General features: G+C 65.0%; 113 protein-coding genes, 2 tRNA genes and 1 riboswitch (2 of these 116 only partly in view). Of the genes, 56 read left to right on the plus strand and 59 right to left on the minus strand.

Annotated features, from left to right (window positions below; all coding sequences use genetic code 11):
• From CLM60_RS16830 to pyk, 5 genes are all read right to left on the minus strand, one after another.
• A protein-coding gene (locus CLM60_RS16830) for a TrkH family potassium uptake protein (RefSeq protein WP_095590258.1) crosses the window boundary here: on the minus strand, nt 1-357 show its 5' portion. It extends 1,059 nt beyond the left edge of the window; only the first 357 of its 1,416 coding nucleotides appear in the window; it begins with the start codon at nt 355-357; its stop codon lies beyond the left edge, outside the window.
• Between the two features lie 140 nt (nt 358-497).
• Nucleotides 498-860, minus strand: a complete 363-nt coding sequence (gene rplT, locus CLM60_RS16835) for a 50S ribosomal protein L20 (RefSeq protein WP_095590259.1) — start codon at nt 858-860, stop codon at nt 498-500.
• A 12-nt stretch (nt 861-872) separates the two neighbouring features.
• Nucleotides 873-1,073, minus strand: coding sequence for a 50S ribosomal protein L35 (rpmI, locus tag CLM60_RS16840; RefSeq protein WP_095590260.1), 201 nt, complete (start codon nt 1,071-1,073; stop codon nt 873-875).
• A 112-nt stretch (nt 1,074-1,185) separates the two neighbouring features.
• Nucleotides 1,186-1,410: a hypothetical protein gene (locus CLM60_RS16845; RefSeq protein WP_095590261.1), complete on the minus strand. Its 225-nt coding sequence runs from the start codon at nt 1,408-1,410 to the stop codon at nt 1,186-1,188.
• Nucleotides 1,411-1,440: 30 nt separating this feature from the next.
• Nucleotides 1,441-2,886 (minus strand): pyruvate kinase, encoded by a 1,446-nt coding sequence (gene pyk, locus CLM60_RS16850; protein WP_095590262.1) that lies wholly within the window; start codon nt 2,884-2,886, stop codon nt 1,441-1,443.
• Nucleotides 2,887-3,023: 137 nt separating this feature from the next.
• Between pyk and CLM60_RS16855 the strand changes: the two genes are divergently transcribed.
• Both CLM60_RS16855 and CLM60_RS16860 read left to right on the plus strand, forming a co-directional pair.
• Nucleotides 3,024-3,764 carry an N-formylglutamate amidohydrolase gene (locus CLM60_RS16855; protein ID WP_095590263.1) on the plus strand — a complete coding sequence of 247 codons (741 nt, stop codon included), beginning with the start codon at nt 3,024-3,026 and terminating at the stop codon, nt 3,762-3,764.
• A 17-nt stretch (nt 3,765-3,781) separates the two neighbouring features.
• A complete protein-coding gene (locus tag CLM60_RS16860) occupies nt 3,782-4,096 on the plus strand; it encodes a DUF1244 domain-containing protein (RefSeq protein ID WP_095590264.1) in 315 nt (104 codons plus the stop codon).
• A gap of 3 nt (nt 4,097-4,099) precedes the next feature.
• Here the strand turns inward: CLM60_RS16860 and CLM60_RS16865 are convergent, their stop codons facing one another.
• Nucleotides 4,100-4,882, minus strand: coding sequence for a transglutaminase-like domain-containing protein (locus CLM60_RS16865; RefSeq protein WP_095590265.1), 783 nt, complete (start codon nt 4,880-4,882; stop codon nt 4,100-4,102).
• Between the two features lie 186 nt (nt 4,883-5,068).
• On the opposite strand from CLM60_RS16865, the gene CLM60_RS16870 reads away from it, so the two are divergent.
• On the plus strand, nt 5,069-6,094 hold the full coding sequence (locus CLM60_RS16870) for an endonuclease/exonuclease/phosphatase family protein (RefSeq protein WP_095590266.1): 1,026 nt from the start codon (nt 5,069-5,071) through the stop codon (nt 6,092-6,094).
• A 6-nt stretch (nt 6,095-6,100) separates the two neighbouring features.
• Here the strand turns inward: CLM60_RS16870 and CLM60_RS16875 are convergent, their stop codons facing one another.
• The 3 genes from CLM60_RS16875 to dgcN form a co-directional block, all read right to left on the minus strand.
• Nucleotides 6,101-6,964: a D-amino-acid transaminase gene (locus CLM60_RS16875; RefSeq protein WP_095590754.1), complete on the minus strand. Its 864-nt coding sequence runs from the start codon at nt 6,962-6,964 to the stop codon at nt 6,101-6,103.
• A gap of 10 nt (nt 6,965-6,974) precedes the next feature.
• Complete coding sequence (gene dgcA / locus CLM60_RS16880; RefSeq protein WP_095590267.1) at nt 6,975-7,940, minus strand: N-acetyl-D-Glu racemase DgcA; 966 nt, start codon at nt 7,938-7,940, stop codon at nt 6,975-6,977.
• 83 nt (nt 7,941-8,023) lie between these two features.
• Nucleotides 8,024-9,025, minus strand: coding sequence for an N-acetyltransferase DgcN (dgcN, locus tag CLM60_RS16885; RefSeq protein ID WP_095590268.1), 1,002 nt, complete (start codon nt 9,023-9,025; stop codon nt 8,024-8,026).
• A gap of 300 nt (nt 9,026-9,325) precedes the next feature.
• On the opposite strand from dgcN, the gene CLM60_RS16890 reads away from it, so the two are divergent.
• Both CLM60_RS16890 and CLM60_RS16895 read left to right on the plus strand, forming a co-directional pair.
• A complete protein-coding gene (locus CLM60_RS16890; protein WP_095590269.1) occupies nt 9,326-10,285 on the plus strand; it encodes an L-malyl-CoA/beta-methylmalyl-CoA lyase in 960 nt (319 codons plus the stop codon).
• Nucleotides 10,286-10,450: 165 nt separating this feature from the next.
• A complete protein-coding gene (locus CLM60_RS16895; RefSeq protein ID WP_095590270.1) occupies nt 10,451-10,870 on the plus strand; it encodes a Spy/CpxP family protein refolding chaperone in 420 nt (139 codons plus the stop codon).
• 62 nt (nt 10,871-10,932) lie between these two features.
• Here the strand turns inward: CLM60_RS16895 and CLM60_RS16900 are convergent, their stop codons facing one another.
• Nucleotides 10,933-11,766: an AraC family transcriptional regulator gene (locus CLM60_RS16900; protein ID WP_095590271.1), complete on the minus strand. Its 834-nt coding sequence runs from the start codon at nt 11,764-11,766 to the stop codon at nt 10,933-10,935.
• 134 nt (nt 11,767-11,900) lie between these two features.
• On the opposite strand from CLM60_RS16900, the gene CLM60_RS16905 reads away from it, so the two are divergent.
• Both CLM60_RS16905 and CLM60_RS16910 read left to right on the plus strand, forming a co-directional pair.
• A complete protein-coding gene (locus CLM60_RS16905) occupies nt 11,901-12,860 on the plus strand; it encodes an acetyl-CoA carboxylase carboxyltransferase subunit alpha (RefSeq protein WP_095590272.1) in 960 nt (319 codons plus the stop codon).
• A 264-nt stretch (nt 12,861-13,124) separates the two neighbouring features.
• Entirely contained in the window at nt 13,125-13,817 is a 693-nt protein-coding gene (locus CLM60_RS16910) for a competence protein CoiA (protein WP_095590273.1), read from the plus strand.
• A gap of 104 nt (nt 13,818-13,921) precedes the next feature.
• Here CLM60_RS16910 and CLM60_RS16915 read toward each other — a convergent pair whose 3' ends face one another.
• Entirely contained in the window at nt 13,922-15,580 is a 1,659-nt protein-coding gene (locus tag CLM60_RS16915; RefSeq protein WP_095590274.1) for an NAD+ synthase, read from the minus strand.
• A 253-nt stretch (nt 15,581-15,833) separates the two neighbouring features.
• Between CLM60_RS16915 and CLM60_RS16920 the strand changes: the two genes are divergently transcribed.
• Nucleotides 15,834-17,093 carry a 2-isopropylmalate synthase gene (locus tag CLM60_RS16920; RefSeq protein ID WP_342745133.1) on the plus strand — a complete coding sequence of 420 codons (1,260 nt, stop codon included), beginning with the start codon at nt 15,834-15,836 and terminating at the stop codon, nt 17,091-17,093.
• A 64-nt stretch (nt 17,094-17,157) separates the two neighbouring features.
• Here CLM60_RS16920 and CLM60_RS16925 read toward each other — a convergent pair whose 3' ends face one another.
• Both CLM60_RS16925 and CLM60_RS16930 read right to left on the minus strand, forming a co-directional pair.
• Complete coding sequence (locus tag CLM60_RS16925) at nt 17,158-18,687, minus strand: cryptochrome/photolyase family protein (RefSeq protein ID WP_095590276.1); 1,530 nt, start codon at nt 18,685-18,687, stop codon at nt 17,158-17,160.
• Nucleotides 18,681-19,346 carry an SDR family NAD(P)-dependent oxidoreductase gene (locus tag CLM60_RS16930; protein WP_095590277.1) on the minus strand — a complete coding sequence of 222 codons (666 nt, stop codon included), beginning with the start codon at nt 19,344-19,346 and terminating at the stop codon, nt 18,681-18,683. The genes CLM60_RS16925 and CLM60_RS16930 overlap by 7 nt, the downstream gene beginning before the upstream one ends.
• 272 nt (nt 19,347-19,618) lie before the next feature.
• Between CLM60_RS16930 and CLM60_RS16935 the strand changes: the two genes are divergently transcribed.
• The 7 genes from CLM60_RS16935 (at nt 19,619) to CLM60_RS16965 (ending at nt 28,143) form a co-directional block, all read left to right on the plus strand.
• Entirely contained in the window at nt 19,619-21,196 is a 1,578-nt protein-coding gene (locus CLM60_RS16935; protein WP_095590278.1) for a 2-isopropylmalate synthase, read from the plus strand.
• Nucleotides 21,197-21,624: 428 nt separating this feature from the next.
• A complete protein-coding gene (locus CLM60_RS16940) occupies nt 21,625-22,659 on the plus strand; it encodes a rod shape-determining protein (protein WP_095590279.1) in 1,035 nt (344 codons plus the stop codon).
• 35 nt (nt 22,660-22,694) lie between these two features.
• Nucleotides 22,695-23,609, plus strand: coding sequence for a rod shape-determining protein MreC (mreC, locus tag CLM60_RS16945; RefSeq protein ID WP_095590280.1), 915 nt, complete (start codon nt 22,695-22,697; stop codon nt 23,607-23,609).
• Nucleotides 23,602-24,126, plus strand: coding sequence for a rod shape-determining protein MreD (locus CLM60_RS16950; RefSeq protein ID WP_095590281.1), 525 nt, complete (start codon nt 23,602-23,604; stop codon nt 24,124-24,126). Before mreC ends, CLM60_RS16950 begins: the two co-directional genes overlap by 8 nt.
• A complete protein-coding gene (gene mrdA, locus CLM60_RS16955) occupies nt 24,126-26,069 on the plus strand; it encodes a penicillin-binding protein 2 (RefSeq protein ID WP_095590282.1) in 1,944 nt (647 codons plus the stop codon). Before CLM60_RS16950 ends, mrdA begins: the two co-directional genes overlap by 1 nt.
• Complete coding sequence (gene rodA, locus CLM60_RS16960; protein WP_095590283.1) at nt 26,066-27,211, plus strand: rod shape-determining protein RodA; 1,146 nt, start codon at nt 26,066-26,068, stop codon at nt 27,209-27,211. The genes mrdA and rodA overlap by 4 nt, the downstream gene beginning before the upstream one ends.
• Nucleotides 27,208-28,143 carry a 2-hydroxyacid dehydrogenase gene (locus CLM60_RS16965; RefSeq protein ID WP_095590284.1) on the plus strand — a complete coding sequence of 312 codons (936 nt, stop codon included), beginning with the start codon at nt 27,208-27,210 and terminating at the stop codon, nt 28,141-28,143. The genes rodA and CLM60_RS16965 overlap by 4 nt, the downstream gene beginning before the upstream one ends.
• Before the next feature lie 52 nt (nt 28,144-28,195).
• Here the strand turns inward: CLM60_RS16965 and CLM60_RS16970 are convergent, their stop codons facing one another.
• Together CLM60_RS16970 and CLM60_RS16975 are read right to left on the minus strand one after the other, a co-directional pair.
• Nucleotides 28,196-28,984, minus strand: coding sequence for an SseB family protein (locus CLM60_RS16970; RefSeq protein ID WP_095590285.1), 789 nt, complete (start codon nt 28,982-28,984; stop codon nt 28,196-28,198).
• A complete protein-coding gene (locus CLM60_RS16975) occupies nt 28,974-29,573 on the minus strand; it encodes a uracil-DNA glycosylase family protein (protein ID WP_095590286.1) in 600 nt (199 codons plus the stop codon). Before CLM60_RS16975 ends, CLM60_RS16970 begins: the two co-directional genes overlap by 11 nt.
• 79 nt (nt 29,574-29,652) lie before the next feature.
• On the opposite strand from CLM60_RS16975, the gene CLM60_RS16980 reads away from it, so the two are divergent.
• From CLM60_RS16980 to pqqE, 20 genes are all read left to right on the plus strand, one after another.
• Nucleotides 29,653-30,000 carry an ArsR/SmtB family transcription factor gene (locus CLM60_RS16980; RefSeq protein ID WP_095590287.1) on the plus strand — a complete coding sequence of 116 codons (348 nt, stop codon included), beginning with the start codon at nt 29,653-29,655 and terminating at the stop codon, nt 29,998-30,000.
• Nucleotides 29,990-31,036, plus strand: a complete 1,047-nt coding sequence (locus tag CLM60_RS16985) for a permease (RefSeq protein WP_095590288.1) — start codon at nt 29,990-29,992, stop codon at nt 31,034-31,036. The genes CLM60_RS16980 and CLM60_RS16985 overlap by 11 nt, the downstream gene beginning before the upstream one ends.
• A gap of 68 nt (nt 31,037-31,104) precedes the next feature.
• Nucleotides 31,105-32,421, plus strand: coding sequence for a Na+/H+ antiporter NhaA (locus CLM60_RS16990; RefSeq protein WP_095590289.1), 1,317 nt, complete (start codon nt 31,105-31,107; stop codon nt 32,419-32,421).
• Between the two features lie 157 nt (nt 32,422-32,578).
• The gene (locus CLM60_RS16995; protein WP_095590290.1) at nt 32,579-33,238 is read left to right on the plus strand and encodes an ABC transporter ATP-binding protein; all 660 of its coding nucleotides are present in this window, start codon (nt 32,579-32,581) and stop codon (nt 33,236-33,238) included.
• Complete coding sequence (locus CLM60_RS17000) at nt 33,216-34,766, plus strand: KpsE/RkpR family capsule polysaccharide export protein (RefSeq protein ID WP_095590291.1); 1,551 nt, start codon at nt 33,216-33,218, stop codon at nt 34,764-34,766. Before CLM60_RS16995 ends, CLM60_RS17000 begins: the two co-directional genes overlap by 23 nt.
• A gap of 5 nt (nt 34,767-34,771) precedes the next feature.
• Nucleotides 34,772-35,605, plus strand: coding sequence for a 3-deoxy-8-phosphooctulonate synthase (gene kdsA, locus CLM60_RS17005; protein WP_095590292.1), 834 nt, complete (start codon nt 34,772-34,774; stop codon nt 35,603-35,605).
• A gap of 25 nt (nt 35,606-35,630) precedes the next feature.
• Nucleotides 35,631-37,127, plus strand: a complete 1,497-nt coding sequence (locus CLM60_RS17010; protein ID WP_095590293.1) for a phosphomannomutase/phosphoglucomutase — start codon at nt 35,631-35,633, stop codon at nt 37,125-37,127.
• A 67-nt stretch (nt 37,128-37,194) separates the two neighbouring features.
• A tRNA-Gln gene (locus tag CLM60_RS17015) sits at nt 37,195-37,270 on the plus strand.
• A 157-nt stretch (nt 37,271-37,427) separates the two neighbouring features.
• Entirely contained in the window at nt 37,428-38,459 is a 1,032-nt protein-coding gene (locus CLM60_RS17020; protein ID WP_095590294.1) for a LacI family DNA-binding transcriptional regulator, read from the plus strand.
• Nucleotides 38,460-38,575: 116 nt separating this feature from the next.
• Nucleotides 38,576-39,880, plus strand: a complete 1,305-nt coding sequence (locus CLM60_RS17025; protein WP_095590295.1) for an ABC transporter substrate-binding protein — start codon at nt 38,576-38,578, stop codon at nt 39,878-39,880.
• Nucleotides 39,881-39,994: 114 nt separating this feature from the next.
• Entirely contained in the window at nt 39,995-40,861 is an 867-nt protein-coding gene (locus tag CLM60_RS17030) for a carbohydrate ABC transporter permease (protein ID WP_095590296.1), read from the plus strand.
• Nucleotides 40,862-40,871: 10 nt separating this feature from the next.
• A complete protein-coding gene (locus CLM60_RS17035; protein ID WP_095590297.1) occupies nt 40,872-41,702 on the plus strand; it encodes a carbohydrate ABC transporter permease in 831 nt (276 codons plus the stop codon).
• Nucleotides 41,703-41,714: 12 nt separating this feature from the next.
• Nucleotides 41,715-42,719 (plus strand): ABC transporter ATP-binding protein, encoded by a 1,005-nt coding sequence (locus CLM60_RS17040; protein WP_095590298.1) that lies wholly within the window; start codon nt 41,715-41,717, stop codon nt 42,717-42,719.
• Nucleotides 42,716-43,489, plus strand: a complete 774-nt coding sequence (locus CLM60_RS17045) for an L-iditol 2-dehydrogenase (protein WP_095590299.1) — start codon at nt 42,716-42,718, stop codon at nt 43,487-43,489. The genes CLM60_RS17040 and CLM60_RS17045 overlap by 4 nt, the downstream gene beginning before the upstream one ends.
• Before the next feature lie 23 nt (nt 43,490-43,512).
• The gene (locus CLM60_RS17050; RefSeq protein WP_245848457.1) at nt 43,513-44,994 is read left to right on the plus strand and encodes a mannitol dehydrogenase family protein; all 1,482 of its coding nucleotides are present in this window, start codon (nt 43,513-43,515) and stop codon (nt 44,992-44,994) included.
• Nucleotides 44,995-45,167: 173 nt separating this feature from the next.
• Nucleotides 45,168-45,263: a pyrroloquinoline quinone precursor peptide PqqA gene (gene pqqA, locus CLM60_RS17055; RefSeq protein WP_081893879.1), complete on the plus strand. Its 96-nt coding sequence runs from the start codon at nt 45,168-45,170 to the stop codon at nt 45,261-45,263.
• A gap of 21 nt (nt 45,264-45,284) precedes the next feature.
• Nucleotides 45,285-46,181 (plus strand): pyrroloquinoline quinone biosynthesis protein PqqB, encoded by an 897-nt coding sequence (gene pqqB / locus CLM60_RS17060; RefSeq protein ID WP_095590301.1) that lies wholly within the window; start codon nt 45,285-45,287, stop codon nt 46,179-46,181.
• Entirely contained in the window at nt 46,178-46,927 is a 750-nt protein-coding gene (gene pqqC / locus CLM60_RS17065) for a pyrroloquinoline-quinone synthase PqqC (protein WP_095590302.1), read from the plus strand. Before pqqB ends, pqqC begins: the two co-directional genes overlap by 4 nt.
• Nucleotides 46,924-47,202, plus strand: coding sequence for a pyrroloquinoline quinone biosynthesis peptide chaperone PqqD (pqqD, locus tag CLM60_RS17070; RefSeq protein ID WP_095590303.1), 279 nt, complete (start codon nt 46,924-46,926; stop codon nt 47,200-47,202). The genes pqqC and pqqD overlap by 4 nt, the downstream gene beginning before the upstream one ends.
• On the plus strand, nt 47,199-48,320 hold the full coding sequence (gene pqqE / locus CLM60_RS17075) for a pyrroloquinoline quinone biosynthesis protein PqqE (RefSeq protein ID WP_095590304.1): 1,122 nt from the start codon (nt 47,199-47,201) through the stop codon (nt 48,318-48,320). The genes pqqD and pqqE overlap by 4 nt, the downstream gene beginning before the upstream one ends.
• A gap of 30 nt (nt 48,321-48,350) precedes the next feature.
• Here the strand turns inward: pqqE and CLM60_RS17080 are convergent.
• The 7 genes from CLM60_RS17080 to CLM60_RS17110 all read right to left on the minus strand — a co-directional run bounded on the left by CLM60_RS17080 (nt 48,351) and on the right by CLM60_RS17110 (nt 53,369).
• Nucleotides 48,351-48,426 (minus strand) — tRNA-Val (locus CLM60_RS17080).
• A 71-nt stretch (nt 48,427-48,497) separates the two neighbouring features.
• Nucleotides 48,498-48,947, minus strand: coding sequence for a redox-sensitive transcriptional activator SoxR (soxR, locus tag CLM60_RS17085; protein WP_245848459.1), 450 nt, complete (start codon nt 48,945-48,947; stop codon nt 48,498-48,500).
• Nucleotides 48,948-49,016: 69 nt separating this feature from the next.
• Complete coding sequence (locus CLM60_RS17090) at nt 49,017-50,015, minus strand: diguanylate cyclase domain-containing protein (RefSeq protein ID WP_095590305.1); 999 nt, start codon at nt 50,013-50,015, stop codon at nt 49,017-49,019.
• A 4-nt stretch (nt 50,016-50,019) separates the two neighbouring features.
• A complete protein-coding gene (locus CLM60_RS17095; protein ID WP_095590306.1) occupies nt 50,020-50,610 on the minus strand; it encodes a heme NO-binding domain-containing protein in 591 nt (196 codons plus the stop codon).
• 70 nt (nt 50,611-50,680) lie between these two features.
• Nucleotides 50,681-52,237: a trimethylamine methyltransferase family protein gene (locus tag CLM60_RS17100; RefSeq protein WP_095590307.1), complete on the minus strand. Its 1,557-nt coding sequence runs from the start codon at nt 52,235-52,237 to the stop codon at nt 50,681-50,683.
• Between the two features lie 91 nt (nt 52,238-52,328).
• Nucleotides 52,329-53,021, minus strand: a complete 693-nt coding sequence (locus CLM60_RS17105) for an HAD family hydrolase (RefSeq protein WP_176473933.1) — start codon at nt 53,019-53,021, stop codon at nt 52,329-52,331.
• A gap of 69 nt (nt 53,022-53,090) precedes the next feature.
• A complete protein-coding gene (locus CLM60_RS17110) occupies nt 53,091-53,369 on the minus strand; it encodes a DUF3572 domain-containing protein (RefSeq protein WP_095590309.1) in 279 nt (92 codons plus the stop codon).
• 101 nt (nt 53,370-53,470) lie between these two features.
• Here CLM60_RS17110 and CLM60_RS17115 point away from each other — a divergent pair, with 101 nt between their 5' ends.
• Nucleotides 53,471-54,844 carry a diguanylate cyclase gene (locus CLM60_RS17115; RefSeq protein ID WP_095590310.1) on the plus strand — a complete coding sequence of 458 codons (1,374 nt, stop codon included), beginning with the start codon at nt 53,471-53,473 and terminating at the stop codon, nt 54,842-54,844.
• Between the two features lie 116 nt (nt 54,845-54,960).
• Here CLM60_RS17115 and CLM60_RS17120 read toward each other — a convergent pair whose 3' ends face one another.
• From CLM60_RS17120 to CLM60_RS17135, 4 genes are all read right to left on the minus strand, one after another.
• Complete coding sequence (locus tag CLM60_RS17120; protein ID WP_095590311.1) at nt 54,961-55,449, minus strand: periplasmic heavy metal sensor; 489 nt, start codon at nt 55,447-55,449, stop codon at nt 54,961-54,963.
• A gap of 2 nt (nt 55,450-55,451) precedes the next feature.
• Nucleotides 55,452-55,814, minus strand: a complete 363-nt coding sequence (locus CLM60_RS17125; RefSeq protein WP_095590312.1) for a hypothetical protein — start codon at nt 55,812-55,814, stop codon at nt 55,452-55,454.
• The gene (locus CLM60_RS17130; protein WP_095590313.1) at nt 55,807-56,385 is read right to left on the minus strand and encodes an RNA polymerase sigma factor; all 579 of its coding nucleotides are present in this window, start codon (nt 56,383-56,385) and stop codon (nt 55,807-55,809) included. Before CLM60_RS17130 ends, CLM60_RS17125 begins: the two co-directional genes overlap by 8 nt.
• Before the next feature lie 76 nt (nt 56,386-56,461).
• Nucleotides 56,462-57,007, minus strand: coding sequence for an EF-hand domain-containing protein (locus CLM60_RS17135; protein ID WP_176473915.1), 546 nt, complete (start codon nt 57,005-57,007; stop codon nt 56,462-56,464).
• Between the two features lie 200 nt (nt 57,008-57,207).
• Between CLM60_RS17135 and CLM60_RS17140 the strand changes: the two genes are divergently transcribed.
• Both CLM60_RS17140 and CLM60_RS17145 read left to right on the plus strand, forming a co-directional pair.
• The gene (locus CLM60_RS17140) at nt 57,208-57,582 is read left to right on the plus strand and encodes a DUF983 domain-containing protein (protein WP_095590315.1); all 375 of its coding nucleotides are present in this window, start codon (nt 57,208-57,210) and stop codon (nt 57,580-57,582) included.
• Entirely contained in the window at nt 57,543-58,253 is a 711-nt protein-coding gene (locus CLM60_RS17145; RefSeq protein ID WP_095590316.1) for an NUDIX hydrolase, read from the plus strand. Before CLM60_RS17140 ends, CLM60_RS17145 begins: the two co-directional genes overlap by 40 nt.
• On the opposite strand, the gene CLM60_RS17150 is transcribed toward CLM60_RS17145, so the two are convergent.
• The 3 genes from CLM60_RS17150 to CLM60_RS17160 are packed head-to-tail and all read right to left on the minus strand — an operon-like array spanning nt 58,250 to nt 60,272.
• Nucleotides 58,250-59,152 (minus strand): DMT family transporter, encoded by a 903-nt coding sequence (locus tag CLM60_RS17150; RefSeq protein WP_095590317.1) that lies wholly within the window; start codon nt 59,150-59,152, stop codon nt 58,250-58,252. The genes CLM60_RS17145 and CLM60_RS17150 overlap by 4 nt on opposite strands.
• Before the next feature lie 21 nt (nt 59,153-59,173).
• On the minus strand, nt 59,174-60,076 hold the full coding sequence (locus tag CLM60_RS17155; protein ID WP_095590318.1) for a fatty acid desaturase: 903 nt from the start codon (nt 60,074-60,076) through the stop codon (nt 59,174-59,176).
• A complete protein-coding gene (locus CLM60_RS17160; RefSeq protein ID WP_095590319.1) occupies nt 60,069-60,272 on the minus strand; it encodes a DUF2061 domain-containing protein in 204 nt (67 codons plus the stop codon). The genes CLM60_RS17155 and CLM60_RS17160 overlap by 8 nt, the downstream gene beginning before the upstream one ends.
• Before the next feature lie 104 nt (nt 60,273-60,376).
• Here CLM60_RS17160 and CLM60_RS17165 point away from each other — a divergent pair, with 104 nt between their 5' ends.
• Nucleotides 60,377-61,240, plus strand: coding sequence for a helix-turn-helix domain-containing protein (locus tag CLM60_RS17165; protein WP_095590320.1), 864 nt, complete (start codon nt 60,377-60,379; stop codon nt 61,238-61,240).
• Here the strand turns inward: CLM60_RS17165 and CLM60_RS17170 are convergent.
• The 3 genes from CLM60_RS17170 to CLM60_RS17180 form a co-directional block, all read right to left on the minus strand.
• On the minus strand, nt 61,230-61,721 hold the full coding sequence (locus CLM60_RS17170) for a lipocalin family protein (protein ID WP_095590321.1): 492 nt from the start codon (nt 61,719-61,721) through the stop codon (nt 61,230-61,232). The genes CLM60_RS17165 and CLM60_RS17170 overlap by 11 nt on opposite strands.
• Nucleotides 61,721-62,764 (minus strand): aldo/keto reductase, encoded by a 1,044-nt coding sequence (locus tag CLM60_RS17175; protein WP_095590322.1) that lies wholly within the window; start codon nt 62,762-62,764, stop codon nt 61,721-61,723. The genes CLM60_RS17170 and CLM60_RS17175 overlap by 1 nt, the downstream gene beginning before the upstream one ends.
• Nucleotides 62,765-62,826: 62 nt before the next feature.
• Complete coding sequence (locus tag CLM60_RS17180; protein WP_095590323.1) at nt 62,827-63,261, minus strand: DsrE family protein; 435 nt, start codon at nt 63,259-63,261, stop codon at nt 62,827-62,829.
• 154 nt (nt 63,262-63,415) lie between these two features.
• On the opposite strand from CLM60_RS17180, the gene CLM60_RS17185 reads away from it, so the two are divergent.
• Both CLM60_RS17185 and metG read left to right on the plus strand, forming a co-directional pair.
• Nucleotides 63,416-64,639, plus strand: a complete 1,224-nt coding sequence (locus CLM60_RS17185) for an MFS transporter (protein ID WP_095590324.1) — start codon at nt 63,416-63,418, stop codon at nt 64,637-64,639.
• A 69-nt stretch (nt 64,640-64,708) separates the two neighbouring features.
• The gene (metG, locus tag CLM60_RS17190; protein WP_095590325.1) at nt 64,709-66,427 is read left to right on the plus strand and encodes a methionine--tRNA ligase; all 1,719 of its coding nucleotides are present in this window, start codon (nt 64,709-64,711) and stop codon (nt 66,425-66,427) included.
• A gap of 31 nt (nt 66,428-66,458) precedes the next feature.
• On the opposite strand, the gene CLM60_RS17195 is transcribed toward metG, so the two are convergent.
• Nucleotides 66,459-67,382, minus strand: a complete 924-nt coding sequence (locus CLM60_RS17195) for an HNH endonuclease (protein WP_095590756.1) — start codon at nt 67,380-67,382, stop codon at nt 66,459-66,461.
• 155 nt (nt 67,383-67,537) lie between these two features.
• On the opposite strand from CLM60_RS17195, the gene CLM60_RS17200 reads away from it, so the two are divergent.
• A complete protein-coding gene (locus tag CLM60_RS17200) occupies nt 67,538-68,332 on the plus strand; it encodes a crotonase/enoyl-CoA hydratase family protein (RefSeq protein ID WP_095590326.1) in 795 nt (264 codons plus the stop codon).
• Nucleotides 68,333-68,363: 31 nt separating this feature from the next.
• Here CLM60_RS17200 and CLM60_RS17205 read toward each other — a convergent pair whose 3' ends face one another.
• From CLM60_RS17205 to CLM60_RS17220, 4 genes are all read right to left on the minus strand, one after another.
• Nucleotides 68,364-68,795, minus strand: coding sequence for a universal stress protein (locus CLM60_RS17205; RefSeq protein WP_095590327.1), 432 nt, complete (start codon nt 68,793-68,795; stop codon nt 68,364-68,366).
• Nucleotides 68,792-71,404 carry a TRAP transporter permease gene (locus CLM60_RS17210; RefSeq protein WP_095590328.1) on the minus strand — a complete coding sequence of 871 codons (2,613 nt, stop codon included), beginning with the start codon at nt 71,402-71,404 and terminating at the stop codon, nt 68,792-68,794. The genes CLM60_RS17205 and CLM60_RS17210 overlap by 4 nt, the downstream gene beginning before the upstream one ends.
• Before the next feature lie 145 nt (nt 71,405-71,549).
• Entirely contained in the window at nt 71,550-72,515 is a 966-nt protein-coding gene (locus CLM60_RS17215; protein WP_095590329.1) for a TAXI family TRAP transporter solute-binding subunit, read from the minus strand.
• 42 nt (nt 72,516-72,557) lie between these two features.
• Entirely contained in the window at nt 72,558-73,430 is an 873-nt protein-coding gene (locus tag CLM60_RS17220; RefSeq protein ID WP_245848461.1) for a MurR/RpiR family transcriptional regulator, read from the minus strand.
• A 126-nt stretch (nt 73,431-73,556) separates the two neighbouring features.
• Here CLM60_RS17220 and CLM60_RS17225 point away from each other — a divergent pair, with 126 nt between their 5' ends.
• Nucleotides 73,557-74,882, plus strand: a complete 1,326-nt coding sequence (locus CLM60_RS17225; protein ID WP_095590330.1) for an aspartate aminotransferase family protein — start codon at nt 73,557-73,559, stop codon at nt 74,880-74,882.
• A gap of 13 nt (nt 74,883-74,895) precedes the next feature.
• Here CLM60_RS17225 and CLM60_RS17230 read toward each other — a convergent pair whose 3' ends face one another.
• From CLM60_RS17230 to trxC, 3 genes are all read right to left on the minus strand, one after another.
• Nucleotides 74,896-75,570 carry an FkbM family methyltransferase gene (locus CLM60_RS17230; protein WP_095590331.1) on the minus strand — a complete coding sequence of 225 codons (675 nt, stop codon included), beginning with the start codon at nt 75,568-75,570 and terminating at the stop codon, nt 74,896-74,898.
• A gap of 90 nt (nt 75,571-75,660) precedes the next feature.
• The gene (gene yciA / locus CLM60_RS17235; RefSeq protein WP_095590332.1) at nt 75,661-76,047 is read right to left on the minus strand and encodes an acyl-CoA thioester hydrolase YciA; all 387 of its coding nucleotides are present in this window, start codon (nt 76,045-76,047) and stop codon (nt 75,661-75,663) included.
• A gap of 65 nt (nt 76,048-76,112) precedes the next feature.
• Nucleotides 76,113-76,553: a thioredoxin TrxC gene (trxC, locus tag CLM60_RS17240; RefSeq protein ID WP_095590333.1), complete on the minus strand. Its 441-nt coding sequence runs from the start codon at nt 76,551-76,553 to the stop codon at nt 76,113-76,115.
• Between the two features lie 55 nt (nt 76,554-76,608).
• Here trxC and CLM60_RS17245 point away from each other — a divergent pair, with 55 nt between their 5' ends.
• Both CLM60_RS17245 and CLM60_RS17250 read left to right on the plus strand, forming a co-directional pair.
• Nucleotides 76,609-76,818 carry a hypothetical protein gene (locus CLM60_RS17245; RefSeq protein WP_141246550.1) on the plus strand — a complete coding sequence of 70 codons (210 nt, stop codon included), beginning with the start codon at nt 76,609-76,611 and terminating at the stop codon, nt 76,816-76,818.
• A 48-nt stretch (nt 76,819-76,866) separates the two neighbouring features.
• Nucleotides 76,867-78,105, plus strand: a complete 1,239-nt coding sequence (locus CLM60_RS17250; protein ID WP_176473916.1) for a DUF2254 domain-containing protein — start codon at nt 76,867-76,869, stop codon at nt 78,103-78,105.
• Nucleotides 78,106-78,114: 9 nt separating this feature from the next.
• Here CLM60_RS17250 and gcvP read toward each other — a convergent pair whose 3' ends face one another.
• The 3 genes from gcvP to gcvT all read right to left on the minus strand — a co-directional run bounded on the left by gcvP (nt 78,115) and on the right by gcvT (nt 82,556).
• Nucleotides 78,115-80,964 carry an aminomethyl-transferring glycine dehydrogenase gene (gene gcvP / locus CLM60_RS17255; protein ID WP_095590336.1) on the minus strand — a complete coding sequence of 950 codons (2,850 nt, stop codon included), beginning with the start codon at nt 80,962-80,964 and terminating at the stop codon, nt 78,115-78,117.
• A gap of 90 nt (nt 80,965-81,054) precedes the next feature.
• Complete coding sequence (gcvH, locus tag CLM60_RS17260) at nt 81,055-81,414, minus strand: glycine cleavage system protein GcvH (protein WP_095590337.1); 360 nt, start codon at nt 81,412-81,414, stop codon at nt 81,055-81,057.
• A gap of 11 nt (nt 81,415-81,425) precedes the next feature.
• The gene (gene gcvT, locus CLM60_RS17265; RefSeq protein WP_095590338.1) at nt 81,426-82,556 is read right to left on the minus strand and encodes a glycine cleavage system aminomethyltransferase GcvT; all 1,131 of its coding nucleotides are present in this window, start codon (nt 82,554-82,556) and stop codon (nt 81,426-81,428) included.
• A gap of 141 nt (nt 82,557-82,697) precedes the next feature.
• Nucleotides 82,698-82,786: riboswitch (glycine riboswitch) on the minus strand.
• 113 nt (nt 82,787-82,899) lie between these two features.
• Between gcvT and CLM60_RS17270 the strand changes: the two genes are divergently transcribed.
• Nucleotides 82,900-83,334 (plus strand): DMT family transporter, encoded by a 435-nt coding sequence (locus CLM60_RS17270; RefSeq protein WP_095590758.1) that lies wholly within the window; start codon nt 82,900-82,902, stop codon nt 83,332-83,334.
• Here the strand turns inward: CLM60_RS17270 and CLM60_RS17275 are convergent.
• From CLM60_RS17275 to CLM60_RS17290, 4 genes are all read right to left on the minus strand, one after another.
• Nucleotides 83,331-83,726, minus strand: a complete 396-nt coding sequence (locus CLM60_RS17275) for a c-type cytochrome (RefSeq protein WP_095590339.1) — start codon at nt 83,724-83,726, stop codon at nt 83,331-83,333. The genes CLM60_RS17270 and CLM60_RS17275 overlap by 4 nt on opposite strands.
• Nucleotides 83,727-83,813: 87 nt before the next feature.
• The gene (locus CLM60_RS17280) at nt 83,814-84,833 is read right to left on the minus strand and encodes a calcium-binding protein (protein WP_095590340.1); all 1,020 of its coding nucleotides are present in this window, start codon (nt 84,831-84,833) and stop codon (nt 83,814-83,816) included.
• Between the two features lie 119 nt (nt 84,834-84,952).
• Nucleotides 84,953-85,630, minus strand: a complete 678-nt coding sequence (locus CLM60_RS17285) for an ABC transporter ATP-binding protein (RefSeq protein WP_095590341.1) — start codon at nt 85,628-85,630, stop codon at nt 84,953-84,955.
• Complete coding sequence (locus CLM60_RS17290) at nt 85,623-86,909, minus strand: lipoprotein-releasing ABC transporter permease subunit (RefSeq protein ID WP_095590342.1); 1,287 nt, start codon at nt 86,907-86,909, stop codon at nt 85,623-85,625. The genes CLM60_RS17285 and CLM60_RS17290 overlap by 8 nt, the downstream gene beginning before the upstream one ends.
• Before the next feature lie 148 nt (nt 86,910-87,057).
• On the opposite strand from CLM60_RS17290, the gene CLM60_RS17295 reads away from it, so the two are divergent.
• Nucleotides 87,058-88,377: a ferredoxin reductase family protein gene (locus tag CLM60_RS17295; RefSeq protein WP_176473917.1), complete on the plus strand. Its 1,320-nt coding sequence runs from the start codon at nt 87,058-87,060 to the stop codon at nt 88,375-88,377.
• A gap of 366 nt (nt 88,378-88,743) precedes the next feature.
• Here CLM60_RS17295 and CLM60_RS17300 read toward each other — a convergent pair whose 3' ends face one another.
• From CLM60_RS17300 to proS, 3 genes are all read right to left on the minus strand, one after another.
• Nucleotides 88,744-89,229: a DUF2937 family protein gene (locus CLM60_RS17300; protein WP_095590344.1), complete on the minus strand. Its 486-nt coding sequence runs from the start codon at nt 89,227-89,229 to the stop codon at nt 88,744-88,746.
• A 57-nt stretch (nt 89,230-89,286) separates the two neighbouring features.
• Nucleotides 89,287-89,694 (minus strand): DUF6636 domain-containing protein, encoded by a 408-nt coding sequence (locus CLM60_RS17305; protein WP_217983304.1) that lies wholly within the window; start codon nt 89,692-89,694, stop codon nt 89,287-89,289.
• 424 nt (nt 89,695-90,118) lie between these two features.
• On the minus strand, nt 90,119-91,456 hold the full coding sequence (gene proS / locus CLM60_RS17310; protein ID WP_095590345.1) for a proline--tRNA ligase: 1,338 nt from the start codon (nt 91,454-91,456) through the stop codon (nt 90,119-90,121).
• A 164-nt stretch (nt 91,457-91,620) separates the two neighbouring features.
• On the opposite strand from proS, the gene CLM60_RS17315 reads away from it, so the two are divergent.
• From CLM60_RS17315 to CLM60_RS17330, 4 genes are read left to right on the plus strand one after another with little or no spacing between them, the layout of a single operon-like run.
• Nucleotides 91,621-92,709, plus strand: coding sequence for an AI-2E family transporter (locus tag CLM60_RS17315; RefSeq protein ID WP_095590346.1), 1,089 nt, complete (start codon nt 91,621-91,623; stop codon nt 92,707-92,709).
• Nucleotides 92,710-93,408: an HdaA/DnaA family protein gene (locus tag CLM60_RS17320; protein ID WP_095590347.1), complete on the plus strand. Its 699-nt coding sequence runs from the start codon at nt 92,710-92,712 to the stop codon at nt 93,406-93,408.
• 26 nt (nt 93,409-93,434) lie between these two features.
• Nucleotides 93,435-95,603 carry an RNA degradosome polyphosphate kinase gene (locus tag CLM60_RS17325; protein ID WP_095590760.1) on the plus strand — a complete coding sequence of 723 codons (2,169 nt, stop codon included), beginning with the start codon at nt 93,435-93,437 and terminating at the stop codon, nt 95,601-95,603.
• 48 nt (nt 95,604-95,651) lie between these two features.
• Entirely contained in the window at nt 95,652-97,193 is a 1,542-nt protein-coding gene (locus CLM60_RS17330) for a Ppx/GppA family phosphatase (RefSeq protein WP_095590348.1), read from the plus strand.
• Nucleotides 97,194-97,203: 10 nt separating this feature from the next.
• On the opposite strand, the gene CLM60_RS17335 is transcribed toward CLM60_RS17330, so the two are convergent.
• From CLM60_RS17335 to CLM60_RS17355, 5 genes are read right to left on the minus strand one after another with little or no spacing between them, the layout of a single operon-like run.
• A complete protein-coding gene (locus tag CLM60_RS17335) occupies nt 97,204-97,533 on the minus strand; it encodes a hypothetical protein (protein ID WP_095590349.1) in 330 nt (109 codons plus the stop codon).
• A gap of 50 nt (nt 97,534-97,583) precedes the next feature.
• Nucleotides 97,584-98,618 (minus strand): endonuclease/exonuclease/phosphatase family protein, encoded by a 1,035-nt coding sequence (locus CLM60_RS17340; RefSeq protein WP_095590350.1) that lies wholly within the window; start codon nt 98,616-98,618, stop codon nt 97,584-97,586.
• Entirely contained in the window at nt 98,615-99,307 is a 693-nt protein-coding gene (locus CLM60_RS17345) for a molecular chaperone DjiA (RefSeq protein WP_095590761.1), read from the minus strand. Before CLM60_RS17345 ends, CLM60_RS17340 begins: the two co-directional genes overlap by 4 nt.
• A 27-nt stretch (nt 99,308-99,334) precedes the next feature.
• Complete coding sequence (locus CLM60_RS17350; protein ID WP_095590351.1) at nt 99,335-99,835, minus strand: GNAT family N-acetyltransferase; 501 nt, start codon at nt 99,833-99,835, stop codon at nt 99,335-99,337.
• A complete protein-coding gene (locus tag CLM60_RS17355) occupies nt 99,832-100,452 on the minus strand; it encodes a VOC family protein (RefSeq protein ID WP_095590352.1) in 621 nt (206 codons plus the stop codon). The genes CLM60_RS17350 and CLM60_RS17355 overlap by 4 nt, the downstream gene beginning before the upstream one ends.
• Nucleotides 100,453-100,563: 111 nt before the next feature.
• Between CLM60_RS17355 and nhaA the strand changes: the two genes are divergently transcribed.
• Nucleotides 100,564-101,739, plus strand: coding sequence for a Na+/H+ antiporter NhaA (nhaA, locus tag CLM60_RS17360; RefSeq protein ID WP_095590353.1), 1,176 nt, complete (start codon nt 100,564-100,566; stop codon nt 101,737-101,739).
• Between the two features lie 56 nt (nt 101,740-101,795).
• Here nhaA and CLM60_RS17365 read toward each other — a convergent pair whose 3' ends face one another.
• Nucleotides 101,796-102,374: a GcrA family cell cycle regulator gene (locus tag CLM60_RS17365; RefSeq protein ID WP_095590354.1), complete on the minus strand. Its 579-nt coding sequence runs from the start codon at nt 102,372-102,374 to the stop codon at nt 101,796-101,798.
• 142 nt (nt 102,375-102,516) lie between these two features.
• Here CLM60_RS17365 and CLM60_RS17370 point away from each other — a divergent pair, with 142 nt between their 5' ends.
• The 3 genes from CLM60_RS17370 (at nt 102,517) to argF (ending at nt 105,720) form a co-directional block, all read left to right on the plus strand.
• Nucleotides 102,517-103,320: an ABC transporter permease gene (locus CLM60_RS17370; RefSeq protein WP_095590355.1), complete on the plus strand. Its 804-nt coding sequence runs from the start codon at nt 102,517-102,519 to the stop codon at nt 103,318-103,320.
• Nucleotides 103,321-103,518: 198 nt separating this feature from the next.
• Nucleotides 103,519-104,700: an aspartate aminotransferase family protein gene (locus tag CLM60_RS17375; protein ID WP_095590762.1), complete on the plus strand. Its 1,182-nt coding sequence runs from the start codon at nt 103,519-103,521 to the stop codon at nt 104,698-104,700.
• Between the two features lie 93 nt (nt 104,701-104,793).
• The gene (gene argF / locus CLM60_RS17380) at nt 104,794-105,720 is read left to right on the plus strand and encodes an ornithine carbamoyltransferase (RefSeq protein ID WP_095590356.1); all 927 of its coding nucleotides are present in this window, start codon (nt 104,794-104,796) and stop codon (nt 105,718-105,720) included.
• A 172-nt stretch (nt 105,721-105,892) separates the two neighbouring features.
• Here the strand turns inward: argF and scpA are convergent, their stop codons facing one another.
• A complete protein-coding gene (gene scpA, locus CLM60_RS17385) occupies nt 105,893-108,025 on the minus strand; it encodes a methylmalonyl-CoA mutase (protein ID WP_095590357.1) in 2,133 nt (710 codons plus the stop codon).
• A gap of 96 nt (nt 108,026-108,121) precedes the next feature.
• On the opposite strand from scpA, the gene CLM60_RS17390 reads away from it, so the two are divergent.
• Entirely contained in the window at nt 108,122-108,592 is a 471-nt protein-coding gene (locus CLM60_RS17390) for a DUF4174 domain-containing protein (RefSeq protein ID WP_095590358.1), read from the plus strand.
• A 93-nt stretch (nt 108,593-108,685) separates the two neighbouring features.
• Here CLM60_RS17390 and CLM60_RS17395 read toward each other — a convergent pair whose 3' ends face one another.
• Nucleotides 108,686-110,731 (minus strand): acetyl-CoA carboxylase biotin carboxylase subunit, encoded by a 2,046-nt coding sequence (locus CLM60_RS17395; RefSeq protein WP_095590359.1) that lies wholly within the window; start codon nt 110,729-110,731, stop codon nt 108,686-108,688.
• A 146-nt stretch (nt 110,732-110,877) separates the two neighbouring features.
• Nucleotides 110,878-110,962: the 3' end of a hypothetical protein gene (locus CLM60_RS17400; RefSeq protein WP_095590360.1), read on the minus strand. It continues 113 nt past the right edge of the window; the window shows 85 of its 198 coding nt (coding positions 114-198); its start codon lies off the right edge, out of view — the gene reads right to left on this strand; it ends in the stop codon at nt 110,878-110,880.

Consider the following 110,962-nt stretch of genomic DNA (forward strand, 5'->3'; position numbering starts at 1 on the left):
CAGGATGCCGCGCGGCGTCTGTTCCAGCCCCGACATCACGGTCGAGCCCGTGGTGGTGATGCCCGACATCGCCTCGAACACCGCATCGGCGGGGGTCATCCCCCACAGATACATCGGCAGCGCCCCAGTCAGGGCAGCGGTCATCCACACGCTGGACGTCAGAAGGAAGGTGTGCCGCTGCTCCAGCCCGGTTGCCCTGCGCGATGCCGCCAGGCACAGCGACACCCCGACAAGGCCCGTCAGCAGGAACCCTTCCCCGAACTGCTCGGCGGTGTCGTGAAACAACAGCGCATCCACCCCCATCAGACAGGCGGTGAACAGGATCACAATACCATTGACGAATACGACGAAACCCATCGAAGCGCATTTCCACGTCAAACAGCGTCACATTGGCGCTTTGCCCCGCTCAAGGCAATGACCGAACATGCCCTGAAACTGAAAAGCCGCGGCACCCGAAGGTCCGCGGCTTTCCAACTGTCCCTCGATCGTTGCGAGGTTTATGCCAGTGCGGCCTTCGCCTTGTCGACGATTGCGCCGAACGCATCGGGTTCGTTCACGGCCAGATCGGCCAGGACCTTGCGGTCGACCTCGATCCCGGCCAGCGACAGACCGTTGATGAAGCGGCTATAGGTCAGCGCCTCGTCATGGCTGCGCACGGCGGCGTTGATCCGCTGGATCCACAGGGCGCGGAAATTCCGCTTGCGCTGTTTCCGGTCGCGGGTTGCGTATTGGTTCGCCTTGTCGACGGCTTGCGTCGCGGTGCGGAAGGCGTTCTTGCGGCGGCCATAGTAACCCTTGGCGGCCTTGATCACCTTCTTGTGGCGTGCGTGCGTGGTGGTTCCGCCTTTGACTCTCGACATCTCCGACCCTCCTTAGCGCGAATAGGGCATCATCGACTTGACGATTTTCTCGTCAGGAGCCGACAGCGTGGTGGTGCCGCGAGCATTGCGGATGAATTTGGTGGTGCGTTTGATCATGCCGTGGCGCTTGCCGGCCTGGCCGGTCTTGACGCGGCCATTGGCCGTCACCTTGAACCGCTTCTTGCAGCTCGACTTGGTCTTCATCTTGGGCATTTCCGTCTCCTTGAAGTTCGGGCGGTGTCGATGCGGCTCGGCATGCCTCTGGGGCCGGCCACACCAATTGAGAGGCGCCGTATACGGGCTGCAGCCCCGCAAGGCAAGTCAATTATTGCACCAGTTCCCCGAACACCCGCACAAAGGCTTTGGGGACATCGTTCATCGCATATCCCTTGGGGTTGTTCATCAGCGCCAGCGTGATCAGCCCGCCGCAGATCAGCACCAGCACTGCCGCCGCCCGTGGCGGGCGGCTTTCGGCAAAGGCCCCAAGAAGCGCGGGCGCCGCCAGAACGCCCGCGATGATGCCCGCCACCAGATAGTAATCGCCATTCATGCCCGCCTCCGGGTTTTATAATGGCCCTTATTATTCGGGATCGGTGCTGAAAATCAATCTTTCTTCGCAGGGAGCGATTCGCAGAATATTGGTTGTTCCCGGCACGTTGAAGGGCACACCTGCCACAACCACGATCTGATCCTCCTCGGTCGCGAAACCACCTTTGCGGGCCGCGCGGGCCGCGCCCACCACCGCCATCTTGAACCGCTGCACATCGCCCGAGTAATGGCAATTCGTGCCCCAGGTCAGGCAAAGCCGCCGGGCCGTCCGTTCAAACGGGGTCAGCGCCAGGATCGGCACGCGCGGCCGTTCGCGCGCCGTCAGCGACGCGGTGGTGCCGGAATGGGTGAAACAGCAGATCGCCTTGATATCCGTGGTCTCGGCGATCTCGCGCGCGGCCGACACGATCCCGTCGGCAACGGATGTGCGCTTGGCGGTGCGGCTGGCCTCCATGATCTCGCGATAGGTGGCGTCGCTCTCGATCTCCTGGGCGACGTTGTTCATCGTCGTCACCGCCTCGATCGGATAGGAGCCGGCGGCGCTTTCGGCCGACAGCATCACCGCATCGGCGCCCTCATAGATCGCGGTTGCCACATCCGACACCTCGGCCCGGGTCGGAACGGGGCTGTCGATCATGCTTTCCAGCATCTGGGTGGCCACGATCACCGGCTTGGCCGCCGCGCGGCTGCCCCGGACCAGGCGCTTCTGGATCGGCGGCACGTTCTGCACCGGCAGCTCGACGCCCAGATCGCCACGGGCCACCATGATCCCGTCGCTGACCGCCAGGATGTCGTCAAAGGCCGTGACCGCGGCGGGCTTTTCGATCTTGGACAGGACAGCAGCCCGGCCCGAGACCAGATCGCGCGCCTCGATCACATCCTCGGGGCGCTGCACGAAGGACAGGGCGATCCAGTCGACGCCCAGTTCGCAGACGAACTCCAGATCGGCGCGGTCTTTTTCAGACAGCGCGGCCAGCGGCAGCACCACATCGGGGACGTTCACGCCCTTGCGGTTGGAAATCGTCCCGCCCGTCACCACGGTGCAATCGGCGAAATCGGCGCCACAGGTTTCGACCCGCACCCGGATCTTGCCGTCATTGACCAACAGGGTCGAGCCCGGCTTCAGCGCCTGAAAGATCTCGGGATGTGGCAGGCAGACGCGGCTTGCGTCGCCTTCGGCCGGGTCCAGGTCAAAGCGGAACGCCTGCCCCTCGGCCAGCTCCTCGCTGTCGCCCGCGAACACGCCACAGCGCAGCTTGGGGCCCTGCAAATCGGCCAGAATGGCAATCGGGCGGTCCACGTCCTGTTCGATCTGGCGGATGATCCGGTGGCGTTCGCGGATCTCGTCATGGCTGCCGTGGCTCATGTTCAGACGGAACACATCGGCGCCCGCTTCGAACAGTGCCCGGATCATGTCATAGGTGTCAGAGGCCGGCCCCAGCGTGGCCACGATTTTTACATTGCGAAGTCGTCTCATACCGTCGCGTCATTTCCATTCAGTTTTCGTGGTGGGCCAGACCAACTTCTTAATGGCCGAATTCGGCGCATCTGACAACTGGTGCTTTCCCCGCGATTGGCATAAGGGACAAGTGTTTCGAAATATTGACACGGCCCATGACCTATCAACCGTTTGAAATCCTTGGCGCGGATCGCGGATCGCGCTGGGTGGTGACGTGCGATCACGCCACCAACCATGTGCCCGACTTCGTGCATGACGGCACGCTGGGCCTGCCCGATCACGACATGAACCGCCACATTGCCTATGACGTGGGGGCCGCCGGCGTGACCCGCCGTCTGGCCGAGCTTCTGGATGCGCCCGCGATCCTGTCGCATTTCTCGCGCCTGGTGATCGACCCCAACCGGGGCGAGGATGACCCGACCCTGCTGATGCGGCTTTACGACGGCTCGATCATCCCCGCCAACCGCCATGCCGACGCGACCGAGCGCGAGATGCGGCTGGACCGTTGCCATCGCCCCTATCACGCGGCGGTGGCCGATCTGCTGGCGCAGCGCGACGACCCGATCCTGCTGCCGATCCACAGCTTCACCCCGCAGCTTCAGGGGCGGCCAAAGCGGCCCTGGCATATCGGCATCCTGCATGGCGAAGACCAGCGGCTGGCGCGGCCGCTGATCGACCGGCTGCGGCAGGAACCCGATCTGTGCGTGGGCCAGAACGAACCCTATGGCGGGCACCTTCCGGGCGATTCCGTCGACCGTCACGCCATCCGCACCGGGCGCCACAACGTCCTGATCGAGCTGCGCAATGACCTGATCGAAGAACAGGCCGAACAGAACGCCTGGGCCGCGCGATTGGCGCCGATCCTTGAAGATGTGCTGAAAACCGCCAATCTTTGACCCGAGGAGACCGACACATGGATGACCAAACCCGTATCGAACTGGAAGCCGCCGCGTTCCGCCGTCTGCGCCAGCACCTGATGGAAGACCGCAAGGACGTGCAGAACATCGACCTGATGAACCTGGCCGGGTTCTGCCGCAACTGCCTGAGCCGCTGGTACAAGGAAGCCGCCGAAGAGCGCGGCATCGACATGACCGAACCGCAGGCGCGCGAGACCTTCTATGGCATGCCCTATGCCGACTGGAAGGCTCAGTTCCAGGCCGAAGCCAGCCCCGAACAGCAAGCCGCGTTCAAGGATGCCTTTGCGCAGAATGTCGGCGACAAGGGCTGATCGCTAGCCCGTCACACGCTGCACCGTGACCGATTGATCCACCATGGTGATCGGGCCGAACGCGCTCAGGAACGCGACATCCGCCGCGTCCTGGCCGACCCCGATCCGCGCGATCGTATCGGCGGCGGCCATGCCCGTGGCATCGACCAGATGCCAGCCCCCGTCCAGAAACACCTCGGCCACGGCATGGAAATCCTGTGGCTTCACATCGGGCGCATAGACGCTGGCAAACCGCGCCGGGATCGCCGAGGCGCGCGCCAGCGTGATCATCACATGGGCGAAATCCCGGCACACCCCCTGCCGCTGCACGAAACTGTCGAGCGCGGTCGTCTGCGCGCCGCTGGCCCCCGGCACATAGGCCAGCGCGCCATGGACCCAGTCGCGCATCGCCGCGATCCGGGCGCCGCCCTGCAATTCCCCGAATTCCGCCGTGACAAAGTTCTGGAACAGATCCGACGGGCAATAGCGTGACGGCATCAGATACCGCACCGCCGCGCCGGGCACCTGATGCGGCGGCACCCCTTGCAGCGAGGCGATCTCGGGCGTCGGGCGGTCCACGGTGACCTGCACCCGGTAATCGCAGCGGAACGCGCCCTCGGCCCGCAGCCAGATACGCTCGCCCATGTCGCCCTCGGCGGGCACACGCTCGAAATGCTGGGTCGGGGATAGCTCGATCCGGCCGCCATCGGTGCGCTGATCGGCCAGGTGGGGCACCTCGACCTGCAACAGCAGATCGGTGGGCTCCGGCAGGGTATAGTCAAGATGACAGCTGACGTTCAATTGCATGGCACCACCGGGAAAAGGGTTCAGCGCGCGGCGGACGGGATGCGCGCACCCCTTCGTTTCTATCGCGAAGCACGCGGCGGGGCCATCACTTCTGCAGCCGCGCCGTTACTGCGCCGATACAGTCCATCTGCTAGACTGTGCCCGCACAGATTGTGACATCGCATTTCAAAGCCAAGGGTTTTTCAGATGAAGATCGTGAACTGGAATATCGAATGGATGAACCGCTGGTTTTCCGGCAACGCCAATCCGGTCTGGGGCAGCAATTCGCTTGACCCCGACCAGGCCCGCACAGTCGCGGGCAAGGTGGCGCGCGTGATCCGCGCCATGGATCCCGACGTGCTGACCCTGCAAGAGGGGCCATCCGCCACCGCCGAGATGGACCTGTTCCTGACAGAGTTCCTGTCCGACGCCCAGGGCGCGCCGCTGTACGATGCGCTGATCGGGGCCGATGGCGGGGCGCAGAAACTGTATGCGTTGCGCAAACGGGATGGCCGGGCCGCGGCGATGGACTATGCCACCGATGCCGCCACCCGCACCCTGATGGACGGCTGGCTGGCGGATGTGAACGGCGACCTGCTGCTGGAAACCTATGATTTCACGCGGGCGCCGTTGGTCGTCGATGTCGACCCCGAGGCGGGCCAGCCGGTCCGGCTGATCGTGCTGCACACCAAGTCGAAATATGTCCATCGCGGCCAGCAACTGTTCGACAACCCCGACACCCGCCAGGAATTCATCGCCGAGGCAATGCTGGCCCGCCGCCGGATTTCAGCCGAGGCATTCCGCCTGCGCACGTATCTCGACACGCTGTTGCAGAACGACATGGACGCACGGATCATCGTCACCGGCGATTTCAACGACGGGCCGGGGCGGGATTTCTTCGAACGGTCCTATCTGACCCACAACGTGACCGACATCCTGCTGGGCAGCACGTTCTACCCCGAACTGATCTTTCACCACGCCCTGCTCGGGCGGGTCGACACGCCGGCGCTCTTCACCGCGCGGTTCGACGATTTCGTCGACAACGTGCAGGACCGGCCGCTTCTGCTGGATCATTTCGTCGTGTCGCCCGCGCTCACGGATTACATCCGCGACGCGGGCATCGCCCATGACGCGTTCCAGGCCGAGCTGGACGACATGAACGGCCCCCGCACCGCGCGCCCCAGCGACCACCGCCCCGTCTGGGCCGAGATCGGCGCGCCGTTGACGGGATAGGCGGGCTCAAACCGCGGCCTTGATGCTCTCTTCCAGATAGATCTCGCGCAGGCGCTTGGCGACGGGACCCGGCGTGCCGGTGCCGATGGTGGCGCCGTCGATTTCCACGACCGGCATCACGAAGGTCGAGGCCGAGGTCACGAACGCCTCGTCCGCCTGCTGCGCCTCTGCGATGGTAAAGGGGCGTTCCTCGACCTGCATCTGCGCCTCTTCGGCGAAGCGCAGGACCGCGGCGCGGGTGATCCCGTGCAGGATGTCATTGGACAGCCCGCGCGTGATGATCGTGCAGCCCTTGACGATATAGGCGTTGTTGCTGGTGCCCTCGGTCACCGCGCCGTCCTGCACCATCCAGGCATCGTCGGCGCCCGCGGCCTTGGCCATCATCTTGCCCATCGACGGGTACAGCAGCTGCACCGTCTTGATGTCGCGCCGCCCCCAGCGGATATCGTCGATGGCAATCACCTTGATCCCCGTTTTCGCCGCCGGGCTGTTGGCCAGCCCCGGCTTGGACTGGGTGAACAGAACCACGGTCGGCTTGGTGGTCTCGGGGTCGGGAAAGGCGAAATCGCGGTCGCCCGGCGCGCCGCGCGTGATCTGCAGATAGATTCCGCCCTCGACCACGTCGTTGCGGCGCACCAGCTCGCGGTGGATCTCCAGCAGGTCGTCGAATTCGGCGGGTTTCTGGATGTCCAGCTCGGCCAGCGACCGTTCCAGCCGCGCCATATGGCCCGGGAAATCGGTCAGCTTGCCCTCCAGAACCGCCGTCACCTCATAGACCCCATCGGCCATCAGGAACCCCCGGTCGAAGATCGACACCGTCGCCTCTTCCTCGGGCAGGTATTCTCCATTGACGTAAACGATCCGGGACATGCTGATCTCCTTACCCCCAAAGTGCCGCTTCAGGCGGGTGTACCCCATCGGCGTCGTAATGCAACGGCGTTTCGCGATCCTCGGCCAACAGAAGCGGCGCGTCCAGATCGACCACCGCCGCCCCCTGCGCGGGCAGGATCCCGGGCGCCATCGCCAGCGACGATCCCACCATGCAGCCCACCATGATCTCGAACCCCTGCGCGATCGCGGCCTCTTTCAGCGCCAGCGCCTCGGTCACCCCCCCGGTCTTGTCGAGCTTGATGTTGATCATGTCGTATTTGCCCACCAGCTTTGGCAGGCTTGCGCGGTCGTGACAGGCCTCGTCGGCACAGACGGGCACGGGCCGCGCGATCTCGGCCAGCATGTCGTCGTCGCCCGCGGGCAAGGGCTGTTCGACCATCGCGACGCCCAGCCGGATCAGATGCGGCGCCAGATCGGCATAGACATCGGCGGTCCAACCCTCATTCGCATCGACGATGATGCGCGCATCCGGCGCCCCGGCACGCACGGCCTCAAGCCGCCCCATGTCATCGGCGGTGCCCAGCTTGATCTTCAGAAGCGGCCGATGCGCGTTTTCCGCCGCCGCCTGCCGCATGTTTCCGGGGCTGTCCAGCGACAGGGTATAGGCGGTCACGACCGGCCCCGGCTTGGGCAACCCCGCCAGGTCCCAGGCGCGTTTCCCCGCCCGCTTGCACTCCAGATCCCACAGCGCGCAATCCACGGCGTTCCGCGCCGCCCCGGCGGGCAACGCCTCCTGCAGCGCGGCCCGGTCCAGCGGCAGCGTCAGCCCCTCGATCAGCGCCGTCACGCTCTCCAGCGTCTCGTCATACCGGGCATAGGGCACACATTCGCCCCACCCCCGATGCGCGCCATCGCGCACCGAAACCGTCAGCACCTGCGCCGCGCTCCGCGAGCCGCGGCTGATGGTGAACACCTGCGCCAACCGGAACACGTCGCGCGTCACTTCCAGATCCAAACGCCCTCTCCTTCTTCTTGGCCGAAATACTCCCGCCGGAGGCATCCGCGCTTTCCGCAAACGCCCCCATCGCGGACAGGGTGTCAGATCGCCGCCAGCGCGTCCACCAACCGCCCGACGCCCTGCCGGAACGGGTCGACCGCCGGCAGGCCCATGCGGCCCTCGATCTCGGCCAGACAGGCCAACGCCTCGTCCTCGCTCAGCGCGGCGGTGTTAACCGAAATCCCCACCACCTGACAGTCCGGGTTCGCCACCCGCGCCAGGGTCAGCGCCACATCGCGCAATGCCTCCAGCGACGGCAGCTGGTAATCCGGTAACCCGCGCATATGCGGCCGCGTGGGCTCATGGCTCAGGATCAGCGCATCGGGCTGCCCGCCATGCACCAGCGCCATCGTCACCCCGGAATACGATACGTGGAACAGGCTGCCCTGCCCCTCGATCAGATCCCAGTGATCGGCATCGTTGTCCGGCGTCAGCCATTCGACCGCCCCGGCCATGAAATCGGCCACCACCGCGTCCAGCGGCACGCCCGATCCGGTGATCAGGATGCCGGTCTGACCCGTCGCGCGAAAGGTCGATTTCATCCCCCGCGCCTGCATTTCGCGATCCATCGCCAGCGCGGTATACATCTTGCCCACCGAACAATCGGTGCCCACGGCCAGGCACCGCTTGCCGCTGCGCTTCACGCCATTGGCGATGGGATACTGCACCGACGGTACGCGCACATCATGCAGCTGGCGGCCACAGGCCTCGGCCACGGCGACCAGGTCGGGCTCGTCCCGCAACAGGTTGTGCAAACCGCTGGCCAGGTCGAACCCTTCCTCCAGCGCCGCAACCAGGACCTTCTTCCAGGCCGGACCGATCACCCCGCCACGGTTGGCCACACCCACGACCAGCGTCTTCGCACCTGCGGCACGGGCCTCGGCCAGGGTCATGTCCGCCAGGCCCAGATCGGCCTTGCAGCCCTCCATCCGGAACTGGCCCACCGCGTTCTCGGGGCGCCAGTCCTTGATGCCCTGCGCAACCTTGGCGGCCAGCGGGTCGGGCGCATCGCCCAGGAACAGAAGGTAAGGTGTTTCAATCATTGTCAGATCCCCGGATATCACCGCGCCAGATTATTCAAACCACCGGGCAATGTTCTTTGAATTTCCGCGAAGAGACCCGCCACCCTTCGAAGAATTTCCGCAAATCCCGCGCTTTTGGTGAAGATTTCCCCAGCGCGGCGCGACACCGGCGAAAGAACCGGCGAATCCCGCACTTGCAAAGCCACCGGATGACAGGCGCGTCACCCGTGCCGCAGCGCAGAATCGGCTTGCGCGGCAGCGCGCAATTTAATAACCGTTCCGCCGACCGATACGTAATTTCCTTACCGAGAGGCGCCCATCATGTCCTTCCGCATCCAACCCACCGCCCCGGCCCGGCCGAACCGCTGCCAGCTGTTCGGCCCCGGCTCGAACACCAAGCTGTTCGAAAAGATGGCCGCCAGCGCGGCGGATGTGATCAACCTCGACCTCGAGGATTCGGTGGCGCCCTCGGACAAGGACGTGGCCCGCGCCAATGTGATCGAGGCGATCAACGATGTCGATTGGGGCAACAAATACCTCAGCGTGCGGATCAACGGGCTGGACACGCCCTATTGGTACCGCGACGTTGTCGATGTGCTGGAACAGGCCGGCGACCGGATCGACCAGATCATGATCCCCAAAGTGGGCTGTGCCGCCGACATCTATACGGTCGACGCGCTGGTCACCGCCGTGGAACGCGCCAAGGGCCGCACCAAGCCCATCAGCCTGGAGGTCATCATCGAATCCGCCGCCGGCATCGCCCATGTCGAGGAGATCGCCGCCAGCAGCCCGCGCCTGCAGGCGATGTCGCTGGGCGCGGCCGATTTCGCGGCCTCGATGGGGATGCAGACCACCGGCATCGGCGGCACGCAGGAAAACTATTACATGCTGCGCGAAGGCGAAAAGCACTGGTCCGACCCGTGGCACTGGGCCCAGGCCGCCATCGTCGCCGCCTGCCGCACCCATGGCGTCCTGCCGGTCGATGGCCCCTTCGGCGATTTCAGCGATGACGAGGGCTATATCGCCCAGGCCAAACGCTCGGCCACGCTGGGCATGGTCGGCAAATGGGCAATCCACCCCAAGCAGATCGCGCTGGCCAACCAGGTCTTCACCCCCAGCGACGAGGCCGTAACCGAAGCGCGCGAGATCCTGGCCGCGATGGAAGACGCCAAGGCCAAGGGCGAAGGCGCGACCGTCTACAAAGGCCGGCTGGTCGACATCGCCAGCATCAAACAGGCCGAGGTGATCGTGGCCCAGGCCGAGCTGATCGCGGGCAGCTGACCCACCCTGCCCCGCGGGGGCCGTTTCGACATGCTGAAAAACGGGGTCCTGCGGGGCCCCGTTTTGCGTTTTGCGCCCGATTGACCCAGATCAACGCGCAAACATTCCAGTGCTGGAATGTTTGCCCCGTGCCGGTTTCCGGCAAAGTCAGAAACGGAGCTGTCGATGAAACACCTGATCCTTTGCACCGCCGCCGCAATCGGCCTGGGCACCATGGCCTTGGCAGAGCAACCCGCAAGGCCCCGCGAGCTTTCCGCGCCAATCGTCGCCTTCACGCCACTGCTGGTGAAAAACGCCGATGCCCTGTCGCTGACGGAGGATCAGCGCGCCGCCCTGAAGGATTGGCTGGCCACGATGCCCGCCAAGCGCAAGGCGATAGAGGCCGAGGCGCTGACCGCACGCGCGGCCCTGCGCGCGGCCATCATCACCGGCGCCCCGCAGGAACAGCGCCAGAGCCTGGCAGACGAGGTCGGGCGGCTTGAAACACAGCTGGTCCTGATGCGGTCGGCCTGCACCGATCACTGGCGCGCGGTCCTCAGCCCGGAACAATTCGCCCAGCTGCTGACCCTCGCCGGGCCGCACTAAGGCAGATCGTTCCGGCCCGATCTCTGTTCGCGCGTTTCCCGGGGCCGGGACGCAAGAAACACTCAGCGCAGCGGCATGCAGATATCGGTCAACAGATCCTCGGGCGCGGTGTCCATAGGGCTGTTGAGGTAAAGCTCGTAACATGCCGCATCTGCCGGATCGCGCCCCGATTTCGGCAACCAATCCCCGAAGAGGTAATCATAGGCCGCCTTCAGCCCCGCATAAGGCCCCTTGAAATGTAGTACCGCGCCCGGACCCGCTGGCAGTACGACCTCGACCAGCGGGTCCTCCAACACTGTATCAGGGCCGATGATCACCCCGGCATGGCTGCGCAGATCGGTGGCGGGCGTGGCGTCGGGATCGTCGTAGTAGACCCCCGCCATGCCGGTCACCTGTGGCCACAACCCGCGCGCGGCACATAACGCGCCCAGGCTTTCGAACGCGCGCCCGATCTCGATATACGGGCCCGTATGAGGCAACGCGGCCAGACGACGCGCGGCTTGGTCGGTAATCTCGACATTGTACATGGTTTTCTCTCCGGGTTTGGTGGGTACAAGCAGCGCATGCGCCGCGCCGCTGTCGCGGAACCGGCCAGGCGGCAGACCATAGGCGGCCGCGAATGCGCGACTGAAGGACGGCACGCTGGGATAGCCGCAGCGCGCGGCGACCTGGGCAATCGGCCAATCGGTCTGTACCAGCCAACAGGCCGCGCGGTTCAGCCGGATCCTCCGGATCGCCTGGGCACAGGTTTCCCCGGTCATGCCGTTAAACACGCGATGCCAATGAAACCGCGACATCGCTGCCACATCGGCCAGCCGGTCCAGCGACAGATCTCCCGCGGGGTTGTCGTGTATATAATCCAGCACGCGCAACAATCGATCTTCGTAGTCCGCCATCGGTCCTTCGCCTCAATCCGGTTCGTGCAAGACCTCGCACGGGTACGCTTACCATGTCTTGCGGAACGCCTTTGCGTTGCAAATTTCTTTCCCCGTGGTCATATAGCCCGCGACAGAAAGCAGGAGCCGCTTCCATGAACTATCTCGAGTTCGAAAAACCGCTGGCCGAAATCGAAGGCAAAGCCGAAGAGCTGCGCGCGCTGGCCCGGCAGAACGAAGAGATGGACGTGGAAAAAGAGGCCGCCGCGCTGGACCGCAAGGCCGCCGACCTGCTCAAGGACCTGTACAAGGACCTGTCGGCCTGGCGGAAATGTCAGGTCGCCCGCCACCCTGACCGGCCGCATTGCAAGGACTATATCGACGCGCTGTTCACCGAATACACGCCGCTGGCCGGCGACCGGAACTTTGCCGACGACCACGCCGTGATGGGCGGGCTGGCGCGGCTCGATGACCGGCCGGTGATGGTGATCGGTCATGAAAAGGGCAATGACACCAAATCCCGGATCGAACGGAATTTCGGCATGGCCCGCCCCGAAGGCTATCGCAAGGCCATCCGCCTGATGGAGATGGCCGACAAGTTCAACATCCCCGTCATCACGCTGGTCGACACGCCCGGCGCCTTTCCCGGCAAGGGCGCCGAGGAACGCGGCCAGTCCGAGGCCATCGCCCGCAGCACCCAGAAATGCCTGGAGATCGGCGTGCCGCTGATCAGCGTCATCATCGGCGAGGGCGGCTCGGGCGGCGCGGTGGCCTTCGCCACGGCCAACAAGGTCGCGATGCTGGAACATTCCGTCTATTCGGTCATCAGCCCCGAAGGCTGCGCCAGCATCCTGTGGAAGGACGCCGAAAAGATGCGCGAAGCCGCCGAGGCGCTGCGCCTGACCGCGCAAGACCTGCAAAAGCTGGGCGTGATCGACCGGATCATCAAGGAACCCCTGGGCGGCGCCCAGCGCGACAGCAAAACCGCCATCGACAATGTCGGCCAGACCATCACCGCCCTGCTGGCCGAGCTCTCCGAACAAGACCGCACCGCCCTGATCCAGAACCGCCGCAAGAAGTTCCTGCAGATGGGCACAAAGGGCCTGGCGGCCTGATCTAACCTAGCCGCAGATGATCAAAAGGAAATCGGCAAGCTGGTCGAGCAAAGCAGATTTACTTTGATTCAAGGTTTCGCCACTGCGTCTTCGATGGCTGCTTTATGTCCCAACCTACGTTGGACAAGGTCGATTAAAATAGAGGTATTGCTGGGCTTTTCTGAGGCAGATGTTGTGTGGCTTGCCTCTTGGATTAACGAAGTTGTGTCCCTACGTAGAAACCATCGGGTAGAATTCTGATTTTTTAAGAAAATATGACAACAGATGAAATTTGCAGACCTAAATGGCGAAAGACTGGAACCTGCACCAAAGTTGAAGGCAAAATGCCCATTTTGTGAGAGTGATGTCGTTGCTCGTTGTGGCAAAGTTCGTGTTTGGCATTGGGCACACAAGTCGACGAGGCATTGCGATCATTGGTGGAAGGCTGAAAAGCAATGGCACAGGGATTGGAAAAATCTCTTCCCGAATGAGTGGCAAGAACAGGGTCGGCGCGACGCAAGCGGTGAATTGCATATCGCCGACGTGCTGACGCCGCAAGGCTTGGCCTTGGAGTTTCAGCATTCGGCTATAGGCCGTGAAGAAGTCGAAAGGCGTACGGCTTTCCACCAGGAAATCTGCTGGGTCGTTGATGGCATGCGTCTCGAAAGCACAATAAAGCAATTCAAGAATGCCCTAGCTCATGCCCGCCTATCAAATTCGCGTGGTGCGAGTGTTTACGAAGTCTATTACTACGACTCTCGCTCCCTAAAGAGGTGGCGCGGCCTAAACGCACCTGTAGTGATCGATTTTGGAATCGAAGATGTTTGGGTGATCGGCAGAAGTCTTGAAAATTCCGCCCTAATGTACACCCTCAAGAAAACAGCTTTGGTGGAGCAGTTCCAATCGGGTAACCGGCCACCGCCGGTTCAAATCACGCAGCCACAATACAGAAGACGACGAGGAAGAAGGCGCTTCTAGGCAACGATAGTCATATCCTTCTGAGACGGGGATGAGCGTGTCTTTCGCCCTAACATTTCCTCAAGGTCCGCTTTGTACCGCAACGCAGTCATTGACAGATCCCGTCAGGTCGGATCACGCCAGCGGTTCACGATGGGATAGCGCCGGTCCAGCCAGAAGGCGCCCGGGGTCAGGCGGGTACCCGGGGCGGACTGGAAGCGCTTGTATTCGCTGATGTAAAGCAGGTGCTCGACCCGTTTGACCACGTCACGGTCAAAGCCTTCGGCGACCACCTCGGCCACGCTGGCCTCAAAATCCACCAGCATTTCCAGGATGCGGTCCAGATCCTCGTAAGGTGGCAGGCTGTCCTCGTCCTTCTGATCCTCGCGCAGCTCGGCACTGGGCGGTTTGTCGATCACGCGGTCAGGCATGACCGGGCCATCGGGGCCCAGCATCCAGTCGCGGTGATTGGCGTTGCGCCAGCGGCAGGTCTGGAAGACACGGGTTTTATACAGGTCCTTCAGCGGGTTATAGCCACCCGCCATATCGCCATAGATCGTGGCATAGCCCACCGCGACCTCGGATTTGTTGCCAGTGGTCAGAAGCATCTCGCCGAACTTGTTCGACAGCGCCATCAGCAGCAGGCCGCGCAGGCGGGACTGGATGTTTTCCTCGGTCACGTCGGGCTTGGTGCCCTTGAACAGAGGGGCCAGCGTGTTGGTGATCGCGGCGCGCCCTTCGGAGATCGGCACGAAATCGTAGTGACATCCCAGCGCCTGGGCCACGGCCTTGGCATCCTCAAGTGAGTGCTCGGACGTGTATTCCGACGGCAGCATTACGCAGCGCACGTTTTCAGGGCCCAACGCGTCAACAGCGGTGGCCGCGACCAGCGCGCTGTCAACGCCGCCCGACAGGCCCAGCAGGACCTTTTTGAACCCCGTCTTGCGCAGGTAGTCGCGCAAGCTTTCCACCATGCAGCGGTAATCCTGCTCCCACGCGCCGGGGATATGGGCGCGCTGGCCCGGCTCGGCGCGCCAGCCGTCCTCGGTCCGGGTGAAATCGACATGGGCAATCGTTTCGTCGAAGACCGGCAATTGCACCGCCAGCTCGCCACCGGGGTTCAGCACGAAACTGCCGCCATCGAAAACCTGATCGTCCTGCCCGCCCACCATGTTGAGGTAAACCAGCGGCAGACCGGTTTCGATCACGCGGGCGACCATGTGGTTCTGGCGCACTTCCAGCTTGTTGCGGAAATAGGGCGAGCCATTGGGCACCAGCAGGAACTCGGCGCCGGTTTCGGCCAGGGTCTCGGCCACATCCGGGTACCACGCATCCTCGCAGATGGGCGAGCCGATGCGGGTGTTGCCGACGCTATAGGGGCCGCCGATGGGGCCGGAATCGTAGATCCGCACCTCGTCGAACACGGTGTCATTGGGCAGGTGATGTTTCAGCACCCGGCTGACCACCTTGCCACCGGAGCAGATGTAATAGGCGTTGAAGAGGCCATGCTCGTCCGCCCAAGGGCCCCCGATGCCCAGCGCGGGGCCATCGGCGCATTCCAGCGCCAGCGCCTCGATCCGGTCGATGGCGACCCGAACAAAGGCGGGTTTCATCACCAGATCCTGCGTGTTGTAGCCGGTGATGAACATCTCGCTGAAGGCGACCATCTGCGCCCCGGCGTCGCGGGCCTGTTCCCAGGCGGCGCGCACAAGGGCGGCGTTGTCGTCGATTGCGCCCACGGTGGGGTTCATCTGGGCAAGGGTCAGGCGGAAGCTGTCGGCCATGGCGTTCCTCATGTCTTGAACATCTCTTAACAGACTGTTCGGCAAGTGAAAGCCGATAGAACGTGAAAAGCGTTGTCAGCCCGCGGCGGCTTCTCTAGGCTTTCGTGCAGTTCACAGACCCCGGAATTATCCGGGGCCAAGGATGGGGGCATCTGAACGCATGACCGGGGCACGCACGAACACTGCGGCGACGATCCTTTTGGCATTGTCCATTGGCACCGCTGGCGCTGTATCTGCGCAGCAGGACGGTGAGGTGATCACCAAGCAATACGAGAACGGCGGTATTTACGAAGGCACGTTCAAGGACGGCAAGCAGCACGGGCGCGGCACCTATCGACTGCCCAACGGCTATGAATATGCCGGCGAATGGGTGGATGGCGAGATCATCGGCACCGGCGTCGCGCGGTTCCCCGACGGGTCGGTCTATGAGGGGAACTTTGCCGACAGCAAGCCCAACGGGTTCGGCAAGATGACCTTGGCCGACGGCATGGTGTACGAAGGCGACTGGGTCGACGGCAAGATCATGGGCCAGGGCGTGGCGACCTATCCCAACGGCGTCCGCTACGAGGGCGGGTTCAAGGATGCGATGCATCACGGCACCGGCACCCTGCGCAGCCCCAATGGCTATGCCTATGCGGGCGATTGGGTCGACGGGGTCAAGCATGGCACGGGCAAGGTCACCCTGCCCGACGGGTCGGTCTATGAAGGCACGCTGGTCGATGGCGAGATGGACGGCAAGGGCAAGCTGGTGACGCCCGAGGGGCGCAGCTATGACGGTGACTGGGTCGCGGGCCGGATCGAGGGCCAGGGCGTGCTGACCCGCGCCGATGGCGAGGTGTACGAGGGCGCGTTCCTGAACGGCAAACCCCACGGGCGCGGCGTGTCGCGCCAAGCCGACGGGATGGTGTACGAAGGCGACTGGGTCGAGAACCGGATGGAGGGTCAGGGCAAGCTCACCTATCCCGACGGGTCGGTCTATGAGGGTGGCTTTCGCGAGAAACTGGCCGATGGCACGGGCAAGCTGACCTATGCCGATGGCTCGGTCTATGAGGGCGACTGGGTCATGGGCAAGATCGAGGGTCAGGGCGTGCTGACCTTTGCCGATGGCGGCAGCTATCGCGGCGGCATGAAAGACGCGCGCTATCACGGTCAGGGCACGCTGGAGACCCCCGATGGCTATCGATACGAGGGCCAGTGGGAAAACGGCCAGCGCCATGGCGAGGGGCGGGCCGAATATGCCGATGGCAGCATCTATACCGGCACGTTTTCGAACGACCAGCGCGATGGCACGGGCGAGATGATCATGCCCGACGGGTTCCGTTACACCGGCGCCTGGAGTGGTGGGGCGATCGATGGGCGCGGCGTGGCCGCTTACGCCAATGGCGATGTCTATGAGGGCGGGTTCAGCGCCGGCAAGCGCGATGGCGAGGGCACGATGCGCTATGGCACCGGCGAGGTCGAGACCGGCATCTGGACCAATGGCGCGCTGACCTCGGGCCAGAGCGACAACTGAACCCGGCCGGGGGCTGCGCGCCCCCGGACCCCGCGAGGTATTTTCACCAAGATGAAGGGGGCCGTCAGATCGGCGTGCCCCTGGACAGGCGATCGCGCAGATCCTCGGCCCGGCTCAGGATCGCGTCGCGGGTGTCGGCATCCATTCGGTCCCACGTGCTGTACATCTGGGCCATGCGCGGGTTCTTGGCAAAGCGTTTGCGGTGCCGGTCGAGAAAGCCCCAGTAAAGCGCGTTGAACGGGCAGGCCTTTTCGCCGCTGCGTTGCTTCACGTCATAGTGGCAATGGCTGCAATAATCCGACATCCGGTCGATATAGCTGCCGCTGGAGACATAGGGTTTCGAGGCGACGATGCCGCCATCGGCGAACTGGCTCATGCCCAGGGTATTCGGCGCCTCGACCCATTCGAAGGCATCGGCATAGACGGCCAGGTACCATTGGTGCAGTTCGCCCGGGTCGATCCCCGCCAGCAGGCCGAAATTGCCGGTGATCATCAGCCGCTGGATGTGGTGGGCATAGGCCTCGTCCCGCGTCTGTTCGACGGCGCGGCCGACGCAATGCATGTGGGTTTCGCCGCCCCAGTAGAAATCGGGCAGCTTGCGGCGGTGGTTCAGCGTGTTGCGCCGGGTGTAATCGGGACCCTGAAGGAAATAGATTCCGCGAATGAACTCGCGCCAGCCGATGATCTGGCGGATGAAACCCTCGACCGCGTTGAGCGGCGCGCGGCCCTCGCGCCATTCCGTTTCGGCCCGGCGGCAAAGGTCCAGCGGATCGAGCAGCCCGACATTCAGATAGGGCGACAGCACCGCGTGATAGAGGAACCTGTCCTGATCGAGCATCGCGTCCTGGAAATCGCCGAAAAGCGGCAGCGCGTGTTTCAGGAAGTGATCGCGCGCGGCCTCGGCCCCGGCGGCATCGGTGGCAAACCAGAAGGGGCGAAGCTGGCCGAAATGATCGCCGAAGCGGTCCTCGACCAGATCCAGCACATCGTCGGTCACCTTGTCCGTCTGGTGGCGCAGCGGGCCCAGGGCGAACAGGTCGTTCTGCGCGGGCTTGCGGTTCTGGTGGTCATAGTTCCACTTGCCGCCCGCCGGCGCGTCTTCATCCATCAAGAGCCCCGTGCGGCGGCGGATCGTGCGATAGAAATGTTCCATCCGGAGCGTCTTGCGCCCTTTGGCCCAGTCGGCGAATTCCGTGCGCAAGGTGATGAAGCGGTCGTCGGGAAGCTGCGTGACCGGCAGGGGCAATTCATCCAGCAGGTCGATCACCCGCCACTCGCCCGGTTCGGTCGTCAGGACCTCGGACAGGCCGGTTTCCGACGCTCGCCGCAGCAGCTCGGACCCGAGCGCGCCGGTATTTTCCGGGTCGTCCAGCCGGGTATAGGCGACCTGCCAGCCATCGTCGTGCAGCCGGGCCGCGAATTTGCGCATCGCGGCCAGGATGAAGGCGATCTTCTTGGGGTGATGGGCGACATAGGTGGCCTCGGCCCCGACCTCGGCCATGACGACGATATCATGCGCCTTGTCGCCCTCGCGCAGGGCGGCGATTTCGGGCGACAGCTGGTCGCCCAGCACCAGGATCAGGCGCCCTACCACGGGATTTCGGCCCCGGCATAGTCGAAGAAACCGCCCGATTGGTCGGGGCCCAGGTCCGCCATCACCGCCAGCAGGTTGCGCGCGGCCTGATCGGGCGGCGTGGCATTATCGGGCGCGACCCAGTCGCGCGTGAATTGCGTGGCAACGGTGCCGGGATGCAGCGCGGCGCAGATCGCCATCGGCCGGGTGCGGGCCAGTTCGACCGCGGCCCCGCGCACCAGCTGATTCACCGCAGCCTTGGCCATGCGATAGCCGTGCCAGCCGCCCAGCCTGTTGTCGCCGATGGACCCCACACGCGCCGAAAGGATGCCGATGACCGACCGCCGGTCGCGCGGGATCAGCAGCGTGGCATGCGACAGGATCAGCGCGGGGCCGATGGCGTTCAGCGCGAATTGCGCCTGGAGCGCGGGCGCCGCGATCTGCGACAGCGCCTTTTCTGGGCGTGCCCCGTCGATCTGCAAGCCGCCGGTGGCCACCACGATCAGGTCGAACGTGCCCTCAAGCCCCGCCATTCCCCGTTGCACGGCATCGGGATCGGTCACGTCGAACCCATCGCGCGAGCGCGACAGCCCGCTCACCTGCGTCCCCTGCCCGCGCAGCGCCTGGGCGATTGCCCCGCCGATGCCGCCGCTGTCCCCGATGATCAATGCGCGTTCCATGCCTGCCCTTTCCCGGTGGCCAACAGCTAAGCCCGCAGGCGGTTCTGTCAAACTGCCTTTTGTGGCTTTTCATTTCGGGATCAACCGGTATTATCCGCGCCATGTCACGGACCGCACATATCGCATTCGCAAAGGGCAGCATTCCCTGCGCCCCGTCCATCCGTGGCCTGCTTCTTCTTAGCCGCCTCTGAGCGTGCCTGTTCGGCGCGACCGCTCAGAGGTATGCGACCGCGCCACCGCACCCAAGGCTGAGAACCAGGAAAGACCCTATCATGACCGATATGACGAACGATGACCGCGTGCTGATCTTCGACACCACGCTGCGCGATGGCGAACAAAGCCCCGGCGCGACCATGACCCATAACGAGAAGCTGGAGATCGCCGGCATGCTCGACGCGATGGGCGTGGACATCATCGAGGCCGGCTTCCCGATCGCGTCCGAAGGCGATTTCGCCGCCGTGAGCGAGATCGCCAAGAACGCCGAGAATGCCGTGATCTGCGGGCTGGCCCGTGCCAAGGCGATGGATATCGACCGCTGCTGGGAGGCCGTCCAGCACGCCCGCCGCCCGCGCATCCACACCTTTATCGGCACCTCGCCCCTGCACCGGGCGATCCCCGACCTGACCATGGACGAGATGGCGGATGTGATCCACCACACCGTCACCCATGCCCGCAACCTGTGCGACAATGTGCAATGGTCGCCGATGGACGCGACGCGGACCGAGTGGGATTACCTGTGCCGGGTGATCGAGATCGCGATCAAGGCGGGCGCCACCACGATCAACATCCCCGACACGGTGGGCTATACCGCGCCCAGGGAATCGGCCGACCTGATCCGGCGTCTGATCGAAACCGTGCCCGGCGCCGACGGGGTGGTGTTCGCCACCCATTGTCACAACGATCTGGGCATGGCGACCGCGAATTCGCTGGCCGCTGTCGACGCGGGCGCGCGTCAGATCGAATGCACGATCAACGGGCTGGGCGAACGCGCGGGCAACACCGCGCTGGAGGAGGTCGTGATGGCGCTGAAGGTGCGGCATGACATCATGCCCTATCGCACCGGCATCGACACCACCAAGATCATGAATATCAGCCGCCGCGTGGCCGCCGTTTCGGGGTTCCCGGTGCAATACAACAAGGCCATCGTCGGCAAGAACGCCTTTGCTCATGAAAGCGGGATCCACCAGGACGGCATGCTGAAGAACGCCGAGACGTTCGAGATCATGCGCCCCGAGGATGTGGGCCTGTCGGAGACCAGCCTGGTGATGGGCAAGCATTCGGGTCGGGCCGCGCTGCGCGCCAAGCTGGAGGATCTGGGATACGAGCTGGGCGACAACCAGCTGAAGGATGTCTTCGTCCGGTTCAAGGAATTGGCCGACCGCAAGAAAGAGGTCTATGACGACGACCTGCTGACCCTGATGCGCGACGCGGCCGCCGATTCCGGCCATGATCGCATCCAGGTCAAGTTCCTGCGCGTCATCTGCGGGACCGAGGCACCGCAATCGGCCGATCTGACCCTGACCATCGACGGGGTGGACCATCAGGTCACCGCCACCGGCGACGGGCCGGTCGATGCGACCTTCAACGCGGTCAAGGCGCTGTTCCCGCATGGCGGGCGGCTGCAACTGTATCAGGTGCATGCCGTGACCGAGGGCACCGATGCCCAGGCCACCGTCAGCGTCCGGATGGAGGAAGACGGCAAGATCGCGACCGGCCAGTCGTCGGATACCGATACGGTCGTCGCCTCGGCCAAGGCTTATGTCAACGCGCTGAACCGCCTGCTGGTGCGGCGCGAGAAATCGAAGCCCGGCGAGGATATCAAGACCGTCTCTTATCGGGACGCCAACTGATCCCTGCGTCCACCCCGCCCATCGCGGCGGGGTGGCATTTCCCCAAGTTTGCAGCATTCAACAGGCGCCGCCGGCGGGTCCGCGCGGCGTCTGACATGCGGTCGGGCGTTGTCGCGGCAGGTGGGCCATTGCCCTGTTGATCGCCCCGTAGATGGGCATCTGGCAACTATTTTCACGGTGAATTTGCGCATATGAATTATTGCACTATTCGAACATTTTTGATCACCTTGCGACCAGTTTGATCGTATATATGTTGCAAATAACGATAAACCCGCACGCCCGCAGCATCGCCAAAAACGTCCCGCGTCGGCAGAATCCCGACACCTGTCGGCAAAGGCCCCTTTTCCTGCGAAATGGGGCTGTTTATAAGGCGAAATGCCCCGCGGACCGGAGTCGCGGGGTGGATTGGGGCAGCAAGGCAGGCAGGCATGGCATTTGGTGGTTTGTTTTCGTCGGATATGGCGATCGACCTGGGGACCGCGAACACGCTGGTCTATGTCAAGGGCAAGGGCATCATCCTGAACGAACCCTCGGTCGTGGCCTTCCACGTCAAGGACGGGCGCAAGCAGGTTCTGGCGGTGGGCGAAGACGCCAAGCTGATGTTGGGCCGCACGCCGGGCAGTATCGAGGCGATCCGCCCGATGCGCGAAGGGGTGATCGCGGATTTCGACGTCGCCGAAGAGATGATCAAGGCCTTCATCCGCAAGGTGCACAAACGCACGACCTTTACCAAGCCCAAGATCATCGTCTGTGTGCCCCATGGCGCGACCCCGGTGGAAAAGCGCGCGATCCGGCAATCGGTGCTGGGCGCGGGCGCGCGGCGCGCGGGCCTGATCGCCGAGCCCATCGCGGCGGCTATCGGTGCGGGCATGCCGATCACCGACCCGACCGGCAACATGGTCGTCGACATTGGCGGCGGCACGACCGAGGTCGCGGTGCTGAGCCTTGGCGACATCGTCTATGCCCGCTCGGTCCGCGTGGGCGGCGACCGGATGGACGACGCCGTGGTCAGTTACCTGCGCCGCCAGCAGAACCTGCTGATCGGCGAGGCGACGGCCGAACGCATCAAGACCTCGATCGGGACCGCGCGGATGCCCGATGACGGGCGCGGCTCCAGCATGCAGATCCGGGGCCGTGACCTGTTGAACGGCGTCCCGAAAGAGATCGAGATCAACCAGGCCCAGGTGGCCGAGGCATTGGCCGAACCGGTCCAACAGATCTGCGAGGCGGTGATGACCGCGCTGGAGGCCACGCCCCCCGATCTGGCGGCCGATATTGTCGACCGGGGTGTGATGCTGACCGGCGGCGGCGCGCTGCTGGGCGAGCTGGACCTGGCCCTGCGTGAGCAGACGGGCCTGGCGATTTCGGTGGCCGACGAGCCGCTGAACTGTGTGGCCCTGGGAACGGGCAAGGCGCTGGAATATGAAAAACAGCTGCGCCATGTGATAGATTACGACAGCTAAGGCGCCCCTGAACCGGCGCCGGAAAGAGGCCCCGCGTGGCAAGCGACCGGAATGCGCAAATGGACTATACCCGGCCGATCCGTCGGATCGTTGTCGGTGCGCTGGTGTTGTGCCTGTTCGGCCTGTTCCTGCTGTGGCGGATCGACAGCCCGCGCGTCGAACGGATGCGCGCGGCCCTGATCGACCGGATCGTGCCCAGCTTCGACTGGGCGCTGGTGCCGGTGAACAAGGTCGCGGGCATGGTCGAGGATTTTCAGTCCTATACCCGGATCTATGAACAGAACCAGGAACTGCGCCGCGAGCTGCGCCAGATGAAGGCGTGGAAAGAGGCCGCGCTGCAGCTGGAACAGGAAAACGCCAAGCTGCTGGACCTGAACAAGGTACGGCTGGACCCGCAGCTGACTTATATCACCGGCGTGGTGCTGGCCGATAGCGGCTCGCCCTTTCGGCAATCGGTGCTGCTGAATGTGGGCGCGCGCGACGGGATCATCGACGGCTGGGCCACGACCGACGGGCTGGGGCTGGTCGGCCGGGTTTCGGGTGTGGGGCGCAATACCGCGCGGGTGATCCTGCTGACCGATTCCAACAGCCGCATTCCGGTGATCATCCAGCCCTCGGGCCAGCGCGCAATCCTCGCCGGTGACAACAGCGCCAGCCCTTTCATCGATTTCCTGGAAACCGCCGATCAGGTGCGTCCGGGCGACCGCGTGGTGTCGTCGGGCGACGGCCAGGTGTTCCCCGCCGCCCTGCTGGTGGGTCAGGTGGCCCAAGGCCCCGACGGGCGGCTGCGGGTCCGGCTGGCCGCCGATTACGAGCGGCTGGAATTCCTGCGCGTGCTACGCAGCCATTCTAACGAAACCATCAGCGATCCCGGCGCGCTGATCGCGCCACGCCCCTATGGCCCTCAGCCCCAGACGCTGAGCCAGGCCGACGAGGACGCCGATGGTTGATCCCGCCACCACCCAGCGCTGGATGCATTATGGCCTGTTCGTCGCGGTGGCCGGTGCGATCCTGTTCATCCTGATCCTTCCGCTGTCGACGACGCCACAAAAAATCCCCGGCCCCGATCTGTTGGTCTGTCTGGCCTTTGCCTGGGTCCAGCGGCGCCCCGACTACCTGCCGCCGCTTCTGCTGGCGGCGATCCTGCTGGTGGCGGATTTCCTGCTGATGCGGCCGCCGGGGCTGTGGGCGATCCTGACGCTGCTGGGCGCCGAGTTCCTGCGCACCCGCCATCAGGGCTCGGGCGAGATGCCCTTTCCCGCCGAATGGGGCTTTGTCGCGGTGGTGGTGATCCTGATGGCGCTGATCAACTGGATCGTGCTGGGGATCACGGTTGTGCCCCACCATGACTTGCCATCGGCGCTGATCCGTGCGGTGATGACGATCATCGCCTATCCCCTGATCGTGCTTGTGACACGGCAGGTGTTCAATATCCGCCGCGCCGGTACCGGCGACATGGAGAGCTGATGCGACACACGCCGAAGGATATCGAGGAAAGCGCCCGCCGCGTCAGCCGGCGCGGGCTGATCCTGGGCGGGGCACAGGTGGCGTTCATGTCGGTGCTGGCCATGCGCATGCGCTATATGCAGGTCAACCAGGCCGAGGAGTTCCGCCTGCTGGCAGAGGAAAACCGCGTCAACTTCCGCCTGATCCCGCCGACGCGCGGGCTGATCTTCGACCGCAACGGCCAGCCGCTGGCCGGGAACGAACAGAATTACAGCGTGGTGATGGTGCGCGAGGATGCGGGCGACGTGGATGAGGCGCTGGCGCGGCTTGGTCGGGTGATCCCGCTCAGCGACGACGACATCGCCCGCGCCAAGAAGGAACTGAAACGCCGCAGCCCCTTTGTGCCCGTTACCATTGCCGACCGGCTGACCTGGGACGACCTGGCCGAGGTTGCCGTGAACGCCCCCGCCCTGCCCGGTATCACGCCCGAGGTCGGCCTGTCGCGCAGCTATCCCCTGCAAGAGGATCTGGCCCATGTGGTGGGCTATGTCGGGCCGGTCAGCGACTATGACCTGGGCAAGCTGGAAGATCCCGATCCGGTGTTGCAGATCCCGCGTTTCCAGATCGGCAAGACCGGGGTCGAGGCCAAGATGGAAGACCAACTGCGCGGCAAGGCCGGCAACAAGCGGATCGAGGTCAACGCCGTGGGCCGCGTCATCCGCGAACTGGGCCGCACCCCGGGCGAGGCGGGCGCCGATCTGCAACTGACCATCGATCACGGGCTTCAGAACTTCATGCAGGCCCGCATGGCCGATGAAAGCGCCGCCGCGGTGGTGATCGACCTGGCCGATGGCGACATTCTGGGCATCGCGTCGGCCCCGTCCTTCGATCCCAACAAGTTCGTGCGCGGCATTTCGGTGGCCGATTACCGGGCGCTGACGGAAAACACCTATCGCCCGCTGGCGAACAAGACGGTCCAGGGGCTTTATCCGCCCGGATCGACCTTCAAGATGGTCACGGCAATGGCCGCGCTCGAGGCCGGGGTGATCGGCCCCGAGGAAACCGTCTGGTGCCCCGGTTTCCTGAAGACCGGCGGGCGGCGGTTCCATTGCTGGAAACGCGGCGGGCACGGGCATGTGAACCTGAACGAAAGCCTGCAGCAATCCTGCGACGTCTATTATTACGAGATTTCGAAACGCGTCGGCATCGACAAGATCGCCGCCATGGCCCGTCGGCTGGGGGTTGGCGTGCGCCACGACCTGCCGATGTCCGCAGTGGCCGAGGGGATCGCGCCCGACAAGGCGTGGAAGCGCGAAAACCGGGGCGAGGAATGGCTGATCGGCGACACACTCAATGCCTCGATCGGTCAGGGTCTCGTGCTGGCCTCGCCACTGCAACTGGCTGTGATGACGGGCCGGATCGCCACCGGGCGCGCGGTGTCGCCCCGGCTGATCAAGTCGATCAACGGTGTCGAACAACCCAGCGGCGCGGGCGCGGATCTGGGCATCAGCCCATCGACCCTCAGCCGGATCCGCAAGGGCATGTATTCGGTGTCGAACACGCGGCGCGGCACAGCCTATCGGTCCCGGGTCGAGGATGACGCGCTGAAACTGGCGGGCAAGACCGGCACCAGCCAGGTGCGCAACATCACCGCCGCCGAACGTGCGCGGGGCGTGTTCCGCAACAGCGACCTGCCCTGGGAGCGGCGCGACCACGCGCTCTTCGTCTGCTTCGCCCCGGTCGACAATCCGCGCATCGCGGTGGCGCTGGTTGTGGAACATGGCGGCGGCGGCTCGACTGCCGCGGCCCCCATCGCCCGCGACATCACCCTGCGCGCGCTCAGCGACGGGATGCCACCGCTGACGGCCTATCCGCAAAGCCAGCGCCGCGAGGCCGAGGAGCGCCTGAACGCGCTGAAGCTGCGCACCCCGCCGAAATCCGACACCGGGCGGTCGCGCGCATGAGCTATCTTGAATACAACGTCAAGACGGTCCCGACCGGCTGGCGCAAGATCCTGTATCTGAACTGGCCGCTCATCCTGCTTTTGTCGGCGGTGGCCTGTGTTGGCTTCATGATGCTGTTTTCGGTGGCGGGCGGGTCGCTTGGCCCCTGGGCCTCGCCTCAGATGAAACGCTTCGCGATGGGCATGGCGGGCATGTTCATCGTGGCGATGGTGCCGATCTGGTTCTGGCGCAACACCGCCGCGCTGGCCTATGGCCTGTCGCTGCTGCTGCTGGTGGCGGTGGAGTTCTTCGGCGCCGTGGGCATGGGCGCGCAACGCTGGATCGACCTGGGCTTCATGCGGCTGCAACCGTCCGAACTGACCAAGATCACGCTGGTGATGGTGCTGGCCGCCTATTACGACCTGCTGGACATCAAAAAGGTCTCGCGCCCGCTCTTCGTGCTGATCCCGGTGGGGCTGATCCTGCTGCCGACCTTTCTGGTGCTGCGGCAACCGGATCTGGGCACAGCGCTGCTGCTGCTGATCGGCGGGGCTGTGGTGATGTTCGTGGCCGGTGTCCACTGGCTTTACTTCGCGGCTGTCGGCGCGATGGGGGGTGGGCTGGTCACGGCGGTCTTCTTCTCGCGCGGGACCGACTGGCAATTACTGAAGGATTACCAGTACCGCCGCATCGACACCTTCCTCGACCCCGCAACCGACCCGCTGGGCGCGGGCTATCACATCACCCAGTCGAAGATCGCCCTGGGATCGGGCGGCTGGGCCGGGCGCGGCTTCATGCAGGGCACGCAAAGCCGGCTGAACTTCCTGCCCGAAAAACACACCGATTTCATCTTCACCACATTGGCCGAGGAATTTGGCTTTGTCGGCGCGTTTTCCCTGCTGGTGCTTTACGCGCTGATCATCCTGTTCTGCATCGTGTCGGCGATCAACAACCGCGACCGGTTCTCGTCGCTGCTGATCTTCGGGATCGCCACCACCTTCTTCCTGTTCTTCGCGCTGAACATGTCGATGGTGATGGGCCTCGCGCCGGTGGTGGGCGTGCCGCTGCCACTGGTCAGCTATGGCGGCTCGGCCATGCTGGTGCTGCTGGCGGCCTTTGGCCTTGTTCAAAGCGCCCATGTGCACAGGCCGCGCGGGCGATGAGCATCCGGGTCCTCTTTGCCGCCAATGCACAGCGCTGGGAAACCTATCGCACCGCCCTGCCTGCGGCGTTCGAACGCGCGGGGCTGGACGTGGACCTTTTCACCGAAACCGACCGGTCCGATCTGGTCGACTACATCGTCTTTGCACCGAACGGCACCGTCAGCGATTTCACCCCCTTCACCAACGCCAAGGCGGTGCTGAACCTGTGGGCCGGGGTGGAACAGATCGTGGGCAACCAGACCCTCACCCAACCTCTGTGCCGGATGGTCGATGCGGGCCTGGAAGAGGGGATGATCGAATGGGTCACCGGCCATGTCCTGCGCCATCACCTGGGGATGGATGCACATATCGTGAACCCCGGCCATGAGTGGCGCCCTGTCGTGCCGCCACTCGCGCGCAACCGCACCGTGGCAATGCTGGGGTTGGGCGCGTTGGGCCGCGCCTGTGCCCGGGCGCTGGTGGATCTGCGCTTCAATGTGGTTGGGTGGAGCCGCACGCAGAAAGCCATCCCCGGCCTCACCTGCCTGTCGGGCGATGACGGGCTGCAAACCGCCCTGTCACAGGCCGAGATCGCGGTGCTGCTGCTGCCACTGACCCCGGCAACCGAAAACCTGCTGGATGCCGCGCGGCTGGCCCTGATGCCCAAGGGCGCGGTCATCATCAACCCCGGGCGCGGGCCGCTCATCGACGATGACGCGCTGATCGCGGCGCTGGATGGCGGCCATATCGCCCATGCCACGCTCGACGTCTTCCGAACCGAACCCCTGCCCGCCGATCACCCGTTCTGGGCGCACCCGCGCGTGACAGTCACACCGCATATCGCCTCGGAAACCCGCGCCGATACCGCCAGCGACGTGATCGCCGAAAACATCCGCCGGGGCGAGGCGGGCGCGCCCTTTCGCCATCTGGTCGACCGGACACAGGGCTACTAGCCGCCCGCCCCCCTTCTTCTTGGCAAAAATACTCATGGCCCCGCCCGCGGGTTCAGCGAAGCTTCGGGGGCTTGTCGGGATCCATCCCCGGCGCGCCGGGTCCGGCCACGGGTTCCGGCGCGGGCAGATCGAACCGCAGGCCCACCCGGGCCAGCCGGGCCGCCATCGGGTCGCTGGCGGCGAAAAACCCCACATCGATCGCCCCGGCCTCGACCCCCGAAAAGGTCAGCGCCTCGTTCGCGGAGCGCGCCAGCGACGGTTCGGCCCCCGGCACCGGATCGATGAACGCCAACAGGTGCGAGCGCTGCCCCTGCTCATAGGTCACCCCGGCCAGATAGGCGCTGTGCGCCAGCCCGGCGGCCAACGCCAGCTTTGTGTCCAGGCTTTCCAGCAGCGCCTCGGGCAAGCCGCCGGGCGGTGTCAGCTCGCTCGGGCGCGCCTCGACCTCTTCGGGCGCGGGCGCCAGCGTGTCGGCCAGCCAGGCGACGGCCTCGGCCGGCATCAGGAATGCCGAAGGCGCAACGCCCAGGTTCAGCCCCAGCCCGATCCCCTGCCCGGCCATCATCCCCGCCAGCACCCGCCCCGACAGCGCGACATAGGGCGCCGACCCTTCGGCAAACGCCGCCAGCCGCAATTCGCGGTCAAAGACCAGAACGCATGGCCCATCGGGCAGGTCATAGGTCGCGGGTTCGATCCGGTCGCCCTGGGGTTCGGATGTCAGCAGCAGGAACAGCTCGGCATCGGCCAGCCGCTCATAGAAGCGCATCCGCGCGGTGGCGTCGTCAGGCGCAGCCTCCATCGCGGTATGGGCGTGGTCCAGCGGGGTCAGCTCATCGGTCATTCAGCACCTCCTGCACCCGGGTCCGCAGGGCCGGGACAAGCTCGGCCTCGAACCAGGGGTTTTTCCTCAGCCATGCCGTATTGCGCCAGGACGGGTGCGGCAACGGGAAAATGCGCGGCGCATGAGCGCGCCAGCCCGCGACCGTCGCCGTCACATTGCCGGTTCCGCGCCCCAGATGCCAGCGCTGCGCATAGCCGCCGATCAGCAGGATCAGCGGCACATCCCCCAGCCAGTCGACCACCGGCTGGCGCCAGGTCTGGGCGCAGATCGGCGGCGGCGGCAGGTCCGATCCCCGCGCATCATAGCCCGGAAAGCAGAACGCCATCGGCAGCGAACTGACCAGATCGCGGTCATAAAACGTCTCGACCCCGATCCCCATCCAGTCGCGCAGCCGGTCGCCTGATCGGTCGAAAAACGGCTTGCCCGCTTCGTGCACCCGCATCCCCGGCGCCTGCCCGGCCACCACGATGGGCGTGCCCGCGCGCATCCAGACGACCGGGTTGGGCCGGTGCGCCGTGGCGGTGGCGGCAAAACGGTCGCGGCACAGGCGACAGGCGGCAATCCGGTCGGTCAGGTCGGGCTGGGTCATGATCCCAGCTTATGCGCGATTTTCGCGCGCAGGAAAACTCACCCTTGCGATATTTCTAGATTTATAGAAATATAGAATCATGAAACAGCATGACCTCGATGATTCCGCCCTTGCCGTTGCCGCCTCGCGCTTTGCCGCGCTGGGGTCCGAACAGCGGCTGAGCGTCCTGCGCTGCCTGGTCCGCGCGGGCCCCGAGGGGTTAAGCATCGGCGAGCTGGGCAAGCGCAGCGGCGTGATCGGATCGACCCTGACCCACCACATGAAGATCCTGGCGCAAGCCGATCTGGTACAACAGAAAAAGCAGGGTCGGTCGATCATCTGCATCGCCGCCGCCTATGACCAGATGGAGGCGCTTTCGAACTTCCTGTTGCGGGAATGCTGCGCCGATACCGACCACCCGCATGAAAGGCACAGCCATGGCGGATAGCACACACAGCCACACCCACAGCCATGGCAGCCCGCTGCTGAAACGGCTTGGCGGGATCTGGACGGTGATTGCCGCGATCCCGCTGATGCTGGCGGTGCTCGACCCCGCGCAGATATGGCCGACCGTGGAATTCGCGCTGCGCGCGCTGCTGCATACCAGCGTCTTCATCATCTTCGCGGTGCTGGCGGTGGGCTATCTGAAGGCCACAGGCGCCGAAACCCTGCTGGCCCGCGCGTTCGAGGGTCGCACGACGCGCATGATCGTGCTGGCCGCCGCCATGGGCGGGCTGTCGCCGTTTTGCTCGTGCGAGGTCATCCCCTTCATCGCCGCCCTTCTGGCGGTGGGCGCGCCGCTGGCGGCCGTGATGGCGTTCTGGCTGGCCTCGCCGCTGATGGACCCGGCGATGTTCCTGATCACCGCCGGCACGCTGGGCACCGGTTTCGCGGTGGCCAAGACCGTGGCCGCGATCACCATCGGGATGCTGGGCGGGTTCGCGACCCACGCCCTGTCGGGATCAGCTTTGTTCGCTGACCCGCTGAAACAAAAGCAGAATTCCTGCTCTAGCTGCTGCGGCGGCGGGGCGCAGGCATTCCAGGGCAAGCCAGTCTGGAAGTTCTGGCCCGACCCCGACCGCCGCGCCATCTTCCGCGAGACGGTCACCGAAAACGCGTTGTTTTTGGGGAAATGGCTGCTGCTGGCCTATATGATCGAGGCGCTGATGCTGCATTACGTGCCCGCCGACACGATCGCCGGCTTCCTGGGCGGGGACGGGTTGAAGCCGATCCTGCTGGGCGCGCTGGTGGGGGCGCCGGCCTATCTGAACGGTTATGCCGCCGTGCCGCTGGTCGACAGCCTGCTGCAACAGGGGATGAGCGACGGCGCCGCGATGTCCTTTGTCATCGCGGGCGGTATCAGCTGCATCCCCGCGGCCATCGCGGTCTGGGCGCTGGTCAAGCCGCGGGTTTTCGCGGCCTATGTCGGCTATGCGGTCATCGGCTCGATTCTGGCCGGGTTGACCTGGAACCTGATCGCCTGAGGTAACCGGTTGCCGCCCAAGGGCATTTGGACTATCTCAGTCCGAAAATGCTGGTCGGGAGCTTGCGCATGTATCGTGTCTGGAACTTTGTGACGAACTATTCGCTGCTGTTGATCGCAGGGGCGATCATCGCGCTGATCTGGGCGAATATCGATGCGTATTCCTATCATCACATCGTGGAATATCCGCTGTGGTTCAACGACCTGGTGGGCACCGACGCGACCAAGTGGGTCAAGAAATACGGCGAAGATTTCCACATCACCGAAATCGGCGATGTTACCCGGGTTCTGACGACGCATTACCTTGTCAATGACGTGCTGATGGCATTCTTCTTCGCGATTGCCGCGAAAGAGGTGTGGGAAGCGATCATCCTGAAAAACGGCTCGCTGCGCGGGAAAAAGGCCGCGACGCCGCTGTTTGCGACCTTTGGCGGCATGGCCGGTCCCATCGCGGTCTATCTGGGTCTGGCGATGCTGCTGGGGTCGGAAACCTATGACGCGGTCAGCCGCGGCTGGGCGATCCCGACGGCAACCGATATCGCGTTTTCCTATCTGGTAGGGCGGCTGGTCTTTGGCGCGGGCCACCCGGCGGTGCGGTTCCTGCTGCTGCTGGCGATTGCCGACGACGCGGCAGGGCTGATCATCCTGGCGATCTTCTATCCGTCGGGCGATCTGGCGCCGCAATGGCTGCTGTTGTCGCTGGGCGCGGCGATTGCGGTTTACCTGCTGTTCAACTTCCTGCCCCGGCGCATGGATCGTGGCGACCAGCTGCGCACCAAATCGACCTGGGTCCGCCAGAAGCTGGGCTTCTGGCCCTATCTGGTCGCCGGTGCGCTCAGCTGGTACGGGTTCCAGGAATCGGGCCTGCACCCGGCGCTGGGTCTGCTGCCGATCGTTCCGACGATCCCGCATGCCGACCGCGCCTTCGGTATCTTCTCGGAGGCCGAGCAGTACCTGACCGACCTGCTGAACCACATCGAACACATCCTGAAACACCCGGTCGAGATCATCCTGTTCTTCTTCGGGCTGCTGAACGCGGGGGTCGAGTTTTCGTCCATCGGGTCACCCACATGGCTGGTGCTGGCGGGGCTGCTGATCGGCAAACCCTTCGGCGTGCTGCTGTTCGGCTGGCTGGCGGCCAGCCCGATGCGGCTGGGCCTGCCCGCGGGGATGCGCACCATCGATCTGTTCGTGATCGGCTGTGTGGCCGCCATCGGCTTTACCGTATCGCTCTTCATCGCGGCCGTTGCGTTCGACAGCACGACCATGCTGGGCGATGTGCGGGTGCAGGACGCGGCCAAGATGGGTGCGCTCTTCAGCTTTGCCGCGGCGATCATCTCGATCGTCGCCGGCAAGGTGACCCGCGTACAGAAGCAGGACATCTAGGCGCCACGCCGCGCCGGACCACGGCGCGGCGGCGTTATTCATTGTAAATTAGGGGAAACCCCTCACATAATGACGGCAGGCGGCGGATTTCCGTTGTCCAACCCCGGGCGCGCGCATCCTGCGCGCGTCTTTGCCAGGGCAGCACCGGATCGCGCGGATGTTGGAATTTGATGAGGTCAGCAAGTCCTTCTGGACGGGCAAGCAGCGCAAGGTGATCCTTGACCGCGCCTCGTTTCGCGTCGAGCTGGGCAATTCCCTGGGCATCCTGGCCCCCAACGGCACCGGCAAGACCACGATCATCAACATGATGGCGGGGCTGGAAAAACCGGATGAGGGGCAGATCCATCGCGGCTGCCGCATCTCGTTCCCGCTGGGCTTCATGGGTGGGGTCGTCAGCCGCCACACCGGCACCGAAAACGCCCGCTATATCGCCGAGCTTTACGGGCTGGACCCGGACTATGTCGAGGCTTTCTCGCGCTGGCTTTGCGGGCTCGAGGAATATTTCGACATGCCGCTGGGCACCTACAGCGCGGGCATGCGGGCGCGGTTCTGTTTCTCGCTGATGCTGGCGCTGGATTTCGACATGTACCTGATCGACGAAGGCATGCCGTCGACCACCGATGTCGAATTCAACCGCAAGGCCGGCGCGGTCCTGCGCGAGCGTCTGGAACGCACGACCGTCGTGATCGTGTCGCACCAGCCCGCGACGCTGGAAAAATACTGCCGCTCGGCGGCCGTTCTGAAGGACGGCCAGATGTACATGTTCGACACGTTGGAAGAGGCCAAGCGGCTTTATGACTACGAAACCCAAAGCTAAGAAGTTCCGGATCCGCCGCAATCCGCGCCCGGGCGAGCCCGGCACCGGGGCCGAACAGCCCGATGCAGGTGCGGACGCCGCCCCCGCGCCGCCCGAAACCCCGGCCATGAGCGCCGAGGAAGCGCTGGCCGCGATCCGGGCCGAGAACCTGACCGGACGGCAGCTGCGGCTGGCCCGGCGTGTGGCGCAGAAACACGGACTGACACCGGCGTCGGATTTCGACGCGGTCCGGCAACTGCGCCAACGCGGGATCGACCCGTTCAAGATGAAAAACGTGCTCGAGGTCGTGCCGGAAAACGCCCGCGCGGCCCGCGATCAGGTGCAACTGCCCCAGACGACGCCCGGCCCCGCACCCGCGCCGGCCCCCGCCCTGCCCCCGCAGGAAGCGCGCATCAACGAGGTCAGCCGCATCCAGAGGGACATCATCCGCCGCCGCCGCCGCCGTCTGGCGCTGCTGGTGGTGCGGCTGATCGTTTTCGTGCTGCTGCCGACCATCGCGGCGGGCTATTACTATTTCAACATCGCCACGCCGATGTATGCCACGAAATCGGAATTCGTGATCCAGCAGGCCGACAGCGTCGGTGGCGGCGGGCTGGGCAGCCTGTTTTCCGGCACCGGCCTGGCCGTGCAGCAGGATTCGACGCAGGTACAAGGCTATCTGCAATCGCGCGAGGCGTTGCAGCGGCTGGACGCGGATCTGGATTTCAAATCGCATTTCGCATCCGAAGACATCGACGCCATCCAGCGGCTGGCCGCCGATGCCACGGACGAGGCCGCCTATAAGCTTTACAAGCGCAACGTGAAGATCGGCTATGACCCGACCGAGGGCATTCTGAAGATGGAGGTCATCGCCCCCGATCCCGCCACCAGCGCGGCGTTTTCGCAGGCGCTGATCTCCTATGCCGAGGAACGGGTCGACAGCCAGACGCAGCGCCTGCGCGAGGATCAGATGAGCGGCGCGCGCGAAAGCTATCTGGAGGCCGAGGAAAACATGCGCCAGGCGCAGGAACGCGTGCTGTTCCTGCAGGAACGGCTGGGCGTTCTGGACCCGGCATCGGAAACCAGCGCGGTGATGAGCCAGATCACCGGGTTCGAGACCCAGATCGCGGAAAAGCGACTGGAACTGCAGCAACTGCTGGACAACCCCCGGCCCAACCGCGCGCGGGTTCAGGGGGTGCAGGGCGACATCGCACGCATGGAAACGCTGGTGGCCGAACTGCGCGCGTCGCTGACGGAAACGACGGGCGAATCCGCCTCGCTCGCCTCGGTCAGCGGGGAATTGCGCATCGCCGAGGCCGACCTTCAGACGCGTCAGGCGCTGCTGCAACAATCCCTGCAACAGCTTGAATCGGCGCGGATCGAGGCCAACCGCCAGGTCCGCTACCTGACGCTGGGCGTGGCGCCCGTCGCCCCGGACGAGGCCACCTATCCCCGGGCCTTCGAAAACACCTTGCTTGCGTTGCTGATCTTCGGTGGTATCTACCTGATGTTGTCGATGACGGCGACCATTCTGAAGGAACAGGTATAACCCTGATGAAAGACGTGGAAATCGGCGGTCTGACCGTCGGGAACGACCGCCCCCTGACGGTGATTGCGGGGCCGTGCCAGTTGGAAAGCGCCGATCACGCCCAGATGATCGCGGGCCGGATGAAAGAGGTCTGCGCAGCGGCGGGCGCGCAATATGTGTTCAAGGCATCCTATGACAAGGCCAACCGCACCTCGCTGAGCGGCAAGCGCGGTCTGGGGATCGATACGGGGCTCAAGGTGCTGTCGGACCTGCGCGCGGCGCTGGACGTGCCGGTGCTGACCGACGTGCACAGCCCCGAACAATGCGCCACCGCCGCCGATGCGGTCGACATCCTGCAAATCCCCGCCTTCCTGTGCCGCCAGACCGACCTGTTGCTGGCCGCGGGCGAAACCGGCGCGGTGGTGAACATCAAGAAGGGTCAGTTCCTGGCGCCGTGGGACATGGACAATGTCGTGGCCAAGGTCGAATCCACCGGCAATACGCGCATCCTGCTGACCGAACGCGGCACCTCGTTCGGGTACAACACCCTTGTGGCCGACCTGCGCGCCCTGCCCCGGATGGCCCAGACCGGCTATCCGGTCGTGATGGACGCCACCCATTCCGTGCAACAGCCCGGCGGCCAGGGCGGCTCGACCGGCGGGCAGCGTGAATTCGCGCCGGTCATGGCCCGCGCTGCCGTTTCCTTGGGCATTGCGGCAGTGTTCATAGAAACGCATGAAAACCCTGATACCGCTCCGTCCGACGGGCCGAATATGATCCGGTTGGACGACATGGCAGAGCTGATTGATACTTTGATGGCATTCGACCGGCTGGCCAAAGCCCGCCCGATAAGACTTTGACGTAAAGACAAGAGTGAGATTGACAGTGACCAAGCCCAAATCCGACGTGGCCCAGAACACCTGGGAATTCCTGCGCGACCCGATGATCACCCCCACGGGGTTCCGCGAATACGACGCGCGCTGGAAATATCCCGATGCGATCAACCTGCCGGGCATCACCGCGCTGGGTCTGGGCCTGGGCACACAGATGTACAAGCGCGGGATCGATCCGGTGATCGCGGTCGGCAACGACTATCGCGACTATTCGCTGTCGATCAAGAACGCGCTGATCCTGGGGCTGATGCGCGCGGGCATTCAGGTCAAGGATATCGGCCCGGCGCTGTCGCCCATGGCCTATTTCAGCCAGTTCCACCTGGACGTGCCCGCCGTGGCCATGGTCACCGCCAGCCACAATCCCAACGGTTGGACCGGGGTCAAGATGGGCTTTGACCGCCCGCTGACCCATGGGCCGGACGAGATGGGCGAGCTGCGCGATATCGTGCTGAACGGCGCGTGGGAGCTGCGCGATGGCGGCGGTTACGAGTTCGTCGATGGCGTGAAAGAAGCCTATATCCAGGACCTGGTCGGCGACTTCAAGATGAGCCGCAAGCTGAAAGTGGTCTGCGCCACCGGCAACGGCACCGCATCGGCCTTTGCGCCCGAGATCCTGGAGCGAATCGGGGTCGAGGTCGTGCCGAGCCATAACGAGCTCGACTATACCTTCCCCAACTACAACCCGAACCCCGAAGACATGCACATGCTGCATGACATGGCCGACACGCTGAAGGCCAGCGGCGCCGATCTGGCGCTGGGTTTCGACGGCGATGGCGACCGTTGTGGCGTTGTGGATGACGAGGGCGAAGAGATCTTTGCCGACAAGGTGGGCGTCATCATGGCGCGCGACCTGTCCAAGATCTATCCCGGCTCGACCTTCGTGGCGGATGTGAAATCCACCGGCCTGTTTGCGTCCGACCCCGAACTGCACAAGAACGGGGTGAAGGCCGATTACTGGAAAACCGGGCACAGCCACATGAAACGCCGGGTCAAGGAGCTGGGCGCGCTGGCAGGATTCGAAAAATCCGGCCACTACTTCCTGGCCGAGCCTGTGGGCCGCGGCTATGATTGCGGGATGCGTGTGGCGGTCGAGATCTGCAAGCTGATGGACCGCAACCCCGACATGTCGATGTCGGATCTGCGCAAGGCGCTGCCCAAGACATACTCCACCCCCACCATGTCGCCCTATTGCGCGGACACCGAAAAATACGATGTCCTGCAACGGCTGGTCGACAAGCTGGTCGCCAAGCACGAGGCAGGCGATACATTCGCCGGCAAGAAGATCGACACCGTCGTGACCGTGAACGGCGCCCGGGTGATCCTGGAAAACGGGTCCTGGGGGCTGGTGCGCGCCTCGTCCAACACGCCGAATCTGGTTGTGGTTTGCGAAAGCTCGGAGAGCGAGGATGAGCTGCGCGCGATCTTCAAGGAGATCGACGATGTCATCCGGACCGAGCCTTCGGTCGGTGACTATGACCAAACAATCTGAGCGGCGCATTTTTTCGTCATTTGGGGCTTGAAGTACCGGGCGGTTGGTCGTAACTACCGCCCACTGTTGGGAAGTAGCTCAATTGGTAGAGCACCGGTTTTTGGTACCGTAGGTTGCAGGTTCGAGTCCTGCCTTCCCAGCCACCCCCTTTCGCCTGACCCGTTTCCGACCGACGCCCCACAGGGTGCTGTCACGGCATTTCCCGCGAAAAATTGACGCGCGTAAATTTGTGTGGGAAGTTGGAGCCATTCCGCCACGTTGGCGCATGGCCTTGCCCAGAACCGGGGATCCGACGGCTCTATGAGAGAACCGAAAATCAAGAATATGGACGAGTTCGCCTCGGTCAGCGGGATTTCGCGGCCCACGATCTCGAAATATTTCAACGACCCCGACAGCGTCCGAAAATCCACCCGCACCCGGATCGAACGTGCCCTGTCGGAATTCGATTACCGCCCCAACATCTATGCGATGAACCAGAACCGGCGGCTGACCAAGAATATCGGCATCATCGTCCCCTATCTGGCCGACCCGTTCTTTGCCGCGATTGCCCGCAAGATCGAGAATTTCGTGATCGAGGCCGGGTTCCGCCCCGTCCTGCTGGGGTCGCACGGCAATCCCGCGCAGGAAATCGGCAATCTGGAAAACCTGCGCACGATCAAGCCCGCGGGCGTGCTGATGGCACCGCTGGGGCGGGCGTCGGACAAACAGGCGATCGCCGCGTTCTGCGACGACGTGCCGACGGTTCTGTTCGACAGCCATCTGGACGATCTGGGCGAGGCGTTCGTGGGCCACAACAACGTGCAGGCCACGGCGATGATCTGCGACTATCTGGTCCGCACGGGCGAACCGCCGGTCTTCTTCGAGATGAAGACCCCCACCAACCCGAACGCGATCCGCCGGCGCAAGACCTATTGCGACACGATGACCGCGCTGGGATTCGCACCGCACCTGATCCAGGTCGATGGCGAGGGCTGGGATTTCGAGGAAATCGGATTTCGCGAAGGCACGCGGGTGCTGTCGGACCACACCCTGCAATCCAACACCGTGCTGTGCAGCAACGACCGCCTGGCCATCGGCTTTCTGTCGGCGGCCTATCAGCTGGGTCTGCGCGTGGGGCTGGGCGATGGCTGTGCGCTGCGGGTGGCGGGGCATGACGACCACCCCTTTGCCCGCTATACCTGTCCGACCCTGACCACCGTGTCACAGGATTACACCGCCATTGCCAAGAAAAGCGCCGAGACCCTGATGCATCTGATCGAGTCCGAAACCCGCGCGGAGTCGCGGATCGAGACCCTGTTTGACGGCAAGCTGATCATGAGGGGATCTGCTTAATATACTGTTTAAAAACGTAATTTACCTTTAAATTTACGCGCGTAAATTATAATTTGACGCGACTCGAGTTTTGGCGTTAGTCTTTTCAGACAGCATCCAATTAAGGGAGGAAACGGATGTCTCTGAAGAACGCACTTCGTGCGGCGACCGCACTTACGGTCCTGACCACCAGCGCCACATTCGCCGAAACGCTCACCATCGCAACGGTGAACAATGGCGATATGATCCGCATGCAGGGGCTGACCGACGATTTCACCGCCAAGACCGGGCACGAGGTCGAATGGGTCACACTGGAAGAGAACGTCCTGCGCCAGCGCGTGACAACCGACATCTCGACCAAGGGCGGCGCCTTCGACATCATGACCATCGGCATGTACGAAACGCCGATCTGGGGTGCCAATGGCTGGCTGGTCCCGCTGGACAACCTGTCCGAAGACTATGACGTCGCCGATATCCTGCCCGCGATGGCTGGCGGTCTGAGCCATGATGGCACGCTTTATGCCGCGCCCTTCTATGGCGAAAGCTCGATGATCATGTACCGCACCGACCTGATGGAAAAGGCCGGTCTGGAAATGCCCGACGCGCCCAGCTGGGAATTCATCCGCGACGCCGCGGCGGCGATGACCGACCGCGAGAACGAAATCAACGGCATCTGCCTGCGCGGCAAGGCCGGCTGGGGCGAAGGCGGCGCGCTGATCACCGCGATGTCGAACTCGTTCGGCGCGCGCTGGTTCGACATGGACTGGAACGCCCAGTTCGACACCGAAGCCTGGGCCAACACCCTGAACTTCTACAAGGGCATGATGGACGCCTCCGGCCCGGCGGGTTACGCCACCAACGGGTTCAACGAAAACCTGTCGCTGTTCCAGCAGGGCAAATGCGGCATGTGGATCGACGCCACCGTTGCGGCGTCCTTCGTGACCAACCCCAACGACTCGACCGTGGCCGACAGCGTGGGCTTCGCTCTGGCACCCGACAACGGTCTGGGCAAGCGGGCGAACTGGCTGTGGGCCTGGGCCCTGGCCATTCCGGCGGGCACCCAGAAACAGGATGCGGCGCTGCAATTCATCGAATGGGCCACGTCCAAGGACTATATCGAGCTGGTCGCCGCGAAAGAGGGCTGGGCCAACGTGCCCCCGGGCGCGCGGATCTCGCTGTACGAGAACCCGAACTATCAGGAAGTGCCCTTCGCCCAGATGACGCTGGATTCGATCCTGTCGGCTGATCCGAACAACTCGACCGTCGAACCCTCGCCCTATGTTGGCGTGCAGTTCGCGGCGATCCCGGAATTCGCGGGCATCGCCACCGAAGTGAGCCAGGAATTCTCGGCCGCCTATGCCGGGCAGCAAACCGTCGAAGAGGCGCTGGAAAAAGCCCAGGCGCTGACCAACGACGCGATGGAGGCCGCGGGCTACCGCTAGGCTTCACCACTCACCCGGGGGCGGCGACCGCGCTGCCCCCGGTCTTTGCACCACCTGTCTATGTTATCTTTGATCTGCGACGGCCCTGTGCCGTGAACAGAGGAGGTGTGTCTTATGGCAACCCAACATTCCCGATCAGCGGCGCGGCTCATGATGGCCCCTGCGGTGGTCCTGCTTCTGGGCTGGATGCTCGTCCCGCTGACCATGACGCTCTATTTCAGCTTCAAAAGATACCTGCCCTTGCGCGGCGGCGACCTGGGCTGGGTCGGTTTCGAAAACTATACCCGTTTCGTCACGTCCAGCGCGTTCTGGCCGTCGATCCAGACCACCCTGCTGATCGTCGGCGGCGTACTGGTCATCACCGTGGTTCTGGGCGTGCTGCTGGCGATCCTGCTGAACCAGCCGATGTGGGGCCAGGGGGTCGTGCGTATCCTGGTCATCGCGCCCTTCTTCGTCATGCCCACCGTTTCGGCGCTGGTGTGGAAGAACATGTTCATGGATCCCAATTATGGCCTGCTGGCGCATCTGTGGAAATTCTTCGGCGCCGCGCCGGTGGAATGGCTAAGCCAGGCATCGCTGCCGTCGATCATCCTGATCGTCAGCTGGCAATGGCTGCCCTTCGCCACGCTGATCCTGCTGACCGCGATCCAGTCGCTGGACGGCGAACAGCTGGAAGCCGCCGAGATGGACGGCGCCCCGGCCTATAAGCGCTTTGGCTATATCACCCTGCCGCATCTGGGCCGCGCCATCACGGTTGTGATCCTGATCCAGACGATTTTCCTGCTGTCGATCTTCGCAGAAATTTTCGTCACCACGGGCGGCGCCTTTGGCACCAAGACGCTCAGCTATCTGATCTTCCAGCGGGTGCTGGAAAGCCAGAATGTGGGCCTGGGATCCGCCGGCGGCGTCTATGCCATCATCCTTGCCAATATCGTTGCGATCTTCCTGATGCGCATCGTGGGCAAGAACCTGGACGCGTGAGGAGGACATCATGGCACGCGCAGTTACCCCCCAACGTAAAGCGATCAACACCGCCGCCGCATGGGCCGTGGGCCTGCTGATCTTCTTTCCGATCCTGTGGACGATCCTGACCAGCTTCAAGACCGAGGCCACGGCCATCGCCGATCCGCCGGTCTTCCTGGCCTTTGACTGGACGCTGGAAAACTATGGCGTGGTGATGGAGCGGTCGAATTACGGCCGGTTCCTGTGGAACTCGATCATCATCGCGGGCGGCTCGACCCTTTTGGGGATCATCATCGCCGTTCCCGCCGCCTGGTCGATGGCCTTTGTGCCGTCGAAACGGACCAAGGACATCCTGATGTGGATGCTGTCGACCAAGATGCTGCCCGCCGTCGGCGTGCTGTATCCGATCTATCTGCTGTTCATCAAGATGGGCCTGCTGGACACCAAGTTCGGGCTGGTGATCGTGCTGATGCTGATCAACCTGCCGATCATCGTCTGGATGCTTTACACCTATTTCAAGGAGATCCCGGGCGAGATCCTGGAAGCCGCGCGTATGGATGGCGCATCCCTGAAGGAAGAGGTCATCCATATCCTGACGCCAATGGCGGTGCCGGGCATCGCGTCGACCATCCTGCTGAACGTGATCCTGGCCTGGAACGAGGCGTTCTGGACCCTGAACCTGACGGCGGCCAAGGCGGCCCCGCTGACGGCTTTCATTGCCAGCTATTCCAGCCCCGAGGGCCTGTTCTATGCCAAGCTCAGCGCCGCATCGACCATGGCCATCGCACCGATCCTCATCCTTGGCTGGTTCAGCCAGAAACAACTTGTCAGCGGCCTGACCTTCGGCGCCGTCAAATAAGGGAATTGATCAATGGGACAAATTCAACTGAACCAGGTGACCAAGAGCTTCGGCAGTGTCGAGGTCATCCCGCCGCTGGACCTGACGATCGAGGATGGTGAATTCTGCGTGTTCGTGGGCCCGTCGGGCTGTGGCAAATCCACCCTGCTGCGTCTTATTGCGGGGCTCGAGGATGTGTCATCGGGCATGATCTCGATCGACGGGGCGGACGCCACGCAAACACCCCCCGCCAAGCGCGGGCTGGCGATGGTGTTCCAGTCCTATGCGCTTTATCCGCATATGTCGGTGCGCAAGAACATCGCCTTTCCGATGAAGATGGCGGGCATCGACCAGGCCGAACAGAACCGCCGCATCGACGCCGCAGCCAAGGCGCTGAACCTGACCGATTACCTGGACCGCCGTCCGGGCCAGCTTTCGGGCGGCCAGCGCCAGCGCGTGGCCATCGGACGCGCCATCGTGCGCGAACCGGCGGCGTTTCTGTTCGACGAACCGCTGTCGAACCTGGATGCGGCGCTGCGCGTGGGCATGCGGCTGGAGATCAGCGAACTGCACGAGCGTCTGGCCACCACGATGATCTATGTCACCCATGACCAGGTCGAGGCGATGACCATGGCCGACAAGATCGTGGTGCTGCGCGCGGGCGTGATCGAGCAGGTGGGCAGCCCGCTGGATCTGTATAACCGCCCCGACAACCTGTTTGTCGCGGGCTTCATCGGCTCGCCCAAGATGAACTTCATCGAAGGGCCCGAGGCCGCCAAATACGGCGCCCACACCATTGGCATTCGCCCCGAACATATCGACGTGACCGATGCGTCGGGCCCCTGGTCGGGCAAGGTCGGGGTGGCCGAGCATCTGGGCTCGGACACGTTCCTGCATGTGCACGACACCGGGCTGGCCGAAACCATCACCGTGCGCGCCCCCGGCGAGGTGCAGCTGCATTACGGCGACGCGATCCACATGTCCCCCCGCGCCGAACTGATGCACAGGTTCGACGCAAACGGGCTGCGGATGGCATGACGCGGCTGGCGGGAAAAACGGCGCTGATCACCGGCGGCGCCCGGGGGATCGGGCGCGCCTTTGCCGACGCCTATATCCGCGAAGGCGCGCGGGTGGCGATTGCCGATATCGACGGCGATGGCGCGCGCGCCGCCGCCACCGAACTGGGCGATGCCGCCATCGCGCTGGAGCTTGATGTCACATCACAGGACAGCATCGACCGGGCGGTGGCCGACACGATCTATGCCTTTGGCCAGATCGATATCCTGATCAACAACGCCGCGCTGTTCACCGCCGCCCCCATCGCCGATATCGACCGCGCCGATTACGACCGCGTCTTTGCGGTCAATGTCGCGGGCACGCTGTTCACGCTGCAGGCGGTGGCGCGGCACATGATCGATGCGGGCGTACGCGGGCGGATCATCAACATGGCCAGCCAGGCCGGACGCCGGGGCGAGCCGCTGGTCGCCGTCTATTGCGCGACCAAGGCCGCCATTATCAGCCTGACGCAATCGGCCGGGCTGAACCTGATCCAGCACGGGATCAATGTGAACGCGATCTCGCCCGGTGTGGTCGACGGCGCGCATTGGGACGGGGTCGATGCGCTGTTCGCCCGGTACGAGGGCAAACCGCCCGGACAGAAGAAGAAAGAGGTCGCCGCATCGGTTCCGCATGGCCGCATGGGGCGGGCCGAGGATCTGACCGGGATGGCCGTTTTCCTGGCCAGTGACGAGGCCGAATACATCGTCGCCCAGACCTATAACGTCGATGGCGGCCAATGGATGAGCTGATGAATGACATGGTGCAGAATCGCATGACTGTGAAACTCTCGAACGACACATTGGCCACCCTGCCCGAAGGGGTCGCGCGGCCCGGCTATGACCGGGCGCGGCTGACCCATGGCATCGTGCATATCGGGCTGGGCAATTTTCACCGCGCACATCAGGCCTGGTATCTGCACCGGCTGATGCAGGCGGGCGCGGCGCAGGACTGGGCGATCATCGGCGCGGGCGTGCGGTCCTATGACGCCGCGATGCGCGACAAGCTGCTGACGCAGGATTGCCTGACCACACTGATCGAGCTGGCCCCGACCGACAGCGCGGCCGAGGTGATCGGTTCGATGATCGACTATCTGCCGATCGAGGACGGCAACGCGCCGCTGATCCGCACCATGGCCGATCCCGCCACGCGGATCGTATCGCTGACCATCACCGAAGGCGGCTATTTCACCGATCCCGCCACCGGGGGGCTGGATGTGACCCACCCCGAGATCCGCCATGACGCCGCACATCCCGACGCCCCCGTCACGGTTTTCGGGGCAATCGTCGCCGCATTACGGACCCGGCGCGCGGCCGGGCGCGGCCCCTTTACGGTACAAAGCTGCGACAACCTGCGCGGCAATGGTGATATCACCCGCCAGGCGGTCGTGTCGCTGGCCCGGCTCAGCGATCCGGCGCTGGCCGACTGGATCGACCACCAGGGCGCCTTTCCCAATTCCATGGTCGATTGCATCGTCCCCGCCACCGGCCCGGGCGAGATCGCGCTGGCCCAGAGCTTTGGCATCGACGACGCGGCACCGGTCACGCACGAGACCTATCGCCAGTGGGTGATCGAGGATGCGTTTTGCGCCGGGCGCCCCGACTGGGATCAGGTTGGCGCGATCTTCACCGACAAGGTGCATGATTACGAGACCATGAAGATCCGGGTGCTGAATGCCGGTCACCAATTGCTGGCCAATGCCGGAGAGTTGCTGTCCATCGGCACGATCGCCGGCTGCATGCAGGACCCCGCCATTCGCGCGTTCTTCCAGAAGGTCCAGCGGGACGAAATCGTGCCCTATGTCGATCCGGTGCCGGGCATCATGCCGCTGGATTATCTGCAACTGATCGAACGCCGCTTTGCCAATCCGCGCATTCACGACACCACCCGCCGTGTGGCCTTTGACGGGTCGTCCCGGCACCCCGGCTTCGTGATTCCCATCCTGCACGACGCGCTGGACGCGGGCGGCCCGATCAGCGGGCTGTGCCTGGCCGAGGCGCTTTGGGCGCGGATGTGCGCTGGCACGCGCGAGGATGGCACCGCCATCCCCCCCAACGATCCCAACTGGGACGCCCTGACCGGCGTCGCCCAGACCGCCCGCACCACGCCCGAGGCCTGGCTGGCACAGGAACATATCTATGGCGATCTGGGCCGAAACAGCGCGGTTGCGGACGAATTCTGCGCCTGGCTGCGGCTGATCTGGTCCGATGGCAGCGCGCAGGCCCTGCAACGCTATCTGACCGGGGGCGCGGGGTGACATCCGCACCGGGGCGCGCAGAATCGCGCCCCGACAGATTGGCGTGGCCGGCACCACTCGACTAAAGTCTCGGTTATTCGAATGGCCCCCTTGCCTGTAAGCTTTTCGGACACCCACGCTCCGGACCGGAGCGCCGGGGGACAACATGGACCAACGCCATAAAGGAGGAGCACATGGCCTGGAGCAAACCGACGATCCGCGAGATCGAGTGCGGCATGGAAATCAACATGTACGGACCCGACGCCGACGATCACGGCGTTCTGTTTTAAGCGACATGAACGGAGAGCTGGATGAGTTTCCGTGCTCTCATCCTGGGGGCGGCCGCCGGTGGCGGGCTGCCCCAATGGAATTGCGGCTGCGACAATTGCAATAAGGCGCGCGCGGGTCAGATCCCGGCGCAAACGCAATCGTCGCTGGCCGTGACCGCCAATGGGCGGGATTGGGCGGTGCTGAACGCCTCGCCCGATATCCGGCATCAACTGGCCGCGGCCACGCCCCTGCACCCGACCGGGCTGCGGGACATGCCGCTTGGGGCGGTGCTTGTGACCAATGGCGATATCGACCATGTCGCGGGGCTACTGACCCTGCGCGAGGTGCAGCCCTTCACCCTGTTCGCGACCGCGGGCATTCACGACGTGCTGGCCGCCAACCCGATGCTGGACGCGCTGAACCCCGCCGTGGTGGACCGCGAAACCATCGCGCTGAACACCCCGTTCGATCTGGTGCCCGGTCTGACGGCAGAGCTGTTCCCGGTGCCCGGCAAGGTCCCGCTTTACATGGAGGGCGAGACGGTCGAGACCGACCTGATGGGCGATCAGACCGTCGGCGTGGAACTGCGCGCGGATGGCAAGCGGGTGCTTTATATCCCCGGCTGCGCCTGTCTGAACGACGACCTGCGCGCCCGGATCAGCGGTGCCGATCTGCTGTTCTTCGATGGCACGCTTTGGTCGGATGACGAAATGCAGCGCTGCGGCCTAGGCCAGAAGACCGGCAAGCGCATGGGCCACATGTCGATGAGCGGCGATGACGGCTCGCTCGCGGCCTTTGCCGGGATCGATGTGGGGCGCAAGATCTATGTCCACATGAACAATTCCAACCCGGTTCTGGACCCCGCATCCACCGAACGGGCCAACGCCGAGGCGACCGGCTGGACAATCGGCCAGGACCAGATGGAGATCGCATTATGACCGACAGCCGCGAAACCTTCGAAGCCCGCCTGCGTCAGGTCGGCGCCGAGCGCTATCACGATCTGCACCCGTTCCACGACCGCCTGCATGGCGGCCATTGCACCATCGACGAGGTGCGCGCCTGGGTCATCAACCGCTATTACTATCAGCATTCGATCCCGATGAAGGACGCCGCCTTCATGAGCCGGGTCGAGGATCCCGACCTGCGCCGCGCCTGGCGCTCGCGGATCGAGGATCACGACGGCACCGACACCAACGAGGGCGGCATCCGCCGCTGGCTGCGCCTGGCCGAGGCGGTGGGGCTGGACACCGACTATGTCGCGTCGACCAGGGGCGTGCTGCCCGCGACCAAGTTCGCCGTCGATGCCTATGTCCGTTTCGTGCGGGAAAAGCCGCTGCTCGAGGCCGTGGCGGCCTCGCTCACCGAGCTGTTCGCGCCCAAGATCCACGCCAACCGGATCGAAGGTCTACTGCGCAGCTATGACTTTGCCAACGATGCCGCGCTATCCTATTTCCGCAACCGTCTGTCCGAGGCGCCGAAGGACGTGGCATTCGGCCTGAAATGGGTGCTGGATCAGGCCGACACGCAGGAAAAGCAGGATGCGGCGGTGGCGGCGCTGACCTTCAAGACCGATGTGCTCTGGGCGCAGCTCGATGCGCTTTGGGCGGCCTATGTCGACCCCGCGCGCATCCCGCCCGGTGCCTGGCGCCCGGACGAGGGGCTGGCGCTGAAGGCCGCGTCATGATCGACGCGGACGTGATCCCCGAAATCCCGCGTGGCGTGCGCGTGCATCGCGACACGGTGCGGAACCTGTGGGTGCTGCTGGCGCCCGAACGGGTGCTGCCGCTGGACGATACCGGCCAGGCGATCCTGGACCGTGTCGATGGCACCAGCAGTTTCGGCCAGATCGTGACCGGCCTGGCCGAAGCCTATGCCGCGCCGCGCGACCAGATCGCCGCCGATGCGTCGGAATTCCTGACCTCGTTACAGGCGCGCCGCGTGCTGGATCTGAAATCATGACCGTCCGCGTTGCCCCCCCGATCGCGATGCTGGCCGAGCTGACGCATCGCTGCCCGCTTTCCTGCCCCTATTGCTCGAACCCGGTGGAGCTTTCGGCCCGAGATGCCGAGTTGACGACCGCCGAATGGACCGATGTTTTCACCCAAGCCGCCGCGTTGGGCGTGCTGCAACTGCACCTGTCGGGCGGCGAACCGGTGGCGCGGCGCGATATCGTCGAGCTGGTCACCGCCGCGCGGCAGGCGGGGCTTTACACCAACCTGATCACCTCGGGCATCGGGCTGAGCAAACGGCGCCTGGACGAGCTGGAAGCCGCCGGGCTGGACCATATCCAGCTGTCGCTGCAAGGCACCGACGCCGCCATGGCCGACGAGATCGGCGGCTATAAGGGCGGCTATAACCGCAAGATGCAGGTGGCCGACTGGATCAAGGAGCTGGGCTTTCCGCTGACGCTGAACTTCGTGATGCACCGGCGCAACCAGCACCAGCTGCCCCGCGCGCTGGAAATGGCCGAGGAGATGGGCGCCCGCCGGATCGAGGTCGCGACCGTGCAGTTCCACGGCTGGGCGCTGAAGAACACCGCCGCGCTGATCCCGACCCGCGAACAGGCGATGGAGGCCAACCAGATGGTGGCCGATGCCCGCAAGCGGCTGTCAGGCCGGCTGGTGATCGACTATGTGCCCGCCGATTACCATTCGGAATTCCCCAAACGCTGCATGGGCGGCTGGGGCAGCAGCGGGCTGAACGTCACGCCCGAGGGGCTGGTCCTGCCCTGTCACGCGGCGCAGACGATCCCGCATCTGGATTTCGCGTCGGTCCGCGAAACGCCGCTGACCGAAATCTGGTACGAAAGCGGGGCTTTCAACGCCTATCGCGGGACCGACTGGCTGCCTGAACCGTGCCAGAGCTGCGAGCGCAAGACGATCGATTTCGGCGGCTGCCGGTGTCAGGCGATGGCGCTGGCGGGCGATCCCGGCGTGACCGATCCGGTCTGCACCCGCTCGCCCCACCATGCAGCGCTGACGGAAATGACGGCCGCCATGAACGCCGATAGCGATCAGCCGCTGGTCTATCGCAGCGCGCCGCCGGTCCATGCGGATAAGGACGTGCAGGACGCCTGACGCGCGTGTGGGTGATGCCGTGGGGGTGTCTGGTGGGTGATGAGAGACTCGAACTCCCGACATCTTCGGTGTAAACGAAGCGCTCTACCAACTGAGCTAATCACCCGACCGGCGTGGTTTCTAGAACGGTTCCCCGCGCGGGCGCAAGCCCCAATCTGCGCGCCATGCGGATTTCCGTCACTTGGTGTCGGACAGCCAACGGCGCGGCCCCGCGCCGTCGCGGCCCAGCCTGTCATCGGGGTTGTAAAGCGGACAGTTCTCAAGGCTCAGACAGCCGCAGCCGATGCAATGGCCCATCTGGTCGCGCAGTTTCTGCAGCAGCGCGATCTGCTGATCCAGCCGGTCCTGCCAAGGCTGCGCGGCGCGGGACCAATCCGCGGCGGTAACGGCACGATCACGCGGCAGCGTCCCAAGCACGCCGCGGATCTCGGCCAGTGACAGGCCCACCGACTGCGCCACGCGAATGATGGCCACCCGGCGCAGCTGCGTGCGGTCGTAACGGCGATGATTGGCCCCGTTGCGCCAGCTTTCGATCAGCCCCGCGCGTTCATAGTAATGCAGGGTCGACACCGCCACGCCGGACCTTTCGGCCATTTCCGCCACGCTCAGATCGGATAACCGGCTCATCTGCCCATGCCCCCTTGCCACGACCAGACTGCGCGTTCCGGTCCCGTGGGGCAAGCCCGTGCCGCGTCCTTACCCGGTGCGCTGCAATGTTTCCTGTCCCTGCCCCATCGCCCAGCTGACGCAGGCCCGGCCGCGGTTCTTGGATTCGTAAAGCGCCATGTCGGCGTCGTGCAGCATCGCGTCGATCTGCGGTGTTTCGTAGAACCGGCTGAGCGTGATGCCGATGCTGCCCGAGATCCGGCAGGACCGGCCGGCAAAGGTCATCGGCTCTTCCAGTTTGCCGATCAGCCGCCGCGCCAGGGCCTCCAGCCGTTTGGTGTCGGTCAGACCATCGAAGACCAGCACGAATTCGTCGCCGCCAAACCGCACGATGGTGTCGGTCTTGCGCGAACAGGACACCAGGATCTCGGCCACCCGTTGCAGCACATGATCGCCCGCCGCGTGGCCAAGCGTGTCGTTCACCCGTTTGAAATAATCCAGATCCAGGTGCATCAGCGCAAACTCGCGCCCCGACCCGATCAGGCGGCCCAGCACATGTTCCATCGCGCGGCGGTTCTTCAGCCCGGTCAGGGTGTCGGTGAACGCCTGTTCCTGGGCGGCGATCTTGGCGCCTTGCAGCCGCTGGTTCATCTGCCGCAGCTCGGCGGTGACGGCGGCATTGGCCTCGACCAGATAGAGCATCTCGATCGCCAGATCCGTGACCGCGAAATCTTCGATCGTCAGGCCGAACCGCGCCACGGCCTCGACCACGGAGATCCCGAAGGACAGGTTGATCAGGATACGCCCCCCCTGCAGCTGCACGACCTGCCCCTTCAGCGGCGTATCGGGTTCGTGGTGCAGCGCCAGATGCAGGCGGGTTGCGTCCTTCTGCTCGGCCGCAAACAGCGCGTCGACCGACCGCGGCCGACGCAGATCGAAAACCCGGGTGAAGGGCTGTCCGATCAGATCCCTTTCGCCACAGATCTTCTGAATGCTGGGCCCCGCCCGGCGAATGCGGAAATCGGGCCCCACAAGCAGATGCATCGGCATCAGCTGGTCGAGAGAGGATGCGGAAAACGTAACGGTCATCGCCCTACCCCGTTGGAACAGCCAGGTCGAACTGCCGCCCTTCGGAAAAGCGGCTGTCCAGCAATTCGATTTTCAGCACACAGGTGCCATCGGCATCCGGCACCCCACCTTCCAGCAGGACGAGCGCGCCGTAATCGTCGGCCATGCCGCGCAGGATGCCCGACATCAGCGCACCCGCGCCGGGAAAGCCCCAGCGGCAGGTCAGGCGAAAGGTGGACGGGCCGGTTTCCAGCAGCGACAGCTGGGGCATGTCCAGATCCGGCAGCGCCAGCGAGGCACGGCCGTTCAGCTCTTCCAGCGAGTGCAGGAAATCCAGAAAGGTCACCCCGCCAAAGCGCAGCAGGCGGCGCAGAGCCTCCAGGTTGTGGTTCGACACCAGATAGGTTCCCAGATCCTCCAGCAGCATGTCGCGCCCCTTGTCCAGGCGGGCGCCGATGGCATCCAGAAGGTCGTGGGTCACCTGGTCGTCATAGTGCAACATCGCCTCGAACCCATCCAGCGAAACACCGCATTCCGAGGCGACAGAGGCCCAAAGCCCGCCGCCATATGTGTCGGACACAAACGACTGTATCGACCGATTTACCAAACCATGCATCACACACACCTTTTCGCGGCATGGGCTCACGCTAGGCGGCAACTGTTAACAAATGCTGAAATCGCGCGGATCAGAAATCGGTGGGGGCGCCGCCCTCGGCTTTGCGGCGGGCCACGAAATCGCGCAATTCCTCGGTGATGGCCGCATCCATCGGCGGGGCATCGAATTCGTTGACGATCTGCTTGAACAGCCTGTGCGCACGTTCGGCGGTCCATAGTCCCCCTTCCAGATCCCAGGCCTCGTAATTGCGCCAATCGCTCAGGAACGGTTGATAGAAGGCGGTCGTATAGCGTTCCTGGGTGTGCGGGATACCGAAAAAGTGACCGTCGGTGCCGACCTGCGCAATCGCGTCGACCGCGATGTCATCGGGGGTGGTGGCGGTGATCTGCGGCTCGAAATACCGCTGGATCTGCTGCAGCAGCTCGCAATCCATCACGAATTTCTCGGGGCTGGCGATCAGCCCGCCCTCGAGCCAGCCCGCCGCGTGATAGACGATGTTGGTGCCCGACTGCACCGCCGACCACAGCGCGTTCGAGGTTTCCCACATCGCCTGACCATCGGGGACATTCGCAGCACAGGACCCGCTGGCGCGCAGCGGCAAGCCATAATACCGCGCCATCTGGCCGGTCATCTGCGTGGCGCGCATGTATTCGGGCGTGCCAAAGGCGGGCGCGCCGGATTTCATATCGACATTGCTAGTGAAGGTGCCCAGCACACAGGGCGCGCCGGGGCGGATATATTGCGCCAGCGCAATGGCGCTCAACCCCTCGGCCAGCGATTGCGCCACCGCGCCCGCCATGGTGACCGGCGCCATGGCCCCCGCCAGCGTGAACGGCGTGACAATCCCCGCCTGCCCACGCCGAATGCAACGCATCCAGCCGTCCAGCATCGGCTGGTCATGTTTCAACGGCGAGGTCGAGTTGATGTTGGTATACATCCGCGGCGCGGCCTCGAATTCCGCGTGGCTCAGCCCGCCCGCGATACGCACCATCTCCATCACGTCTTCGACCCGTTCGCGGCCCAGGCTATAGGCGTGACAGACCTTGTCGGTCAGCGTCAGCTTGTCGAACAGCACATCCAGATGCCGCACGCTGGCATGGATATCGACCGGCTCGACCGGATAGCCGCCCGCCACATGGATGCAGTTGAAATACTGCGTCAGCTTCAACAGGTTCCGGCAATGCTGCATCGTGCCGGGCACCTTGCCGGTTTCCATGTCCCAATAGTTCGGCGGGGACGAGACATTGACGAAGACCATATCGCGCCCGCCCAGTGTAATCGTCCGGTCGGGATTGCGCGGGGTGATCGTGAACCGGTCAGGCGCCTTGCCGACCATTTCCATGACAAAATCCCGGTCCATCCGCACGACCTGCCCGTCGATGGTGCAGCCCGCGGATTTCAGCACCGACAGCGCCTCGTCGTTCAGAAAGGCGATGCCGATCTCCTCCAGGATGCGCATCGCGCCATCATGGATCGCGGCCACCCCCTCGGGCGACAGCGGCTCGGTCGGGGCATCGGTGTTGCGGGGAATGCGCCACGGCATCTGCGATACCGTGCCTTGCGGTCTGCGGCGTTCGGCGGCGCTGCGGCCGCCCGCGCGGCGGCGCCGGGGCGGATGCTGGGTCATCGGCGGCCCTCCTTCTGGGACCAGCAGACACGCAGTTTCCGAACCACGCCGCCATGAAAGCGACGCGCGATGTCGCATTCGCCCCCTGAGTTCAGCCCAGACGGTCGAGATAGTCCGGCAATCCGCCGATATCGGGCAGGACCGCATCGGCCAGCGGCGCAAGCTCGTCAGCGGTGGCCAGCCCGGTCAGAACCGCAACCGTGCCCATGCCCGCAGCCCGCCCGGCCAACAGGTCGTGCCGGCTGTCGCCCACCATGATCACCTGATCGGGCGGCAGCGCGGTGTGCCCGGCAAAGGCCCGCATCTGGCCCGGCGCGGGCTTGGCCCCGAACCCGGAATCGCACCCGGCGACAAAGGCGAACCGATCCAGGATCCCCGCCTCTGCCAGATGCGCGCGCGCAGGGGCTTCGGCATCGTTGGTCGCCACGCCCAGCTGCAGCCCCCGCGCGCGCAGCCCGTCCAGCAGCGGCGCCAGCGGCACCGCCGGGGCCATGGGCGCCCGCGCCGCGGCCTGGTTCATCTGTACGATCAACCCCGCCGGATCGCGGTCGGGGAAATGACCGGTCAGGCAGGCCGCCACATCATCGGGCGTTCCGGCAACCGCCGGGCTGTCAGGGGCGAATTGCGCCGCGCCCCAGTCAAACCCGATCGCCCGCCCCAGCTCGGCCGCGCGGGTGGGCTCGCCACAGGCCAGCTCGCCCAGGAAATCCTGCGCCCAGGCCGACCAGCTGATCGAGAAATCGAACAGCGTGCCATCCTTGTCGAAAAGTATGCCAGAAACAATGCCCACAGCGGCCCTGCCTTTGTTTTTGCGCCTTGCGGCAAGGTTAACGGTTTCACGCATCCGCGCGTTTCAGGTCCAATGCATCTCGGCCCCGCCGGGCAGCGCCTGACGGGCCTTCAGCGGCGCGTCGAACGGCTGGTCCGTCGCCTGACAGAACGCCATGATCCAGACCTCGTCCATCAACAGAAAATCCAGCACGCTCAACAGGAAAGCCGGATCGTCCAGCCGGGTGCGCAGATCCTCGACCCCGGCACCGCTGGCGCCCAGAAAGATCGGCAGAACGTCGTCATTGCCGGCCAGCCAGGTGACCACCTGCAAGGCCAGGGTTTCGGCGGATTCCCGCTGCATCGGGGCTGCTCCTGCTCTGTGGTAAAGAGTTTGTTAACACTTATTGGTCATTTCATTTAAGCGTAAAAACACCCGGCGCAACTGACAAGGGAGAGTTTGCGATGCCCGGCCGCATCCTGATCGTCGATGACGTGGCCACCAATCGCATCCTGATGCGCGTCAAGCTGTCAGAGGGCTGTTATGACACGCTTCAGGCCGATTGTGGCACGGCCGCGCTGCAGATCGCGCGCGACGAGCAGCCCGATCTGATTCTGCTCGACCTGTTCCTGCCGGACATGGACGGGGCCGAGGTCTGCACCGCGCTGAAGGCCGACCCGCGCACCGCCGATATCCCCGTCGTCATCGTGACCGCCGCACAGGGTGGCACCGACAAGATGCGCGCCCTTCAGGCCGGCGCCGAAGAGGTCCTGCGCAAACCGCTGGACGATGTGATCCTGCTGGCGCGGGTGCGCAGCCTGTTGCGGGCGCGCGAAACCGAACAGGAACTGGCGCTGCGCGAAAGCACTCGCCGCGCGTTGGGCTTTGCCGAAACGCCGCAGGGTTTCGCGCCCCGGGGGCGGGTGGCGCTGGTGGCCCGCACGCCGGAACAGTCGCAAAACTGGTGCGCCGCGCTGCAAGTGCACGGCGCGGCCGATTTCCAGCCGCTCGACCGGGCCCAGGCCCTGGCGCTGAAACCCGACGCGCCGGTGCCCGATGTCTTCGTGGTCGCCGCCGATCTGGACCGCCAGGGCGCGGGGCTGCGCTTGCTAAGCGATCTGCGCGCCCGCCCGGCCACCCGTCACGCCGCGATCGTGATCTCGGTCCCGTCGGGCGCGCGCGATGTCGCGGCGATGGCGCTGGATCTGGGCGCCAGCGACCTGCTGTCGGGCCCGTTCGATCCTGACGAGGCCGCCATCCGCATCGAAACCCAGCTGACCCGCAAACAACAGGCCGACCGCCTGCGCGCCTCGGTCAAGGACGGGCTGCGACTGGCGGTGACAGATCCGCTGACCGGGCTCTACAACCGCCGCTATGCGATGCCGCACCTGGCACAGATCGCCGAGCGCACCGCCGAAACACAAAAGACCTTCGCCGTGATGATCCTGGACTTGGACCGGTTCAAACAGGTCAACGACACCCATGGCCACGCCGCAGGCGACGCGGTGCTGGTACAGGTCGCGGCGTTGCTGGGTGCGCAGCTTCGTCCGTCGGACCTGCTGGCCCGGATCGGGGGCGAGGAGTTCATGGTCGTGCTGCCGGAATGCGATCTGGGCCGCGCCCGGAAAACCGCCGAACGGCTGCGCCGGGAAATCTGCCAGGCCCCGATCACCCTGCCCGAGGGCGCGCCGATCTCGGTCTCGGTCAGCATCGGGATCGCCACATCGGACGGGATCCGCAACGCGCCCGAAGACGTGTTCGACATGGCCGACAAGGCCCTGTTCGATGCCAAAGCGCAAGGGCGCAACACCGTCACGGTCTGCCGCCCGGCGGCCTGAGGGGGGCATTCAACCCCGCCCCCTTCTTCTTGGCAAAAATACTCATCGGCCCCGCCCGCGGGATCAGCGCGCGCTTGGGGGTCTGATCCCGATACAGGCCGCAGAATGCCCGGTCCTTACCGATCCGGCCCGGGCTTCTTGCGTTTGCGCACCGCCTGTTGCAGCCGGTCGGCAAAGGCCGCGCGCTCGGCATCGGTCATGGTCTCCAACCGGTCCAGCAGCACCCCCCGCACGGTCAGGATCTGACCGTTGATCTGCTGATGCTGCCGTTCCAGCGCGGCGGCGGCGGCGGCGGGGTCATAGGGGCTGCGGCGCAGCTCGGTCAGGAACGCCTCGAACCCCGCCCGCAGCTCGCGGCGATGGGCGCGCGGATCGCCCCGTTCGCGCACCGCCTCGCGGACGGCGCGCTGGTCGGCCTCGCTCAGCGCGCGGGTAAAGGGGCCATAGCTGCTCATGCCGTCATCGGGACGGTGGCCGGGCCGGCCGCTCAGCATCGCGCCGATCACGACGCCCGCGACCAGCAGGTTCACGGCCAGCGACAGGATCAGCGCGATCCCGGTCCAGCGGCGCCCGGATTTGGGCGGATTGATATCGTCGATGCCCATGTCTAGCCCTCGAAAGCGTAATAGGAGTCCAGCTCCAGCGTCATTTGTTCCGTCAGCCGCTGATCGGCGTCCAGAAAGGAAACGTTCAACAGATCAAGCGTCGCCGGCGGGCTGTACCCGATCCAGACGCCCGCCACCGTGGCCGCGGTCAGCCCGCCCGCCAGTGCCATCCGGCCAGGCAGATCCCGCCACCAGGACAGCACCCGCCCGCCGCCTGGTGCGGCGGCCTTCGGTGCCGCCTTCGGCTGTTCGCGCTCTGCATCCGCCACGATCCGCGCCAGCAAATCCTGCGACGGAACCGGGGCGTCGGCACGCATCTCGGCGAAATACGCATTCAGAATGTCGTCATCATGTTTGTCAGACATCTTCGATCCCCAATTCCTCCTTTCGTGCCGACAGCGCGGCGGCCAATGCGCGCTTGCCCCGCGCGGTCAGGCTTTCGACGGCTTCGACACTGATCTCCATCACCTCGGCAATCTGCGGATTGCCCAACCCTTCGATATGGCGCAGCACCACCGCCTGCCGTTGCCGGTCGAGCAAGGTGGCCAGCGCCTGTTGCAGCGCATCGGCGCGCGCCTGCGTCTGCATCTGCGCCTCGACGCCCGGGCGGTCATCGGGGGGCTCTGCCACCTCGTCCAGCCCGACCCCGCGCCGGCGGCGCAACAGATCGATACACAGGTTCGACACCACACGATAGAGCCAGGTCGACACCTGAGCCTCGCCTTGGCGCCATTCCGGCGCGGCCCGCCACAGCCGCAGCATGGCCTCTTGCACCACATCTTCGGCCTCGGCGCGATCGCGCAGCATGCGCACCGCCACGCTCAGCGCGCGCGGGGCCAGCCGTGCGGTCAGCACCTGTGCCGCGGATCCGTCGCCATTGGCATAAAGCAACAGCAACGCATCGTCAGTAACCTCGGCATGCGCGTCCAGGGCCATGATCCTCCTGCAGCGTATGACGCAACCTTTGTCAGCCCGGCGCCAGGATGGCGCCGGAACCGATCATTTCGTAAAATCAGTACTTCTTCCAGTGCGGATGACGTTCGCCACCGGCATGCCGGTCACCGCCACGCTTGCGCATCATGTCGCGCGCGGCCTGGAACTCCTCTTCCGAGATCGCCCCGTCGCCATCGGCATCCAGCCGCTGGAACATGGTCTGGTTCTGCGGCGCGGCGGCCAGTTCCTCGGCGCTGAGCAGGCCATCGCCATCGCTGTCCAGACGTTCGATCATCTGTTCGGGATTGGGCCCACGGGGACCGTCACCGCTGCGCATCGGGCGATCGCCACGCGGTCCGCGCTCTTCGCGGAAGGACGCGATCGCGGCCTGGATCTCCTCGGCGCTCAGTTGGCCGTCGCCATCGGCATCGGCCTTGGTGAACCGCTCCTGCCGCGGGGCCAGAAACTCTTCCTGGCTGACCTGACCATCCTTGTCGGCATCCAGCGTTTCGATGAAGCGCTGGCCGAACTGTTCGCCCCGCGCCAGAACCGGACCGGTCAGGGCCACGCCAGCGGTGCCCAGTGCCAGAACGGTGAAGGCGGTTGTGATCATTGCTCGTTTCATCGGCATCTCTCCTTTGTCATGCCCGTTGTGTCGACGCGGTTTTCGTCGCGTTCTGGTCTAAAAACGGGCGGCGGGCGGATTTCCGTCGCGGCTTTGTCGAAAAATCTGTGACATCGGGACGCAAGCCTGCCGGGACCCGATGCAAGGGGTTTCGAATTGGGCTATGGAAGATACAGGAGCGCGGAACAGGAACCTGAAACATGAGCGAGAGCGAGCGGCCCCTTCGACCGGCCATTCTGCGCGGATGGCGCCGGCAATGTCCGAAATGCGGGGCCGGACCGATGCTGCAAGGCTATCTCAAGGTGCGGGACAATTGCCCCGTCTGCCACGAGGAACTGCATCACCACCGTGCCGATGACGGCCCGGCCTATTTCACGATCCTGATCGTGGGGCACCTGCTGGCGCCGGTGATGCTGACGGCGTTTACCATCTATCGGCCCGACCCGCTGGTTCTGGGCACCTGTCTGGCGGTTGGCGCGGTCGCGGTTTCGCTGTATCTTCTGCCCCGGCTGAAGGGTGCGCTGGTCGCATTGCAATGGGCCAAACGCATGCACGGCTTCGGAGAACGCGCCTGACACAACCAGACAAAACCGCGATCCGCGACGCCGCGACCATCGTGGTGCAGCGCCAAATCGATGGCCGGCGCCATGTGCTGATGGGACAGCGCGGGAAATCGGCGGCCTTCATGCCGGACAAGTTCGTCTTTCCCGGCGGCGCGGTCGATGCGGTCGATGCCACCATTCCGCTGGCCAGCCCGGTGCCGCCGCGCTGCGCCGCGCGGCTGGCGCAGAACTGCGTGCTGGACCACCCCGAGATGCTGGTTGCCGCCGCGATCCGCGAGCTGTGGGAGGAAACCGGTCAGATCCTGGGCCAGCCCGGCGACTGGCCGACGCCCGCCCCGCAAGGGTGGCGCGGCTTTGCCAAGGCCGGTTACCGGCCATCGGCTGACGGCATCAGCTTTGTCTTTCGCGCGATCACCCCGCCCGGACGGCCCCGCCGGTTCGACGCGCGGTTCTTTCTGGCCGATGCCGATCGCCTGATGACCGATCCCGACGATTTCACCCGCGCCGAGGATGAATTGAGCCATCTGCAATGGGTCCCGGTCGCCGAGGCGCGGCAATTCAACCTGCCCTTCATCACCGAAGTCGTCCTGGCCGAACTGGCGGGATTGCCGGACGGTCCGCTGGACAGCGTGCCGTTTTTCGACAATTCCGGCGACCAGTCGGTGTTTCGCCGCCTGGCCTAAAGCACCAGGATCAGCAGCACGATGCTGCCGGTCAGAAAGGCCAGCGCCAGCAATTCTCGCGCCGTGATCCGTTCGCGAAAGACCAGATACGACCCCGCCAGGTTGAACAGCAGCTCAATCTGGCCCAGCGCCTTGACATAAGCCGCGGTCTGCAAGGTGAAGGCTGTGAACCAGCACAGGCTGCCCGCCAGCGACAACAGCCCCATGGGCCCCGCGACCCGCCATGCGGCCAGCACCTTGCCCAGCTGCCCCGGCTCGCGCCAACGCAGCCAGACCAGCATCGCCAGACATTGCGCCGCCGTCACCGCCGACAGCGTCAGCGCCGCGCGCAGGAACACATCATCGGCGGGCAGGGACAGCGACGCGCCGCGATAACAGACCGCCGAAATGGAAAACAGCACCCCCGACAGCAACCCAAGCCCCGCCGCGCGGTTGAAGATCCGCCGGTACCAGCGCCCCTGTCCGCTGGGCGGATCCGACAGCAGGATCACACCGACAAACCCGGTCATGATTGCCCCCAGCCCGGCGGCCGAGACGCGCTCGGACAGCAGCACCATGCCGGTCAGGACGGTGAACAGAACCTCGGTCTTGGCGAATGACACCCCCACGGCGAAATTGCGCGCGGCAAACAGGCTGACAACGCACATCGTCGCCAGGATCTGCGCCAGCCCGCCCGACAGGGCAAAGGCCCAGAATCGCGCCCCGATGGCGGGCAGCGGCTGACCGGTCAGCCACAGATAGACCGCGACAACCGCCGCGATTACCGGCGCGGAATACAGGAACCGGGCAAAGGTCGCGCCGCCCGTCGACAGCTGGGTGGCCTTCAGGTGTTTTTGCAGCATGAACCGCAGGTTCTGCGCGAAAGCTGCGGCAATCGTGATCGGTATCCAGGGCTCCATCCCGTCTTGGTGACAGGGCGGTCAGGGATTGTCGAGGGGCCTGAGCGGATGCGGCACCGGGTCCTTGGGCCGCAACAGGTGGCGGCGAAAGACCTGGGCATAAGAGCGATAGCGATAGCCATCGTTGCGGCACAGGTATCGCGCCCGGTTTTCCCAATAAAGCCGGGGCAACCGGTACCAGGGCACGTTGGGGTGCATGTGGTGCACGACATGCAGGTTGTTGTTCAGAAAGATCAGCGCCAGCGGACTGCGATCCTCGATGATCACCGTGCGGCCCCGGGCGTGCTCATGCGCCTGATGCTCCAGAAAGGTGCGGATCTTCAGGATCGACAGCGCCAGATAGGCCGCCAGCAGATAGGCCCAGACCGGCATCGCCGCGTGGGCCAGCCACAGCGCCATCACCGCCACAGCCGGGATGTGCCACAGCCAGGCCATCATGACGCGCCGTTCCCCGCCCCGGATCAGCCGCCAATCATCCCGCATGAACGCCACCTGCGAGATCACCGGCCCCAGCACCAGCCGCCCCAGCAGCGTATTGTTGGCCGCCAGCAGCACCCGCACCCAGCGCGGAAGGGTCTGCCAGACCTTGGGGCACAGGTAATTGCTTTCGGGATCGTCATAGGGATCGGTCAGGATCGCGTCGCGGTGATGGGCCAGGTGCGTGTCGCGGAACCGCAGATAGGGGATCAGCAGGGTCAGCGCGGGAAAGACCAGCGCGGTGTTGAGAAACGCGTGGCGCGTGGGGTGGCCATGGATCGCCTCGTGACAAAGCGACGCCTGCATGGCTGCGGCCAGCGCCGTGACACAGATCGCCAGCGGCAGCCACACCGCCACCAGAACCGTGGTGCCCAACGCCCAGACCGCATAGGTCGCCGCCAACAGCCCCAGCGTCGGCCATTCGATGGATGCCGGTGCCTTACGCATCGCGGCCCCAGGCGATGCGCGACCACACCCGTTCGTAAAGGATATACAGCGTGAACCCCAGGCCGGTGTTGACCAGCGCCATCCCCCCGCCCAGCGCCAGCGATCCCGTCGCGGCAAAGCCCACAGCCAGCATCGCCAGCAGGCCGATCAGGTTCCACAGAACCGCCTTCACCATTGTCCGTTTTCTGGTTTCCATGTCCAATTCCAAGCCGTTGCCGGGCAAGGCTTAGTCGGCGCGGCAGGGCGTGAAAATTCGGAATTTGATTAACTTTTTTCACCAGATGCGATATTTGATCACTTATGATGAAAATCATCGACAAACGCAGACGCGCGCAGATCTTTCGCGACCGGCTCTCCGCCGCGATGGATCAGGCGGGGATGAACCGCAGCATTCTGGCGCGCGAGATCGGGGTGGATCGGTCGACGATCTCGCAATTGCTGACCCCCGATGGGGCACGGCTGCCCAATGCGCAGGTGGTGGGCGATTGTGCCTCGGTCCTGAACGTGTCGGCCGATTGGTTGCTGGGGCTGTCCAACCGCCCCGAAAATGCCGCCGACATCCTGGCCCACAGCCTGACGATGACCAAGGCGCCACGCGCGCTGGTGGATGAACAGGTCTTTGCCTGGCATCAAGAGGCCGCGGGCTACAAGATCCGGCATGTTCCGGCATCCCTGCCCGATATGCTGAAAACGCCCGAATTGCTGCGCTGGGAATATACGCCGCATCTGGGACGCACCACGGATCAGGCGATCGGCGCCTCGCAGGACCGGCTGGACTGGATCCGCAATTCCGGCTCGGATTACGAGATCGCCCTGCCCCGCCACGAGATGGAGAGCTTCGCCCGGGCCGAGGGGTATTATCGCGGCCTGCCCATGGATATACGCCTGGCCCAGATCGACCGGTTCATCGCGCTGCACGACCAGCTTTACCCGCGTTTGCGGCTATCGCTGTTCGACGCGCGGCGGGTGTTTTCGGCCCCGGTCACTGTGTTCGGGCCGCTTCTGGCGGTGCTTTATATGGGGCGAAATTATCTGGCGTTTCGGGACCAGACGCGGATCGAGTCGTTCATCAAGCATTTCGACGCGCTGATCCGCGAAACCGATGTGGCCGACCGCGAGGTGCCGGATTTCCTGCGCGCCCTGCGGGCCGAGCTTACGGGCTGACCGAGACCAACCGGGCCATGTCGTAGCCTTGCCAGTCGAAGATCTCACGCGCGGCGGTGCGCAGGCCCGATCCGGCGGCACCCTCGCGCATCATGATGAACCCCAGACTGCCCGCCGGGTTGCCGATGACTGCGATCCGGTAATCGGCATCGGCCCAAAGCAGCCACAGCTCGGGGTCCGCGCCCGCCGCCGCAAAGCGGCCCGCCGCCACGCGGGTCAGCTGGCGCGTGGCCCCCGGTGCCGGGGTCATGGCGATGCCCGCATCCGTCACCGCGATGCGCAGCGCCTGTCCCGGTACCCCAAGCGGCGCGCCGGCATAACCATCGACCACGGTCCAGGTCCCGGCCAGACGGTCCAGGTCCACCGCCGCTTGCGAGCTGATCGGCGCATCCGCCCGGCGATAGCCATCCCGCGGCGCGGGCGCACAGGCCCACAGCGCCACGGCCATTGCCGCGATCAGGATATGCCGGGCCGCCACCATCAATAGGGCATCGGGTGCGCCTTGTGCGCCACCGCGATATCGCTCAGCACCGCGTCGCTCAGGGTCAGATCGACACCGCGCAGGATATGTTCCAGCTGCGCCACGGTCGTGGCCCCGAAGATCGGAACCGTCGGGAACGGGCGCGACAGCGTAAAGGCCAGCGCCATATGCACCGGGTCCAGCCCATGCGCATTGGCCACGCCCAGATAGGCTGACACCGCCTCCCACACGCGCGGGGTGATGCGCCCGCCCAGATCGGTGCTGTTTTCGCGGCGCGAGCCGTCGGGGGTCACATCCCCGGCATATTTGCCGGTCAAGAGCCCCGCCCCCAGCGGGCTGAACGCCAGCAGCGTCACATCCTCGTTCACCGCAAGCTCGGCCAGATCGGTGTCGTAAAGCCGGTTCAGCAGCGAATATTCGTTCTGGATCGTCTGCACCCGCGGACCGGCGCCGGCCTCGGACAGGCGCAGCCATTGCGCGGTGCCCCAGGCGCTTTCGTTCGACAGGCCGATATGGCGGATCTTGCCCGCCTGCACCAGCGCCCCCAGGGTTTCCAGAACCTCGGTCATATGGGCGATCGTGTCGGCGCGGTCCTGCCCCGAGGGGTCATAGGACCAGTTCTGGCGGAAATGATACGAGCCGCGATTGGGCCAGTGCAGTTGATACAGGTCGATGACATCGGTCTGCAGCCGCCGCAAAGAGCCATCGACCGCATCGCGGATCGTGTCGGCCGAAATCCCCGCGCCATCCCGCACGAAGCCGCCATTGGGGCCGGTGATCTTGGTGGCGATCACCACATCGTCGCGCCGCCCGGTGCGGGCCAGCCAGCTGCCGATCACCTCTTCGGTGCGGCCCACGGTTTCGGCGCGGATCGGGTTGACCGGATACATCTCGGCGGTGTCGATGAAATTGATCCCCGCCGCGAGCGCCATGTCGATCTGGCGGTGGCCGTCTTCCGGCGCGGTCTGGTTGCCCCAGGTCATCGACCCCAGGCAAAGTTCGGACACCCGCAGATCGCTGCGGCCAAGCGTTGTCATTTTCATGTGGTCTGCCCCCGGTCGTTTCCAAGGGCAGACTTATGGGTCACGCGGCGAAAGACAACCCCTCAGGGCCGCACATAGGCATAGCCGTCCTCCTGCAGCTCGATCAGCCGCACCACGCCCGACGGCACCATATGCGCCTCGTCCAGCAGGGCCAGCTCGGCCCCGGCCTTCTGGCTCATGGCGCGATGGGTATTGCCGCAGGCGACGAAGCTCAGGTTGTCCATCTCAAGCGACATGGTCGAAATCCGGTCCGCCACCGGGCTTTGGCCATCCAGCAACATGTGCAGACCGGGGCCATAGGTCACGACTTCGACCACCACCTCATCGCCTTTGGACTGGTAGAAACTGGTCAGGTTCTGGACGTTGTTCAACGCCATGTTCATGATCTGCGGGTCGTTCTGGTTCACGTGAACGGCGACGTAATGTGTTTCGCCCTCGGCCCAGACCGGCACGGCGAAACCGGCGGCCAGAACGGCCGCTGCTGCGAGTGTCTTCATTGTCTCCTCCCTGTTCGTGGGCGGAGCGTAGCAAAGATTTGCCGATCTGACTTTCACATTTTCGTATATGCGAATGGATTTTCGCAGGTCACAAACGACACCCGATGTCGGGTTCGGTGTGGCGGTATCGTGATCCAGCGGCTAGCAACATGCCATGCGCCTGATGATCTCTTTCGCCGCCCTGTTTCTGTCCGTCGCGCTGCTGCAGCTCAGCAATGGCGGGCTGGGGCCGCTGGATGCGCTGTCGGGGGTGGCGCTGGGGTTCACGCGCGGCCAGATCGGCCTGTTGGGATCGGCCCATTTCGTGGGGTTTTTCATCGGTTGCTGGTGGGCGCCGCGCCTGATGGGATCGGTCGGCCATTCCCGCGCTTTCGCGGCCTTTACCGCGTCGGGCGCCATCGGGCTGATCGCGCATGTGCTGGTCCATGACCCCTATGCCTGGGCGCTGATGCGGGTGGCGGCGGGCATCTGCGTGGCGGGGTGTTACACGGTGATCGAGGCCTGGCTGCAGGACAAGGTCACGAACGACATTCGCGGCCGCACCATGAGCATCTATCGGCTGGTCGATATGGGCGCGTCGCTGATGGCGCAGCTGATCATCGGCGTGCTGGAGCCTGCGGATTACGTGTCCTACAACCTGCTGGCGCTGACCTGTTGTGCCGCACTTCTGCCGCTGACGCTGACCCGCACCCGCCAGCCCGAAACGCCGGATGCGCCGCGCCTGCGGCCCGCGCTGGCCATCGAATGCTCGCCCCTAGCGGCGGCGGGGGTGGTGGTGGCGGGGCTCAGTTCCGCCGCGTTCCGGATGATCGGCCCGCTTTACGGGCAAGAGGTCGGGCTGCGCCCCGATCAGATCGGCTATTTCCTGGCGGCTTTCGTGCTGGGCGGTGCGCTGGCGCAATACCCGGTGGGCTGGCTGGCGGACAAGTTCGACCGCCGGCTGGTGCTGATCTGGCTGTCGGTCGCGGCCATCCTGTCCTGCGGCACCACGGTGATGCTGGCCGATACCGGCACGACCGGGGTCCTGCTGACCGCCGGTTTCTTCGGGCTGACGACCTTTCCGATCTATTCGGTGTCCGCCGCCCACGCCCATGATTTCGCCGAAAGCCACGAGCGGATTGAGCTTTCGGCCGCGCTGATGTTCCTGTTCGCGCTTGGCGCCATCGCCTCGCCGCTCCTGGCCTCGCGGCTGATCGACTGGACCGGGCCATCGGCGCTTTTCGTCATGATCGCGGTCGGGCATGTGGTGCTGGTGGTGTTCGGGCTGGTGCGGATGCGGGCGCGCCCGACACAGGAACACCGCACGCCCTATGTCTATGCGCCGCGCACATCGTTCCTGATCGGACGGCTGCTGAAGAACAGCCGCGATGGCGGCTGACCGGGGCACCTAGCCAAGCCCCGCGCCCTGCGGTAAAGGGGGCGCACGACACGCATCCAAGGCTTTGACATGGCACGCATCCTGATCACCTCGGCACTTCCCTATATCAACGGGATCAAGCATCTGGGCAACCTGGTGGGCAGTCAGCTTCCGGCTGACCTTTATGCCCGCTACATGCGTCAGCGCGGGCACGAGGTCATGTTCATCTGTGCCACCGACGAACACGGCACCCCCGCCGAGCTGGCCGCCGCCAAGACGGGCGAGGGCGTCGCCGAATACTGCGCCCGGATGCATGACGTGCAGGCCGATCTGGCGAACGGCTTCCGGCTGTCCTTTGACCATTACGGGCGATCCTCGTCGGCGCGCAACCACGCGATCACCCAGCATCTGGCCGAGAAACTGGCCGAGAACGGGTTGATCCATGAAGTGTCGGAAAAACAGGTCTATTCCAACGCCGATGGCCGCTTCCTGCCGGATCGGTATATCGAGGGCACCTGCCCCAATTGCGGTTACGACCGCGCCCGTGGCGACCAATGCGAAAACTGCACCAAGCAGCTCGATCCGACCGACCTGATCGACCCGCGCAGTGCGATTTCCGGCTCCACCGACCTAGAGGTGCGCGAGACCAAGCACCTGTATCTGCGCCAGTCGGTTCTGAAGGACAAGATCGACGCCTGGATCGACAGCCAGGATGGCTGGCCGGTTCTGACCACCTCGATTGCCAAGAAATGGCTGCATGACGGCGATGGCTTGCAGGACCGTGGCATCACCCGCGATCTGAACTGGGGCATCCCGGTGACCAAGGGCGGCGCAACCTGGCCGGGGATGGAAGGCAAGGTCTTCTATGTCTGGTTCGACGCGCCCATCGAATACATCGCCGCCACCGCCGAATGGGCCGATGCGCATGGCAAGTCGGATGCCGACTGGGAACGCTGGTGGCGCACCGACAAGGGCGCCGACGATGTGCGTTACGTGCAATTCATGGGCAAGGACAACGTGCCCTTCCACACCCTGTCCTTCCCCGCCACGCTGATGGGGTCGGGCGAGCCGTGGAAGCTGGTCGATTACATCAAGTCGTTCAACTATCTGAACTACGATGGCGGCCAGTTTTCCACCAGCCAGGGCCGCGGCGTCTTCATGGATCAGGCGCTGGAGATCCTGCCCGCCGATTACTGGCGCTGGTGGCTGCTGAGCCACGCGCCGGAAAATTCCGACAGCGAATTCACCTGGGAGAACTTCCAGGCATCGGTGAACAAGGACCTGGCCGATGTGCTGGGCAATTTCGTCAGCCGGGTCACGAAGTTCTGCCGCTCGAAATTCGGCGAGGCGGTGCCAGAGGGTGGCGAGAACGGCCCGCAGGAAACCGCCCTGATCGACGAGCTTTCGACACGCATCCGTGCCTATGAGGGGCATATGGAGGCGATGGAGGTCCGCAAGGCCGCGTCCGAGCTGCGCGCGATCTGGGTCGCAGGGAACGAATACCTGCAATCCGCCGCTCCCTGGTCAACCTTCAAGGAAGACCCCGACCGCGCCGCCGCGCAGGTCCGGCTGGCGCTGAACCTGATCCGGATCTATGCGGTACTCTCGCGCCCGTTCATCCCCGATGCCGCCGACACGCTGATGGCCGCGATGCAAACGGGCGACGATAGCTGGCCCGACGATGTGGCCACAGCGCTGACCGCCCTGCCCGCCGGACATGCGTTCACCGTGCCCGACGTGACCTTCCGCAAGATCGCGGACGAAGAGCGCGAGGCGTGGGAGGCGCAATTCGCCGGCACGCGCAGCTGATCCGGCCCAACGCCCCGGCCCTCGGGCACGCCTAGCCCCAAGGCGGCGCGCCGTCCGCCCGCACCTGCCCGAACACATTCTCGCGGTGCCATTGCAGATTGGCCCGATGCGGCGCGTCGCGCGGATCGGCAGGCACGATCAGCTTGCCATTGGCGGGCAGAAGCCGGTCCACGACATCGCCCGGGACCTTGTTGCGGGACACCAGGATCGTTTCGCCATCCTCCGCGACCGAGATCAGGCCGCGATCGAACATCCAGTGCAACGTCCCCGAAAGCGCCAGACCGTTGCGCACGGAATCGCTTCCCTGATGTTCGACGGGGCGAATATGGGCGGCCTGCACCTCGGGGCGGCCGCCGCCATTGCGCAGGCGCAGGCCCGACATGGCACAGCGATAGCCATAGGCCGCGCGGACCTTGCGGCGAAACGCGACATCGCGATAGGCGCGGCGCGTAAGCCGCTCGACCACCGGGCGCTCAAACGGTTCCGCGCCCTCGTCAAATTCGGCGGGCTGCGGGTTATAGCGCGCGGCCTCGATCCGCTCCAGGTCCTGTGGCAGGCCAAGATTGACGATCCGCACGAAATCCGCCTCCGGCAGCCGACGCACGGCAAGCTGAACGGCCCCGCCTGTTCTGGGGGTGCCATCCGGCGCGGCCAGCGCGGTTTCCAATGGAATACCCTCCCGCAAACGCGGGACATCGGCATCGAAGGGCAGGTAACTGCCCGGTTCGATCAGGGCCAGGAAACGCCCCGCGACACCGGGTTTCGGGATCACCTGCGATATCCGGGCGACAGCGAAATACCCGCGCGGTCCGGCCTTGACCGGCTCGTAATAGACGGCCCAATCGCCCACGCCTTCCTCAACGGCCTTGAGATAGCTTCGCGGGAAATCATAGACGACATCGGGTTCGTCATCATAGATCGAGTCCGTCTTGTGCAACAAAACCAGTTTCACCATGAGGACAGGAAAGCCGCCCAGGCCGAAAATGCAATGGTTTTCGCGCACCAATACCGCCCCCCAAACCCAAAGCGACGCCCCCCCTGACGCCACGTTCCTGGCGCAGGGGCGGCGAAATCGTGCAGTGTGGCCCTGCATAGCCGGAGGGGGACGCGATGACCGATCTTGTGACACTGACCATCGAACACCACGTGGCGCGGGCGACGTTGAATCGGCCCGACAAGAAGAACGCGCTGAGCCTGGAGATGCTGTCAGCCCTGACCGAAACGGCGCAGGCGATCCAGGCGCGGGACGATATTCGCGCGGTGGTGATCCATGGCGCGGGTGGGGTGTTCAGCGCGGGCATCGACTTGGCCGACCTGATGGGCCTGGCGCCGCGGCTGGACGAGATCAAGCACCAGATGCGCAACCCGCCCGAGGGCGATGCCGCGAACCTGTTCCAGAAGCCCGTGACGGTCTGGGCCGCGCTGCCGGTGCCGGTGATCGCCGCCATCGAGGACGTGTGTTTCGGCGCCGGGATGCAGCTGGCCCTGGGCGCCGATTTCCGCATTGCCGCGCCCGATGCCCGCCTGTCGATCATGGAGGCGAAATGGGGCCTGATCCCGGATATGGGGCTGAGCCAATCCCTGCCCCGGCTGATGCGTGCCGATCAGGCGAAAGAGCTGGTGATGACGGGCCGCGTGCTGGATGCGGCCGAGGCCGCGTCGCTGGGCCTTGTGACCCGCCTCGCCGATGATCCGCTTCAGGCCGCGCTGACGATGGCCGGTGATCTGGCCGCGAAATCCCCCGACGCGATCCGCGCGGGCAAGACGCTGGTTGATGCGGCCTGGGCCACCGACCCCGCCACCCTGGCGCTGGAGGCCGAGTTGCAGGCGCAGATCATGGGCGCGCCGAACCAGATGGAGGCGGTGATGGCCCAGATGCAGAAACGGGCGCCCAGCTTCACCTGAGCGCCCACCCCTTTTTCCCGGCCTTGGTCGCTTAGCGCACGACGTAGACCGAACAATCCGAATGCCGGACCACCCGCGCGGCGTTGGGGCCCAGCAGGTAGTCCTTCAACTCGGGCTTGTGGCTGCCGATCACGATCAGATCGCTGCCCGCCGCGCGGGCGGCTTTCAGGATCTGTTCATAGGCCTTGCCGGTGGCGATCACATGCCGCACCTGGGCGTTGGCCTCGGCCCCGATATGCTTTTCGACAAAGGCGTTCAGCAGGTCGCGCGACTTGTCGACCGCCTTGTCGTGAAAGCGCTTGTCAAAGGCCTGCCCCACCACCGACATGCCGAAATCCGGCACCACGGTGATGACATCCAGCCGCGCCCCGTCCAGCCCCGCCAGCTCGGCGGCGCGTTGCAGGACCTTGACGTCATGTTCGGGCTGGCTGATGTCGATGGCACACAGGATCGAGCTGCTCATGCGACCACTCCTTCTTCCTCGCGCGGGGCGCGCGCGTTCTGCAAAAAGGCGATCAGGGCCAACAGCGCCAGCGCCGGGATGAACACCAGTTCCTTGGGCAGCTGGCTGGCCGCCGCCTGCACCGATTTCAGCGTGACGGGGTCGTCGGCATAGAAATCGAAGCTTTGCAGCGTTTCGGCAAAGGGCGAGCTGAAGCTGGGTTCATCCATCTTCACCACATCCCCCTCGGGCAACAGCAGAAGGCCCGTCGCCTCGAGCCGTTCGGCCGCGCCACCCGGCCCGATGGGCACGACCAGCGTGGTTTCCTTGACCTCGCCCGTATCGAAATCGGGGCCAGAGACCACCAAGCGCATGTCCGAGCCTTCGGCCGCCTCGCCCAGCGCCTGTTCGAACGCGGCGGGCGCGATCGACTGGAACGGCGGCTGAATCCGGTTCATCACGTAATCGGGCCGGAATAGCACGAAGGCGATCAGCACAAGCGCCACGCTTTCATAGATCCGGCTGCGGGTGATGAACCAGCCCATGGTGCCCGCGGTAAAGACCAGGATCGCGATGGTCGCCACCACGAAGATCAATATCCCCTTGGCCCATCCCACGTCGATCAGCAACAGGTCGGTGTTGAAGATGAAGACGAAGGGCAACGCCACGGTCCGCAGGCTGTAGAAGAAGCCGATGAACCCGGTGCGGATCGCATCGCCCCCCGACACGGCGGCGGCGGCGAAACTGGCCAGCCCCACCGGCGGGGTCACATCCGCCATGATGCCGAAATAGAACACGAACAGGTGCACCGCGATCAGCGGCACGATCAGCCCCGATTGCGCGCCCAGCTCCACCACGACCCCCGCCATCAGCGAGCTGACGACGATATAATTGGCCGTGGTCGGCAGGCCCATGCCCAGCACCAGGCTGAGCAGACCCACCATGATCAGCATCAGGATCAGGTTGCCGCCCGACAGGAACTCGACCAGGTCGGCCATCACCTGCCCCACGCCGGTCAGCGTCACGGTGCCCACGATCACACCGGCGGTGGCCGTGGCCAGGCCGATGCCGATCATGTTGCGTGCCCCGTCGATCAACCCCTGGATCAGGTCGGCTACCCCATCGCGGAACGCGTTGGCGGTGTCGCTCTGGCCGCGGAACATCGCCTTGAGCGGGCGCTGTGTCAGCAGGATCGCAAACAGCAGCATCGTTGCCCAGAACGCCGACAGGCCTGGCGATTTCTGTTCGATCATCAGGAAGTAAACCAGCACGATGATCGGCAGCAGGTAATAGAGGCCGGCCTTATAGATCTCAGCCACCACGGGCAGTTCGACATGTTCGGCATTGGGGTCGTCGGGTTCCAGATCCGGCACCTGAGCGGCCAGCCGCAGCAGGACGACATAGGCCACGAAGACCAGCGCCGCCAGCAGCCAACCGGCGCCCGCAGGGACCATGCCCACGATCCATTTGACCGGGTATTGCACGCCATAGCACAGCGCCGCGAACCCGGCAAAGAACAGCGCCATGCCGCCGATGGTCTTGCCCATGCTGACGACCCGGTTGCCCAGGGTGGGCATGTTCCGCTTCACCGCCTCAAGATGCACGATATAGACCAGCGCCATATAGGAGATGATGGCCGGCAGGAAGGCATGGGTGATGACCTCGACATAGGAAATCCCCACATATTCCACCATCAGAAACGCCGCCGCGCCCATGACGGGCGGCATGATCTGACCGTTGACCGAAGATGCGACCTCGACCGCGCCAGCCTGTTCGCTGGAAAAGCCCACGCGTTTCATCAGCGGGATGGTGAAGGTGCCGGTGGTCACCACGTTGGCGATGGACGAGCCCGAGATCAGCCCGGTTGCGGCCGAGCCGACAACCGCGGCCTTGGCCGGGCCACCGCGCAGGTGCCCCAGCGCGCCGAACGCCATCTTGATGAAGTAATTCCCGGCCCCCGCCTTATCCAGCAACGCGCCGAACAGCACGAACAGGAAGACGAACTTGGTCGACACGCCCAGCGCGATGCCGAACACCCCTTCGGAGGTGATCCACATATGGCTCATCGCCTTTTTCAGGCTGGCGCCCTTCCAGCGGATGACATCGGGCACCCATTCGGACGAGCCGAAGAAGACATAGAGCAGAAAGATCGTCGCGATGATCGCCATTGCCGGACCCAGCGCGCGGCGCGCGGCCTCGAACAGCAGGATCAGCCCGGCCAGCGCGAACCATTTGTCCATGTCATCGGCCAACCCGCCGCTATCGACGATCTTCTGATAGAAGAAATAGCCGTAAAGCGCGATGAAGGCGCCCGCCACGGCCATGATCCAGTCCTGGATCGGAATGTAGTGGCGCGGGCTGGATTTCAGCGCGGGATAGGCGCAGAAGGCCAGAAAGATCGCAAAGGCCAGGTGGATCTGGCGGCTGTTGTTGATCACATCGCCGGGCAGCAGCACATTCGCCAAGGGCGAGGCAAGCACGACCTGAAAGACCGACCAGACCACGGCCAGAACGGCAAGAAACGTGCCCACGGCCCCGGCAGGGCTGCGCGCACCGGAATCTGTGGCGGCGACGAGTTCCTGAAGCTCGGCTTCGGAAAGCGCGCGCCCCTTGGACGAGTTGTCCGACATATCACTGGTTCCCTGTTGTGCCGCAAATCGGCGGCGGGTTTGACGCAATGGCGTTTGAACGCCTTTTCTTTATCTGCAGGCTCTGCCTTGGCCCGCGAAATCGGCGGGGGGCGCGAACGCCCCCTGCCCTGTCACGAAGGCCGGATCACTCGATCCAGCCCTTTTCCTTGTAATACTTGGCCGCGCCGGGATGCAGCGGGGCCGACAGACCGGCGGTTGCCATTTCCTCGGGGGTGAGGTTGGCAAAGGCCGGGTGCAGTTTCTTGAAGTCTTCGAAATTGTCGAAGACCGAAGCGACCACGGCATAGACCGCCTCTTCGGAGACCGCGTCCGAGGTCACGAAGGTCGCGCCGACACCGAAGGTTGCGGTGTCACTGTCCGACCCGCGATACATGCCGCCCGGGATGGTGGCCGCGCGGTAATAGGAATTGTCGGCGATCAGCTTGTCGACGACCTCGCCATCCACGGTCACCAGAACGGAATCGCAGGCGGTCGTGGCTTCCTGGATCGAGCCCGAGGGGTGACCCACGGTATAGACCATCGCGTCGATCTGGTTGTCGCACAGCGCGGCGGATTGCTCGGCGGCCTTCAGCTCGGTCGCCAGGCCCAGGTCATCGGTGGTCCAGCCCTTGGCTTCCATCAGCACTTCCATCGTGCCGCGCTGACCGGAACCGGGGTTGCCGATATTGACGCGCTTGCCCTTCAGATCGTCGAAATTGGTGATGCCCGCATCGGCGCGCGCCACGACGGTAAAGGGTTCGGGGTGAACCGAAAACACCGCGCGCAGACCTTCGAACGGACCGGCATCCTCGAATTTCGAGGTGCCGTTATAGGCGTGGTACTGCCAGTCGGACTGGGCGACACCGAATTCCAGCTCGCCCTCGCGGATGGTGTTGATGTTATAGACCGACCCGCCCGTGGATTCGACCGAGCAGCGGATGCCGTGCTCTTTGCGGCCCTTGTTCACAAGCCGGCAGATGGCGCCGCCGGTCGGGTAATACACACCCGTCACGCCGCCCGTGCCAATCGTGATGAACTCTTCGGCCATCACCGGTGCCGCCATGGCACCCAGAGCAACCGCTGCAACGGTCAGCTTCAGTTTCGCAAACATCTTACACTCCCTTTGGTTGATGTTTATCGGATACACAAATCATCACTCGGTCCAGAACTCTCCCAGCCGGTGATTTTTCGCTTCGACGTCCTGGATGCGTTGCTGGGCGGCGGGACCTGCCCGTTTCACCAGCATGCCGATGATGGTTTCCACCAGCACCAGCGTCGCAACATAGGACGAGAAGAATTGCGGGCTGTCGGTGCTGTGGATCAGCCCGACAGTCGCGTGTTTCAGTGCAGGGCACGCGTGATTGTCGGTCAGCACGACCACACCCGCCCCACGTTCGCGCGCCATTTCCACCGCCAGGATCGACCGGCGGGCAAAGGGCGCGGTGGTGATCACCACCAGCACGTCGCGATTGCTGAGATGCGTCATCGACGACGACAACGACGCCCCCATCCGGCCCGCGATGAACCAGTTGGGCGCAAAGTAATTGCCCATATAGGCCATGTATTCCACGATGCCCGTGACCCCGAACGCGCCGAACAGCGTCACGTTGCGCGCCCGGTGCAGCAGCTCGACCACCTGTTCCAGCCGCGCCGCATCGACCGACCGCACCAGGGTTTCGATATTGCCGATACAGGCCTGTGCCTGGCGGTTCAGGAACGGCGCGCCGACCTTGGTGTCATCTTCGCTTTGCAGCCGTTCGGCCTTGTTGGAAAAGGACACGAACTGCCGACCGACCGCATGGCGGCTCAGCTCGCGCAGCTCTTCGTAATTGTCAAAGCCCAGCGCCCGCGCCAGCCGCGAGAACGTCGCCGGGGCCAACCCGGTCGACCCCGAAATCGACCGCAACGAGCGCGTCGCCACATCCACCGGATTGGCCACGACGTAATCCGCAGCCACCTGCAACTTCGCGCTGAGCCCGTCATACTCGGCGGCGATCTTGTCCTGGATCGTGATCGTCTCGTCCATGCCCCACCCAAGGATTCGCTGAAACAAAGCGTTTCATTCGTTTTATGGCTTGTCAATGATTGAAACGTATGTTTCAGATCTGGAACGGCGTAAGACATTCGCCGCAACGCCAACTGGTCAGGGTGGATGCCTGTGACTCATATCTTTCCGCGACACTGCCACGCCAAGCTGCCTGTGATATCGCACGGCGATGGACCTTATCTGAGTGATAAGGATGGTAAAAAATACCTCGACGGATCGGGCGGTGCCGCGGTCTCGTGCCTGGGGCACAGCGATGCGGCCGTGGCGCAGGCGATCCGCGACCAGCTGGGGCGCACGGCCTTCGCGCATACCGGGTTCTTTACCTCGGACGCCGCTGAAACACTGGCCGATTCGCTGATTTCGCACGCACCGGGCGATCTGGACCGCGTCTATCTGGTGTCGGGCGGGTCGGAGGCGATGGAGGCCGCGCTGAAGCTGGCCCGGCAATACATGCTGGAAACCGGCCAGCCCGACCGCTGCCGGATCATCGCCCGCCGCCAAAGCTATCACGGCAACACGCTGGGCGCGCTGGCCACCGGCGGGAACCAGTGGCGCCGCGCGCCCTTCGATCCGCTGATGATCGACACCACCCATATCGCGCCCTGCTATGCCTATCGCGACCAGGCGCCGGACGAAACGCCCGAAGCCTACGGCCAGCGCGTCGCTGACGAGCTGGAGGCCGAAATCCAGCGCCTGGGTCCCGAAACGGTCATGGCCTTTGTCGCCGAACCCGTGGTCGGCGCGACCGCCGGGGCGGTGCCGCCGGTGCCGGGCTATTTCAAGCGCATCCGCCAGATCTGCGACCGCCACGGCGTGCTGCTGATCCTGGACGAGGTGATGTGCGGCATGGGCCGGACCGGAACCCTGTTTGCCTGTGAACAGGACGGGATCGCACCCGATATCCTGGCCATCGCCAAGGGGCTGGGCGCGGGCTATCAGCCCATCGGCGCGATGCTTTGCACCGCACGGATCTATGACGCGATTGCCGACGGGACGGGGTTTTTCCAGCACGGCCACACCTATATGGGCCATCCGGTGGCCGCCGCCGCTGCCGGTGCGGTCCTGACCCGGCTGACACGGGACGGGCTGGTGGACCGGGCCGCGCAGATGGGGAACAAACTGCGCGCGGCCTTGCAGGATGCGTTTGGCCAGCACCCGCATATCGGCGACATCCGGGGGCGCGGGCTGTTCCTGGGCCTGGAGATCGTGGCGGATCGCGAAACCAAGGCCCCCTTCGACCCCGCCCGCGCGATCCACAAGCATCTGAAACGCACCGCGTTCGAGGCCGGGCTGATCTGTTACCCGATGGGCGGCACGATCGACGGGCAGCGGGGCGATCACATCCTGCTGGCGCCGCCCTTCATCATCGACGACAGCCATGTGGCCGAGATCGTGGATAAGCTGCGCACGACATTCGCCGCCGTGCTCTAGCGCGGCGCGCGGATCAGCCCCGGCTGGCGACCCAGACGGTGCGGGTCGACAGATCGGGGTCGTTCACAAAGCCCGCATCGCGCAGGATGTTCTTGCACCGGCGCATCCCGTCGACCTGGTAGACGCCGGGGTGGAACTCGACCACCACCGACCGGATGCCGGTCAGGTCGGCATGTTCCAGAAACGCCAGCTCGCCGCCTTCGATATCCATCAGCAGGATGTCGGGGGACAGCTCGGCCCGCAGCGCGTCATAGCTGGCGGTGGGCACCTGAACGGTTTCGCGCGCCCCCGACGGGTCGCGGTCCAGCGACGAGCCCAGGAAGCTGTTGTGGAGCTGAAACGGCAGGGTCTCGGGCCGGTCCGGCGCGCTGATCAGGACCTGGTTGCGCACCTCGATCACATCGCTCAGGCCGTTCAGATCGTAAAGCGCGCGGATATGCGGGATCAGGTTCGGGTTGCCCTCGAACGACACCATCCGCGCGGGTTTGCAGTTATGCGCCGTCACCCCACCGACCACGCCCAGCCCCGCGCCCAGTTCCAGCACGGTATCGCCCGCGCGCACGACGGCCAACGCGCCGGCGATCTCCTGCCCCTCGTACCGGGCGGCGTTGATGCGCTGAATGCGGTTGTCGTTCAGGAAGGGCGATTGAGGCACCTTCACCCCGTGGCATTCTGCTGCGATCTCCATCCCTGCTCCTGTCGCTGGCTTGCCGCGCGGTCCGGGCCGCCGGTTTCGCCCCGACATTAGCCGCAGCCGCAGGTCACCGCCATACGGATTTCACGCCGCCTCCGGCACCGGGCGCGGGCGCCCGTCCTCGTCGATGGCAACGAAGGTGAACATCGCCTCTGTCACCTTTTCGCGCACGCCGATGCGGTTGCGTTTGACCCAGGCCTCGATCTCGATCCGCATCGAGGTCCGCCCCACCCGCACGACGCGGCCATAGATGCACAGGACATCGCCGATCTTGACCGGGCGGATGAATTTCATCGCATCCAGCGCCACTGTGGTCACCCGCCCATTGGCGCGTTCGCCCGCGATCATCCCCGCGGCGATGTCCATCTGGCTCAGGACCCAGCCGCCGAAGATATCGCCATTGCCGTTCACATCCCGTGGCATGGCCAGGGTGCGCAAGGTCAGTTCCCCCTCGGGCGTGTCGTCGTTCATGTGGCTGCCTTTCCGTTCGCTGCCGCCACACTCGCCCGCGCGCGGGCCAAGATCAACCGCTGCCGTCAGGCGGCGACGTGCTGGCGCGCGAAAGCCACGATATCGGCGGCCGGTCGGGCGCCCGCCAGCCGCGCGACCTCGCGCCCGTTGCGGAACAGGATCAGCGCCGGAATGCCACGGATATTGAACCGGGCCGAGGCCTGGGGATGCGCCTGTGTGTCGATCTTGGCCAGCCGGATGTCGGGCGCCAGCTGCTGCGCCGCCTTGGCGAATTCGGGCGCCATCATCCGGCAGGGGCCGCACCACGGCGCCCAGTAATCCACCAGCAGCGGCAGGTCATCGGTCCGCACGCTTTTCTGCAACGTCGGCAGGTCCAGCTCGGCCACCTTGCCCGCGACCAGCGGCGCGCCACAGGTCCCGCATTTCGGCCCCGCGCCCAGCCGGTCGCCCGGCACGCGATTGGCCTGTCCGCAGGCATGACAGAGGATTTTCTTTGCATCGGCCATGATCGGCCCCTTTTTCACATTCCCGTTTCCGAATATATTGGAAGCGCATCCCGATATGTCCAGACCCCGAGCCGACATGCGCAACTGGCAAGATCTGACCCCCGAAGACCAACTGGCCCTGCGCGAGGCTTATGGCCGCGACCCCGATTGCCTGACCGGCACGTGTTCGCTGGATGCCAAGACCGCGCATTTCGCCGCCTGGCTGGCCGAACGCGGCGTGGCCTTTGGCGCGGGCGACCTGCCCCGCCGCACGCCACGGGGATAGACCACCCGCATACCCCACCCTATAGTCACCGGAAAAGGGGCGCCAAAGGTGACATCGAAAAAGCTGTGGTATCTGGTGCAACTGTCCCGACGGCTGTGGGTACGTGCCAGCCTGATCGCCTGTCTTGCGATCCTGAGCGCGCTGCTGGCGCCGGTGTTGTCGCCCATCATTCCCGACAGCTGGGCCGAGCGTTTCGGGCGTGACGCGGTGTTGCCGCTGCTGGATGTGCTGACCGGCACGATGCTGACGGTCGTCACATTCTCGCTTTCGGTGATGGTCACGGCGCATCTTCAGGCCGCCAGCCAGGTCACCCCCCGCGCGCATCGGATGCTGAAGGAAAACACCGTCACCCAGACGGTGCTGGCGACGTTCCTGGGCGCGTTCATCTTCGCGCTGACCTGCGCGATCCTGTTTCGCGCCCATGTCTATACCGCGCGCGGATCGGTCGTCGTCTTTGCCTTTACCATCCTTGTGGTGCTGCTGGTGGTGCTGTCGATCCTGCGCTGGATCGACCAGCTGTCCGATCTGGGCAGCATGGACGAAACCCTGCGCGAGATCGAGGCACGCACGCGCGAGACACTGAAATCCCGCCAGACCCAGCCCACGCTGGGCGCCCGCGAATTGACCAGCGACCTGCCGGAAACCGGCGTGCCGATCCGCGCGGTTGTCGGCGGCTACGTGAGGTTCATCGACACCGGCGCGCTGGCCAAGGTGACCGAAGAGCGCGACTGCGACATTCACCTGGCGATCCGGCCCGGCGACTGGCTGCGGCGCGGTCAGGTGCTAGCCATGATCGGCAAGGGCGACACCCGGCTGGCCAGCGCGGTTCTGGGGGCGATCACCCTGTCGGATGAGCGCAATTTCGACCAGGACCCGCGCTATGGCCTGTCGCTGTTCGGCGAGGCCGCGGCCCGCGCCCTGTCGCCGGGGCTGAACGACCCCGCCACCGCCATCGACGCCATCGCCCGGTTGGAACGGCTGTTCCTGGAACAGGGCGCAACCACCGACGATCCCCAGATCGACGCCGAACGCCTGTGGATGCCCGCCGTCACCGGACCCGAGCTTCTGGAGTCGGGCTTTGACGTCATTGCCCGCGACGGCGCCGGCAAGATCGAGGTCGCCCTGCGCCTGCTGGAGGCGTTGCGCGCCATCGCCGACACCGGGGATGCGGGGTTGGCCCAGGGCGCACGCGAACTGGCCGCCCGCGCCGCCGCGCTGGCCGATCAGGCACAGGTGCTGGACACCGACCGCGCCCGCCTGCGCGACGCGGCCGCTTTCGCGCGATAGCCGGGCGGCTTATTCCGCGGCGTCGGCATAGCCCGCGACCGGTGGGCAGGTGCAGACAAGGTTCCGGTCGCCATAGGCGTTGTCGACCCGACCCACGGGCGGCCAGTACTTGTCGACCCGGAACGAGCCCGGCGGGAAACAGCCCTGTTCGCGGCTATAGGGACGATCCCAATCCGCCACCAAATCATTGACCGTATGCGGGGCGTGTTTCAGCGGGTTGTTGACGGCATCCATCTCGCCCCGCTCGATCGCGGCGATCTCTTCCCGGATCGCCAGCATCGCGTCACAGAACCGGTCCAGCTCGGCCTTGGTCTCGCTCTCCGTCGGCTCCACCATCAGCGTCCCGGCGACGGGCCAGCTCATGGTTGGCGCGTGAAAGCCGCAATCCACCAGCCGCTTGGCGATATCGTCCACCGTGACACCCGCGCTGTCGGCAAAGGGGCGCGTGTCCAGGATGCATTCATGTGCCACACGGCCCGACGTGCCCTTGAACAGCACGTCATAGGCCCCTTCGAGCCGCTTGGCGATATAGTTCGCGTTCAGGATCGCCAGCTTGGTCGCCTGGGTCAGGCCCCGACCGCTCATCGCCAGGCAATAGGCATAGGAAATCAACAGGATCGACGCCGAGCCATAGGGGGCGGCCGATACCGGCCCCTCGGCCCCGCCGGTTTCGGGATGGCCGGGCAGATAGGGTTCCAGATGCGCCTTGACCCCGATCGGCCCCATGCCGGGGCCACCGCCGCCATGCGGGATGGCAAAGGTCTTGTGCAGGTTCAGGTGGCTGACATCGGACCCGATCTCGCCCGGTTTCACCAGCCCCACCAGCGCGTTCAGGTTCGCACCGTCCATATAGACCTGACCGCCGTGATCATGGGTGATCTTGCAAACCTCGCGCACGGTTTCCTCGAACACGCCATGGGTCGAGGGATAGGTGATCATGCAGGCCGCCAGAGTGTCGCCCGCCGCTTCGGCCTTGGCGCGGAAATCGTCCAGATCGATATCCCCGTTCTCGGCCGATTTCACCACCACGACCTTCATGCCGCACATCTGCGCGCTGGCGGGGTTGGTGCCATGGGCCGACACCGGGATCAGGCACACATCGCGGTGCCCCTGCCCGCGCGCCTTGTGATAGGCCGCGATGGTCAGCAGCCCCGCATATTCGCCCTGCGCCCCGGAATTGGGCTGCATCGACATCGCGTCATAGCCGGTCGCCTGGCACAGGATGCGGCTCAGCCCCTCGATCACCTCGGCATAGCCCTGCGCCTGATCGGCGGGGGCGAAGGGGTGCATGTTGGCAAATTCGTGCCAGCTGATCGGCATCATCTCGACCGCCGCGTTCAGCTTCATCGTGCACGACCCCAGCGGGATCATCGCCCGGTCCAGCGCCAGATCTCGGTCGGCCAGACGGCGCATATAGCGCATCATCTCGGTCTCGGCCCGGTTCATCTGGAACACCGGATGGGTCAGGTATTCGCTTTCCCGCAACAGCGCCTGCGGCAGCCGGAACCGCGGCGTGCGATCTTCGGGGATGTCGTCCAGCCCAAAGGCCGACCAGACATCGACGATGGTCTGCCAGCGGGTGGTTTCATCCACGGCAATGCCGATCCTGGTTTTGCCCACCTTGCGCAGGTTGATCTCCCGCGCCCGGGCGGCGTTCAGGATCACGCCCTGCATCGGGCCGACCTCGACCGTGATCGTGTCGAAAAACGCCGCTGGCTCGACGGTGAAACCGCCCTGTTCCAGAACCTCGACCAGGCGCACGGCCTTGTTGTGGATCCGCTGGGCAATGGCCTTCAGCCCCTTGGGCCCATGAAACACCGCATAGAACCCCGCCATCACCGCCAGAAGCGCCTGCGCGGTACAGACATTGCTGGTGGCCTTTTCGCGGCGGATATGCTGCTCGCGGGTCTGTAACGACAGGCGGTAGGCCTTGTTGCCGCGCGCATCCACGCTGACACCCACGATCCGGCCCGGCATCGCGCGCTTGAACGCATCGCGGCACGCCATATAGGCCGCGTGCGGCCCGCCATAACCCATGGGCACGCCGAACCGCTGGGTCGAGCCCACGGCGATATCGGCCCCCATCGCGCCCGGCTCCTTCAGCAGGGTCAGCGCCATCGGATCGGCGGCGACGATCCCCACCGCCTTGGCCGCGTGCAGCGCGTCCATCGCGTCGGTGAAATCGCGCACATGACCATGGGTGCCCGGATACTGAAAGATCGCGCCAAAGACCGCCTCGGGGTCCAGATCCTCGGGCGCGCCGACGATCACCTGAATATCCAGTGGCGCGGCACGGGTCTGCATCACGGCGATATTCTGCGGATGACAGTTTTCATCGACGAAAAACCCGGTGGCCTTCGACTTCGCCACCCGCTGGGCCATCACCATCGCCTCGGCACAGGCGGTCGCCTCGTCCAGAAGCGAGGCATTGGCCACAGCCAGCCCCGTCAGGTCGCTGACCATGGTCTGATAGTTCAGCAGCGCCTCAAGCCGGCCCTGGCTGATCTCGGGCTGATAGGGGGTATAGGCGGTGTACCAGGCCGGGTTTTCCAGGATATTGCGCTGGATCGCCGGCGGCGTGACCGTGCCGTAATACCCCTGCCCCAGCAGCGTCGAAAACACCCGGTTCTTCTTGGCCACCTGCCGCAGATGCCAGATCAGCTCGCGCTCGGATTTCGGCTTGCCATAGTCCAGCGCCGCCGCCTGCCGGATGCTGGCGGGCACGGTCTGGTCGATCAGCGCCTCCAACCCGTCCACACCGACCACGCCGAACATCTCGGCCATCTCCTCGGGCGATGGGCCGATATGGCGGCGGTTGGCAAAATCATAGGGATCATAGTCGGTGGGTGTGAACGGCATGGGTGTGACACTCGGGGTTGCAGGGCGTCTTTTGCCCTTCATTGTTCGAAAAATACTCTCGCCGAAGGCGAAATCCCGCCTCAGTAGGGGCTAGCTGATGAAATCCTTATAGGCCGCCTCGTCCATCAGATCGTCCAGCGCCGACAGATCCTCGACCTTCATCTTGAAGAACCACGCCTCGCCCTGCGGGTCGTCATTCACCGCGCCGGGATTGTCGACCAGCGCTTCGTTGACCTCGACGATCTCTCCGTCCAGCGGGGCCAGAATGTCGCTCGCGGCCTTGACGCTTTCGATCACGACGATCTCGTCATCCTTGCTGACGGTGGCGCCTTCCTCGGGCAGTTCTACAAAGACGATATCGCCCAGCTGTTCGGCGGCATGTTCGGTGATGCCCACCACCACCAGATCGCCCTCGACCTGCAGCCATTCGTGTTCTTCGGTGAATTTCATCGCGTTTTCCCTCAGCGTTTATAGTTGGATGTCCGGAACGGCAGGGCCGATACCGTGGCGGGCAGGTATTTGCCCCGCACCGCGCCATAGATCGTGGTCCCCTCGCGCGCATAGGCGGTGCCGATATAGCCCATGGAAATCGGCGCCTCGACCGAGGGGCCGAACAGGCCCGAGGTCACGGTGCCGATGGGCGTCTGCCCCTGATCGTCGGCAAAAAGCTCGGTCCCCTCGCGCATCGGCGCGCGGGTTTCGGGCCGCAGGCCCACGCGGCGGCGCGCCACGCCCTCGGCCAGTTCGCCCAGGATGCGGTCCTCGCCCGGGAACCCGCCCTGGCGTGCGCCACCCGCACGGCGGGCCTTTTGCATCGCCCAGATCAGGTCAGCCTCGACCGGCGAGGTTGCCGTGTCCAGATCATGGCCATAAAGGCACAGCCCCGCTTCCAGCCGCAGGCTATCGCGCGCGCCCAGCCCGATGGGTTCCACCGCCTGCTGCGCCAGCAATGCGCGGGCCAGTGCCACGGCCTGCCCCTCGGGGACCGAAATCTCGAACCCGTCCTCGCCGGTATAGCCCGAGCGCGAGATCCACAGCTCGCCGAAATCGGACGGCACAACAACGCTGTCCATGAATGTCATGTCAGCAACGGCCGGCACCAGTGCAGACAACGCGCCATCGGCCTCCGGCCCCTGCAACGCCAGCAGCGCCCGGTCTGTTATCGGCGTGACCGTGCAGCGATCCGCGATATGGGACGTGATATGCGCCAGATCGGCGTCCTTGCAGGCGGCATTCACCACCAACAGGAAATGATCGCCGCGATTGGCCAGCATCAAGTCGTCCATGATCCCGCCATCGGCGTTGGTCAAAAGCCCGTAACGCTGGCGGCCCTCTTTCAACTCGACCAGCGCGACCGGCATCAGGCTTTCCAGCGCCAGCGCCGCGTCGGTCAGATCGCCCGATTTCGGATGCACCAGGATCTGCCCCATATGGCTGACATCGAAAAGCCCCGCCTGCGCCCGGCAATGCAGGTGCTCCTTCATCACGCCCAGCGGATATTGCACCGGCATCTCATAGCCCGCGAAGGGCACCATCCTGGCGCCCCGTTCCAGATGCAGATCGTAAAGCCCCGTCCGTTTCAGTTCCGGCATTCCACCCCCCAGATTGCCGGCCAAGGACGACCGGGCATCGGTTGCATGACCCCTTCGGCCACGTTCGATGCCCCCTCTGTCCCGTGCGCCTGAGATCGCTATCCCTTCGGCGGGCGCTTGCGCGCCACTCTCCAGAGTTCTTGAGCGTCGGCGGTCCGTGGGCCTGAGAGTTTACCGGGGCGGTTGCTCCTTCGGCACTGGGATGAACCAGATTCTCCCGCTGACAACAGAATGTTATTGGATCGCACCGCGTCGGGCAAGCCCCGAGCGTCGTGCCCGGGTGACACGCCCCGCCGCAACCGCTAGCGTCGCCGCAACGGGAGGAACGCAAATGGATGTGATGATGGTGAAATACGCGGGCACGATGCTGGCCGCCGGGATCGGCATTCCGATCCTGGCCGCGCTGAACGCCGCCCTTGGGGCGCGTCTGGGGTCGCCCGTTGCGGCGGCGGTGGTGCTGTTCTGCGTGGCGCTTTGCGTGGTGCTGCTGGCCTATGCGGCGGTCGGGCGCGGCGCGCTGACGGGGCTGGGCACGGCGCCGAAACACCTGTTTCTGGGCGGGACATTCGTGGCGTTCTATGTCCTGACGATCACCTGGGCGGCGCCGAAATTCGGCGTCGGAAACGCGGTGTTCTTCGTCCTGCTGGGGCAGTTGATCAGCGCCGCGGCCATCGACCATTTCGGCCTGTTCGGCGCGCAGATCTCGCCACTGGGACTGACCCGCGCGCTGGGGATCGGGGTGATGGGGCTGGGCGTGTTCATCACCCAGCTGGCCTAGCGCTGCTGGGTTTCCAGCCAGCGCGCGATGGCCAGGATGTCGCCCTTGACCGGCACCGGGCTGCCGTCGGGGCCGTCCAGCACCTGGTCCGCGCCGCCCAGCGCATAGCCGAAGATCGGCATCGGCCCGCCGTGACCGCTAAGCTTGTTGCGGCCGTCGATGATGGCGATGACGTCCAGCATCGGGAACACCCCGCCATTGGCCGCGCTCAGCCCCCGCAGATCGGGCACATCGACCGACAGGATCGCCGTCATCGGACCATCGCCCGCGGCCTGAAGCCCGTGGCAGGTGGCGCAATTGGCGACATAGATCTGCCGCCCCGTCAGGGCGCCCTCGGCAGCGGCGGCGCTGGCCCAGCTCAGCAGCGCGACAAGGATCGGGAACGGGCGCATGGCAAACCTCCGGCATCTGATCGGGGACCAGATTAGGCCCCGCGCCGTCGGCGGTCTTTGACCGGTGTCAAACCGGCGCGGCGGGGGTCAGACGCCCACGAACTGGATCTGCGTCGGGGTCAGGGGGGTGTCCACGCCGACCAGATGGATCATCGCCCCGGTGCTGAGCGTGATTTCCAGCTGCGTACCAGTATCGACCTGGCTGTCCACGGTCGGGGCGGTCGCGCCTTCGTATTCCACAAGCAGCGTGTCGGTATCGGGTACGAAATCGGTGATCGTCGTGGTACCCGACAGATCCGGCGTGGTGATGAACGTGTCCGCCCCGGCACCGCCGGTCGCCTCGTCGCCATCGCCGATCCGGAATTCGTCCTGACCGCCATCGCCCAGCAGGGTGTCGGCGCCGATCCCGCCCCACAGCGTATCGTCGCCCGCGCCGCCTTCGAGCGAATCGTCGCCCGCGTTGCCGCGCAAAAAGTCGTTGCCGCCGCCGCCCAGCAAGGTATCAGCGCCGTTATCGCCCTGCAGCTCGTCATTCTGGTCGCCGCCATCCAGGAAATCGTCGGCATTGCCACCGGCCAGCGTATCTTTACCCTCGTTCCCGAACAGGTTGTCGGCGCCGCCATCGCCCTGCAACAGGTCGTCATCGGCACCGCCGAACAGCAGATCCTCGTTCGCGCCACCGACCAGTGTGTCATCCCCGTCCGAGCCGCGCAGCACGTCATTGCCGCCCTGGCCGAACAGCCGGTCGTTGCCCGCATCCCCGGTCAGGTCATCGGCACCGTCATTGCCGTAAAGCCGGTCATTGCCGTCGCCGCCTTCGAGCGAATCGACCCCGGACAGGCCGCGCAGGGTGTCGTTGCCCTCGCCGCCCAGAAGGGTGTCGTTGCCTTCGCCGCCGCGCACCTCGTCATTGCCCGCGCCAGCGTCGACCTGATCGTTGCCCTCAAGCGCGTTGATCAAGTCAGCCCTGGCCGTGCCGGTCATCACATCGTCATCGGGGGTGCCGTTGGTCGCGTCAACCTCGTCATCCGAGCCATCGCTGCCACCGCCGCCCCCGGCCAGACCGATGACCAGCCCGAAACTCATCAGCAACGCGATACCCAGCATACCTTCACCTCAGCCACAGAAAGACATTCCCGCATTTCTACGAAATTGCGTGTAAAATACAACATTCACGCGATAATTTCGCGACGTTTCGCGTGACCTGACGTCACGGGGCGGGCTGTTCAGCCCAGTTGCCCGTCCTCGAGCCGCACGATCCGGTCCATCCGCGCGGCCAGATCCAGGTTATGGGTGGCGATCAGCGCCGACAGCCCGGTTTGCCGGACCAGCTCCATCAACGCGGCGAACACTTTGTCGGATGTGCCCGGGTCCAGATTGCCCGTGGGCTCGTCCGCCAGCAACAGCTTCGGCTGATTGGCCAGCGCCCGGCAAAACGCCACCCGTTGCTGTTCGCCCCCCGACAGGGCCGCAGGGCGGTGCCCGGCGCGTTCGGCCACGCCGACCCGCGCCATCAGCTCGCGCGCCCGCGCCTGCGCCGCGCCTTGGCCCACGCCATTGGCCAGTTGCGGCAGCACGATGTTTTCCAGCGCGGTGAATTCCGGCAGCAGGTGGTGGAACTGATAGACAAATCCCACCCCCTCGCGCCGGATCCGCGTGCGGCGGCGATCCGACAGGCCGGTCACGGTTTCGCCGCCGATCCGCACCTGCCCCGCATCGGCGGAATCCAAAAGCCCCGCGATGTGCAGCAGGGTCGATTTACCGGCCCCCGACGGTGCGACCAGCGCCACAACCTCGCCCCGGTTCACGGTCAGCGACGCGCCGCGCAGCACCTGCACCGCGTTGGGCTTGCCGCGGTTATAGGTCTTTTCGACCCCGTCCAGTTCCAGCACCGGATCACTCATAACGCAGCGCCTCCACCGGGTTCATCCGCGCCGCACGGCGGGCGGGAAAGATCGTGACGATGAAGGACAGGCCCAGCGACAGCGCAATCGCGGTCAGCACGTCCTGCGCCCGCAGCACCGCCGGCAGGCGATAGATCCCCCGGATCGAGGCATCCCAGACCTCGCCCCCCGAAGCCCCGTTCACAAAGGCCAGGATCGGATCGAAATAGATTGCAAACAGGCACCCCAGGATCACGCCGCCGATGGTGCCCACCAGCCCCACCAGCGCGCCGCACAGGAAGAACACCCGCAGGATCGACCCTTCGGTCAGGCCCATGGTGCGCAGGATGCCGATATCGCGGCCCTTGTTCTTGACCAGCATCACCAGCCCGGAAATGATGTTCATCGACGCGATCAGCACCAGTACCGACATCAGCACGAACATCACTGTGTCTTCGACATCCAGCGCCTTCAGGTACGCGCCCGAGGCATCGCGCCATGTCCACAAAAGCGCCTTGTCGCCGCCCGCCCGGATCAGGTCCAGCATCATGCGGTCGACATGTTCGGGCGCCTCGACCATCACTTCCAACTCGTCGGCCAGACCCTCGCGGTTGAAGTAACTCTGCGCCTCGGCAAAGGGCATATAGACCCGCGTGCGGTCGATGTCATAGCGCCCCGCGCTGAAGATATAGACCACCTCATAGGCATTGGATCGCAGGCTGGTGCCAAAGGGCGTCTTGACCCCGTTGGGCGAGATCAGCTTGACCCGGTCGCCGACGCCCACGCCCAGCGTGCGCGCCACGCCCGAGCCGATGGCGATGCCCTCGTCCAGCCGGTCGATATCGCCCTGCGTCTGGTCGGATTCCGCGATACGCGGAATGGTTTTCAGGTTTTCCAGCGTGATCCCAAAGACTTCGACGCCAGAGTTACGGTCAGTGTGCGAGGCCATGACCTGCCCCTTGACCAGCGGCGCCACCCGGGTCACGCCCGGCACCGCGCGGACCCGTTCGGCCATCGCCTCGTAATCCTCAAGCGTGCGGGTCACCTGCCCGCTTTCGGTCACATGGGTGCTGGAATAGACGGTGACATGGGCGTTGGCGCCCAGGATCGTGTCGACGAATTCGGCGCGAAAACCCGCGCGCACCGCCAGCGTGATGATCAGCGCGGCCACCGCCAGCGTGATCCCCACCAGCGAGATCCAGGTCATCACACTGACCCCGCCCTCGGCGCGGCGGGCGCGCAGATAGCGCCAGGCGATCATCCATTCGAAACGGGAAAACGGGGCGGTCGGGGCGGCCATTTCGGCTCCTGCGTGGTCTGCTCGGGCGGAACCTGCGCCGAATGGGGCGGGGCGTCAAGCGGCGCGGACCGCAAACCGCGCAGATAACCGCTGACATTTTCGCCCGATGCGGCAACACTGGGCGGGACGCAATCAGGGGGCCGGTGCGATGGGTGCGGGGCTGTTGATGATCCTCTATGTGGCGGTGGCGCTGCTGCCGCTGGGGCTGGCCTGGCTACAGGGCGCGCCGCCGCGATCGGTCGCGGACGAGCTTGCGTCGGGCGCGGGGCTGCTGGCGCTGGCGATCATCCTTGTGGAATTCGTGATTTCGGGCCGGTTTCGCACCATCTCGCGCCGGATCGGGTCGGACGTGACGATGCGAATGCACCAGCTTGTGGCGCGCAGCGCGCTGGTTCTGGCGATGGCGCACCCGTTCCTCTATCGCGGGCCAACCGGCCACGCGCCCGAATGGGACATCAGCCGCGCCCAGTCGATCACCTGGGATTTCACCGCGATCTGGCCGGGCATCGTGGCCTTTGCCTTGCTCCCCGCGCTGGTGCTGCTGGCGCTGGGGCGCACGAAGCTGGATTTCCGGTATGAGACCTGGCGCGCGATGCACGGAATCGGCGCGGTTCTGATCGCCGGGGCGGGCGTGCTGCACGCCACCCGCGCGGGCCGCTACAGCGCCGATCCGCTGCTGGGCGGGCTGTGGTGGGGGATGTTCGGGGTCGCCGTCGCCTCGCTGCTATTCGTCTATGTCGCACGGCCCCTGATGCGCTGGCGCCAGCCCTGGACCGTGACCCGCATCACCCCCGCCGCCGACCGCACGTGGGAGGTCACGCTGACCCCCGCCCGCCCCTTTGCCTGGCGCTATCAGGCCGGGCAATTCGCCTGGCTGAATATCGGCCACAGCCCGTTTTCGTTCCACGAGAACCCGTTTTCCATCGCCACCGCCCCAGCGCAGGGGCCCGAAATCGGCTTTGTCATCAAGGAACTGGGCGATTTCACCGGTACGATTGGCCGCATCGCGCCCGGAACGCGCGCCTATGTCGATGGGCCGCACGGGCACCTGTCGCCCGCCGGGCACGCCGCGCAGGGCCTTGCGCTGATCGCGGGCGGCGTGGGGATCGCACCGATGCTGGGTATCCTGCGCGAACTGGCCGCCACGGGCGATGCGCGGCCCAGCACGCTGATCTATGGCAACCGCACGGCCGGTCAGATCGTCAACCCCGATGAGTTGGCGGCACTGGCGCGCGACCACGGCACGAATGTCGTGCATGTGCTGTCGGAACCCGCGCCGGACTGGGACGGGGAGGCCGGGATCATCAGCCGCGCACTGTTACAGCGCCATCTGGGCCGACCGAACCACCGCGACTGGCTCTATCTGCTGTGCGGTCCGCCCCCGATGCTGGAGGGGGTAGAGGCATCGCTGCTGGCGATGGGTATCCCCGCGCAAAACATCCTGTCGGAAAGGTTCGTCTATGACTGATCGCAGTCCCCGCACCGCCCGCCTGCGCATCCGCCGCGCCTTCTGGATCTTGAACGCGGCCGGGATCGCGGCGTTGCTGGGGTTCGCCCTGCGCGGGGTGTTCTAGGGTCAGGACCCATTAATCCCGCGCCGCTGGCGCTAAATCCGCGAAATATCAGGGGTTTGGGACGCGCAGGGAAGAGTGGTTCTCTTTTCAAGCGGCCCGAGCCGCTGAGATGAAGCGGATTTGGCGTCCTTCGGATTTGGCGGGTTTTCCGCCTGCCTACCTTTCAGAGCCTTGAAATAGAACCACTATTCCTGCGGCTCTGCGCGTTATCAGACGAAAAACCTGCCAAACCAGCGGTGCAGGATTAATGGGTCCTGACCCTAGGCCCGCCGCCGCAACAGACGGCCCATCCCGGCAAAGACCGCCGACAGGCCAAGCCACCCGGCCCCGAACCCGATCCCGGCACAGATCAGCCCGTCCAGGCTGACCGGCAGCGCGGGCTGGAAATCCGCCCAGGTCCGGCGCGCCAGTTCCGCATCGCGGAAATGCCAGGGCTGCGTCAGCCGCGACAACACCCCCTGCCCCCGCAATTGGTCATAATCGGATTTCAGCCGGTCATAGCGCGCCATCGACCCCGCAAGCGTGCTGCGCAGGTTGTCCTCGAACGCATCTCCCTGCAAACGCGCCAAAGCCTCTTGCCGGGTCAGGCCCGCGCTGGTGGCCGAATGGTCGAATGCCACGACCATCCCGCGCAGTTCGTCCACCGCGCCCGAGAGCCGCTGAATATATTGCTGCGAAAACGCCGGAAACTGCGACAGCCCAAGGGCCATCGCCAGCGCCCCGGCCAGCGTCAAGGTTCTGATCATTTGCCTGCCCGTTTTCTTTTGACCATAGCATGGCCGGGTCGGTCTGCACAGCGCGGCTCAGAACACCGTCTGCTGCGCGCGCGACAGGAAAAAGCCGTGCCCGTCCTGATTGCGGCATTCCAACCCCTTGGTCGAGGAATGACAAACAAACCCACCAAATTCGCCGGTGATCCCGTATTCCGCGCGGTGTTGTGCGCCCTTGTGGTTATTCAGGGGCGCACATTGCATATAGACCGGGCCGCGATCCTTCATGAAGAACACATGACCCCAATCGGCGCTACAGCCACTCGGGCGCGGCGCGGCGGGCGGGCCATAACGTTCGATGATCGTGCAGGTCAGGTCCGAGGATTCAAACCCCTCGCCCACCACGCATTGGATGTTCTGCGACGGTGTCTCGAACGACCAGACATCGGCGGATGCAACGGATGCGGCCATCAGCGTGACCGCGCAAACGAATTTGAACAAATCAAGCCCCCAGCAGGCGGAACAGCAAACCCGCTTACCCTATCATGGGGTGGATCGCGGACAAAGCGCGGTTGGGCAATCAGATGCCGCGTCTGTGTTGCGTCTTGTGTTATGTGGCAGCGATGCTGATCAAGCTGGCATCGGCTTGAAGCCGCGCGGCGCCCGACCGCGGGTGGGCGTCGATCCGGCTGAGCGGCGCGCTTTATGGTGCCAGATACATCTTCGCGCAAAGGTCAGCGCGCGGGTGAAAGGCGCCCGCCCGGGGGGCGGTCGGGCGCCGCGCGGCGGGGCTGACGCCCCTTGATCCCGCGCGAACGGGCGCATGATCTGTGTCCAGCAAGTTCTCAAAGCCGCACTCCGCGCGGGCCGTCCCTCCGCGCGACGCGAATTAGAAGCCTAAGCCCAAATGCGCCGACGCCCCGGATCAATGCGCGGCGTAGATCTCGACCACCCGCGCCACGGCATCCTCGGGCGACAGTTCCACGCTTTCGCCAGTGCGGCGGCTGGTCAGTTCGACCACGCCGTTTTTCAGCCCGCGCGGGCCGACGGTGATGCGCCAGGGCAGACCGATCAGGTCCATCGTGGCGAATTTGCCGCCCGCGCGTTCGTTGCGGTCGTCATAAAGCGGCTCCAGCCCCGCATTGCTCAGCGCGGCGTACAGGCTTTCGCAGGCGGCATCGGCTTCTGCATCCCCCTGTTTCAGGTTCACGATCCCGCAATGGAAAGGCGTCACGCCCTCGGGCCAGATGATGCCCTTGTCGTCATGGCTGGCCTCGATGATGGCACCCAGCAAACGGCTGACACCGATACCGTGGCTGCCCATATGGACCGGCACCTGTTCCTGCTTGTCGTTGATGACGGTGGCGCCCATCGGCTCGGAATACTTGGTGCCGAAATAGAAGATCTGCCCCACCTCGATCCCGCGGGCCACGCGGCGGCGTTCCTCGGGGATTTCGTTGAAAAGCGCCTCGTCATGGGTCTCGTCGGTGCGGGCATAGCGGCTGGTGAACTCCTCCAGCACGCCCTGGCACTGTGCGACATCGTCATAGTCGATCGCGCGGTCGCCAAAGCTCAGGTCGGTCACCGCGCTGTCATAGAAGACCTCGGATTCGCCGGTTTCGGCCAGCACCAGGAATTCATGGGTATAGTCGCCGCCGATCGGCCCGCCATCGGCGCGCATCGGAATGGCCTGCAGCCCCATGCGCTCATAGGTGCGCAGATAGCTGACCAGGTGACGGTTATAGGCGTGCAGCGCGTCCTCTTTCGTCAGGTCGAAATTATAGCCGTCCTTCATCAGGAATTCGCGGCCCCGCATCACACCGAAGCGCGGGCGGATCTCGTCGCGGAATTTCCACTGGATGTGATACAGCGTCAGCGGCAGGTCCTTGTAGCTGTTCACATGGCTGCGGAAGATGTCGGTGATCAGCTCTTCGTTCGTGGGACCATAGAGCATATCGCGCCCATGCCGGTCGGTGATGCGCAGCATCTCTTCGCCGTAATCGTCATAGCGCCCCGATTCCCGCCACAGATCGGCCGATTGCAGCGTCGGCATCAGCATCGGGATATGCCCCGCGCGCACCTGTTCCTCGTGCACGATGTTCTCGATCTTGCGCAGAACCTTGAAGCCCAGCGGCAGCCAGGAATAGATCCCCGCGCTGGCCTGCTTGATCATGCCCGCGCGCAGCATGTAGCGGTGGCTGACGATCTGCGCCTCGGCGGGCGTTTCCTTCAGGACGGGCAGGAAATAGCGGGACAGGCGCATGCGGGTTCCTCGGCGTTGATATCGATCCTTCGTTTATGGCTTTGCGCGGAAACAGACAAGCACCCTGCGCAATCGCGGCGGGCCGGGGCACGGGTTTCACCCGCCCCCTTGAAAGCCCCGCCCGGCTGGGCGATGTAAAAAGGGATCAAACAGGGCGGATACAGATGGCATTACCGGTTCGGGAACAGGCAAAATACTGGGGCGTCTTCGCCGTGGTGTTCTTTGCCGTGATGTGGTTTCTGGGCGATGTGATCCTGCCCTTCATCCTGGGGATGGCGATTGCCTATTGCCTGGACCCGTTGGCCGACCGGCTGGAGCGGCTGGGCTTCAGCCGCATATTGGCCACGGTCACGATCACCCTGCTGGCGCTGCTGCTGTTCGTGCTGATGGCGCTGCTGGTGATCCCGACGCTGGTGTCGCAGACCGCGTCGCTGTTCGATTCCGCGCCGCAGCTGTTCCAGAACCTGCAGGTTTTCCTGACCGAACGCTTCCCGTCGCTGATCGACGAGGGGTCGGTGCTGCGCAAATCGCTGGGCAGCCTGGGCGAAACCATCCAGTCGCGCGGGGGCGAGCTGCTGAACGGCGTCGTCGCGTCGGTCCAGAACGTGCTGAACGTGGTCGTTCTGGTGGTGCTGGTTCCGGTCATCACCTTTTACCTGCTGCTGGACTGGGACCGGATGGTGGAACGCGTTGACGACCTGTTGCCGCGCGACCATGCCCCGGTGGTCCGGCGCCTGGCCAGCCAGATCGACGATACGTTGGCGGCCTTTATCCGCGGGCAAGGCACGGTCTGTCTGATCCTGGGGACGTTCTATGCGGTGTCGCTGATGCTGGTGGGGCTGCAATTCGGGCTGGTCGTCGGGTTCGTGGCCGGGCTGATCTCGTTCATTCCCTATGTCGGGGCGCTGGTCGGCGGGGTGCTGGCGATCGGGTTGGCGATTTTCCAGTTCTGGGGCGAATGGTGGATGATCGGGGCGGTGGCCGCGGTATTCGCCGTGGGCCAGATGCTGGAGGGCAACATCCTGACGCCAAACCTGGTCGGGTCGTCCGTGGGGCTGCACCCGGTCTGGCTGATCTTTGCGCTGTCGGCATTCGGCGCGCTGTTCGGCTTTGTCGGCATGCTGGTGGCCGTGCCGGTGGCGGCGGCGCTGGGGGTGCTGGCGCGCTATGGCATATCGCAATACAAGGACAGCCGGCTTTATCGCGGCCTGTCGGCACAGGAACAGGCCGACATCGCCGGGGATGACAGCTGAATGCCGCGTCAACTGGTGCTGGACCTGCCCGTGCGCGCCGCCACGGGGCGCAGCGACTTTTTCGTCTCGCCGTCGAACGCGCTTGCGGTGGCGCAGATCGACGCCTGGCGGGACTGGCCGCAGCGTAAGCTGCTGCTGATCGGGCCGGGCGCGTCCGGAAAGACCCATCTGTGCCACGTCTGGGCGGCGGCGGCTGGGGCGGTCGTGGTTCCGGCCGATAGCCTGACGACCGATGCCATCCCCGCTTTGGCCGCGCACGGCGCCGTCGCGGTCGAGGATGCCGACCGCATCGCTGGGGACCCGGCGGCGGAAACCGCGCTCTTTCACCTGCACAACCTGACCCTGGCCGAGGGCGGCGCGCTGATGATGACCGCGCGCGCCCTGCCCAACGCCTGGCCGCTGGGGTTGCCGGATCTGGCCAGCCGGGTTCAGGCCACGCCCATCGCCACGCTGCAACCGCCCGATGACGCGCTGCTGGCGGCGGTGCTGGTCAAGCTTTTCACCGACCGGCAATTGCAGGTGCAGCCCAAGCTTGTGCAATACCTGCTGAAACGCATGGACCGGTCCTTTGCCGCGGCGCAATCCATCGTGGCCGATCTGGACCGGGTTTCGCTGGCATCGGGGCGCAAGATCAGCGAAAAACTGGCCAGCGAGATTCTGTCCAGCGACGACATATCCAAAGACGGCAGCGCGGTATGAAACAGACCAATGTCCCCGCCAAGCAGGTGTCCCCGGCCGATTTCCTGAACGCGCCGCTGCCCAAGCCGGTCGCGATCCCGGATGAGGACCTGCGCGGGCCCAAGCGGTTCTTCAACCGCGAGCTCAGCTGGCTGGGCTTCAACTGGCGCGTCCTGGACGAGGCGCGCAATCCCCGCGTGCCGCTGCTGGAACGGGTGCGGTTCGTGTCGATCTCGGCCACGAACCTGGATGAATTCTATACAGTGCGCGTCGCCGGCCTGCGCGAGCTGGCCAACAAGGGCATCACCAACCCCGCCGCCGACGGGCTGACCCCAGCCGAACAGCTGGTGCTGATCGACAAGAACGCGCGGCGGCTGCTGCAATCGCAACAGGCCGCGTGGAACGACCTTAAACACGAGATGGAAGATCAGGGCATCACGATCCTGAACCGCTCCAGCCTGCAGGATGGCGACCGCGAAACGCTGGAGACCTATTTCCTGGACAAGGTGTTTCCGGTCCTGTCGCCGCTGGCGATTGATCCCGCGCACCCGTTCCCCTTCATCCCCAATGCGGGGTTCTGCCTGGCGCTGCAACTGGAACGCACGCGCGATGGCCGCCCGTTGCAGGCGCTGCTGCCGATCCCGCATCAGATCGACCGTTTCGTCCCCCTGCCCGCGCCGCGCGGCCAGCACCGGTTCCTGCCGCTCGAAGAACTGCTGCTGATCCATATCGGGCTGCTCTTTCCCGGCTATCAGGCGACGGGAAGCTGCACCTTCCGCGTGCTGCGCGACAGCGATCTGGAGGTCGAGGACGAGGCCGAGGATCTGGTGCGCGAATTCGAGGTCGCGCTGAAGCGCCGCCGCCGGGGCGAGGTGGTGCGGATGAAACTGTCCACCGGCGCGCCCGAGGGGCTGCGCCGGGTGATCATGCGCGAGCTGAACATCACCGAAAACGAGGTGGTCGAGGTACACGGCCTGATCGGCGTCGCCGACCTGAGCGAGCTGGTGCTGGACGACCGACCCGACCTGCTGTGGCCCAGCTTCACCCCGCGCATCCCCGAACGGGTGCAGGATCACGATGGCGACATGTTCGCCGCGATCCAGCAAAAGGACATGCTGCTGCACCACCCGTACGAATCCTTCGACATGGTGGTGCGCTTCCTGCAACAGGCGGCGCAGGATCCGGACGTGATCGCGATCAAGCAGACGCTCTATCGCACCTCGACCCAGTCCCCGATCGTAGAGGCGCTGTGCGAGGCCGCCGAGAACGGCAAATCCGTGACCGCCTTGGTCGAGCTGAAAGCGCGCTTCGACGAGGCCGCCAATATCCGCCAGTCGCGGCGGCTGGAACGGTCAGGCGCGCATGTGGTCTATGGCTTCATCAACTACAAGACCCACGCCAAGATCAGCACCGTGGTCCGGCGCGAGGGCGGGCGGCTGGTGACCTATACCCATTTCGGCACCGGCAACTATCACCCCATAACCGCCAAGATCTATACCGATCTCAGCTTCTTCACCTGCGATCCTGCACTGGGGCGCGATGCGACCAAGGTCTTCAACTATGTCGGCGGCTATGCCGAACCCGAGGGGCTGGAGAACCTGTCGATCTCGCCCATGAACATGAAATCGACGATCATCGACCTGCTGGAGCGCGAGGCGATCCATGCCCGCAACGGCCGCCCGGCCGAGGTCTGGGCCAAGATGAATTCGCTGATCGAACCCGATGTGATCGACGCGCTTTATGCCGCAAGCCAGGCGGGGGTGAAGATCAACCTTGTGATCCGTGGCATCTGTGGCCTGCGCCCCGGCATCAAGGGGCTGAGCGAGAATATCCGGGTGAAATCCATCGTCGGGCGGTTCCTGGAACATTCGCGCATCGCGTGTTTCGGCAATGGCCACGGGCTGCCCTCGGACAAGGCGCGGGTGTTCTTTTCCTCGGCCGACTGGATGGGGCGCAACCTGAACCGGCGGGTCGAAACCCTGATCGAGGCGAAGAACCCGACGGTAAAGGCCCAGATCGTCAGCCAGATCATGGCCGCCAACCTGGCCGATACCGCCCAAAGCTGGGTGATGGATGCCCATGGCAGTTTCACCCGCCCGCCGATCCCGGACCGGGCGTTCAACTGTCACAGCTTCTTCATGCAAAACCCGTCACTGTCGGGGCGCGGCACCGCCGGGGCGACCGACGCACCGCGCCTGGCGCTTGCGAAAGATTGACGGAACGCTTCGGGCACGGCAGGCTGTAGACACGCGAGGGGATAGCAGATGGATGCAAGCGCCGAACCGCGCAGCGAAGATTGGGGCCCGTTCGGGGAACCGATTTTTCTCGACCCGAGCGCCCGCGCGCTCAGCCGGGTGGGTGTGGTCGATGTCGGATCGAACTCGGTCCGGATGGTCGTGTTCGACGGCGCGGCCCGCAGCCCGGCCTATTTCTTCAACGAAAAACTGATGTGCGGGCTGGGCGCCGGGCTGGCCGAAAGCGGCCGCCTGAACCCCGAGGGCAAGGACCGCGCGCTGGCGGCGCTGCGCCGGTTCACGCAGCTGGCCGAAGGCATGGGCGCCACGCCGTTGCACGCGGTCGCCACCGCCGCCATGCGCGAGGCCGAGGATGGCCCGGAATTCTGTGAAACCGTGCTGCGCGAAACGGGGCTGAAACTGTGGGTGATCGACGGCCAGGAAGAGGCCCGCCTGTCCGCCCAGGGCGTGCTGCTGGGCTGGCCCGATGCCGACGGGCTGGTCTGCGATATCGGCGGCTCGTCGATGGAACTGGCGCAGGTGCGCGACAACCAGGTGGGCGACCGGCTAAGCTCTCCCCTCGGGCCGCTGAAGTTGAGCGGGATCAAGGGCGGCAAGAAGGGTCTGCGCAAGCATATCGACACGATCATGGCCGATCTGGCCGCACAGATGGGCACCCGCCACCCTCGCCTCTTCCTTGTGGGCGGTTCGTGGCGGGCGATTGCGCGGCTGGACATGGAACGGCGCGGCTATCCGCTGACCGTTCTGCATGAATACGAGATGACGCGGAAAACCATCCGCGACACGCTGGCCTGGATCGCGGAAAACAGCCTGTCGGATCTGCGCGCGCGCACCGGGATTTCGGATGCACGCATGTCGCTGATCCCGATCGCGTCCGAGGTTCTGAAATCCCTGCTGAAGACGCTGAAACCCGAACAGATCGCGGTGTCCAGCTATGGCATTCGCGAGGGGCTGTTGTATGAGCAGATGCCCGATCCGCTGCGCGCCCGCGACCCGCTGATCGAGGCCTGCCGTTTCGTCGAATCCAAGGACGCCCGCCAGCCCGGTTTCGGGCGGCAGCTTTACGATTTCGTGGCGCCGCTGTTTCCGCATGCGGGCTGGGACAAGCTGCGGCTGGTCAAGGCGGCCTGCCTGCTGCACGACACCGCCTGGCGCGCCCATCCCGATTACAGGCACGAGGTCTGTTTCGACAACGCCACCCGCGCCAATCTGGGCGGGCTGGATCACCCGGGCCGGGTGTTCCTGGGCCTGGCGCTGCTGCACCGGTACCGCAACAACCGCGCCGGCAGCCGGCTGGAGCCGCTGTTCGGGCTGTTGAACGACAAGCAGATCGCCGAGGCCGAGGTGCTGGGCAAGGCCATGCGCTTCGGCGCGATGTTCTCGTCCCAGGCGCCGACCGATCTGGTCAAGCTGCGCTTCATGCCGAAAAAGCGGGTGCTGGAGCTGACGATCCATCCGACCGGCGCGCAGCTTTATGGCGAGGTGGCCGAGGCCCGGCTGGCATCGCTGGCGAAGTCGCTGAACGCGGAATATCTGGTGAAATTCCGCTGAGCGGCGGCGCTCAGATCTCGATCTCGTCCGTGGCGGGCGGGTCCAGCGGGGTTTTGCGGCGAATGATGATATCGCCATTGGGCAGCCGTTCGGGCGGGTGATAGGCGTCGAAATCCTCGACCAGTTCCAGCAGCTGCCGCAACGCGGGTTCGACGGAGTCCGACAGGTCCTTGAGCGTCGGCTCCAACTGGTCCATCAGCCCGCGCAGGAACAGACGCGCGCCGCGCTCCAGCAGATCGGCGCCCTCGGCCATGTCGTGCTGGCCATCGGCGGGGTCCTGCGCCGCGACCGGACCGGCCAGCAGCGCACAGAGGACAAGGGTGGGGATCGACGGTTTCATGTCCCCGAATATAAGCCCACCCTGCCCGATTTATAAGTGTCCGCGACGGCTCAGAGGTCGATATCCATCGTGACCGGGAAATGATCCGAGGCCGTCAGCAACGCCTCGCGCAGTTCCGGCGTGCGATAGCATCCCGGGTCGTCGAACGGGTGCCAGATGCGCCAGTCGGGCGCTTTCGCCGCCAGATCGGGCGAGACCATGACATAATCCAGCAACGCCGACAGGAACCGCTTTTCGTGCTGGATATAAAACCGCGCGGTGACCGGCGGCGCATTCAGCCGACCGCGCAGCGCCTGGTCGACATGCGGATCGTAAAGCCGCAGCGCCGGGTCCTGCTGATCGGTGCCCAGCACGATTTCCACGCCCGACCGTCCGAACAGTTTTTCGTATTCGTCCAGCCCCGGACCGTCGTTGAAATCGCCCAGCACGATCAGCGGCTCGCCCTGGATCAGATGCGCCTCGACCCGCTGGCGCAGCCAGATGCATTGCGCCAGCTGCTTGCGCCGGTTGGCGATGGACATGCGCATCACCTCGGCCCGGCCGCGCGCGCCATGCGGAGCCTTGGATTTCGCATGCACGCCGATCATCCGGAACGCCGTGCCATCGGGGCGCGTCACCGCCAGCTCCAGCGGCGGCTTGGAAAACCGGATCAGTTCCGGCGCGGCATCGACATCCAGATCCCAGCGGAACACGCCATCGAAACGCGGCGCGTCCTGCAACCCCTTCTTGCCGGTCTGCGGCCCCTGCGGATCGTGGACCGGGGTGATGACGTCGGGATCGTAGAGCAGCGCGATTTCCTGCTGCGTGTGGTTCTGGAACCCCACGATCGCCTCGCGCGCACGCAGCCCCATGTCCCGCGCGAAACTGCGCAGGGCGGGCACCGTGGCGCGGCGGTGGTTGTGATCGGGGGCCTCGATGATCATCACCGAATCGGCATCCAGCGCGGTAAAGACGATGCCCAGCGCCTCGATCTGTTCGAACCGCTTCACATCCTGCCGCCCCGACCAACCGGTATCGGCCAGAAGGTTGCCGTCATCGTCGAAAAGGTTGTTGAACCATTCGACGTTATAGGTGGCGATCCTCACCCGCGCGCGCCTTCGGTCATCTGGATCTCCTCCCACGCGCGATTGAGCGCGATCAGCCGCTTTTCGGCGATCTTCACCGCCTCTTCCGGGACGCCCTGGGCGACCAGCCGGTCGGGATGGGTTTCGCGCACGGCGGCGCGCCAGACGGCGCGGATCTGGTCCAGATCGGCATCGGGATCGACCCCCAGCACCACATAGGGATCGGGCGCCGCATCGGGCACGAACCGCGCCCGCATCGACCGGAACTGACGTTCGTCCAGACCGAACAGCTCGGCCACGCGGTTCAGGAAATGATCCTCGTTCGGGTGGTATTCGCCGTCGGCCATTGCGATATGAAACAGCCCCTCCATCAGATAGCACAGCGGGGGCGAATCCGGGTCGCTAAACATTCGCCGGATGCGGATCGCGTAATCCTCGAAACCCGCCACGTCCTGCCGCGCCAGGTTGAACACCCGCGCCGCGTTCTGTTCATCCTGCGGCGGGATCGAGAACACCTCGCGAAAGGCCGTCACCTCGTCCCGCGTCACCAGGCCGTCGGCCTTGGCCATCTTGGCCCCCAGCGCGATCACCGCGATGGTAAAGGCGACAGAGCGTTCGGGCGGCGTGCGCAGGCGGTCGAACACCGCTGTCAGCCCCTCGCCAGCGGCAAGGGCCGAAACGGCATCCGCAATGCGGGACCATATCGACACGCGGTCCATCCTTCCCCGGGCTTCGATTCACCCCTTGGTTAGCAGCAGTTTCTGCATCAGCACAAGGTCCAGCCACTGCCCGGCCTTGAACCCCACCTGCGGCAAGATTGCAACCTGGCCATAGCCCAGCGCCGCGTGAAAGGCGACACCGGCGGGGTTGGCGGCGCTGACGCCCGCGATCATCGAATGGACGCCACGCCCCGCCGCGTGGGTTTCCAGCGCTGTCATCAGCGCACGGCCCGCACCCAGGCCGCGCGCCTGTGGCGCCAGAATGATCGTGTGTTCCATCGTATGGGCATAGCCCACCCCGCCGCGAAACTGGCCATAGGTCGCAAACCCCACCACGGCCCCGTCCAGCTCGACCACCAGAAACGGATCGCCCAGGCGGGCCTTGGCGGCCAAAACATCGCGCAGCTCGACCCGGGTCCGTTCGACCGAGTTGAACGTGACCAGCGTATCGCGGATGAGCGGGTTCCAGACCGCACAGATCGCGGCGGCGTCGGAGGGCCTGGCCGCGCGCGGGGTCACGACAGCACCACCGGCCCGGACGGGGTGGCGATGGTGGCGCGGATCGCGGGCGCTTGGGTCTGGGCAAAGCGCAGGCGCGGATCGTCGATCCGGCCCATGAGCGCGGCGCGCAGCCCGTCGATATCGGTATGGCACAGGGTCAGTTCGGTTAGCCGCAGCCCGTGATCGGGCAGCCGCGATGCGGGATGCGCCGCACCCGGCGGCCAGGCGATCAGGGCCGGGAACACGTTGTCATAGGGCAGCTGGCCATCATCGGGCACCGCCATGCGCCAGTGCAGATCGCCCCGTGACAGATCCAGCGCCCGCCCGGCCCCGGCGGGGCTGCGGGCGATCTCGGCCTCCATATCCGTGCAGCGCGCGATCCAGTTGCCCAGCCGTGGCGTTGCGGGCGGGTGGTCCAGCCCGAACCAGCGCGCCCGGCCCGGTGGCGGCGCGGCGGGATCGGGGGTGATCACCTCCAGATATTCATCCGGGCCCAGCGAGAGCAGCCGGTTATGCGTGCCCATCAGCGGATGTGCCCCACCCGGTGCCAGCGGCACACCCAACGCGGCCTGTACCCGGTCGGCCCCGGTTTCCAGCGCATCGGCGCAGATGGCGATATGATCGAATTGCAGCATCCTGCCCCCTTGTCCGCCATCGGCGGCATTCCGTCAATCATGCCGATTTCGTTTGAAAAAAGGCCAATCCGCCCCAGATTTAAAGAAATATTTTTCAAATCGGGATGGACCATGCTTTTACGCGCAATCGACAATTTCTTTCGGCACGAAGCGGCGGGCGGCATATTGCTGATGCTGTCGGCGGTGGCGGCCCTGCTGGTGGCGAACTCGCCCCTTCTGGGGGCGTATGACGGCATCCTGTCGTCGCGATTGTCGGTCACGCTGAACGGATCGGGGCTGGAAAAACCGCTGATCCTGTGGATCAACGACGGGCTGATGGCGGTGTTCTTCTTCCTGATCGGGCTGGAGCTGAAGCGCGAGATCCTGGAAGGCAAGCTGAAGAACCCCGCCGATGTGGTCCTGCCTGGCATGGCGGCGGTGGGCGGCATGGCGGCCCCGGCGCTGATCTTTGCCGCGCTGAACTGGGGCAATCCCCAGACCATCGGCGGCTGGGCGATCCCGGCGGCCACCGACATCGCCTTTGCGTTGGGGGTGCTGGCGCTGTTGGGCGACCGTGTGCCCGCCGCGCTGAAGGTTTTCCTGCTGACGCTGGCGATCCTGGACGACCTGGGCGCCATCGTGATCATCGCGCTTTTCTATACGGCCGAGTTGAAGACAACCTATCTGTTGCTGGCGCTGGCCCCGCTGGGCGGGCTGCTGTGGCTGAATGCCAAGGGCGCGCATCGGGTCGCGCCGGCCATCGTGCTGGGCACCATCATGTGGTTCTTCGTGCTGAAATCGGGGGTCCATGCGACGCTGGCCGGGGTGATCACCGCGTTTTGCATCCCGATGAAGGACAAATGGGGCAAATCCCCGCTGCATGGGCTGGAACACGCGCTGTCGCCCTATGTGCTGTACCTGATCGTGCCGATCTTCGCCTTTGCCAATGCGGGCGTGTCGCTGCGCGGTGTGTCGCTGTCGGACCTGTTCGCACCGCTGCCTTTGGGCATTGCGCTGGGTCTGGTGCTGGGCAAGCAGCTGGGCGTGTTCGGGCTGACCTGGCTGGTGGTGAAGTCGGGCTTTGCCCGGCTGCCGCACGGGGTGAACTGGCTGCATGTCTATGGTCTGGCCTGTCTTGCCGGGATCGGTTTCACCATGTCGCTGTTCATCGGTGCGCTCAGCTTCGACGACCCGGCGCTGATGAATGCGGTACGGCTGGGCGTGCTGTCCGGCTCGGGCGTATCGGCGCTGTTGGGCTATGGCGCGCTGCGGCTGGCCAGTCGGCAGGACGCCACCGTCACCGCCTGAAACCAAAAGGAAAAGCCCCGGTCGATGACCGGGGCTTTGCATCATTCAGTTGATTTTCAGCGCCGGCGGTCGCGGCGCGAGGACATCGGCTGGAACGCCACGCCCACATGCGCCTCGCAATAGGGTTTGCCCTGCTGCACCGCCAGACCGCAGAACCAGAAATCATCCGTAGCCGGGTCGCCGATGGGCCATTTGCAAGTCCGCTCGGTCAGTTCCATCAGCGTCAGTTTCTTGGCCTTCTTCTCGACCTCGCGGACCGAGGCCAGCGCCTCGGGGCTAATCTCGTTCGCCGACGGCTGCGGCGGCAGCGGCTGGCCCGCCGGGATGATCTGCTTGCGCGCCGGGGTCGACGGCGCGGGCTGCGCGGCGACGGGCGCGGGTTTCTCGGGCGCTGGGCGCGGCGCGGCCTTGGGCTTGGGCGCCGGTTCGGCCTTGGCCGCGGCGGCGGGTTTTTCCTTGGGCGCGGGCTTGGCCGTGGTGCCGCCCCCGGCGCGGTTCGACAGGCCCAGGCGATGCACCTTGCCGATCACCGCATTGCGTGTGACCCCGCCCAGTTCCTTTGCGATCTGGCTGGCCGATTGCCCCTCGGCCCACATCTTTTTCAGCGTCTCGACGCGTTCTTCCGTCCAGGACATTTCGTTTCCTTGGTGGCTATCGGGGCCGCATGCACATGGAATGTGCAGCCATGGCCCGTAAATTCCGGTCAGAACCTATTCTAATCCGTCTGCATACCGGGATACAAGCACCCCAAGACAGATCGGACAGGAGGATCACGCGATGGACGGGCTGCAGGCAATCGGCGAACGGCGTTTCGGGGCGGTGAACTGGCTGGGCCTAGCGACATTGGCCAGCCGCGAGGTCCGCCGGTTCCTGGCGGTCTGGACCCAGACGCTGGCTGCGCCGCTGGTGACCGCCGGGCTGTTCCTGGCGGTGTTTTCGCTGGCCATCGGCCCGGCGCGGGGGCCGGTCATGGGCGTGCCCTTCGTCAACTTCCTGATGCCGGGCATCCTGATGATGACGGTGATCCAGAACGCCTTTGCCAATACCTCGTCCTCGATGGTGATTTCCAAGGTACAGGGCAATATCGTCGACACGCTGATGCCGCCGTTGTCGCCGCTGGAAATGGTGCTGGGCTATGTCGCGGGCGGCGTGGCGCGCGGCGTGGTGGTGGCGCTTGCCATCGGGTTGGTGATGGTGGTGGTGCTTGGCGGGGGCATCGCGCATCCGCTCTGGGCGCTGTGCTTTGTGCTGCTGGGCGCCACGATGATGAGCCTGGCCGGGCTGGCCGCCGGGATATTCGCCAACAAGTTCGACCAGATGGCCGCGATCACCAATTTCGTCGTCACGCCGCTCAGCTTCCTGTCGGGGACGTTCTATTCGGTGGAAAACCTGCCGCCCGCGATGCAGACAATCACCCACTTCAACCCGGTCTTCTATCTGATCGACGGGCTGCGCTTTGGCATGATCGGGCAATCCGACAGCACGCCATGGCTGGGGCTGGCGGTGTGCGGGGCAACCTGCGCGGCGGTGGCGCTGCTGTGCTGGGCGATGTTCCGGCGCGGATACCGGCTGAAATCCTGACAAGCCACTGGACAGACCCGGGCGGCTGGGGTAAGGCGGTTTCATGATCACGCGCCCCCATATCGCCCCTTCGCGACGCCGACGCACCCGCGCCTGACGCCTGATCCCGCGTGCCCGGCACGCAAAACCCCCTTAAATCATTGACTTGCCCCTGCGCCTTTGGCACCAATCGGGGCTCTGACACCCAAGGATTTCACCATGATCCCGTCCGTTCTGCCGACCTATTCCCGCGCGCCGCTCAGCTTTGTCAGCGGCGAAGGCTGCTGGCTGCAGGCCGCCGACGGGCGACGCTTTCTGGACCTGGGCGCCGGGATCGCGGTGAACGCGCTTGGCCATGCCAATCCCGAGCTGATCGCCGCGCTGACCGATCAGGCGGGCAAGATCTGGCACCTGTCCAACCTCTATGAGATCCCCGAACAAAAGGCACTGGCCGACGCGCTGGTCGCGGCGACCTTTGCCGACACCGTCTTTTTCACCAATTCCGGCACGGAAAGCTGCGAGCTGGCGGTCAAGATGGCCCGCAAATACTGGTACGAAAAGGGCCAGCCCGACCGCACCGGGATCGTGACGTTTTCGGGCGCGTTTCACGGCCGGTCTTCGGCCGCCATCGCGGCGGCAGGATCGGAAAAGATGGTCAAGGGCTTCGGTCCGCTTCTGCCCGGCTTCACCCATCTGGACTTCGGCGACCTGACCGCGCTGGAAGAGGTTCTGAAAGACCCCACTATCGGCGCGGTGATGATCGAACCGATCCAGGGCGAAGGCGGCATTCGCGCCGTGTCCGACACGGACCTGCAAAAGATCCGGGCGCTTTGCGACGACGCGGGCGCGCTTCTGATCCTGGACGAGGTGCAATGCGGGATGGGCCGGACCGGGCGCCTTTTTGCACATGAATGGGCGGGCATAACGCCCGACATCATGATGGTGGCCAAGGGCATCGGCGGCGGCTTCCCGCTGGGCGCGGTGCTGGCCACCGAAACCGCGGCCAGCGGCATGACCGCAGGCACCCATGGCTCGACCTATGGCGGCAACCCGCTGGGCTGCGCCGTGGGGCTGAAAGTGACCCAGATCGTCAGCGACCCCGATTTCCTGGCCGATGTGAATCGCAAGGCCGGACTGTTCCGGCAAAAGCTCGAAGGCCTGATCGCCGCCCATCCCGCCATCTTCGAAGAGGTCCGCGGCACCGGCCTGATCCTGGGGCTGAAATGCAAGGTCCCGAACACCGATGTGGTCAAGGCCGGCTATGACGCCGAACTGCTGACCGTTCCGGCCGCCGACAACGTCATCCGCCTGCTGCCCGCGCTGAACATCCCCGACGTCGATATCGCCACCGCGATCGACCGTCTGGACGCAGCCGCGCGCAGCCTGGAAACCGCCACCTGAATTCATTGTTCCGCAAATACTCCGGGGGAGTCCCGGACCCCGGTCCGGGACGGGGGCAGCGCCCCCTTCCCCACCCAGAAGAAAGTTCCGCCGATGCAGCATTTCCTCGACATCAACGCAACCGACCCTGCCGCCCTGCGGGATATGATCGACAGCGCCCGCCGAATGAAAGTGGCCCGCGCCGGCCGTCCCAAGGGCACGCCCGATGACGACCAGCCGCTGGCCGGTCACATGGTTGCGCTGATCTTCGAAAAACCCTCGACCCGGACCCGCGTCAGCTTCGACGTGGGCGTGCGCCAGATGGGCGGGCAGACCATGGTGCTTTCGGGCGCGGACATGCAGCTGGGTCACGGCGAAACCATCGCCGACACCGCACGCGTGCTGTCCCGCTATGTCGACCTGATCATGATCCGCACGTTCGAGGAACAGACCCTGCTGGAAATGGCCGAATATGCCGACGTGCCGGTGATTAACGGGCTGACCAACCGCACCCACCCCTGTCAGATCATGGCCGATATCCTGACATTCGAGGAACATCGCGGCCCCATCGCGGGCAAGAAGGTCGTCTGGTCGGGTGACGGCAACAACGTCTTTGCCAGCTTCGCCCATGCCGCCGGGCAATTCGGGTTCGACCTGACCTTTACCGGCCCGCCGACACTGGACCCCGAACAGGGCTTCGTCGAGGAAGCCCGCGCCAAGGGCGTCACGGTCGAGATCGTGCGTGATCCCGTGAAGGCCGTCTCTGGCGCCGATCTGGTCGTGACCGACACCTGGGTCAGCATGCACGACCCGCAATCGGCCCGCGAACGGCGCCACAACCAGCTGCGCCCCTATCAGGTGAACGAAGAACTGATGCGCCATGCCAAGCGTGACGCGCTGTTCATGCACTGCCTGCCCGCGCATCGCGATGACGAGGCGACGAGCGCGGTGATGGACGGCCCGCATTCGGTGATCTTCGACGAGGCCGAAAACCGTCTGCATGCGCAGAAGGCCATCATGCGGTGGTGTCTGGGCGTCTGATCCCCGGGGCAATGGCGTGAAACCTGTCGCGGGCCGGGGGCCAGCCCCCGGACCCCCGGAGTATTTTTGGGAACAATGAAAGCCAAGGGGCGCCCGCCCGGGCGCGATGCGCTCGGGCCGTGCCTGTCCGGTCCCTTGTGGCCCGGACAGGCGCGCCCCCGGCTTGGCCCTATCAGGCGGCGCGTTCGTCGCGGATCAGTTTCAGGATATCCTGTGCCGCCTTGGGGATGTTCGTGCCGGGGCCGAAGATCGCCTTGACCCCGTTCCTGTAAAGGAAATCGTAGTCCTGCTGCGGGATCACCCCGCCGCAGATCACGATGATATCGCCCGCGCCGGCTTCTTTCAGCGCCTGAACCAGTTTCGGCGCAAGGGTCTTGTGACCCGCCGCCTGGCTGGAAATGCCGATCACGTGCACGTCGTTGTCGACGGCGTCCTGCGCGGCCTCTTCCGGGGTTTGGAACAGCGGGCCCACATCGACATCGAAGCCGATATCGGCAAAGGCGGTGGCGATCACCTTGGCACCGCGGTCATGGCCGTCCTGGCCCATCTTGACCACCAGCATACGCGGGCGGCGGCCTTCGGCCTCGGCGAAATCCTCGACCGATTTCTGGATCGCGGCGAAATCGTCATCGCCTTCGTAGGCTGCGCCGTAAACCCCGGCCAGCGTTTTCACCTCGGCCCGGTGACGACCGAATTCCTTTTCCATTGCCATGGAGATTTCTCCGACAGATGCGCGGGCGCGCGCGGCCTCCACCGCGGCCTCCAGCAGGTTGCCTCCCTGGGCGGCGCGGCGGGTCAACTCGTCGAGCGCGGCCTGACAGGCGGCCTCGTCGCGGGTGGCCCGCATCTTGTCCAGCCGCGCGATCTGCGCCTCGCGCACGGCCACGTTGTCGACATCCAGGATGTCGATCGGATCTTCCTTGTCCAGGCGGTACTTGTTCACGCCCACGATCACCTCGTCGCCGCGGTCGATCATCGCCTGGCGGCGGGCGGCGGATTCCTCGATCCGCAGCTTGGGCATGCCGCTGGCCACGGCCTTGGTCATGCCGCCCATCTCCTCGACCTCTTCGATCAGGGCCCAGGCTTTTTCGGCCAGCTCGGCAGTCAGGCTTTCGACGTAGTAGCTGCCCGCCAGCGGGTCGACGACATTGGTGATGCCGGTTTCTTCCTGCAGGATCAGCTGGGTGTTGCGCGCGATCCGGGCCGAGAATTCGGTGGGCAGCGCGATCGCCTCGTCCAGCGCGTTGGTGTGCAGCGACTGCGTGCCGCCCAGGGCCGCCGCCATCGCCTCGTACGCGGTTCGGACGACGTTGTTATAGGGGTCCTGCTCCTGCAAGGACACGCCGCTGGTCTGGCAGTGGGTGCGCAGCATCTTGGAGCGGTCGGATTTCGCGTCGAACTCGGTCATGATGCGATGCCACAGCTGGCGCGCGGCACGCAGTTTGGCGGCCTCCATGAAGAAGTTCATGCCGATGGCAAAGAAGAACGACAGCCGGCCCGCGAACTTGTCGACATCCATGCCCGCATTGATCGCCGCGCGCACATATTCGCGCCCGTCGGCCAGGGTATAGGCGAGCTCCTGCACCAGGTTCGCACCGGCTTCCTGCATGTGGTAGCCGGAAATCGAGATGCTGTTGAACTTGGGCATCTCATTGGACGTGTATTCGATGATATCCGAGATGATCCGCATCGACGGTTCGGGCGGATAGATATAGGTGTTGCGGACCATGAACTCTTTCAGAATGTCGTTCTGAATGGTCCCCGACAGCACGCTGCGGTCATGGCCCTGTTCCTCGCCCGTGACGATGAAATTGGCCAGGATCGGGATCACCGCGCCGTTCATGGTCATCGACACGCTGACCTTGTCCAGCGGGATGCCGTCGAACAGGATCTTCATGTCCTCGACACTGTCGATGGCCACGCCGGCCTTGCCGACATCGCCCACGACGCGGGGATGGTCGCTGTCATAGCCCCGGTGCGTGGCCAGATCGAAAGCGACCGAGACGCCCTGTTGCCCGGCGGCCAGCGCCTTGCGGTAAAAGGCGTTCGATTCCTCGGCCGTGGAGAAGCCCGCGTACTGGCGGATCGTCCAGGGGCGGCCAGCATACATCGTGGCCTTGACCCCACGGGTGAAGGGGCCGAACCCCGGCACCTCGCCCATTTGCGGCAGCCCCGCCACGTCATCCTCGGTATAGAGCGGCTTGACCTTAATGCCTTCGAGCGTTTCCCAGGTCAGATCCTCCAGCGGGCGGCCCCGCAATTCCTTGGCGGCCAGGTCGGCCCATTTGTCTGTCTTGTCACTCATCTGGCTGGTCCTTTTTCAAGCCGGTCGCCCTGGGCGGCACGGATGGTCTTCGCAATCCTCTGAACAGCGCCTATATCTTGCTGAGCAGGAGGTATCATGAGGCAATTGCTGCTAATTCTGGGGCTGATCGCCCTGCCCGCCCTGGGCTGGGCGACGGATGCCGGGCCAAAGGCGGCGGTTGCAGCGTGGCAGGCCGAGCCGGGCGCGGTTCTGACCGCCGATGGGATCGCGCTGGACGATTTCCACTGGCTGGCCCGTCCGGTCGTCGTGTTCGCCGACAGCCCCGCCGATCCGCGTTTCATCGAACAGATGGAGCTGTTGACCCGGCGCATCGACGAGCTGGTCGTGCGCGATGTGGTGGTGATCACCGACACCGATCCGGCGGCGCGATCCGCGCTGCGGCAGAAACTGCGGCCGCGAGGGTTCATGCTGGCGCTGATCGGCAAGGATGGCGGCGTAGCCCTGCGCAAGCCCCTGCCTTGGGATGTGCGCGAGCTGAGCCGGGTCATCGACAAGATGCCGCTGCGCCAACAGGAAATCCGCGAACGCCCCCGGATCGGGCAATAGCGCCCCCCGCCCACCGGCATCGGATGGATCCCGTGGGACCCATCGCAGGGGTCGCAACCCGGCCGGTGATATATGGGGGCGCCGATCATCGGGTTATTCGAACTCCATGATCACTTCGTCGACGGCCAGGCTGTCGCCCGCGCCGGCGTTGATCTTGGTCACGATGGCCTTCTTCTCGGCGCGCAGGATGTTTTCCATCTTCATCGCCTCGATGGTGCAGAGCGCCTGGCCCTCCTGGACCTCTTGCCCGACTTCGACATCGACCTTCACCACCAGGCCCGGCATCGGGCACAGCAGCATCTTCGACGTATCAGGCGGCAGCTTTTCGGGCATCAACGCGGCCAGTTCGGCCTGGCGCGGGCTGAAGACCTGAACCTTGAGGTCCGCGCCGCGCGTGCGCAGGCGGTAGCCGCCCGTGGCCTTGCCCACCTTCAGCACCAGCGGTTCGCCGTCGATATCCAGACGTGCCAGGCTGTCGCCCGGCGTCCAGTCCGACGTGATCCGCAGCTTGCCGCCATCCTTGAACACGACGGTCGAGCCGTCATGGTCGGCCTCGACCGTGACGGGGAAGCTGTGGCCTTGCAGCAGGACCACCCATTCGCTGCCGACATGGCGTTCGTGGTTGTCCATCCGGCCCGACACGCGGGTGCGGCGGATCTCGGCCACGCGGTACATCGCGGCGGCGGCGGCGGCCACACGGCGCAGATCATCTTCGTCCAGGGTCACGCCCTCGAACCCTTCGGGGTATTCTTCGGCGATGAAGGCGGTGGTCATGTCGCCCGAGATGAATTTGGGATGATCCATCACCGCCGACAGGAACGGCAGGTTGTGACCGATGCCTTCGACCTCGAAACTGTCCAGCGCGACGCGCATCGCCTCGATCGCCTGTTCGCGGGTCGGCGCCCAGGTGCAGAGCTTGGCGATCATCGGGTCGTAATACATGCTGATCTCGCCGCCCTCGAAGACGCCGGTATCGTTGCGCACCGCGGCCGCCCCGCTGGGCGCCTTGCCCTGCCATTTGTCATTGACCAGCAACGGACCGGCGGCGATTTCCGCAGGCGGGCGGTACCGGGTCAGACGACCGATTGACGGCAGGAACCCGCGATAGGGATCTTCGGCGTAAAGCCGGTTTTCGATCGCCCAGCCGGTCAGCTTCACATCGTCCTGCGTCATGCTCAGCGGCTCGCCATTGGCCACGCGGATCATCTGTTCGACCAGGTCGACGCCGGTGATCAGTTCCGTCACCGGGTGTTCCACCTGAAGCCGGGTGTTCATTTCCAGAAAATAGAAATTCTTCGACCCATCGACGATGAATTCCACCGTGCCCGCGCTGGTATACCCAACAGCCTTGGCCAGGGCGACGGCCTGTTCGCCCATCGCCTTGCGGGTGGCTTCGTCCAGGAACGGGCTCGGGGCCTCTTCCACCACTTTCTGGTTGCGGCGCTGGATCGAACATTCGCGTTCGCCCAGATAGACGCCGTTGCCATGCGCGTCGCACAGGACCTGAATTTCGATATGGCGCGGCTGGGTCACGAATTTCTCGATGAAGATCCGGTCATCGCCGAAGCTGTTGGCGGCTTCGTTCTTCGAGCTCTGGAAGCCCTCGCGCGCCTCTTCGTCGGTCCAGGCGATGCGCATCCCCTTGCCGCCGCCCCCGGCGCTGGCCTTGATCATCACCGGATAGCCGATCTCGTTGGAGATCTTCACCGCCTCGTCGGCATCCTCGATCAGGCCCATATAGCCCGGCACGGTGCTGACCCCGGCCTCTTGCGCGATTTTCTTCGACGTGATCTTGTCGCCCATCGCCTTGATCGCGCCCTTGGGCGGGCCGACAAAGGCCACGCCTTCGGCTTCCAGCGCCTCGGCGAATTTGCTGTTCTCGGACAGGAACCCATAGCCCGGATGCACCGCCTGCGCGCCGGTCTCGCGGATGGCATCCATCACCTTGTCGATCACGATATAGGACTGGTTGGCGGGCGGCGGGCCGATATGCACCGCCTCGTCCGCCATTTTCACATGCAGCGCCTGCTTGTCCGCGTCCGAATAGATCGCCACCGTCTGGATGCCCATCTTGCGGGCGGTCTTGATCACGCGGCACGCGATCTCGCCGCGGTTGGCGATCAGGATCTTATTGAACATGGATGTCCCTTTCAAATTGGGCCGCGGCAGCATTCGCCTGGCCGAAAAAACAAAAGCCACCCTGGCGCGGCAGCGCCCGGATGGCTTTCAGATGAGGATCACGCGCCCGGCCTGTCGCCGAACAGCGCGTGAATGTCAGATCAGGTTCAGCAAAGCCCTGCGTCGTCGCAAAGCGCGCCGCCCGCGGCGCCGACACCGGCCCCGACAAGCACATTGTTTCCGGTCGAACCG

This window comes from Actibacterium ureilyticum, assembly GCF_002285435.1.
Taxonomy (GTDB): domain Bacteria; phylum Pseudomonadota; class Alphaproteobacteria; order Rhodobacterales; family Rhodobacteraceae; genus Actibacterium_C; species Actibacterium_C ureilyticum.

What these genes read in the sequence shown, in the direction of transcription:
- rplT (WP_095590259.1), bottom strand. Translation starts at nt 860, where the DNA reads ATGTCGAGAGTCAAAGGCGGAACCACCACGCACGCACGCCACAAGAAG.
- rpmI (WP_095590260.1), bottom strand. Translation starts at nt 1,073, where the DNA reads ATGCCCAAGATGAAGACCAAGTCGAGCTGCAAGAAGCGGTTCAAGGTG.
- CLM60_RS16845 (WP_095590261.1), bottom strand. Translation starts at nt 1,410, where the DNA reads ATGAATGGCGATTACTATCTGGTGGCGGGCATCATCGCGGGCGTTCTG.
- pyk (WP_095590262.1), bottom strand. Translation starts at nt 2,886, where the DNA reads ATGAGACGACTTCGCAATGTAAAAATCGTGGCCACGCTGGGGCCGGCC.
- CLM60_RS16855 (WP_095590263.1), top strand. Translation starts at nt 3,024, where the DNA reads ATGACCTATCAACCGTTTGAAATCCTTGGCGCGGATCGCGGATCGCGC.
- CLM60_RS16860 (WP_095590264.1), top strand. Translation starts at nt 3,782, where the DNA reads ATGGATGACCAAACCCGTATCGAACTGGAAGCCGCCGCGTTCCGCCGT.
- CLM60_RS16865 (WP_095590265.1), bottom strand. Translation starts at nt 4,882, where the DNA reads ATGCAATTGAACGTCAGCTGTCATCTTGACTATACCCTGCCGGAGCCC.
- CLM60_RS16870 (WP_095590266.1), top strand. Translation starts at nt 5,069, where the DNA reads ATGAAGATCGTGAACTGGAATATCGAATGGATGAACCGCTGGTTTTCC.
- CLM60_RS16875 (WP_095590754.1), bottom strand. Translation starts at nt 6,964, where the DNA reads ATGTCCCGGATCGTTTACGTCAATGGAGAATACCTGCCCGAGGAAGAG.
- dgcN (WP_095590268.1), bottom strand. Translation starts at nt 9,025, where the DNA reads ATGATTGAAACACCTTACCTTCTGTTCCTGGGCGATGCGCCCGACCCG.
- CLM60_RS16890 (WP_095590269.1), top strand. Translation starts at nt 9,326, where the DNA reads ATGTCCTTCCGCATCCAACCCACCGCCCCGGCCCGGCCGAACCGCTGC.
- CLM60_RS16895 (WP_095590270.1), top strand. Translation starts at nt 10,451, where the DNA reads ATGAAACACCTGATCCTTTGCACCGCCGCCGCAATCGGCCTGGGCACC.
- CLM60_RS16900 (WP_095590271.1), bottom strand. Translation starts at nt 11,766, where the DNA reads ATGGCGGACTACGAAGATCGATTGTTGCGCGTGCTGGATTATATACAC.
- CLM60_RS16905 (WP_095590272.1), top strand. Translation starts at nt 11,901, where the DNA reads ATGAACTATCTCGAGTTCGAAAAACCGCTGGCCGAAATCGAAGGCAAA.
- CLM60_RS16910 (WP_095590273.1), top strand. Translation starts at nt 13,125, where the DNA reads ATGAAATTTGCAGACCTAAATGGCGAAAGACTGGAACCTGCACCAAAG.
- CLM60_RS16915 (WP_095590274.1), bottom strand. Translation starts at nt 15,580, where the DNA reads ATGGCCGACAGCTTCCGCCTGACCCTTGCCCAGATGAACCCCACCGTG.
- CLM60_RS16930 (WP_095590277.1), bottom strand. Translation starts at nt 19,346, where the DNA reads ATGGAACGCGCATTGATCATCGGGGACAGCGGCGGCATCGGCGGGGCA.
- CLM60_RS16935 (WP_095590278.1), top strand. Translation starts at nt 19,619, where the DNA reads ATGACCGATATGACGAACGATGACCGCGTGCTGATCTTCGACACCACG.
- CLM60_RS16940 (WP_095590279.1), top strand. Translation starts at nt 21,625, where the DNA reads ATGGCATTTGGTGGTTTGTTTTCGTCGGATATGGCGATCGACCTGGGG.
- CLM60_RS16950 (WP_095590281.1), top strand. Translation starts at nt 23,602, where the DNA reads ATGGTTGATCCCGCCACCACCCAGCGCTGGATGCATTATGGCCTGTTC.
- mrdA (WP_095590282.1), top strand. Translation starts at nt 24,126, where the DNA reads ATGCGACACACGCCGAAGGATATCGAGGAAAGCGCCCGCCGCGTCAGC.
- rodA (WP_095590283.1), top strand. Translation starts at nt 26,066, where the DNA reads ATGAGCTATCTTGAATACAACGTCAAGACGGTCCCGACCGGCTGGCGC.
- CLM60_RS16965 (WP_095590284.1), top strand. Translation starts at nt 27,208, where the DNA reads ATGAGCATCCGGGTCCTCTTTGCCGCCAATGCACAGCGCTGGGAAACC.
- CLM60_RS16970 (WP_095590285.1), bottom strand. Translation starts at nt 28,984, where the DNA reads ATGACCGATGAGCTGACCCCGCTGGACCACGCCCATACCGCGATGGAG.
- CLM60_RS16975 (WP_095590286.1), bottom strand. Translation starts at nt 29,573, where the DNA reads ATGACCCAGCCCGACCTGACCGACCGGATTGCCGCCTGTCGCCTGTGC.
- CLM60_RS16980 (WP_095590287.1), top strand. Translation starts at nt 29,653, where the DNA reads ATGAAACAGCATGACCTCGATGATTCCGCCCTTGCCGTTGCCGCCTCG.
- CLM60_RS16985 (WP_095590288.1), top strand. Translation starts at nt 29,990, where the DNA reads ATGGCGGATAGCACACACAGCCACACCCACAGCCATGGCAGCCCGCTG.
- CLM60_RS16990 (WP_095590289.1), top strand. Translation starts at nt 31,105, where the DNA reads ATGTATCGTGTCTGGAACTTTGTGACGAACTATTCGCTGCTGTTGATC.
- CLM60_RS16995 (WP_095590290.1), top strand. Translation starts at nt 32,579, where the DNA reads ATGTTGGAATTTGATGAGGTCAGCAAGTCCTTCTGGACGGGCAAGCAG.
- CLM60_RS17000 (WP_095590291.1), top strand. Translation starts at nt 33,216, where the DNA reads ATGACTACGAAACCCAAAGCTAAGAAGTTCCGGATCCGCCGCAATCCG.
- kdsA (WP_095590292.1), top strand. Translation starts at nt 34,772, where the DNA reads ATGAAAGACGTGGAAATCGGCGGTCTGACCGTCGGGAACGACCGCCCC.
- CLM60_RS17020 (WP_095590294.1), top strand. Translation starts at nt 37,428, where the DNA reads ATGAGAGAACCGAAAATCAAGAATATGGACGAGTTCGCCTCGGTCAGC.
- CLM60_RS17025 (WP_095590295.1), top strand. Translation starts at nt 38,576, where the DNA reads ATGTCTCTGAAGAACGCACTTCGTGCGGCGACCGCACTTACGGTCCTG.
- CLM60_RS17030 (WP_095590296.1), top strand. Translation starts at nt 39,995, where the DNA reads ATGGCAACCCAACATTCCCGATCAGCGGCGCGGCTCATGATGGCCCCT.
- CLM60_RS17035 (WP_095590297.1), top strand. Translation starts at nt 40,872, where the DNA reads ATGGCACGCGCAGTTACCCCCCAACGTAAAGCGATCAACACCGCCGCC.
- CLM60_RS17040 (WP_095590298.1), top strand. Translation starts at nt 41,715, where the DNA reads ATGGGACAAATTCAACTGAACCAGGTGACCAAGAGCTTCGGCAGTGTC.
- CLM60_RS17045 (WP_095590299.1), top strand. Translation starts at nt 42,716, where the DNA reads ATGACGCGGCTGGCGGGAAAAACGGCGCTGATCACCGGCGGCGCCCGG.
- CLM60_RS17050 (WP_245848457.1), top strand. Translation starts at nt 43,513, where the DNA reads ATGACTGTGAAACTCTCGAACGACACATTGGCCACCCTGCCCGAAGGG.
- pqqA (WP_081893879.1), top strand. Translation starts at nt 45,168, where the DNA reads ATGGCCTGGAGCAAACCGACGATCCGCGAGATCGAGTGCGGCATGGAA.
- pqqB (WP_095590301.1), top strand. Translation starts at nt 45,285, where the DNA reads ATGAGTTTCCGTGCTCTCATCCTGGGGGCGGCCGCCGGTGGCGGGCTG.
- pqqC (WP_095590302.1), top strand. Translation starts at nt 46,178, where the DNA reads ATGACCGACAGCCGCGAAACCTTCGAAGCCCGCCTGCGTCAGGTCGGC.
- pqqD (WP_095590303.1), top strand. Translation starts at nt 46,924, where the DNA reads ATGATCGACGCGGACGTGATCCCCGAAATCCCGCGTGGCGTGCGCGTG.
- pqqE (WP_095590304.1), top strand. Translation starts at nt 47,199, where the DNA reads ATGACCGTCCGCGTTGCCCCCCCGATCGCGATGCTGGCCGAGCTGACG.
- soxR (WP_245848459.1), bottom strand. Translation starts at nt 48,947, where the DNA reads ATGAGCCGGTTATCCGATCTGAGCGTGGCGGAAATGGCCGAAAGGTCC.
- CLM60_RS17090 (WP_095590305.1), bottom strand. Translation starts at nt 50,015, where the DNA reads ATGACCGTTACGTTTTCCGCATCCTCTCTCGACCAGCTGATGCCGATG.
- CLM60_RS17095 (WP_095590306.1), bottom strand. Translation starts at nt 50,610, where the DNA reads ATGCATGGTTTGGTAAATCGGTCGATACAGTCGTTTGTGTCCGACACA.
- CLM60_RS17100 (WP_095590307.1), bottom strand. Translation starts at nt 52,237, where the DNA reads ATGACCCAGCATCCGCCCCGGCGCCGCCGCGCGGGCGGCCGCAGCGCC.
- CLM60_RS17110 (WP_095590309.1), bottom strand. Translation starts at nt 53,369, where the DNA reads ATGCAGCGGGAATCCGCCGAAACCCTGGCCTTGCAGGTGGTCACCTGG.
- CLM60_RS17115 (WP_095590310.1), top strand. Translation starts at nt 53,471, where the DNA reads ATGCCCGGCCGCATCCTGATCGTCGATGACGTGGCCACCAATCGCATC.
- CLM60_RS17120 (WP_095590311.1), bottom strand. Translation starts at nt 55,449, where the DNA reads ATGGGCATCGACGATATCAATCCGCCCAAATCCGGGCGCCGCTGGACC.
- CLM60_RS17125 (WP_095590312.1), bottom strand. Translation starts at nt 55,814, where the DNA reads ATGTCTGACAAACATGATGACGACATTCTGAATGCGTATTTCGCCGAG.
- CLM60_RS17130 (WP_095590313.1), bottom strand. Translation starts at nt 56,385, where the DNA reads ATGGCCCTGGACGCGCATGCCGAGGTTACTGACGATGCGTTGCTGTTG.
- CLM60_RS17135 (WP_176473915.1), bottom strand. Translation starts at nt 57,007, where the DNA reads ATGAAACGAGCAATGATCACAACCGCCTTCACCGTTCTGGCACTGGGC.
- CLM60_RS17140 (WP_095590315.1), top strand. Translation starts at nt 57,208, where the DNA reads ATGAGCGAGAGCGAGCGGCCCCTTCGACCGGCCATTCTGCGCGGATGG.
- CLM60_RS17145 (WP_095590316.1), top strand. Translation starts at nt 57,543, where the DNA reads ATGGGCCAAACGCATGCACGGCTTCGGAGAACGCGCCTGACACAACCA.
- CLM60_RS17150 (WP_095590317.1), bottom strand. Translation starts at nt 59,152, where the DNA reads ATGGAGCCCTGGATACCGATCACGATTGCCGCAGCTTTCGCGCAGAAC.
- CLM60_RS17155 (WP_095590318.1), bottom strand. Translation starts at nt 60,076, where the DNA reads ATGCGTAAGGCACCGGCATCCATCGAATGGCCGACGCTGGGGCTGTTG.
- CLM60_RS17160 (WP_095590319.1), bottom strand. Translation starts at nt 60,272, where the DNA reads ATGGAAACCAGAAAACGGACAATGGTGAAGGCGGTTCTGTGGAACCTG.
- CLM60_RS17165 (WP_095590320.1), top strand. Translation starts at nt 60,377, where the DNA reads ATGATGAAAATCATCGACAAACGCAGACGCGCGCAGATCTTTCGCGAC.
- CLM60_RS17170 (WP_095590321.1), bottom strand. Translation starts at nt 61,721, where the DNA reads ATGGTGGCGGCCCGGCATATCCTGATCGCGGCAATGGCCGTGGCGCTG.
- CLM60_RS17175 (WP_095590322.1), bottom strand. Translation starts at nt 62,764, where the DNA reads ATGAAAATGACAACGCTTGGCCGCAGCGATCTGCGGGTGTCCGAACTT.
- CLM60_RS17180 (WP_095590323.1), bottom strand. Translation starts at nt 63,261, where the DNA reads ATGAAGACACTCGCAGCAGCGGCCGTTCTGGCCGCCGGTTTCGCCGTG.
- CLM60_RS17185 (WP_095590324.1), top strand. Translation starts at nt 63,416, where the DNA reads ATGCGCCTGATGATCTCTTTCGCCGCCCTGTTTCTGTCCGTCGCGCTG.
- metG (WP_095590325.1), top strand. Translation starts at nt 64,709, where the DNA reads ATGGCACGCATCCTGATCACCTCGGCACTTCCCTATATCAACGGGATC.
- CLM60_RS17195 (WP_095590756.1), bottom strand. Translation starts at nt 67,382, where the DNA reads ATGGTGAAACTGGTTTTGTTGCACAAGACGGACTCGATCTATGATGAC.
- CLM60_RS17200 (WP_095590326.1), top strand. Translation starts at nt 67,538, where the DNA reads ATGACCGATCTTGTGACACTGACCATCGAACACCACGTGGCGCGGGCG.
- CLM60_RS17205 (WP_095590327.1), bottom strand. Translation starts at nt 68,795, where the DNA reads ATGAGCAGCTCGATCCTGTGTGCCATCGACATCAGCCAGCCCGAACAT.
- CLM60_RS17210 (WP_095590328.1), bottom strand. Translation starts at nt 71,404, where the DNA reads ATGTCGGACAACTCGTCCAAGGGGCGCGCGCTTTCCGAAGCCGAGCTT.
- CLM60_RS17215 (WP_095590329.1), bottom strand. Translation starts at nt 72,515, where the DNA reads ATGTTTGCGAAACTGAAGCTGACCGTTGCAGCGGTTGCTCTGGGTGCC.
- CLM60_RS17220 (WP_245848461.1), bottom strand. Translation starts at nt 73,430, where the DNA reads ATGGACGAGACGATCACGATCCAGGACAAGATCGCCGCCGAGTATGAC.
- CLM60_RS17225 (WP_095590330.1), top strand. Translation starts at nt 73,557, where the DNA reads ATGCCTGTGACTCATATCTTTCCGCGACACTGCCACGCCAAGCTGCCT.
- CLM60_RS17230 (WP_095590331.1), bottom strand. Translation starts at nt 75,570, where the DNA reads ATGGAGATCGCAGCAGAATGCCACGGGGTGAAGGTGCCTCAATCGCCC.
- yciA (WP_095590332.1), bottom strand. Translation starts at nt 76,047, where the DNA reads ATGAACGACGACACGCCCGAGGGGGAACTGACCTTGCGCACCCTGGCC.
- trxC (WP_095590333.1), bottom strand. Translation starts at nt 76,553, where the DNA reads ATGGCCGATGCAAAGAAAATCCTCTGTCATGCCTGCGGACAGGCCAAT.
- CLM60_RS17245 (WP_141246550.1), top strand. Translation starts at nt 76,609, where the DNA reads ATGTCCAGACCCCGAGCCGACATGCGCAACTGGCAAGATCTGACCCCC.
- gcvP (WP_095590336.1), bottom strand. Translation starts at nt 80,964, where the DNA reads ATGCCGTTCACACCCACCGACTATGATCCCTATGATTTTGCCAACCGC.
- gcvH (WP_095590337.1), bottom strand. Translation starts at nt 81,414, where the DNA reads ATGAAATTCACCGAAGAACACGAATGGCTGCAGGTCGAGGGCGATCTG.
- gcvT (WP_095590338.1), bottom strand. Translation starts at nt 82,556, where the DNA reads ATGCCGGAACTGAAACGGACGGGGCTTTACGATCTGCATCTGGAACGG.
- CLM60_RS17270 (WP_095590758.1), top strand. Translation starts at nt 82,900, where the DNA reads ATGGTGAAATACGCGGGCACGATGCTGGCCGCCGGGATCGGCATTCCG.
- CLM60_RS17275 (WP_095590339.1), bottom strand. Translation starts at nt 83,726, where the DNA reads ATGCGCCCGTTCCCGATCCTTGTCGCGCTGCTGAGCTGGGCCAGCGCC.
- CLM60_RS17280 (WP_095590340.1), bottom strand. Translation starts at nt 84,833, where the DNA reads ATGCTGGGTATCGCGTTGCTGATGAGTTTCGGGCTGGTCATCGGTCTG.
- CLM60_RS17285 (WP_095590341.1), bottom strand. Translation starts at nt 85,630, where the DNA reads ATGAGTGATCCGGTGCTGGAACTGGACGGGGTCGAAAAGACCTATAAC.
- CLM60_RS17290 (WP_095590342.1), bottom strand. Translation starts at nt 86,909, where the DNA reads ATGGCCGCCCCGACCGCCCCGTTTTCCCGTTTCGAATGGATGATCGCC.
- CLM60_RS17295 (WP_176473917.1), top strand. Translation starts at nt 87,058, where the DNA reads ATGGGTGCGGGGCTGTTGATGATCCTCTATGTGGCGGTGGCGCTGCTG.
- CLM60_RS17300 (WP_095590344.1), bottom strand. Translation starts at nt 89,229, where the DNA reads ATGATCAGAACCTTGACGCTGGCCGGGGCGCTGGCGATGGCCCTTGGG.
- proS (WP_095590345.1), bottom strand. Translation starts at nt 91,456, where the DNA reads ATGCGCCTGTCCCGCTATTTCCTGCCCGTCCTGAAGGAAACGCCCGCC.
- CLM60_RS17315 (WP_095590346.1), top strand. Translation starts at nt 91,621, where the DNA reads ATGGCATTACCGGTTCGGGAACAGGCAAAATACTGGGGCGTCTTCGCC.
- CLM60_RS17320 (WP_095590347.1), top strand. Translation starts at nt 92,710, where the DNA reads ATGCCGCGTCAACTGGTGCTGGACCTGCCCGTGCGCGCCGCCACGGGG.
- CLM60_RS17330 (WP_095590348.1), top strand. Translation starts at nt 95,652, where the DNA reads ATGGATGCAAGCGCCGAACCGCGCAGCGAAGATTGGGGCCCGTTCGGG.
- CLM60_RS17335 (WP_095590349.1), bottom strand. Translation starts at nt 97,533, where the DNA reads ATGAAACCGTCGATCCCCACCCTTGTCCTCTGTGCGCTGCTGGCCGGT.
- CLM60_RS17355 (WP_095590352.1), bottom strand. Translation starts at nt 100,452, where the DNA reads ATGCTGCAATTCGATCATATCGCCATCTGCGCCGATGCGCTGGAAACC.
- nhaA (WP_095590353.1), top strand. Translation starts at nt 100,564, where the DNA reads ATGCTTTTACGCGCAATCGACAATTTCTTTCGGCACGAAGCGGCGGGC.
- CLM60_RS17365 (WP_095590354.1), bottom strand. Translation starts at nt 102,374, where the DNA reads ATGTCCTGGACGGAAGAACGCGTCGAGACGCTGAAAAAGATGTGGGCC.
- CLM60_RS17370 (WP_095590355.1), top strand. Translation starts at nt 102,517, where the DNA reads ATGGACGGGCTGCAGGCAATCGGCGAACGGCGTTTCGGGGCGGTGAAC.
- CLM60_RS17375 (WP_095590762.1), top strand. Translation starts at nt 103,519, where the DNA reads ATGATCCCGTCCGTTCTGCCGACCTATTCCCGCGCGCCGCTCAGCTTT.
- argF (WP_095590356.1), top strand. Translation starts at nt 104,794, where the DNA reads ATGCAGCATTTCCTCGACATCAACGCAACCGACCCTGCCGCCCTGCGG.
- scpA (WP_095590357.1), bottom strand. Translation starts at nt 108,025, where the DNA reads ATGAGTGACAAGACAGACAAATGGGCCGACCTGGCCGCCAAGGAATTG.
- CLM60_RS17390 (WP_095590358.1), top strand. Translation starts at nt 108,122, where the DNA reads ATGAGGCAATTGCTGCTAATTCTGGGGCTGATCGCCCTGCCCGCCCTG.
- CLM60_RS17395 (WP_095590359.1), bottom strand. Translation starts at nt 110,731, where the DNA reads ATGTTCAATAAGATCCTGATCGCCAACCGCGGCGAGATCGCGTGCCGC.